Raw genomic sequence first — 112076 nt, forward strand, 5'->3', positions numbered from 1 at the left:
GAGATCAAAAATCAGGGATGTCTATTCTGATGCGACAGTCAACAAGATTATTCCGGACAGCAGTGCGCCTTCGCGGGGACGACGTGCTTCTGCTGACTAAAAAAATGACAAGCGTGCAGGTCGATTCAGCTGAACGTCAATCCCGCCAGCGCAAACCCTTTTAGAAACTCCGCTGCCGCCAGGCGCTTGCCGCCCGGTTTCTGCAGCTCGATCAGGCGCAGCGCGCCAGCCCCGCACGCCACCACGATCCCGTCCGCATCGGCCTGCAGCACCTGGCCCGGCGCGCCGCTGCCGTCCACGGCCTCGGCATACCAGATCTTCACCGCTACGCCATCGACCAGGCCGTTCGCACCGGGAAACGGATTGAAGGCGCGGATCTTGCGCGCCAGCGTATCGGCCGGTAGTGCGAAATCGAGCTTCGCTTCTTCTTTCGTGATCTTGGCCGCGTACGTGACGCCGGCTTCAGGCTGCGGCGTGGCCACCAGCTCGCCCGCGGCCATCTTGCGCAGCGCCTCGACGATCATGCGCGCGCCCAGCGCCGCCACCTTGTCGTGCAGGGTGCCGGTGGTGTCGGTGCCTTCGATCGGCAAGCCTTCCATCAGCAGCATCGGGCCGGTATCCAGGCCTTCTTCCATTTCCATGATGGTCACGCCAGCGTCAACGTCGCCCGCTTCGATCGCGCGGTGGATCGGCGCGGCGCCGCGCCAGCGTGGCAGGAGCGAGCCGTGGATATTGATGCAGGGGCGGATCTCGAGCGTGCTGCGCGGCAGGATCAGGCCGTAGGCCGCCACCACCATCACGTCGTAATTGAGCGCCAGCAACTGGGCGTGCGCCGCGCGTGCCTGCTCGGCGCGCTCGGGATCCTTGCTGTCGGTGCGCAGAGACAGCGGCTGTGCGACCGGCATCCCGTGCGCCAGCGCATATTGCTTGACGCTGGACGCCTGCAATTGCATCCCGCGCCCGGCCGGGCGGTCGGGCTGGGTCAGCACCAGGGGGACGGCGAAACCGGCTTCGTGGATCGCGCGCAGGGCGACGGCGGCAAACTCCGGTGTGCCGGCGAAGACGACCTTCATCAGCGCCGCGCGCCGCGTTGGGCCGCTTCGCGCGCCAGGCCGCGTTCTTCCTTCTGCAGCTTGGCCTTGATGCGGTTGCGCTTGAGTGGCGACAGGTATTCGACGAATACCTTGCCCTTGAGGTGATCCATCTCGTGCTGGATGCACACGGCCAGCAGGCCATCGGCCTCGACCGTGAATTCGTTGCCGTCGATATCGAAGGCGCGCACCTTGACGCGGGCCGGCCGCTCGACGCCGTCGTACACGCCCGGCACCGACAGGCAGCCTTCGTCGTACACCAGGCGCTCGTCGCTCGACCAGGTGATTTCAGGATTGATGAAGACCATTAGGTCGTCCTGCGCTTCGGTCACGTCGATCGTGACGACCTGTTCGTGCACGTCTACCTGGCTCGCGGCCAGGCCGACGCCGGGCGCCTCGTACATGGTTTCCGCCATGTCGGCCACCAGGGTGCGCAGGCGCTCGGTGCCGAATTCGGTCACGGGCGTAGCGACCTTGTGCAGGCGTGGGTCGGGATAGCGGAGGATGTCGAGTAGGGCCATGATCAGTTCGGGTTTCGAGAGGGTAATTGTCGGTTGACGGGGGCTGGGGCGCGGCAAATTCAATAACAAATGCGCCACACGCCCCGCAGGACAAACGCCGGTTTGTCTTGCTAGTTCAGGCAATTGTGTGCAGAATTTGATTCTATACAGCAACCCTTCCGTGGGCGGGGAGCGGTACGTCGTGATGTCTCTGGCGCCGCGACCGGGCGCAATGTGCGCGCGGCCTGCAATTGTATTCGGATTTACGCAGGATTTGATGCAGTCGTTGCTTCAATGCTGCCTTAATGCTGTCTCAACGCCGGACTTAACGGACGTCTTCAATGAAAAATTTTAGCACAGTCATGGCCCATGCTGCAGCGGTGGCCTTGCTGGCATGCGCCGCCAGCGGCGCCGCCGTGGCCCAGACCAACGCCGCCGGCCCGTCGGCTGCCTGCGCGTTCCGCCCCGATGCCCCCGACAAGCATGTCGTGGTCAAGCGCGATACCTTGTGGGACATTTCTGGCAAGTTCTTGCGCAACCCATGGTGCTGGCCTCAGGTCTGGGGCATGAATCGTGATGAAATCCGCAACCCGCACTGGATCTACCCGGGTCAGGTGATCTGGTTCGACCGCGCCCGTGGCCGCCTGTCACTCGACCGGCCGGGCGACGGCGATGGCCGTGGCCAGCCGCCGCTGACCCGCCTGTCGCCGCAGGTGCGCAGCGAAGGCACGGACCAGGGGGCGGTGCCTTCGATCCCCGCCAGCGCCATCGAACCGTACCTGACCCAGCCGCTGGTGGTCGAATCCGACGAACTGGCCGGCGCGCCGCGCATTGTCGCTTCGCAGGAAGGCCGCGTGTATCTCGGCATGGGCGATCGCGTGTATGTGCACGGCGCGCTCACGGGCGACACGGTGTACCAGGTGTTCCGGCCCGGCACCGTGCTGCGCGACCCGCAGACCGGCAAGGTGATGGCGCATGAAGCCGCGTTCCTGGGCAGCGTCAAGCTGGTGACCGCTGCTGCGCCGGGCGTCGACGCGCACACCTTCCAGGTTGTCGACACGGTGCGCGAGATGGGCGTGGGCGACCTGCTGGTGCCGCAGCCGCCGACGCCCGTGCGTAACTACGTGCCGCATGCCCCGTTGCAACCGATCGATGCGCGCGTGATGTCGATCTACGCCGGCGTGACCTACGCCGGACAGAGCCAGGTGGTCACTGTCAACCGGGGCGCGGTTGACGGACTCGATGTCGGCGCCGTGCTGCAGCTCTATCATGTCGGGAAGACTGTGGCCGACCCGGCAAGCCGGGGTTTCCTCGGCATGAGGCGTGCCCAGTTGAAAATGCCAGACGAGCAAAACGGCAACCTGTTCATCTTCCGCGTATTCAAGAACGTCTCGTACGGCTTGATCATGACGGTGACAGCACCGGTGCAAGTCGGCGACGTGGTCAAATCACCGGAGTAAGCCCACCGTGCAAGACACGGCCCCCCAACCTACGCCCGAGCAGCGCGCCAGCTTGATCACCGACTGGCTGCGTCTGGATCAGGCCGCCGGGGTGGGGTGCCGCAGCGCACACGCGCTGCTGGCCGTGTTCGGCACGCCCGGCGCCATCCTGCGTGCCGGGCCGGCTGCCCTGAACAGCCACGTTACCCCCACCCAGGCACGCGCCCTCTGCGCTCCCGTCACGCCTGAGCTGGCCACCCTCATCGCGGCCACGCTGGCCTGGCTGGCCGAGCCCGGCCACCATCTCGTTACTTTCCACGATCCGCACTATCCGTCGGCGCTGGCCGAGATTGCCGATCCGCCGCTGCTCCTGTATGTCAGCGGCCGCATCGACTTGCTGGCGCAGCCGCTCGTCGCGGTTGTCGGCAGCCGTAATGCCAGCGTGCAGGGCAGGGTGGACGCCGAGTCGTTCGCCGCCGCGCTGTCCGGCGCGGGGCTGTGCGTGGTGTCGGGGCTGGCGCTGGGAATCGACACGGCGGCGCACGAAGGCGCACTGCGCGGCGCCGGCTCGACGATCGCCGTCGTTGGCACCGGCCTGGACCGCGTTTATCCGGCGCGCAACCGGGCGCTGGCGCACCGCATCGCCGGGCACGGCTGCATCGTCAGCGAATATGCGCTGGGCACGCCGCCGCTGGCCGCCAACTTCCCGCGCCGCAACCGCATCATCAGCGGCCTGGCCGCCGGCGTGCTGGTGGTCGAGGCGGCGGCGCAGTCGGGCTCGCTGATCACGGCGCAGATGGCGGCCGAGCAGGGCCGCGAAGTGTTCGCCTTGCCCGGCTCCATTCATTCGGCGCTCACCAAGGGCTGCCACCGCCTGATCCGCGAAGGCGCGCAACTGGTCGAGACGGTTGACGATGTGCTGGCGGCAATGCGCGTATCGCCGCTGGCACGGTTGACGCACGTCGCCGATGCCGCGCCGCACGAAGATACCGCTCTGCTGGGCGCTCTCGGCCACGAACCGGTCGCGCTCGACGAGCTGCTGGCCCGCTTGACGATCGACGCCGGTGCGCTCGGCGCACGCCTGCTCGACCTGGAACTGGCGGGGTTCGTGACACAGCTTCCAGGTGGCCGGGTGCAGCGTATCTGGCGCTGATCACGCGGTTTCATGCCACATTTGTTGCCGAATATGACAGCAAGGTTGTGCTTGCTGACACGCATTATGCGAATTGTATGTGCTTGTTTTTAATCGTTTTTAGTAAGCTGATTGATCGGACAAGGCTTGGATACAACGCTTTTTCTGCAGGGCGGCATCAGTGGCGCGCTCTACTTGTGCCGCGCGAAGTTTAGCTGCTACAGTAGCGTCACTATGTTCGACATCCTTGTCTACCTCTACGAGACGTACTACCGTCCCGATGCCTGCCCCGAGCCGGCAGCCCTGGCGCGCAAGCTCTCCGCCGTCGGTTTCGATGACATCGAAATCACGGAGGCGCTCGACTGGCTGGGCGGCCTGACCGACGCACCGCTGCCCGAAACGATCGACGCCTCCACCGGTACCCGTTACTACGTGGACGAAGAATATATCGAGCTCGGCAGCGCAGCGATCGGGTTCATCGCCTTCCTTGAAAGCGCCAAGGTGCTTGGCCCGATCCAGCGCGAAATCGTCATCGAGCGCGCACTGGCGTGCGACGAGTCGCCGATCGCACTGAGCAAACTCAAGATCATCGTCTTGATGGTGCTGTGGAGCCAGGGCAAGGAGCCGGACGCGCTGATGTTCGACGATCTGTTCAGCGATGACGATGAGCAAGAGCCGCGCCTATTGCACTGACAATGGTGCCAAGGCAAGATGGATTGAACGGGGCTGCGGCCCCGTTTTGTATTTCTGGCTTGCCCGCGTCGATGCACCACGCCGAGGCACGGCCCCTTGCCGGATGCGCGCGAACGCGCTTATCATTGGCCGCTTCATTGCAGGCTGTTACAAAACTGGCATGATGGCCGGAATTTCACCGGCTCCCGCCTGAGCATGTATGATGCGCAAGCCACACACTATATAGATAGCACGACGAGAAACACTATGACCAAATCCCTCATCATCGCCGAGAAGCCGTCGGTCGCGAACGACATCGCCAAGACGCTGGGCGGCTTCACCAAGCACGATGAGTATTTCGAATCGGACGAATTCGTGCTCTCGTCGGCCGTTGGCCACCTGCTCGAGATCGCCGTGCCCGAAGAGCACGACGTCAAGCGAGGCAAGTGGAGCTTCACCCACCTGCCGATGATCCCGCCATACTTCGCGCTCAATCCCATTGCCAAGACCGAATCGCGCCTGAAGGTGTTGAATCGTTTGATCAAGCGCAAAGATGTCACTACCCTCATCAACGCATGTGACGCCGGGCGCGAGGGTGAACTGATCTTCCGCCTGATCGCGCAGAATGCGAAGGCCAAGCAACCGGTGAAACGCCTGTGGCTGCAGTCGATGACGGCCGGCGCGATCCGCGACGGTTTCGCCAACCTGCGCAGCGACGAAGAAATGCTGCCGCTGGCCGATGCCGCGCGCTGCCGCTCCGAGGCCGACTGGCTGATCGGTATCAATGGCACCCGCGCCATGACCGCCTTCAACTCGAAAGAGGGCGGCTTCTACCTCACCACCGTGGGCCGCGTGCAGACGCCGACCCTGTCGATCGTGGTCGAGCGTGAAGAAAAGATCAAGAAATTCGTCGCCCGCGACTACTGGGAAGTGCGCGCCGAGTTCGTGTGCGCCGCCGGCATCTACGAAGGCCGCTGGCTTGACCAGAAGTTCAAGAAAGACGAGAACGACCCTGAAAAACGCGCCGAGCGCCTGTGGAGCAAGACCGCGGCCGACTCGATCGCCGCCGCCTGCCGCGGCAAGCAGGGCAATGTTACCGAAGAAGCCAAGCCGACCACGTCGATGGCGCCGGCGCTGTTCGACCTGACGTCGCTGCAGCGCGAAGCCAACGGCCGCTTCGGTTTCTCGGCCAAGAACACGCTGGGCCTGGCCCAGGCGCTGTATGAAAAGCACAAGGTGCTGACCTACCCGCGTACCGATTCGCGCCACTTGCCTGAAGACTATATCGCCACGGTCAAGGAAACGCTGGTCGCGCTGGCCGAAACCAATAACTACAATCAGTTCGCCAAGCAGATCACCAAGGGCGGCTGGGTCAAGCCGAACAAGCGCATTTTTGATAACACCAAGATTTCGGATCACTTCGCGATCATTCCGACCGGTGTGGTCCCGAAGAACCTGTCCGAGCCAGAACAGAAGTTGTACGACCTGGTGACGCGCCGCTTCCTGGCCGTGTTCTTCCCCGCCGCCGAATTCCTGGTCACGACGCGCTTTACCGAAGTCTCGGGCCACCAGTTCAAGACCGAAGGCAAGGTCATGACCAACCCCGGTTGGCTGGCCGTGTATGGCAAGGACCTGGGCGACGACAAGGATGGCGCCAACCTGGTGCCGGTGGCCAAGGGCGAGAAAGTCCTGACCGAAAAAATCACCGCCAACGGCCTGGTCACCAAGCCGCCGGCGCGCTACAACGAAGCTACGCTGCTGTCGGCGATGGAAGGCGCGGGCAAGCTGATCGACTCGGACGAGCTGCGCGATGCGATGGCCGGCAAGGGCCTGGGCACGCCAGCCACGCGCGCGGCGATCATCGAGGGTCTGCTGACCGAGAAATACCTGCTGCGCGAAGGCCGCGAGCTGATGCCGACCGCGAAAGCATCGCAATTGATGACCTTGCTGCGCGGCCTTGGCGTCAATGAACTGACCGCGCCCGAGCTGACCGGCGAATGGGAATTCAAGCTGTCGCAGATGGAAAAGGGCAAGATCTCGCGCGAAGAATTCATGCGCGAAATTGCCCAGATGACCCAGATCATCGTCAAGCGCGCCAAGGAATACAGCAACGACACGATCCCGGGCGACTACGCTACCTTGACCACGCCGTGCCCGAACTGCGCGAACGTGGTCAAGGAAAACTATCGCCGCTTCGCCTGCACCAAGTGCGAATTCTCGATGAGCAAGACGCCGGGCAGCCGCCAGTTCGAGATCAGCGAAGTCGAAGAGCTGCTTGAAAGACGCACGATCGGTCCGCTGCAAGGCTTCCGCTCGAAAATGGGCCGTCCGTTTGCCGCCATCCTGCGCATCGTGCGCGATGAAGAGATCAAGAACTTCAAGCTCGAGTTCGATTTCGGCCAGGACGACGAGGGCGCGGACGGCGAAGGCGTGGACTTCACTGGCCAGACGCCGGTCGGCCCGTGCCCGAAGTGCACCGGCGGCGTGTTCGAAATGCCGTTGGCCTATGTTTGCGAACACAGTGTCGCGAAGCCGAAGACATGCGACTTCCGCAGCGGCCGCATCATCCTGCAGCAAGAGATCCTGCCTGAGCAGATGAGTAAATTGCTCAATGAAGGCAAGACCGACCTGCTGCCGGGCTTTGTTTCGCAGCGTACGCGGCGCGCCTTCAAGGCGTTCCTGGTGCGCGGCAAGGACAACAAGATCAGCTTCGAGTTCGAAGAGCGCAAGGCCAAGCCGGGCGCCAAGGTCAAGGCGGCAGCAAGCGATGGCGCCGAGGGTGCGGAGGCCGTGGCCGACGGCGCGGCAGCCCCCGTGAAAGCAGCGCGCAAGGCGGCAGCCAAGCCGGCAGCCAAAAAAGCACCGGCGGCGAAGAAGGCAGCAGCCAAAAAGCCGGCGGCCAAAAAGGCGCCAGCGAAGAAAGCGGCGGCGAAATAAGTCGCCCACCGGCGTAAAAAAACCGCGGCATGCCGCGGTTTTTCTTTTTCAAATACGACGAACGCTTCAGTCCTGCCATTCCTTCAGTGCCTGGATGGCTGCTTCGCCGTTGTGAATGGCCTGCACGCGCCGCACGACTTCATTGCGCCACGCTTCATCGGCGTCCTGATCGGGACTATCGATATCGTGCAGCAGCAATTGCAACACTTGCTGTTTCTCCGTTGCGTTCAGCATCTGGATTTTTTCGGTAATTTCCGTAACCAGGTTTGTCATGACGCTTCCTCCCCCAAATTTTGATTCGATCATAGCGCGAGATCTACTGCTTGTCGACTGCACACAGATTGTCCCTCGGCTTGCGATCGATCAGCTTGTTATCGGGATCGATGCCGGCGCGTGCCGGAATACCGTCGACCACGAGCGTGATCTGCTGCCCGGCCTGGCTGACGAGGCGCCGTTCGCGCACCAGGGGCTTACCGTTGCTGTCATCCACGCCGAACTCGATGAAGTCGCGCAGCACCATCGGCTGTTCTTCGCCCTGGTCGGTGGCGCGCATCTTGCCGGCGCTGGCGCGGATCGTCACCTCGTACTTGCCGTCCGCGCGCCGGCGCGCGGTGGCGCTCTCGGCCCGGTTCTCGTACAGCACGATCGATTCGAACAGGTCGTCGACCAGGTAGGCCATCGCCGGCGGCGTGACCGCGCGCAGGCCGTCGACCAGGCTCGCCGCGGTGGGATAGGGCGGGCCCTGGTGGCCGTAGCGCTCGAGCAGCCCGCGCAGCACGCCATTGACGACATCTTCGCCCAGCATGTCCTGCATCAGGTACAGCGCCAGCGCGCCTTTCTGTTGATGAATATAGCGCTGCTGTTCGTTGTGGGCCAGAGGGAGCTCCTTGCGCTGCTCGTTCGCGCGGCCCATCAGGTAGTCGTCGAGGTTATAGCGCAGGAAGCGGCGCATCTTGTCCCGGCCGTAGGTGCGCTGCATGACCATCAGCGCCATGTACTCGGACAAGCCTTCGTTCAGCACCGACGCCCCGGGGGTATTGGCGCCGGCGAGCTGATGGCCCCACCACTGGTGCGCGGTCTCGTGCGCGCTCTGGTAGAACGGCGAGTCGAGATCCTTGGGCGAAGCCGGATCGATGCGTGCAATGAAGCCGGCATTTTCCGAGAACGGGATTGCGCCGGCGAAGGCCGGGGTCGCGCGGCTATAGCTCGGGAACTCGACGATGCGTAGCTCGCGCAGCGGATAGCGGCCGAAGTTGCGCGCGCCGTAGTCCAGCCCCGCCTGGGCGCCGCGCACCATGCGCTCTATGTTCGCCTCGTGGCCCGGATGGTAATACACGTCGATCGTCACGTCCTGCCAGCGTTCGTGGCGCACCTCGTAGCGCGCCGACTGGAAGGCATAGCTGTTGATCATGGGGCGGTCCATCTTGTAGCGGAAGTGACGCCGACCGCCCTCGCTCCATTCGCGCACCAGCGTACCCGGCGCCACCGCGATCTGATCCAGGCTGGTGCTGACCGTGGTCTCGAAATCGATCCAGTCGGCGTCCACGCCCAGCGCATGGCTGGCGCGCGCCACCGTATCGTCGCCCGCGGCCATGCGCTCACGCGGCGCCAGGCCATGCCGGCTGCGATCGCGTTCGTCGCGCAATTCGATGGACGGCTGGTAGCCGATGCGCGGCATGACGTCGTTGGTAAAGAAGGTGCCGTTGCCGACCACCGGCGTCTCGCTGCCCAGGCCAAGCAGGCCGCGCGGGGCGTAGTCGAGCGTGAAGTCAACGGCCATGCGCGCGCCGGGCGCCATTGGCGTGGCCAGGCGATAGCGATAGAAGCCGCGCTGCGGGTCGCTCGCCGCCAGCGTGGCTGGTTGGGTGAAAGCCATGCTCAGGCGCGCGCCGGGCTGCTGGTACAGCACCACGTCCGACAGCGGCACGCCGCTGCGGTTCTCGAGCCGGTAACTGCCCTTGACGTGCAGTGCGCGCGCTTCGGGATGGATGGCGGTGTCGAGTTTGACGCCCGTGATGCGCGGCTGCGGCAGGGCGGCGTAGCGGTGGTAGCGTTGTTCGTATTCGGCGCGCAGCAGTTCGGCCTGGCGCGCGCTCTGGTAGCCGCCCTGCGCCATTTCCCAGGCCAGGAACGCACCGCTGCCCGCAAAGACAAGCGCGCCGATGCCGATCATGGCCAGCACCGGCAGGCTCAGGCTGCGCCGCGCCAGATACAGGCGCTCGCGCCAGCCGCTGTCGACCCCGCGCGGCCACAGCACGCGCGCCGCGCCCAGCAGCATCAGGGCGGCGCCGCTCCAGTACAGCAGGTAGAAGCGCTCGCGCAGCAGGTAGTGGCCGAAGCCGTTCATCGCCGAATAGCTCAGGTCGGGCCAGACCGCGTACAGCACCAGCGGGTGATTCAGGCCCGCGCCGTTGAACACGAGCGCGGCCAGCACCCAGCCGACCATGACGAAATTGGCCAGGTATTTATGGTTGACGATGACTTGCACGGCAATCGCCAGGATCGCGATCAGTGCGAAGTTGGGCAGCATGATGGCGAACAGGGCGTGCAGGTACAGGCCGGGTTCGAGCTGGAAGTACCCCTTGAACAGCTGGATCAGCATCGCCGTGACCATCGCGACGGCCAGCAGGCATGCCTGCAGGCCGACCAGCGCCAGCGTCTTGCTCGCCAGCGGCAGCCAGCTTGGCACGGGCAGCGCGTCGAGCATCTGGTTGATGCGCATCTCGCGCTCGCGCCAGATCAGTTCACCGGCATGGACGATCGTCGTGACAATCAGGAACAGGCCCATCACTTCGCGGATCAGCGCCAGCATCATGTGGGTCACAGGGTAGACGCCTGTGCCATGCATCGATCCCAGGTCGAGCGCGCTGGCCACGAGCGCCAGCACGCCGGCCGTAGCCAGGGCCAGGAAGTACACGTTGCGCGTCGATTCGCGCAGCTCGCCCCAGCTCGATTTGATGAGTAGCGCGGCCAGACTGCGGGCCGCGAAATCGGGCGCCGTGCTGGTCTCGCGCGCAGTTTGCGACAGATTTTGCGACAGATTTTGTGACAGTGCGAGGGGCGCGGCGGATGGCAGCTCGGGAGCACCCTTGCGCCGTGCACGCGCCTGGGCCTCGGTATCGCCGACGGCCTGGAAGCGCCAGTAGCCGACCAGCAGCACCAGCAGCGCGAAGCCGGCCCAAACCAGCCGGTTAACCAGATACACGTCGGTCAGTTCGATCAGGCGCACGTTGCGCTCGGCCAGCGGCCAGTATTCGGTCAGGCGGATCAGGGCCGTGGTGCCGAACGGGTCGATCAGCGCGGCAAGCGTCTTGAAATCGAGATCGCGCGCGAGCGACGGCGCCACGGTATACCCGATCGTCATGATCACGCTGGCCACGTACACCGGCAGCATGCGCCGGGTGAGGGCCGCCAGCACGAAGAAGATCGCGCCGAAGATGAACAGGTTGGGCAGGAGCGTAAACAGATACGGCGAGAGCCAGGCCGCCAACGGCGCGCCGCCCAGGCGAGCGGGCGCAATCCCGGGCAGGAAGGTGCCGAGCCACAGGCCCAGCACGATGCCGGCGAAGATCACCGCCAGCGTGGCGTACGCACCCAGGAAGCGGCCGAACACGTAATCGAGCTTGCGCAGGGGCGCACTGAAGAAGAAGTGGTGCATCTCGTGCTCGAAGTCCTGCTGCACCGCGCGGCCCATGACGGCGGCGGCGACGATGACCCCGACGCTGCCGAGCATCGCGGCGGCCAGCGCGATCTGGCGCGGCCCGTCGATGGCGATCCGGGTGCCGAAGGTGATCGACAGTTCGCGAAACGCGCCGCCCGACGCCCCCATCCACAGCATGCCGAGGGCCAGAAAGCCGACGAAATAGACCCAGGTCGACAGCAGCCGCAGGCGCTGGCTGGCCTCGAACCGGGCGATGACGAGCAGCGCGCGCACGGTCAGCAATTCCCGGCGGCGGGATTGTGACGGCCGGCGATGGTGGCGAAGTACACGTCGTCCAGGCTGGCGCGGGCCGGCTCGAAGCCTTCGCCCGGGTCATCCTCGGCATACACGTGGATCAGCGTGCGGCCGCTGAGCAGGCGGCTCGAGATCACGCTGTGACGCGCCTGGAACGCCGGCAGTTCGGCCTTGGTGACGAACCTCGCCCAGATGAAGTCTTCGATGCCGTAGATGAGCTCTTGCGGCTCGCCGCACAGCAGCACCTGGCCTTTGTTGATGATCGCCATATTGGCGCACAGGTCGGCCACGTCCGACACGATATGGGTCGAGAGCAGCACGGTGCGCTCTTCGCCGATATCGGACAGCAGATTATGAAAGCGCACCCGCTCCTGCGGATCGAGGCCCGCGGTGGGTTCGTCGACGATGATCAGGCGCGGGTCGCCCAGCAAGGCTTGCGCGATGCCGAAGCGCTGGCGCATGCCGCCCGAGAAGGTGCCCAGGCGCTGCGCGCGCACGTCCCACAGATTGGTTTGCTGCAGCAGGCCGTCGACGACTTCGCGCCGGCGCGCCCGGTGCGACAGGCCCTTGAGCTGCGCGAAGTGGTCGAGCAGGTCGTAGGCCGTGACCTTCGGGTACACGCCGAAATCCTGCGGCAGGTAGCCGAGCATGCGGCGCACCGCGTCTTTTTCGTCCAGCACGTCGATATCGTCCAGGAACACCGAACCGGCGTCGCATTCCTGCAGGGTGGCCAGGATTCGCATCAAGGTCGATTTGCCCGCGCCGTTCGGACCGAGCAACCCGAACATCCCGGCCGGGATCGTCAGGGTGACACGGTCGAGCGCGACCACGCCGTTGGCGTAGGTCTTGGACAAATTGCGAATCTTTAATTGCATGACAACTCCTGGCTGTGGCGCGCATTTACGCAGCGCATCACTCTTCTTACACACTGGCATTGTATTCAATCGTCACAGCCGGGACGGGCGCAGTGCGATGCACGGACCAAAGCGGGCCCCAGACTGCATTATCCGGTGACAGGGTGCGCTCCGGGTTTCTTTCTATAAATTTGTTGTCAGGCGCACCGGGCGTGCGGCCCCTGCCGGCTCAAAGTATGGATAATGGGAGTATGGACGCCGCTACCCAAGACAAACTCTTGACCCTGATGCGCGAAGGGCGCAGCCGGGCCGAATCGACCGACTGGTTCCGCGTCGGCCTGGGCCTGGTGTACCTGGCCGGCCTGATGACCAAGGAAGAAATCGACTTCAAGACGGTCGACCGCGAATTCAACCGCTTCGTCTATCACACGCTGGGCAACGGTCACACGATCACCAGCGTGCTGCAATTCATGAGCGGCGAGAAGGTCATGCCCACGGTGGAATCGAGCCGCTTCCTGGCGGCGTTTTCCCAGTACTGTCCCGGCGTGCCGCTGGTGTCGGTGCCGTATCTGCTGGAGCTCAATCTGGGCGTGGCCAAGAACATCTCGGGCATCGAGCCCGACGGGCCGCTGGTCGAGTGGATCGCGCGCACGAAGGCCCGTAATGAAGGCCCGTAATGAAGGCCTATAATGAAGGCCTCAGTGACTAGACCATCGAGCATTCCATGACCGCGAACCGTTTCATCAGCCCCCTGGACCACCTGATCGTCGGCGTCGACAAGGCTTTGCGCGTCGTCGGCGGCGTGACCGCCATGTCGCGCCCGAACCCGGGCACGCACGCCATCGACAGCGACCTGTCCGACGCCGAGCGCCGCCACAGCGCGGGCCTGATGCGCGTGAACCACGTCGGCGAAGTGTGCGCCCAGGCGCTGTACGATGCGCAGGCCAGTTTTGCCCACACGCCGCAACTGCGCGCGCAGTTCGAGGAAGCCGGGCAAGAAGAAGAAGACCACCTGGCCTGGTGCGCGCAGCGCTTGAGCGAACTCGGTTCGCAACCGAGCGTGCTCAATCCGCTGTGGTATGCCGGCGCGTACGCGATGGGCGCCGTGGCGGCCAGGATCGGCGATCCGGTCAGCCTGGGCTTCGTGGTGGAGACCGAACGCCAGGTCGAAGCGCACCTCAACAGCCATCTCGAACTGCTGCCGCAGCAGGACGCCAAATCGCGCGCCATCGTCGACCAGATGCGCATCGACGAGATCGCGCACGCCGAAGCGGCGCAGGCGATGGGCGCCGCCGTGTTGCCGGCGCCCGTCAAGATCGCAATGCGGGCGATGGCCAAGGTGATGACCACCGCTGCTTACCGGATATAACATTACTCTAAGACCGTCGTTCCCGCGAAGGCGGGAACCCAAGTTTGCATGCTTACCACTTACGTGAGGCGTCAATGGCGGCGCATCCGACTTGGGTTCCCACCTTCGCGGGAACGACGGTTTTACGGCTAACAATCAAGACTGACGTTCCAGCGTCCTAGCCTTCGACGATCTCGATCGAATGCGTCATCTCGGCGGTCTTGGCCAGCATGGCCGACGCCGAGCAGTACTTGTCATGCGATAGCTGCACCGCGCGTTCGACCGCCGCCGGTTTCAGGTTGCGGCCCGTGACCACGAAGTGAAAGTTAATCTTCGTGAACACCTTCGGATCCACTTCGGCGCGCTCGGCCTGCAGCGTGACGTCGCAGCCGCGCACGTCTTCGCGCCCGCGCTTGAGGATCAATACCACGTCGTAGGCGGCGCAGCCGCCGGTGCCGATCAACACCATCTCCATCGGGCGCGGCGCCAGATTGTGGCCGCCGCCTTCCGGCGCGCCATCCATCGCCACCATGTGGCCGCTGCCCGTCTGGGCCCGGAAACTCATGCCCGACGGGCCGTTCCAGCTGACTTTCACATCCATATTCTTCTCCGCAGTGCTGTGTTCTCAAAGAGGGGTTTCGATTGTACGGCAGGCGACGGGATCACACACCGAGCACGTACTTCTCGCTCTTCATGCGCCAGCTCGCAAACGCCACCACCAGGAGCGCCGGGATCAGCGCGCACAGGAAGGTCAGTACGAACGGCAGCGGGCCGATGTCGCCCGTCTTGGCCAGCTCCTTGACCAGGGTCTGGTTCGACAGCATCGGCACCAGGTACATCCAGGTCGCGGTCTTGAGTTCCATGAACGAGATCACGAAACCCGGAATCACGGGCACGATGGTCACGAAGCTCACCGTCGTCTGGGCTTCCTTGAAGGTCTTGGCGTTCATCGCCAGGCCAATGTACAGGGCGCTCGAGAGCAGCGACAGCGGCACCGTAACCAGGCATACCAGCAGCAGCTCGCCCCAGCCGAGGTTCCACGACATGCCGATTTCCTCGAGCGGCAGCCAGCGCAGGATCGCGTGCGCGACCAGCAGGATCAGCGTCACGCCCACCAGCGACGGCACGCTCGCGGCGAGCCATTTGCCGCCCACCAGCTCCCAGGTGCGGGCCGGCTGCGCCATCAGCACTTCGAGCGAGCGCCGTTCGCGTTCGCCCGCCGTGCTGTCCACGGCAGCCGACAGGTTCAGGAAGAACGCCGGCAGGAACAGGATGCCGATGATGCCGCCGATGACCATTGCCGAGCGCGAGGCATTGGTGCCGGTGTCATGGCGCTGCAGTTCGATCGGCGAGAGCGTGGCCGGCGAGACCCCGTGCGCGAGCAGGCGCGCGCTGGCGATATTGCTGCTGTAGGCCTGCAGGATCTCTTCGACGTCGCGCCGTTGCGGGCCACTCTCGGTGGACGAATCGAACCACAGCTCGAGGCGCGCCGGGCGCATGGCCTGGTAGTTGTCGATGAATTCATCGGTCACGCGCAGCACGGCGACGGTCTTCTTGGCGCGCAGCAGGTCGCCAATGGCCTCTTCGCCCATCGGCGCGGCGTCGGTGACGGTCACGCTGCGCTCGCGCAGCTGGGCCATCAGGGTCGGCGCCCTGGCGCCGCCGATGACGACCATCTCGATGCCTTCACGCTCGGTGCGCGTGTTCTTCTCGATCATCTGGTTGAGCAAGAGGCCGATGATGGCCGGGTACATCAGCGAGGCGGCCAGCAGGAACGCCAGCGTGCGGCGCTCGCGCAGCATCTCGCGCAGCTCTTTCAGGAACACGATCCGGATCTTGGACTTCATGCGATACCTTCTTCGGTGCCGACCAGGCTGACGAATGCGTCTTCCAGGTTGGTGATGCCGGTGCGCCGGCACAGTTCTTCGGGCGAGCCCTGGGCCACGGTATGGCCCTTGGCGATAACGATCACGTCTTCGCACAGGTGCGTCACTTCCTGCATCACGTGGGTGGCCATGATCACGCAGCAGCCGTCTTCGCGCAGCGCGTTCAGCGCCGTGCGCAATGCGCGCGTGCTCATCACGTCCAGGCCGCGGCTCGGTTCATCGAGCAGCAGGTGGCGCGGGCGGTGCAGCAGCGTGCGCGCCAGCGCGACCTTGATGCGCTGGCCCTGCGAAAAGCCCTTGGCCGGGCGTTCCATGATGTCTTCCATGCCCAGCAGCTCGGACACTTCGCCGATGCGCGTGCGCAGCGCGCCGGCCTGCATATCATTGAGTTCGCCGAAATAATGGAGGTACTCGCGCGTGGTCAGGCGCTCGTACAGCCCGAACTGGTCGGTGAGAAATCCGATATTGCGGCGCACCGCCATCGGATCCTTCTCGGGGTCGATGCCGCCGATCAGGATGCTGCCGTGGTCGCGCTTGAGCAGGCCGACGAGCGTGCGCAGCAAGGTGGTCTTGCCGGCGCCGTTGGGGCCGAGCAGCGCGGTGATCTGGCCATCGCGCGCGGTGAAGGAAACGCCACCCAGCGCCTGGACGGCGCCGAAGGCCTTGCGTACATCGTGAACTTCAATCATGGCGTGTCCGAAGTTATGGTTGCGGCCCGGCGCTGCCGAGCTGGAAGGTGGGCGCCGGGATCTCGGCCATGCAGGCCGCGTCGAGCTTGTCCTGCGGGCGGTCGAGGAAGGCGCGCAGCAGGCGCGGTGCGCAGCCGAGCTGCGAGACGCCGTGGCCGGCGTTGGCCACCACGATCTGCTGGGCGCGCGCCATCGATTTGGCGGCCGTGGCGGCGCGGTGCGGCGGCGTGACCGGATCGAGCGCGCCCGAGAGCAGCAGGGCCGGCGCCTCGATGCGGGTCGGTGCGGCATACGGCACCGCCGGCACCTTGATGTCCTCTTTGCACAGCTTTGGAATCATCTCGGCCAGCGGGCGCGCCAGCACGGCGGCGTCGGATTTCATCAGCTCGGGCGTAAAGCGCGGCACGTCTTCGGCGCACACCACGGCGAAGTGCAGCAGCATCGACATGCTGGCGTCGTTGCCGAAGTCGCCGGCCAGGTTCTGGCGCGCGATGAACGGCTGCCAGCGGCCGCGGCTCGCGTTATGGATCAAAAAGGGCAGGCGGCGCGCATCGGCCGGCGCGTACAGGATGTTGTGCACGGTGCCCAGGAAGCGGTCGGACGACATCGTGAAATCGGTCTGCTCGGCCGTGCGCGGGTCGGGCAGCGACAGGTGCACGTCGCCCGCTTCGACCTTGGTCACCAGTGCATCGAATTCGGCGCGCAGGTTCGGGTAGGCCTTGTGGCAGGCGGCGTCCTTGGCGCAGGCGGCAAACAGGCCGTCGAGCGCCGTCTGCGAGTCGCGGCCGCCGGCCGGGATCACCTGGTCTGGCGCGGCCACGCCGTCGAGTACGAGTGCGCGCACGCTGGCCGGATAGGCGCGCGCATAGGCTTGCGCCAGGCGCGTGCCATACGAGCCGCCCCACACGTTGACCGGGCCATAGCCCAGCGCCAGGCGCACGCTTTCGAGGTCGCGCGCGGCCGCCAGCGTGGTGTAGGCGCTCAGCGGCGACTTGTTGGCCGCGATGCAGGCGCGCAGTTCGGTCATCATCTCGGCGTCGCTCATGGCGTCGTGCTCGGGTTTGCTGGCGCAGTCGAGCTTGCCCGAGCGGCCGGTGCCGCGCTGGTCGATGAAGACGATGTCGCGCGTGGCGCGCACACGGTCGAACGCGGCCTTGAGCAGCGCCAGCACGTCGCTGCCGGCCTGGCCCGGGCCGCCGGCCAGCACGAACAGCGGATCGCTGCGGCTGCCCTGGCGGAAGGCCGGGGCCACGGTCACGTGCAGCTTGAGCGCCGCGCCCTGCGGCTTGGCATGCTCGAGCGGGACCGTGACGCTCACGCAGCGCAGCGCCTCGACCACGCCGGGCAGGTGGCAGCTGCGGTCGGTCATGGCCGGTGCAGCGGCTGTCGCACCTGTTGCCAGCAGCAGCGGAAGCGACAGCAGGGCAGGCAGAATTTTGAATATCTTCACAACATCTCCTCAGGTTGCAACGATGATAAGTTCGCGTTGTTTCTGTGGTCAACCGATAGTTTCAATTACGCATCAGAGCATGCATATTGAATGGGAGTGTGGCCGGGATCGACACTGACTAGCACCACATGGAGATTGACGGCAGCGCTGGTCCGGGTTATGATCGTCGGCTTTCCGTTTGCTCAGGAAAAGATTACAAGGCCGAGTCCGCTGATGTTTGTGGCGGAACCACCATTTGAGCAATTTTTAATTTTTGGAATAAACATGAAAACTTTTTCCGCTAAGGGCCATGAAGTCCAGCGCGACTGGTTTGTCATTGACGCGACGGACCTGGTCCTCGGACGTGTTGCCAGCGAAGTGGCACTCCGACTGCGCGGCAAGCACAAGCCAGAATTCACCCCGCACGTCGACACCGGTGACTTCATCGTTGTGATCAATGCAGGCAAACTGCGTGTGACCGGTACCAAGGCCACCGAAAAAACGTACTACCGTCACTCGGGCTACCCGGGCGGTATCTACGAAACCAACTTCCTGAAAATGCAACAGCGTTTCCCAGGTCGCGCACTCGAGAAAGCTGTCAAGGGCATGCTGCCTAAAGGCCCACTCGGCTACGCAATGATCAAGAAGCTGAAAGTGTACGCGGAAGGTTCGCACCCACACGCTGCTCAGCAACCACAAGCACTGACCCTCTAAGGAACTGACATGATCGGTAACTACAACTACGGCACCGGCCGTCGCAAGAGTGCAGTCGCTCGCGTGTTCATCAAAACTGGCACCGGCCTGATCATCGTGAACGGCAAGCCTGCTTCCGAATACTTCTCGCGCGAAACCGGCCTGATGGTCATTCGCCAGCCGCTGGAACTGACCGGCAACGTCGAGCGTTTTGACATCAAGGTCAACGTGCACGGCGGCGGCGAGTCGGGCCAGGCTGGCGCCGTCCGTCACGGCATCACCCGCGCTCTGATCGACTACGACGCAGCACTCAAGCCAGATCTGGCCCGTGCTGGCTTCGTCACCCGCGATGCGCGTGAAGTCGAGCGTAAAAAAGTCGGTCTGCGCAAAGCACGTCGCGCAAAGCAGTTCTCGAAGCGTTAATTCGTTTCCACCGGCGCCTGCGGGCGCTGGCGCGAAAAAGCCGTCCGCCGCAAGGTTGGGCGGCTTTTTTGCATCTGTCGCCCGTACGCCCCGCATTTCCCAGACTGTTAAAATGCACCCTCGTCCTGAATGCAGGACCTTTTCACTCTTACCGAAGGAACAGAACATGATCAAAGTTGGCATCGTTGGCGGCACCGGATACACGGGCGTGGAATTGCTGCGGCTGTTGGCCGTGCATCCCGATGTGCAACTGACGGCGATCACCTCGCGCAAGGAAGACGGTTTGCCGGTGGCCGACATGTTCCCGTCGCTGCGTGGACGCGTCGACCTGGCGTTCTCGAGCCCCGACAAAGCCGACCTGAAAAGCTGCGACGTGGTGTTCTTCGCCACCCCGCACGGCGTGGCCATGGCCCAGGCGCCCGAGCTACTGGCCGCCGGCGTCAAAGTGATCGACCTGGCAGCGGACTTCCGCCTGAAAGACCAGGCTACGTTCGAGAAGTGGTACAAGATCGAGCACACCGCGCCCGAGCTGCTCGAAGAAGCCGTGTATGGCCTGGCCGAGCTGAACCGCGACGCCATCAAGAGCGCGCGCCTGATCGCCAATCCGGGCTGCTACCCGACCACGATGCAGCTCGGTTATTACCCGTTGCTCAAGGCCGGTGTGATTGACGCGGGCAGCCTGATCGCCGACTGCAAGTCGGGCGTTTCGGGTGCCGGCCGCAAGGCCGAGATCGCCACGCTGTTCTCGGAGTCGAGCGACAACTTCAAGGCCTACGGTGTGAGCGGCCACCGCCACACGCCGGAGACCACGGCCCAGCTGGCGCGCTTCACCGAACAGAAAGTCGGCCTGATCTTCACGCCGCACCTGGTGCCGATGATTCGCGGCATGCATGCGACGCTGTACGCGCGCCTGACGCAAGAGATCGACGACGCGGCGCTGCAGGCATTGTTTGAGAAACAGTACCAGGACAGCGAGTTCGTCGATGTGATGCCGTTCGGCTCGCACCCCGAGACCCGCTCGACCCGCGGCTCGAACGTGCTGCGCCTGGCGCTGCACCGTCCGAATGGCGGCGACATGGTCGTCATCCTGGTGGTGCAGGACAACCTGGTCAAGGGCGCCTCGGGTCAGGCTGTGCAGTGCATGAACCTGATGTTCGGTCTGGATGAAGCGACCGGCCTGAAGCAGATTGCGCTGTTGCCGTAAGGCGATTCCAGTCTTGAATTGCGGCCGTTCGGCCGCATATTCGACGCTACTGCACCAGCTCTTGCAGAAGGTTCATGTTCTCTCGATATCATCGAGGTCCGGTATCCTGTCTGAGTGACAACTGGTGTCTCATCTGGCCGACTTTCCCCGAGGGTCGGCAGCATGAGTTCCCCCAACCGTCTATAATGGGCGGAGTTTGATTATCCAGGAGCATTCCATGACCGCAGTCGCCGAAGTAGTAGATTTCGACACGATCCCCGTACCAATCAACTTCACCGACAGCGCGGCACAGAAAGTGGCCCAGCTGATCGAAGAAGAAGGCAACCCCGACCTCAAGCTGCGCGTCTTCGTGCAGGGCGGCGGCTGCTCGGGTTTCCAGTATGGCTTCACCTTCGACGAGATCATCAATGACGATGACACGACGATGGAAAAAGCGGGCGTCCAGCTGTTGATCGACTCGATGAGCTACCAGTACCTGGTCGGCGCCGAAATCGACTACAAGGATGACCTCGAAGGCGCGCAGTTCGTGATCAAGAATCCGAACGCCACCTCGACCTGCGGTTGCGGTTCGTCGTTCTCGGCGTAATCGGCGCAATCAGCGCAATCAGCGCAGCGATACCCGGCGGATGCCGGGGAATCATGACGGCCCGCATCAAGCGGGCCGTTTGACGTTTACGCCGGGTACAACGCACCCAGCACCCGCAAGCCGCGTGCGCCGGTCACGGCCGGCAGATTGCCCGGCTCCCGGTTGGTAAAGCGCCAGCCCAGCCAGGCAAACGCCAGCGCCTCGACCCGGTTCGGCGCCACGCCCAGCTCGGCCGTCGACGCCACCTTCACGCCATCGAGTTCGGCGCTGATGGCGCGCAGCAGTGCGCCGTTGTAGGCGCCACCGCCGCAGACGTACACGGCGTCGGGGGCAATGCCGTCGTCGCGGATCGCGCGCGCAATCGTTACTGCCGTCAGGCGCGTGAGCGTGGCCTGAACGTCGGCTGGCGCGACTTCTTCAAACGCTGCAACCCTCGCATCGAGCCAGGCTTCATGGAACAGGTCGCGTCCCGTGCTCTTTGGCGCCGGCTGGCGGAAGTACGGTTCGTCGAGCAGCGCCGACAGCAGAGGCGCGTGGACCGTCCCGCTCGCGCCCCAGGCGCCATCCTCGTCGTAGGCGCGGCCCTGGTGGCGTGCGATCCACAGATCCATCAGCACATTGCCCGGGCCGGTGTCGAACCCGGTCACGCGGCCATCGCCATGCAGCACGCTGATATTGCCGATGCCGCCGATGTTCACCACCACGCGCGCCGTGCCCGGCGTGCCGAAGGCAGCGGCGTGGAACGCCGGCACGAGCGGCGCGCCCTGGCCGCCGGCCGCGACGTCGCGGCTGCGAAAGTCGGCGATCACATTCAGGCCGGTCAGTTCGGCCAGCAAGGCCGGGTTGTTGGTCTGGCGCGTGAAGCCCAGTTCGGGACGATGACGGATGGTCTGGCCATGCACGGCCACGGCAGCGACCGGGCCGGGACTCGACGGCAGCAGTGAACGCACGCAGTCGGCGTAGGCCAGGGCCAGCGCATTGGCGGCCAGCGCCTCGCGCTCTAGTTCGTTGTGGCTGGCGGCCTGCAGCGCCATCAACTCGTCCTTCAGGGCGGCGGGGAAGGGCGTGAAGGCGGCGGCCAGGGTGCGGATCGCGCCGTTGGAAAAGTCGGCCAGCACGCCATCCACGCCGTCGAGGCTGGTGCCGGACATCAAGCCGATGAAGAGAAAAGGTGTCTCGGTCATGGTGTTATAAGAAAATCAGGCGTGCAAAAGAAAACGCCCTCCGGCATCGACATGCAGCGGAGGGCATCGGGACAACCGTGAGGCTGTGTTAGCGGGCGGCCATGGCCGAGCCGCTTGGGGCCAGCAGTGAGAAGCGGTGATTCATCTCAGCTGCAGCCATGCGGAAACGACCCAGTTCAGCCTGGCTCAGCGGTTGCTGTGCCAGCGACTTGTACTTGTTCGGATCCTTGGCCACGCCTGCAACGCGGAACTCGTAGTGCAGGTGGGCGCCGGTCGACCAGCCGGTCGAGCCGACGTAGCCGATGACCTGGCCCTGGCTGATCTTGGTGCCCTTGCGCATGCCGGGTGCAATACGGCTCATGTGCGCATAGGCGGTGCTGTACGCCGACCAGTGCTTGAGCACGACCATATTGCCGTAGCCATTGCCGTTGCCGGCGAAGTCGACGGTAGCGTCGGCCACGGCGCGGATCGGGGTGCCGGTCGAGGCTGCGTAATCGACGCCCTTGTGCGCTTTCCATTTACCCGACAGCGGGTGCACGCGCATCGAGAAGCCCGACGAGATACGCGAGTATTCGAGTGGCGACTTGAGGAAGGCTTTCTTGAGTGCTTTACCGTCCAGTGTGTAGTAGCCGCCCTGCTTGGTGATCGGATCTTCGTACCAGACCGACTGGTAGGCGGTGCCGCGGTTGACGAACTCGCCAGCCAGGATGCGGCCGGTCTTGACTTGTTCGCCGTCGAGCCAGAAGGTCTCGTAGACCACATTGAAGCGGTCACCACGCTTGACGTCGGTGCGGAAGTCGATATCGGTCGAGAACATTTCGATGATCTGGCCGACGATCGAATCGGGCAAGCTGCCGCCGTCGACATTGGAGTCGGTGGCTGCATACAGCGACGAGGCGATGTCGCGCGAGCGCATTTCGACGCGACGCTCGAGCTTGGCCGCTGCTTCGAGGGCGACGAATGCTTCGCCCTTGCGCTCGACGCTGATCGTGCGTGCATCGCCGCTCTTGCCGTCGATGACGGTGGCGCGCATCGACAGCAGCAGGCCATTTTCGTCAGTTTCAGCCTGGATGCGCTTGCCGGTCTGGAGCGACAGCAGGCGACGTGCCAGCTTGTCCGACCGCACAAATTTCTGCGCCTGTGCATCTTCGATGCCGAGGCGGGTGAAGAGCGAGCCGAGCGAATCGCCGCGGCGGATGCGTTCTTCGTGGATGAATTGCTGCTCGTCTTGCTGGAGCGCGGCGATCTGGGCTGCCAGATTTGGCAATTCCAGGTTCGTCGCGACCGACGTCACGGGCAGGTCGGAGGGATCGTTGGCGATCGGGGCGACACCTACTGCGCCAAAGGCGCACATGCTTAGGAAGACGGCGCCGGCGCTCAATACGCGGGCTTTGCGGGTCTTCGGCACCAGCTGCAGCAGGGTCTGACGGGTGATTTTCTGTATAGGGTTCATGCAATCAGTTAAAATTTGCGGCTGAACTTTCAAGGGCCATGTTCATAACGTTTAACAAAGTTTTCTTTGGGAAACGAAAACAGGATCGTGAATTATACCAAAAGATGTGGTCCTACAACCGCTTTAGCCAATTTCCTACACGAATTTATGACCTCAACTGCAGTTCCTGGTGGCAACACCGTGGTAAGCCCGCCTGTTCGCCTTCCTCTGACCGATCACGTTCTCGAGTCCCTCGCCATAGCGAAAAGGGGCGTTGACGAGCTGCTGATCGAGGCCGATTTTGCGCAAAAACTGGCGCGTTCGGAACAGACCGGCACGCCGCTACGTATCAAGCTGGGTCTGGACCCAACCGCGCCAGACTTGCATCTGGGCCACACTGTGGTGCTGAACAAGTTGCGTCAACTGCAAGATCTTGGTCACCAGGTAATCTTTTTGATCGGTGACTTCACGTCGATGATTGGCGATCCGTCGGGCCGCAACGCGACGCGCCCGCCGCTGACCCGCGAACAGGTCGAAGAAAACGCCATGACGTATTTCCGGCAAGCATCGCTGGTGCTCGACGCCAGCCGCACCGAAATGCGCTACAACTCCGAGTGGTGTGACCCCCTCGGCGCGCGCGGCATGATTCAGTTGGCCTCGCGCTACACCGTGGCGCGCATGATGGAACGCGACGATTTCACCAAGCGCTACAAGAGTGGGACACCGATTGCCGTGCACGAGTTCCTGTATCCGCTGATGCAGGGCTACGATTCAGTCGCTTTACAGTCCGACCTTGAGCTGGGTGGAACAGACCAGAAATTCAACTTGCTTGTTGGCCGCGAACTGCAGAAGGACTACGGCCAGGCACCGCAGTGCATCCTGACCATGCCGCTGCTCGAGGGCCTGGACGGCGTCGAAAAGATGTCGAAGTCGAAAAACAACTACATCGGCATCACCGAAGCACCGAACACCATGTTCGGCAAGCTGATGAGCATTTCGGACGACATGATGTGGAAGTACTTCAATTTGCTGTCGTTCCGCTCGCTGGACGACATCGCCCAACTGAAGGCGACGATCGACGGCGGCGCCAATCCGCGCGACGCCAAAGTGGCGCTGGGCAAGGAAATCGTCACGCGCTTCCACTCGAGCCAGGCGGCCGCCGATGCGCTGGCCGACTTCGTCAACCGCTCCAAGGGCGGTATCCCGGACGACGTGCCGGAAGTGGCGCTGTCGGGCGCGCCGCTCGGCGTGGCGCAATTGCTCAAGCAAGCCGGCCTGTGCGCTTCGACCTCGGAAGCCATGCGCATGGTCGACCAGGGCGGCGTGCGCATCGATGGCGCCGTCGTGGCCGATAAAGCGCTGCAAGTGGCGGCCGGCACGCTCGTCGTGCAAGTGGGCAAGCGCAAGTTCGCGCGCGTGACGCTCTCATGATCGGATTGCTGCAACGCGTGAGCGAAGCGGCAGTGCGCGTCGACGGCGCAACCGTCGGCGCCATCGGTCCCGGCCTATTGGTATTACTGTGCGCCGAAAAAGGCGACACCGAGCGCGAAGCCGATCTGCTGCTGACCAAATTGCTCGGCTACCGCGTATTTTCGGACGAGGCCGGCAAGATGAACCGCAGCCTGGCCGACGTCAATGGCGGCTTGCTTCTGGTGCCGCAATTTACGCTGGCAGCCGATACCAAGTCGGGAATGCGCCCGTCGTTCACGCCGGCCGCCGCGCCAGAGGACGGACGGCGCCTGTTCGATTACGCCGTGCGCCAGGCGCGCGAGCGCCACGGCCAGGTGGAAACCGGCGTGTTCGGCGCCGACATGAAGGTTGCGCTTGTCAACGATGGGCCGGTGACATTCTGGCTGCGGTTTGATCCGGTCGGCACTTCACGTTAAATTGCGCTGCAACCCCGGCTGGCCGCTCAAGGTCAGAATTAACAGCCGGGAGGAGATATGCGAATCTGGAGTGACTCATTTGCCAACGGGGCCGAGATCCCCGCTGCCTGCGCGTTCGCAGTGGGCGACCCTGATACCCACGCCAAGCTGTCGAGCAACCGCAATCCGCACGTCGCCTGGGACGACGTGCCCCCCGGCACCGAGTCGCTGGTGCTGATCTGCCACGACCCCGACGTGCCGCTCGACGCATGCCGCGTCAATAAAGAAGGGCGCACGGTGCCATTGACGTCGCCGCGCAGGGACTTCTTCCACTGGACGCTGGCCGACATCCCCGTGTACCTCAACTCGCTGGCCGAAGGCATGTTCTCCGATATGGTCACCCCCCACGGCAAGCCGGGGCCGCTGGTGCCGTTCACGATAAAAAACGGCACTGAGCACCAGTTGCGCCAGGGCGTCAACGACTATACGGCCTGGTTTGCGAGCGACCCCGACATGGCGGGCGAGTTCTTTGGCTACGATGGCCCGTCCCCACCCTGGAACGACGAGCGCCTGCATCACTATGTCTTTACCCTGTATGCGCTCGACATTCCGCGCCTGCCGCTGGTCGGGCGTTTCACCGGCCGAGAAGCGTGCATGGCGATCCAGGGGCACATCCTGGATGAGGCGCGTATCTTCGGCACCTATGCGCTCAACCCCCACACCCTCGCCGATCTGCCAGAATAGCGCTTCCATCCGATCGCCCCGAGGTTCGGGCACCAGAACCTCATGACCCTGACCACGGCGCCCCAGGGCGCGACCACGATCCTGCTCATCCGCCACGGCGAAACCGCCTGGAATGCCGAACGCCGACTGCAAGGCCATCTCGATATCCCGCTCAATGCCGAAGGCGAGCGCCAGGCGGCGCTGCTCGGCGCCGGGCTGGCCGGTGAGGGCATCGACCACGTCCTGTCCAGCGACCTGGGCCGGGCAAGGCAAACCGCCGAGGCAATCCTGCGCGCCCGCGGCGCGACGGCAGGTCTGCAAGTCGACCCGCAATTGCGCGAACGCTGCTATGGCGGCTTCGAAGGCTTGCTCTACAGCGAGATCGCGGCGCGCTATCCTTTGGAATTCGCAGCCTGGCAGGCGCGCAATGTCGATGCGACCCTGCCACCGGGCAAGAATCAGGGTGAATCGTTCCGCGCCTTCTTCGATCGCGTCACGACGGCGATCGCGACCCATGCGGCCCGCCATCCCGGACAAACACTGGCAATGGTGGCGCACGGCGGCGTGCTCGAGTGTGCTTACCGGGCCGCGCTGGGTCTGGCGTTGAACACCCCGCGCGACTTCAAGGTGCACAACGCCAGCATCAACCGTTTCGCAGTCGAGCAGGGCAGGTTGCGTCTGCTGAGCTGGGGTGAAGTCGATCATCTGCGGCAAGTTGTTCTCGACGATTTGCCTTGACCGGCGGCGTCGCTGCGGCGCTATCCACTCCCTTTATCACACCCTGCCAATATCGCACGCACAACAATTTCATAAATTGTGCTGATAATTTGAGCAGCGCTTGAGGTAAAATAGCAGGTTCCCGTGTCACTTTTGAGTCTTCCTGCTGTGCAAATAGGTCCCTATCTCTTGCGTAATAATGTCTTTGTCGCGCCGATGGCTGGCGTGACGGACCGTCCGTTCCGGCAACTGTGCAAGCAGCTCGGCGCGGGCTATGCGGTGTCCGAGATGGCCGCGTCCAACCCGCGCCTGTGGGCCAGCGAAAAGACGTCGCGCCGGATCGACCACGCGGGTGAGATGGAGCCGAAAGCGGTGCAGATCGCCGGCGCCGATCCGAAAGACCTCGCCGATTGCGCGAAGTTCAACGTCGAGCGCGGCGCGCAAATTATCGACATCAATATGGGCTGCCCGGTCAAGAAGGTGTGCAATAGCTGGTGCGGTTCGGCCCTGTTGCAGCACGAAGACCTGGTCGAGCGCATCCTGCACGCGGTGGTCGAGGCCGTCGATGTGCCGGTCACGCTCAAGTTCCGGACCGGTTGGGATCGGCAAAACAAGAACGCGCTGCGCATCGCGCGCCTGGCCGAGCAGGCCGGCATCCAGATGCTGACGCTGCACGGCCGCACCCGTGCCGACGGCTACAAGGGCGATGCCGAATACGACACGATCCGCGCCGTCAAGGCCGAGGTCGGTATTCCGGTGGTGGCCAATGGCGACATCACCACGCCCGAAAAGGCCAAATTCGTGCTCGACTACACGGGCGCGGACGCCGTCATGATCGGTCGCGCCGCCCAGGGCCGGCCGTGGATTTGCCGCGAGATCGACCACTATCTGCGCACCGGGGAACACATGCCAGCGCCGCTGGTGGAAGAGGTGCGCGAATTGATGCACGAGCACTTGCCGGCGCACTACGCGTTCTACGGTGAGTTCATCGGCGTGCGCACCGCGCGCAAGCACATCGGCTGGTATGTACAGGATCTGCCGGACGGCGAGGAGTTCCGTCAGCGCATGAACCTGCTGGAATCGACCGCCGAGCAACTTGCAGCGATGGACGACTTCTTGAAATCACAACACCGCCATGGCGAGCGGTTACAATACCGCCCCGCGCTTGCCGCACCACCCGCCGCGGACGCGATCGCGGCGTAGCAGGCCAGCACAAGCAACAAGAAGAATAATTGGGGATGCGCTGCGCCGGCGCAGCAAGCTGGCGCAGCAATCACACAACCAGGATGAAGCAGCAGAAGACATGAGCAAAGAAAGTATCCAGGAAGTCGTCCAGAAGAGTCTTGAAGACTATTTCAACGATCTCGGCGAGCAAAAACCGACCAACATCTACGACATGATGGTGTTGACCGTCGAAAAGCCCGTCCTCGAAGTGGTCATGTCGCGCGCTGACGGCAACCAGTCGCATGCCGCGCAGATGCTGGGCATCAATCGCAATACATTGCGCAAGAAACTGCAAGAGCACGGGCTGCTCTAAGCGTTGCCGGTTGGCTGCGCTTCCTGCGCGGTCCCGGAGACCCAGCGGTCTCCACGTCCGGCGCCAGGAATTCTCAACCATAGGCCTCACCATGATCAAACAAGCTCTCATTTCCGTATCCGACAAGACCGGCGTGCTCGACTTCGCGCGCGCGCTGAACCAGCTGGGCGTGAACATCCTGTCTACTGGCGGCACCGCCAAGCTGCTGCAAGAAAATGGCGTGCCGGTTACGGAAGTGGCCGACTACACCGGTTTCCCGGAAATGCTCGATGGCCGCGTCAAGACGCTGCACCCGAAAGTGCACGGCGGCATCCTGGCCCGTCGCGATTTCCCAGAGCACGTCGCCAAGCTGGCGGAGCACAATATTCCCCAGATCGACATGGTCGTGGTCAACCTGTACCCGTTCCAGCAAACGGTCGCCAAACAAGAGTGCTCGCTGGAAGATGCGATCGAGAACATCGACATCGGTGGCCCGACCATGCTGCGCTCGGCCGCCAAGAACCACCGCGACGTGGTCGTGGTGGTCGACCCTGCCGACTACGGCGTGGTGCTGGCTGAAATGAAGGGCAGTGGCGGCGACGCCGGCCCGGTCAGCTACGAGACCAAATTCCGCCTGGCCAAAAAAGTGTTCGCGCACACCGCCCAATACGACGGCGCGATCACCAATTACCTGACCAGCCTGGGAGAAGACCGCGCGCACGCGACCCGCTCGAATTTCCCGGCCACGCTGAACATGGGCTTTGAGAAAGTGCAGGAAATGCGCTACGGCGAAAACCCGCACCAGGGCGCCGCCTTCTACCGCGACCTGATCACGATCGACGGCGCGCTGGCCAACTACCGCCAGCTGCAGGGTAAAGAACTGTCGTACAACAATATCGCCGATGCCGATGCGGCCTGGGAATGCGTCAAGTCCCTCGGCGGCCTGGGCCAGTCGGCCGGCTGCGTGATCGTCAAGCACGCCAACCCGTGCGGCGTGGCAATCGGCGTCGATGCGCTGGATGCTTACTCGCGCGCACTGCAGACCGATCCGACCTCGGCCTTCGGCGGCATCATCGCCTTCAACGTCGAAGTCGACGGCAAGGCGGCCGAAGCGCTGGCCAAGCTGTTCGTCGAAGTGCTGATCGCGCCGAGCTTCACGGCCCAGGCGCGCCAGATCATGGCCGCCAAGCAGAACGTGCGTCTGCTTGAAATTGCGCTGGGCGAAGGCCAAAACACTTACGACGTCAAGCGCGTCGGTGGCGGCCTGCTGGTGCAATCGCCCGATGCGAAGAACGTCGGCATGGAAGACCTGCGCGTGGTCTCCAAGCTGCAGCCATCGCCACAGCAACTGCAAGACCTGATGTTCGCCTGGCGCGTGGCCAAGTTCGTCAAGTCGAACGCGATCGTGTTCTGCGGTAACGGCATGACGCTGGGCGTGGGCGCCGGCCAGATGAGCCGTATCGATTCGGCGCGCATCGCGTCGATCAAGGCGCAGAACGCCGGCCTCTCGCTGACCGGCTCGGCCGTGGCGTCGGATGCATTCTTCCCGTTCCGTGACGGCCTGGACGTCGTCGTCGATGCCGGCGCGACCTGCGTGATCCACCCGGGCGGCTCGATGCGCGACCAGGAGGTGATCGATGCCGCCGACGAGCGCGGCGTCGTGATGCTGTACACGGGCACGCGTCATTTCCGTCATTAATAATACGTTTCGTTGAACGCGCCGGCAGCGTAGGGTCGGCAGGTTTCTGCCGACGCGTTCAATCCACGTATGATCCGCCTGGTGATCCAAAAATCACCGGCACCTGTGTTTTTGCACAGTATTTTTCCCACGAACACCCCCAGCCGGGGTAACATTCCAGCATGATTATTCTCGGCATCGACCCGGGCCTGCGCACGACGGGGTTCGGCGTCATTGAAAAACACGGCGCGAAGCTGCGCTACATCGCTTCGGGCACCATCAAGACCGGGCTGGAAGGCGCCTTGCCGCCACGCCTGAAAGTCATCCTGCACGGCGTCAGCGAAATCATCGCCACCTACCAGCCCGCCTGTTCTGCCATCGAAAAAGTGTTCGTCAACGTCAACCCGCAATCGACCCTGCTGCTGGGCCAGGCGCGCGGCGCGGCGATCACGGCGCTCGTCGGCGCCGATCTCGATGTCGCCGAATACACGGCGGTGCAGGTCAAGCAAGCTGTCGTCGGCACCGGCCGCGCGGCCAAGGCGCAGGTGCAGGACATGGTCGCCCGCCTGCTCAAGCTGCCGGGCCTGCCTGGCAGCGACGCCGCCGATGCGCTCGGCGTGGCGATCTGCCATGCCCACACGATCGACACGCTGGCGCTGCTGGGCGCCGTTGCGCCCGATATGCTCGGGCTGCGCATGAAAAACAGCCGTCTCGTCTCATAACAAGGAACCATGCCGATGATCGGTCGTCTCTCCGGAACCCTGCTCGAAAAAGCGCCGCCGCATGTGCTGGTGGATTGCAATGGCGTCGGCTATGAAGTCGATGTGCCCATGAGCACCTTCTACAACCTGCCGCACACGGGCGAAAAAGTCGTGCTGTTTACGCACCTGACCGTGCGCGAAGATGCGCACCTGCTGTTCGGCTTTGGTAGTGCGTCCGAGCGCGCGCTGTTCCGGCAGCTCATCAAGATCACCGGTGTCGGTGCGCGCATGGCGCTGTCGATCCTGTCCGGGATGACCGTGGCCGAGCTGTCGCAAGCCGTCACGCTGCAAGAGACGGGGCGCCTGGTCAAGGTGCCCGGCATCGGCAAGAAGACGGCCGAGCGCTTGCTGCTGGAGCTGAAGGGAAAACTGGGCGCCGACATCGGCATGGTGGCCGGCGTGCCGCGCGACGACACCCAGACCGACGTGCTCAACGCGCTGGCTGCGCTGGGTTACTCCGACAAGGAAGCGCTGCTCGCAATCAAGAACATGCCAACCGGCGCCAGCGTCTCGGACGGCATCAAATTTGCGCTCAAGGCGCTCTCGAAGGCATAAGCCATGAGCATCCAGACCGACAACTTCACCGAACAGCGCGTGATCGATGCCGCGCCGGCCTCGCCCAATGAAGAGGCGATCGAGCGCGCCTTGCGGCCCAAGCAGCTCGACGAATACGTCGGCCAGGAGAAAATCCGCGACCAGCTCGAGATCTTCATCACCGCCGCCCGCAACCGGCGCGAAGCGCTCGACCACACACTGCTGTTCGGCCCACCGGGCCTGGGCAAGACGACGCTGGCGCACATCATCGCGCGCGAAATGGGCGTGAACCTGCGCCAGACCTCGGGCCCCGTGCTCGAGCGCCCGGGCGACCTGGCCGCGCTCTTGACCAACCTCGAGCCGAACGACGTGCTGTTCATCGACGAGATCCACCGCTTGTCGCCCGTGGTCGAAGAGATCCTGTACCCGGCGCTCGAGGACTACCAGATCGACATCATGATCGGCGAAGGCCCGGCCGCCCGCTCGGTGAAACTCGACCTGCAGCCGTTCACGCTGGTGGGCGCGACCACGCGTGCCGGCATGCTCACCAATCCACTGCGCGACCGCTTCGGCATCGTGGCGCGCCTGGAGTTCTATAACGTCCCCGAACTGACCAAGATCGTGCTGCGCAGCGCTGCATTGCTGGTCGCGCCAATCGATGAAGAGGGCGCGCGCGAAGTGGCCAAGCGCGCGCGCGGCACGCCGCGTATCGCCAACCGCCTGCTGCGCCGCGTGCGCGACTTCGCGCAGGTGAAAGGCAATGGCGACATCACGCGCGATATCGCCGACCGCGCCCTGAAAATGCTGGACGTCGACAGCGTGGGCTTCGACGTCATGGACCGCAAGCTGCTCGAGGCGGTGCTGTTCAAGTTCGCCGGCGGCCCGGTCGGTATCGGCAACCTGGCCGCAGCCATCGGCGAGGCAGCAGATACGATCGAAGACGTGCTCGAACCGTTCCTGATCCAGCAGGGTTACCTGCAGCGCACCCCGCGCGGGCGCATCGCCACGCCGCTGGCATACCAGCATTTCGGCGTCACGGCGCCGCGCATCAGCCCGACGGGCGACCTGTGGGATAGCTTGCCGCCGGCTTGAAGATCGGCGGCAAAGCCGCCGGGTGACTTTGTGCGACTTTTGCTGCACGCGCATTCCAATATACTGACTGTCTTGCAGACTGACGGATATCCCGCGATGGCATCGAAACTGGAACAAACCTGGTGGTTCATTGCGCTAGTCAGCGCACTGGCGGCTTTCTCGACGGGCATTCTGATTCGCAGCGCCGGACTTGGCCTGCCTGCCGCTGGCCTGGCGCAGTGGGTGATGTATGGCTTGTGCTTCTTCGCGCTGCACCGCGGGTTTGTGTTTGCGGGCTGGCTGCTCGTGCTGGCGCTGGCGCCATCGAGCCAGCTGCTGGAGCGCTGTGGCGCCAAGTCGTCACGCTAGACAATGGACGACGTGAACGTCCTGAAAACCATTGCGGGCATATTCGGGATCGTCATTGGCATCCCGAATCAGATCATCGACTACAAGCATCGCAAGAACAAGGACTATGAACCCGGCAATGCCTGGGGCTATTACGCCAAGCTCGCCAGGGAAGGCAGTTGGGAAGGGCGCTTCATGATGTGGTCGGGTTACATCGGGATCTACGCCATCATCGGTATGCTGTGCTATGGGTTTTACGCGCTGACGCGATAAGGCTTACCGCTCGATCAAGCCGCCCGCACCCGCGCAGCAATCCGCGCCGCGTCCCGCCCCGGCGCCATCCCGAACATCCGCGCATACTCGCGGCTGAACTGCGTCGCACTCTCGTACCCCACCTCGAACGCCGCCGTCGTCACATTCGCCCCTTGCGCCACCAGGAGCTGGCGCGCCTGCATCAACCGCACCCGCTTCTGGTACTGCAAGGGACTCAGGGCCGTCACCGCCTTGAAGTGCCGGTGAAACGACGATGCGCTCATCGCGACCTTGCCGGCCAGCGCCTCGATGCGCAGCGGGCTGGCGAAGTCTTGCCGGATCCAGGCGATCGCGCGCTGCACGCGGGCCAGCGCGCTGTCGGGCGAGGCGATATCGCGCAGCATGGCGCCGTGCGGCCCTTGCAGCACGCGGTACAGGATCTCGCGTTCATACGCCGGCGCCAGCGCCGCGATGTCGTTCGGCTCGTGCATCAGGCGCAGCATGCGCACCCACGCGTCCATCAATTCGGGCGTGACGGCGGCCACTGAAAAGCCGCTGTCGGCGCGCCTGCCGAAAGCAGGTTCGGGCAAGTCAGCCAGCAGCGGCGCCAGCACGGCCGCATCGAGCGTCAGGCTTACCGCCAGGTACGGTTCGCCGCTTGCGGCCGGATGCACCTGGCCCACGGCCGGCAGCTCGACCGACATCACGAAATAGGTCGCCGGATCGTAGTGCAGCGTGCGCGCGCCGACCGTCATCGATTTGCTGCCTGTGAGGATCAGGTTGATCATTGGGTCGTACACCGCCGCCAGCTGGTGTTCGGGGATGGCGCCCTGGACCATGGCCACGCGCGGGATGCCGGTTTCGGTGCGCCGGTTGGCGGCGCCGGCGGCCAGGCGCCGCAGTTCGTTCAGTCGATGTTCCATTACCGCATTGGAACAGAGCCGGCCACGCACCACAAGGCATTGGCAGGATCGGGCAGGTTTGTGGCAGGATCCGGTGGGCGTCGCGCGCCGCCGCCCCCTACCATGCCCCTATCCCTTCACGACACGGAGCAAGCACATGACCACACCGACCCACATCACCCTGATCACCGGCGCCAGCCGTGGCATCGGCGCTGCAGCCGCCATCGAATGCGCACGGCGCGGCATGGGTGTCATCCTGACCTACAAGCACCAGGCCGAGGCGGCCGATGCCGTCGTGCGCCGGATCGTCAGTGCAGGCGGCAAGGCCGTGGCGCTGCAACTGGACGTGGGCGACACCACGAGCTTAGAGGCCTTCGCTGTCGCAGTGCGCGCTGCCCTCGACACCACCTGGGGCGCGGCCCGGCTGCATGGCCTGGTCCACAATGCAGGCTACGGCCTGTATAGTCCGATCGAGCAGGTCACGCCGGAACAATTCGACGGCTTGATGAATGTGCACCTGAAAGGGCCGTTCTTCCTGACCCAAACCTTGCTGCCCCTGCTGGCCGACGGCGCCGGCATCGTCAACCTCACCAGCGCCACCACGCGCGTGGCCACGGTCGGCGTGGCGCCGTATGCGGCGGCCAAGGGCGCGCTCGATGTGCTTACGCGCTACATGGCCAAGGAATTCGGCCCGCGCCGCATCCGCGCCAATGCGGTGTCGCCCGGCGCGATCCGTACCGAGCTCGGTGGCGGCTTGAACGATAAAGTTGAAGCCATGCTGGCCTCGCAAACAGCGCTCGGCAGGGTGGGCGAGGCGAGCGACGTCGCCAGCGTGATCGCCAGCCTGCTGGAGGGCGAGCTGGCGTGGGTGAATGCGCAGTCGATCGAGGTCGGCGGCGGTTATCAGATCTGAACCACAGGAGTCCACCATGCTCGACCACATCTTCTTGCCCGTACGCGACCTGGACAGATCGCTGGCCTTCTACATCGCCGCCCTGGCCCCGCTCGGGATCGTGCAACGCCTCGATTACGACGGCAAGGACGGCCCGCCCGGCCATCCCGACCTGAAGGGCATCGGCGCCGGTGGCCGCATGTTCTTCTGGCTGCGCCAGGGCGAGCACAGCGGCGCCGGCCTGCACATTGGCTTCGTTGCCAGGAACCAGCAAGAGGTCGATGCGGCCTGGACTGCGGCCATGGCGGCGGGCGCGACGGACAACGGCGCGCCGGGTGCCCGGCTGCATTACGATCCGCGCTACTACGCGGCGAACGTGATCGATGCGGATGGGCACAGCCTGGAATTCGTCTACAAAAGCTGGCAGCATCCCGCCGGCTGACAGCGCTGGCTTAGCGCAGCGTCACGAGCTGCCGCGCAGCGCGCCAGCGCAGCAACGTTTGTAGCCGAGTGCGCAGTACCGGATAGACGAACGTGACATACAGGAGCAAGGTCAACGCAAGCAGCACGCCGGCCATCCCCATGATGGCGGGCGCTGCGCCACGCCACAGCAGCGCGGCGCACAACGCGAGCGGCACGGCCAGCAGCAGGGCGGCGAGCGTGCGCAGCAGCGGTGAGCGCCTCAGCAGATTGCCTGCCATCCCGGTGATGAAGAAGCCGCACGCGCCCAGCACGAGGCAGGCCAGCGTTGCCGCCGCCATGCCGGCATGCGGCGTCATGGCGCCGGATGGCAGCACGATCGCCGGCGCGACGAGCACCAGCATGCCGGCGGCGAAGCAGAAAAGTCGCAGGATCGTCATGGCGATACCTTGCGCGGCAAACTGACAGTGGCGGTGTTCTGGCTCATACGAGATCGATTGCATCATTCAGCCAACACGGCAGTGCCACAAAGATAGCACGCAGGAAATATGTTGGGTCACACTGCGTGTCTTTGGTGCGCGACAGAAGTGTCATTGTTTTGCGGTGAAAGTGTCGTGCAAATGTAGCGCCTGCATCTGCGCACATGACAGTTGTCACCCCATATCGATGGCAAGCGCCCCTGCCGGCGTACCGGTACGCCCGCCATACTGATCTCACACCAACCCGTGAGGAAACCATGTCCACCTTCGTCGCACAAGCGGCACTTGCCGCCGCCGGTCTGTCCATCTCTTGCCTGGCGCTGGCCGCCGCCACCCTGGTCCAGGATGTCCGCGTTTTCGACGGCAAGGCCGTGCATGAGCGGCGCTCGGTGCTGTTCGATGGCGCCGTTGTCGTCGATGCCCACTTTCGCGGGCCGGTGCCGCAGGGCGCGCGCATCGTCAAGGGCGCCGGCCGCACCTTGCTGCCGGGCCTGATCGACGCCCATACCCACGCGTTCAAACAGTTCGACCTGCCGGTGCTGTTCGGCGTGACGACCCAGATCGACATGTTCACCGCCGTGCCGATCATGCAGCAAGCCAGGCGCAGCATGGCAGCAGGCCAGAACGCCGGTCGCGCCGACCTGTTCTCGGCCGGCATCCTGGCCACGGCGCCGAACGGCCACGGCACCCAGTTCGGCGTGCCGATTCCCACCTTGACGCGCCCGGGTGAAGCGCAGGCCTTTGTCGACGCCCGCATCGCCGAAGGGTCGGACTTCATCAAGATCGTGCTGGAGAGCGGCGGGCAGGGTACCGCCAAAATGAACTCGCTCGACATTGCGACAGCAAAAGCGCTGATCGACGCGGCGCACCTGCGCGGCAAACTGGCAGTGGTGCACGTGAGCACCGAGCTTGACGCCCGCGCCGCGCTCGACGCCGGCGCCGATGCCCTGGTCCACCTGTTCCTCGGCGCCGCGCCCGATGCGCAAGCGGTCGACAGCCTGGCCAGACTGGCCAAGCGCAAGAACGCTTTCGTGATCCCGACCTTCACCGTCCTGGAAAGCATGGCCGGCGTGGGTGGCGACGACCTGCTGGGCGATGCCGGCCTGGCGGCGCTGGTCGAACGTGACGGCGCGGCCACGCTCAAGGCGCGCTACGGCCAGGCGGCGCGGCCGCAACTGCTGGCCACGCCGAAGGCCGTCACGGCGGCCATGGCGAAGGCGGGCGTGCCGATCCTGGCCGGCACCGATGCCGGCAACACCGGTACGCTGTACGGCATCAGCATGCACCGCGAACTGGCCGCGCTGGTGGAGGCGGGCTTGAGCCCGACTGCCGCGCTGACTGCCGCCACCAGTGCGCCGGCCGCCGCCTTCAAACTGGGGCAGCGCGGCTGCATCGCCAAGGGCTGCAAGGCCGACCTGCTGCTCGTCGAGGGCGACCCGACACGCGACATCACCGCCACGCGCCGCATCGTCGAGGTATGGAAGGATGGACAGAGCGCGAATGCCTTGCGCGACACGAAACGGCAGCTGGTCGCGCAGGAACAGAGCGGCTCGAAGCGCCAGAGTTTACCGCTAGACGGCCGCATCAGCCAGTTCAGCGATGCCGAACTCGGCAGCCCGTTCGGCAGCGGCTGGATGCCGTCGACCGACCAGTTCGCCGGCGGCAAATCGACCGTCAAGCTCGATGTGCTGCCGGCCTTGCCCGATGGCCAGGTGCCGCTCGCGGTGCAGGCCAGCGTCGCGCCCGGCCTGCCGTTCGCCTGGTCGAGCGTGGCCTTCATGCCAGGCACGACGCCGATGCAGCCGGTCGACCTGAGCGCGGCCAAGGTCGTGCGCTTCAAGGTGCGCGGCGATGGCAAGACCTATCAGGTGATGCTGATGGGCGCCGCCAGTAATCGGCCAAGCAGCGTGCCGTTCGTCGCCGGCAAGGAATGGGCAGAGATCAGCGTGCCGTTCTCGGCCTTTGCCGGCATCGAGCCGACGGCGGTCGCCATGCTAGCATTCAGTGCCGGACCACAGCCGGGCGAGTACCGCTTCGAACTCGCCGACGTGCGCCTGCTGGCAGAATAATCATCGGGAAAGCCACATGACCACGACCCTCAGGCAGGCTTTGGCGCGACCCTGGATGCCAGCCGACTACGGCAAGCTGCAGTATATGTGGCTGCTGTCGCTGGGCTACCTGTTCTGGAAGTTCTACTATGTGCCGCCCGGTGCGCTCGAGGCGGTGCTGCTCGCGGTCACCATCATCCTGTTCGTGCCGCTGTACTGCGCCAGCTTCTGGCCGTGCGGCAGGCGCGTCTACATCTGCGTGGCGGCCACTTGCCTGATCGGCGCCGCATGGGCGCGCTTCAATCCCGGCGCGGCCTGCTTCTTCATCTTCGCCTGCGCCATGTGCGCCCGCATCCCCGGCATGGCCCGGGCTGTGGGCGGCATGCTGGCGGTGATCGCGAGCGCGGCGCTCGTGGCGCTGTTAATCCCGCAGATGCAGATGGTGTTCTTGATGCCGGTCCTGATGGCCGGCGTGCCGGTGGGCCTGTCGTGCATCATGGATGCGCGGCTGAGGGCGTCGCGCGCGCTGTTGATGCGCAAGCAGGAAGAAGTCGAGCATATGGCCCGCATCGCCGAACGCGAACGCATCTCGCGCGACCTGCACGACCTGCTTGGCCACTCGCTGTCGATGATCGCGCTGAAGGCCGAACTGGCGCGCAAGCTGGCGCGGCGCGACCTGGCTGCCTGCGAGCGCGAAATCGCCGACATCGAAACCAATGCACGTGAAGCGCTGGCCGAAGTGCGGGCGGCCGTCACGGGCTTTCGCCAGAGCGGCCTGGTGCAGGCACTGGCCAGCGCCCGTGCCAGCCTGCTCGCGGCCGACGTGATCTTCGACGAGCGCGTCGAGCGCATCGACCTGGCGCCGGCGGCCGAACACGTGGTGGCGCTGGCCGTGCGCGAAGCGGTGACGAATATCGTGCGCCATGCCGGCGCGTCGCGCTGCACCCTGAGCCTGGTGCAAGAACAGCAGGGCGGCCAGGCCCACGCCGTGCTGCGCGTGCTCGACGACGGCAACCTGCGCAGCACCGACGGTCTGCAGTCCGGCAACGGCCTGGCGGGCATGCGCGAACGGGTGGCGGCGCTTGGCGGACGTCTGTCGCTGCAGGCCGGCGCCGGCCTGGCGCTCGAATTGCACGTGCCGTCGCGAGCGTCCGCATGATCCGCATCGTGATCGCCGAAGACCAGACATTGGTGCTGGGCGCGCTCAGCGCGCTGCTGCGGCTCGAGCCCGATTTCGAGGTGGTGGGCGGCGCTGCGGACGGGCGCGAGGCATTGGCGCTGTGCGAGCGCCTGACGCCCGACATCGTGCTGACCGATATCGAGATGCCGCACATGACCGGCCTCGAACTGGCGCAGGGCCTTGCCCAGCGCAAGCTGGCATGCCGCGTGGTGGTGGTGACGACCTTCGCGCGCAGCGGCTACCTGCGCCGCGCGATGGAAGCCGGCGTGCGCGGCTATCTGTTGAAGGACGCGCCGGTCGACGCGCTGGCCGCCGCGATCCGCGTCGTGCATGGGGGCGGGCGGGCGATCGCGCCCGAACTGGCGCTGGAAAGCTGGAGCAGCGGCAGCGATCCGCTGACCGAACGCGAGCGGCAGGTATTGCGGCTGGCCGGCGAAGGGCGCAGCAGCGGCGAGATCGCGCGCCAGGTGCATCTGTCGGAAGGCACGGTGCGCAACTACCTGTCCGAGGCGATCAGCAAGCTCGGGGCGGGCAACCGCGTCGAAGCCTACCGGTTGGCGCGCGATGCCGGCTGGCTGTAGATGTCGTCGTTCTGGCGCGGCCGGCGCAGCTGGTTCCAGGCGACGGTCTTGGCGGCGCGGCGGGGCGGCGTCTTTGACTGCGGCACGTGCATCAGCGGATAGATGAAACTGCAGTAGAGCAGGGTCGTGTGCATCAAAAAGAATGTGCACAGGTAGACCATCAGCATATTGCTGCCGTGCCAGATGACGATGCCGCTGGCGCCGAACGGCACCATCAGCAGCAGCGCCGCGAACGAGCGCAGCATGGCGTCGCGGCCCATGCGGTGGCCGGCCATCGCCACCAGGAAGAACCCGCCCGAGCCCAGCGCCACGCCCATCAGCACGATGTACGGCTCGATCCAGTCCGGGATGCCGTGCGCCGTCGACGCCAGCAGCGCGGCCGGCAGCAGGATGGCGAACACGCCCGCTGCCATGCTCAGCAGCCGCAGCACGCGCATCTCGCGCCCGCGAAAGACGGGGCGTGCGGTACGCGTGACGGGAGTGGAGTTCATGGCAGCAATGATCGGGATAGGTGGGAAGTAACGTCCGGCATCACGTCGCGGTTGACATGCTTCCGGACGATAGCACAGCCGACTTCCCGGGCAGCGCGCGCATCAGCGCATCAGTGGCCGACGCTCTTCGAAAACAGGTTGATGACCAGCACGCCGGCGACGATCAGCCCCAGGCCGGCAATGGCCGCCAGGTCGAGGCTTTGCTTGAAATACAACCAGCTCACGAGCGAGATCAGCACGATGCCCACGCCCGACCAGATCGCGTAGGCGATGCCCGTCGGCAGCACGCGCAGGCTGAAGGTCAGCAGGTAGAACGACAGCGCGTAGCAGCCGACCGTGATCAGGCTGGGGGCAGGGCGGGTAAAACTGTCGGACGCCTTGAGGGCGGTAGTGCCGATGACTTCGGCGACGATGGCAAAGCCCAGATAGAGGTAAGCGAGGTTCGGTGTCATGAAAAGTGAACACGGCCCGTCGCCGGGCCGTGGTAATGGTTACTGCTCGCGCTGCCAGGTCTGGGTGCGCCCGAACATCGGCGCGCCGATATAGCCGCGCACTTCGAGCTTGTTGCCGTTGTCGGCCAGGGTGGCCTTGCTTTTGTAGGTCTTGCCGGCGGCCGGGTCGAGGATCTCGCCGCCGGTGTAGTCGCCGCCTTCTTTTTTCAGGCCCGACAGGATGGTCATGCCGATGATCGGCTGGTCCTTGCGCGCGTCGCTGCATTTCGAGCACAGCGGATTCTGCTCTTCGGACGGCGCCCGGTACAGCTTTTCGATCTTGCCGCTCAGGACGCCGCCTTCTTCGGTGATCCGCACCAGCGCCTTCGGCTTGCCGGTCTTGTCATCGATGGTCTTCCAGGTGCCGACAGGCGAAGTGGCCTGCGCCCACGCGGCGGCGGGCAGGGCGAGGATGGCGGCGGCGATCAGGCTTGCTTGGATCAGGTGGCGCATGTGTTGTCTCCGGTATTGTTGTAGGTACGGCAGAGTGTAGCCTACCGCATCGCCGGTGTGACGGCGCAAAACCCGAGGATGGCTTCCAATCGCCTGGCGCGGTGCTTACGGCGCGTTGCGCACGTCGTCGGCCGTGACCTGGTGGCGCCGCTCGGCCGGGCGTGTCAAGACGCGCAGGCTCACCTCGATGGGCACGCCGAGCGTGGCCAGTTCGCGCGCCGCAGGGCGGGCCTCGATCGACACGTCGTGCAGCACGGCGTCGATGAGGAGGGAGGTCTTGTAATCGCTTCGTCGGTCCATGTTGCGATCGTACCATGTCCATCGCGCTTTAGATTGCCAGCTACTGGTGCGCAACGGAGCACCCGTGCACCGGCAGCACCCGTTTTCTGTCCATCTTGGCACAGTCGGAAAAGCACCACGGTGGGGCCGAAAAAACGATGGGAATTCCTCTTGGAATCATGTAACTTGTGCCACTTCTTGGCGGAAGACTGCCATTCAAATTTTTATTCTAGCCAACGCAGGAGAACCACCACCATGCTCGACCTGGTCAACGCCGTCAACGGTGTCATCTGGAGCCCCATCATGATTGCCCTGTGCCTCGGGGCCGGTCTGTACTTCTCGATCCGCGGACGCTTCCTGCAGGTGCGGCACGTGCGCGAGATGCTGCGCCTGATGCGTGAAGGGAAGAGCTCGGAGCAGGGGGTGTCGTCGTTCCAGGCACTGGCGATGACGCTGGCCGGCCGGGTCGGCACCGGCAACATCGCCGGCGTGGCCACCGCCATCACCTTCGGCGGTCCGGGCGCGATTTTCTGGATGTGGATGATGGCCTTCCTGGGCGCCAGTTCGGCCTTCGTCGAGTCGACGCTGGGCCAGGTCTACAAGGAGCAGGTCGGCAACCAGTATCGCGGCGGCCCGGCCTTTTATATTGAAAAGGGCCTGGGCATGAAGTGGTATGCCTGGGCGTTCTCGATCGCCACGCTGTTCGCGACCGGCCTGCTGCTGCCGGGCGTGCAGTCGAACTCGATTGCCGAAGGCCTCAAGACCGCCGCCGGCATCGATCCGCTGTATACCGGCATCGGCCTGGCCGTGGTGCTGGCCGTGATCATCTTCGGCGGCGTCAAGCGCATCGCCAGCTTCGCCGAGGTCGTGGTGCCGTTCATGGCCGCCGCCTACATCCTGGTGGCGGTCGTCGTCGTGGCAATGCACATCGAGGCGCTGCCGGGCGTGCTGCGCCTGATCTTCAGCTCGGCCTTCGGCCTCGACGCCGGCTTCGGCGCGATGCTCGGCCTGGCGATCCAGTGGGGCGTCAAGCGCGGCATCTATTCGAACGAAGCCGGGCAGGGCACCGGCCCGCACGCCTCGTCGGCCGCCGAAGTAAGCCACCCGGCCAAACAGGGCCTGGTGCAGGGCTTCTCGGTCTACATCGACACCATCTTCGTGTGCTCGGCCACCGCCTTCATGCTGCTGGTGACGGGCCAGTACAACGTCGAGAATGCCGATGGCACGGCGCGCTTCATCGGCGTGCAGGGCGTCGCCTCCGGCCCCGGCTATGTGCAGACCGCGCTCGAGAACGTGATGCCGGGCTTCGGCGCGCTGTTCGTTGCGATCGCGCTGCTGTTCTTCGCCTTCACCACCATCGTGGCCTACTACTACATCGCCGAGACCAATATCGCCTGGATGGACCGCCATGGCCGCCATCCGTGGCTGGCCTTCGTGCTCAAGCTGTGCATCGTCTCGGCCACGATCTACGGCGCGGTCAAGACCGCCGACGTGGCCTGGGGCCTGGGTGACATCGGCGTCGGCCTGATGGCGTGGCTGAACATCATCGCGATCTTCCTGCTGCGCAACGATGCCTTCAAGTGCCTGCGCGATTACGAAGCGCAGAAGAAGGCCGGCAAGGAGCCCGAGTTCGACCCGGTCGCGCTCGGGATCAAGAATGCGCATTACTGGGAGCGGCGGGCTGATGCATTGCGGACGCAAGAAGTCGCCGTACGCCGTGACGAAGTAGTCAAGTAATCCGGTCAACGCCCTGCCGATGTACAGGCAGGGCCATACCTTCGGCGGCTGTCAGTCTTGCGCGAAGTACGACAGGAACATCGACACCGCCGCATCGATCACGCGCGCCTGCTCGGCGGCGTTCAACGGCGCCGCGCCCATCGCGATCTGCGGCCAGAACGCGAATGTCTTGATCTGCCCCTGCAGCACGGTCGCGGCAAACGACGGGTCGCCCGCCTTGAGCCTGCCATCGGCCTGCGCCGCACGGATCCAGGTCGTCACGCCTTCTTCGCGTTCGCCCAGGCGCGCGATCACCGGCAGCGTGCGTTCCGGCGCGTGGATCGCCTCGCCGATCGCCACCCGCGCCAGCGCCAGGAAATCCGGATCGGCCAGCGTGCGTATCTTCAGCGCCATCAATTCAAGCAACTGCTCGCGCAGGCTGCGCTCGCTCTGGTAGCCCAGCTCGAGCTGGCCCGCGCTGCTCTCGAACATCGTCATCACGGTTTCGCCGAACAGCGCTTCCTTGCTGGCGAAGTGGTTGTAGACGGTGCGCTTGGACACGCCGGCCAGCGCCGCGATGCCATCCATGCTGGCCGTCTCGTAGCCATGCACGCGAAACTGCTCGGCGGCGGCGACGAGGATGGCGCTGCGTTTTCGGTCGGTAAGGCGGGTAGGTCCGGTCATACGAGAATTCTACACTCGATAGTTTACTTTCTCAAAGTTCGATACTACACTGTGTAGTGTACTTTTAACGAATCGACCATCTATGCGCCTACTCATCGGCATCATTTTTCTGGGAGCCCTCGCCATGGCTATCTGCACCTCCGTATCGGCCACGACCACTGCGCCGGTATCGCCCCAATACCACGACGGCAAATTTCGCAATCCGGTGCCCATGCACAAGGCGAGCCTTGGCGACATGGCAAAGCTGTGGTGGATCTTCCTGTTCGATAAGCCTTCCGGCACCACGCCGCAGCAGGCCGTGCCCGTGCAGCCGCTGACCCGCGCCGCGCTGCTGGCCGCGCCCGACAACACGCTGTACCGCCTGGGCCACTCGACGATGCTGATCAAGCTCGCGGGCGCGTTCTACCTGACCGACCCGGTGTTCTCCGAACGCGCCTCACCCGTGCAGTGGTTCGGCCCGGCGCGCTTTCACGCGCCGCCGATTTCCATCGACGAGCTCCCGCCGATCAAGGCCGTGATCCTGTCGCATGACCACTACGACCATCTCGATCATGCGGCCGTGAAGGCGCTGGCCGCGAAGACAACGGTGTTCCTTGCGCCGCTGGGCGTGGGCGACCGGCTGATCGACTGGGGCATCGATGCCGCGAAGGTGCGCCAGTTCGACTGGTGGCAGAGCGCCGAGATCGACGGCGTGCGCTTCGTCGCGACGCCGGCCCAGCACTTCTCGGGCCGCGGACCGCACGACACCAACTCGACGCTGTGGGCATCGTGGGTGATCCAGCACGCCAACCTGCGCCTGTTCTTCAGCGGCGACACCGGCTACTTCAAGGGCTTCAAGGAGATCGGCGCCAAGTACGGGCCATTCGACGTGGCGCTGCTGGAAACCGGCGCCTACGACAAGCGCTGGCCCGACATCCACATGCAGCCCGAAGAGACGCTGCAGGCCTTCGTCGACCTGAACGCCGGCTGGCTGCTGCCGATGCATAACGGGACGTTCGACCTGGGCCTGCACCGCTGGCAGGAACCGTTCGACCGGATCGAGAAACTGGCCGACGAGCGCGGGATCAAGCTGGCGACGCCGGAGATGGGCGAGGCGCTGGACCTGACAGCGCCGCATGCGGGCGGGCGCTGGTGGCATGGCTTGAAGTGAGATTGCTACGCGCGCGCCGGTGCGCTGCGCTGCAAACCCAGGCGCATGGCGCCGCGTTCGAGCAGGTGCGCCAGCGCGTAGCAGCACCCCAGCACCGGCAGGTAGACGACAAAGGTCCAGGTCTGCACGTCGCCCAGCAATGACCTGTACAGCGACTCGGTACCGAGCACGATGAACATGTGGAACAGGTACAGCTCGTAGCTCAGGCTTCCCATGCGCGCGAGCCACCCGAGGCCACGGCGCGGCGCTGGCGGCTGCGCGTGAAAGGCGAGCAGCAGCAGGCCGGCGCCGATGCAGACGAGGTACAGGTTCGCCTTGAACAGGTGCCTGTAGACGATGTCGGACCAGCCCAGCACCAGCACGAGGCAGCCCGCACCGGCCAGGCCCAGGATGCGCGCAGCGCCCGCGCCTGGCCGCCAGCGGGCAGCCAGCAGCGCCGTGAGCACGCCCCAGGCCAGCGCCGCCATCCCGGGCAGGTACGCCTTTTCCCACCACACCTCGTCGCTCATCGGCACCAGCGCGCGCAGCGGTTGCAAGCCCAACGCCAGCAACAGCAGCATGCCGATCAGCACCCGGCGCGGCAGCCACAGGCACAGCAACGGAAAGCCGACGTAGAACACTTCCTCGATCGACAGCGACCACAGGACGTCCCAGCCCGCCGGCTCCCAGCCGGTACGGCCTTCGTACCAGTTGAAGGTAAACGTCAGCGCCGAACCGAGCAGGCCGGCCAGCGACTGCCGTTCGGTCTCGGGCGCGAAGCCCGGCACTTTGCACACGGCCAGCAGCGACAGCAGCGCCAGGGCCAGGCCGAGCAAGGGCAGGATGCGCCGCGCGCGGGCGCGGTAGAAGCGGCGCAGGTTGACGCGCTGGAGGTCGCCATCGCGCTCGACGATGCGCAGCGTGATCAGGAAGCCCGACAGCGTGAAGAAGATGAAGACCGCTTCGTAGCCATTGAAGCTGATGGCGTCGAGCAGGCGTTTGGGCAGCCACTCGCCCAGCAGGCTCGGCCCCAGCGGCAGGCGAAACGGCAGGGCGAGGTGGTGCACGATCACGAGCAGGATCGCCAGGCCGCGCAGGCAGTCGATGCCGACGTTGCGCGTTGCCGATAGCCGGTCGGGGCGGGGAGTCGTCATGTGGTGCTGTCCATGGTAATTGCTGCCATCTTCTACAGGGCCTGTTCCCAAACCAGGCGCCAGGTTGCGCGTACCCGATACGTCGTTGCGCGCACCAGCGGCGCGTTGCCCTCGAACGCGCGCCGTTCGAGCACATCCTGCTGCAGCAGGTCCGACACCGACAGCCGCAGCCGCGTCCTGGCATCGCGCTTCCACAGCGCGTACAGGTCGAGCTGGCGCTTTGCGCTTTCAGTATCGACGATCGATGCACTGCTGCGGTTGGCGATGCGACCTGTGAACGTATAGCTGCCGCCGACGTCGATCGCCCTGTTCGCCGCAGTGTAATCCAGCCCGACGTTGCCGCTGCCGAGCGGCTGCCCCGCGATGCGGTTATCTGGCCTGGGCACGCTGTCGATGCGCGACCAGTTGCGCGCCAGGTTGACGCGGACCGCCAGCCGGCCGATCGTGGCCTTGCCTTCGAATTCGATGCCGCGCACGGTCGCCTTGCCCGCATTGACCGGCGTCGCCGTCCACACGCCCAGACTCTGCGAGATGTCGGTGAGCGTGATGTCGCGGATGCGTTTGTGGAACGCGCTCACGCTGGTCAATCCGTTCTTGCCGAAAGTACGCTCCCAGGCCACGTCGACGCCGAGTGCGAGTTCTGGCCGCAGGCCCGGATTACCCTGCTGATCCGGATTGGTGGCGCTGTTGTTGTTGTCGACCGTGTAACGGCGCGGCATCAGCTGGACGATGTTCGGCGCCTTGTAGGTGCGGCTCACGGCGAGGCGGAAGCCGTCACGCGGCCCCGTGTCGCCATCCGGCTGCGCGGGCCGGTACAGGGTCTGGAAGACCGGGCTCCAGGCGCCAGCATCGACGTCCACCGGCGCCGCCGCATTGCCCTGGCCGGTCGTGCGCAGCGCTTCGCGGCGCAGGCCGAGATAGGCCGACCAGGCCGGGCCGATGTCCCATTCGTCCTGGATGAAGAGGGCGCTGCGGTCGACCCGTGCACGGTAATCCTCGTCGCTGGCCAGTAGCAGCAGGCCGCTGCCGTCGACCTGGCGTTCGCGCCGGTATTCATGGCGCGTCTTGCGGCCGGTTTCCCAGCCGGCGGCCAGCGTGTGGCTGCGCCACAGCGGGCGGCGCCAGCTGCCGTTGGCGGTCCACTCGCGCTCGAGCGGCCCGGAAGCGACCGTGTTCGTGCGCAGCAGCGTGTCTTGCAGCGTGCGGCCGCGATAGAAAAAGTCGGCTTCGCGCTGCGTGTAAAAGCCTGACACCTTGAGCGCCAGGCGCGCGCCGGCGTCGAGCTTGCGGTTCCATGCCAGGTCGGCGTAGACGTGGCGCGCGTCGGCCCGGTAACCCTGGTCAGCGCGCGGATAAGCGGTCGGGCTGCCGATGACGGTGGTCTCGATATCGCGCTTGGCGTTGTCGATGCGGCGCTGGCGCAGATAGCCTTGCGATGTGATGCTGTCGCGGTTGTTCGGCTGCCAGGTCAGGCGCGGCGCCAGTTCCAGCACGTCTTCGACCTGATTATCGAACCAGTCGGTGTGGCGCAGCAGGGCGGGGTAGAGGCCGTCCTCGCGCGAGGTTGCACGAATCGGGTTGCGGTTGCGCCGGAGCGTCGCAGTGAGCGAATACGCCAGCGGACCCTGGGCGCTGCTGTGCTGGGCCAGCAGTTGGGGCGCTGCATAACCGTCAATCAGCGCGCTGCCGGCCTTGATCTCGTTCGCACCCGGGCTGGCGCGGCGCAGGACAACGTTGATGGTGCCGGCGATTGCCTGGCTGCTGGTGTCGGCGGTGGCCACGCGCTTGACCTCGATGCGCTCGATCAGGTCGGGATCGAGCGACTCGAGCGAAAAGCCGCCTGGTGCCGGCACGCCGTCGAGCAGGATGGCGACATGGTCGCCGCCCATGCCGCGCATGCGGATGGTCGCTGGTCCACCGGGACTGCCGCCGAGCGTGATGCCGCTCTGACGCTTGAGCACATCGGCCAGGCTGGCGTCGCCATGGCGCGCGATCTCGTCGCGCCGGATCACGATCGCGGTGGTCGTGGCCTGCGTGCGCAAGGTGTCGGCGTCGGCCTTGATCGTCACCTGCTGCATGGGTTCAGGCGTGGTTTGGGCCTGCGCGCTGCCGCTTGAAGCGTGCGCCGCCAGCAGCAGCGCGCAGGCGCTGCCGTTTCGGATGATTCGCATGGATGTCTTACCGGTCGGTGGGGACGGGATTGCCTTGCGCCGCGCGGCGGGCGATGGCCTTCGTGGTGGCGTGCTGCAGCAGGTCGGGCAGCATTTTCACAGGATCGAGGCGCTGCCAGCCCTCCCAGTATTCCAGGTGCAGGTGCGGCCCGGTTGCCTTGCCGCTGGCGCCCGAGGCGCCGAGCAGCTCGCCGGCCTTCACGCGCTGGCCGGGCACCACGTCGATGCGGTCGAGGTGGATCAGCAGCGAGCTGGTATCGCCGCCATGATCGACGCGCACATAGTGGCCCCAGGCTGCATCGAACGCCGCTTCCAGCACGGTACCGGCGGCGACCGCCCGCACGGGCGTGCCGCGCGGCGCCGCCAGGTCGATGCCGTGGTGGCCCTTCGGCACGCTGCGACTGACGACGCCGTACAGGCTCGTGATGCGTGGCCGGTCCAGCGGATAGCGCCACTGTTCGGGCAACGCGCGTGGCGGCGCCGATGGCATTGCAGACAGCGACGGCACGCTCGACGAGAACGCCGGTTGCAGCGCCGCGCCGAGCAGCGCGCTGGCAGCGATCGCGGCGCCGGCGAGCAGGCGGCCTTGCCTTGACAGGCGCGGTGGCCGCGCGGCGCGCATCCGCTGCACGCGGGCGGCGACGCCCAGCTGGCCGAACGCGACGCCGTGCCGCGCGCCAGCCTGTATACGCAATTGCGCCACCAGCGCGCCGGCATAGCCCTGGCGCTCGCTACCTGACGCGCCGGCAAGCACGGCATCGTCGCAGCCCAGTTCCACCGCTTCGCGCAGCGCCCCATCCAGGCGCCCGTATGGCCGGTTGAACCAGAACAGCAGTGCGAGCACGCCGGAGAGCGTGAGCCACAGCGAATCGGCGCGGCGCCAGTGCGTCAGTTCATGTTCGACGATCAGCTGCTGCTGCCTGACGTCGAGCGTCATCATGTGTGCAGGCAGCAGAAGACATGGGCGCCGCAGGCCGTGCAGCATGGGCGAGACCGGCAGGTCGACCGTGCGCACCGTCAGGCGCCCTTCGATGCGGGCGCGCTGTGCCGGCGTCATGCCGGGCCAGGCGCGCAACGCGGCAGCATCGACGATGCGCGTCTGGCGCAGCAGCACCCGCCAGCGAGCGTGCGCGCGCAGGCGCCGCGCTACGTGCCAGCCCAGGCCGGCGAGGTAGGCCGCCAGCCAGGCGGCCGGCAACAAGGGCCACAGCGTATCGAACCGGTCATGCGCCTGCGCTGGCGCCAGCGCAGGGAGGCTCTGCGCCAGCGGCGCCAGCACGGCGGACTCGCCGACCGGTACGCTCTCGCCCGCCGGCGCAGGCAGCACGAGCGCCGGCGCAATGGCGCTGCGCGGCAGCGGCGCCACGGCGAGCGCAAACACCAGCACCACGCCCGCCTGCGCGCACAGCCACACGCTGCGGTGCGCCAGCAGCGCGGGCCAGCGCCGGGCGGCGCGCCGCAGCAGCAGCGACAGCGTCCACGCCAGCACCACGCTGCCCGCGCAGGCAGCGGCAAAGCGCGCCAGCAACCACGGTTCGGCCATCATGCCTCGTCGTCCGGCCAGTCTTGCAGCAGGCTGTCTAGACGCTCTAGTTCGGCCTCGTCGACCAATTTGCTGCCGGTGAACATCGACGCGGCCAGCGGTGTATCCATTTCCATCACGCGCCGGCTGAAGTCACGCGCGAACGCGGCCAGCGTGCCGACCTTTTCCAGTAGCGGGCGATAGACCTGCAGACCGCCATTGGCCTCCTGCGCGACCATGCCCTTGTCGACCATGCGTTCCAGCGTTTTGCGGGTCGATGAAAACGACCAAGCCAGTTCGTCCTCGATCTGCGCATGCAGGGCGCGCGCACTGAGCGGCGCGTCGCGCCAAAGCGCCTTGAGCAGGCATAGTTCAGTCGGTGATGGAATCGCTGCGGTCATAGTGCCTCCTTGTACGTGGAGGGGATTATGCGACACTTGTCACATGGTCGGCAAGCAGTTTATGTGACAAGTGTCGCGCAAGCTTGTGGCCCGCCATGTAAAACGTCGTTCCCGCGGAGGCGGGAACGACGTGCTTGGTGCAACTTTAATTGGTGGGAGAGCGGGCTGATCTACCCGCCAACCCTCGACAGCTTTATGCCGCCGCCAGCTTTTCCAACTGCTCCTGCATCTTGACCAACGTTGCCGAGAAGTTAGCGACACGTTCCTGCTCCTGCGCCACGACGGCGGCCGGTGCACGGGCCACGAAACTCTCGTTCGACAGCTTGCCGTTGGCCTTGGCGATTTCACCGGCCACGCGCGCGATCTCTTTCGACAGGCGTTCGCGTTCGGCGGCGACGTCGATCTCGACCTTGAGCATCAGCTTCGTGGTGCCCACGATCGACACGGCCGCTGGCGACTCCGGCAGCGCATCGACGATCTGCACTTCGGCCAGTTTGCCCAGCAACTGGATGTACGGTGCGAACACTGCCAGGCCGGCGCGCTCGCCGTCATTGCTTGGCTCGACGATCAGCGGCACGCGCAGCGACGGCGCCAGCGACATCTCGCCGCGCAGGTTGCGGGTGGCGTCGACCAGTGCTTTCAACTGCTCCATCCAGGCTTCGGCGCCTTCGTCGATCTGCGTTGCGTCGGCCTGCGGATACGGCTGCAGCATGATCGTCGCGCCGGTCTTGCCGGCCAGTGGCGCAATGCTCTGCCACAGCGCTTCGGTCACGAACGGGATGATCGGATGCGCCAGGCGCAGGATCACTTCCAGCACGCGCAGCAGCGTGTGGCGGGTGGCGCGTTGCTGCGCTTCTGTGCCTTGCTGGACCTGGACTTTCGATACTTCGAGGTACCAGTCGCAGTATTCGTCCCAGACGAACTTGTAGATGCTGTTGGCGATGTTGTCGAAGCGGTAGTCGGCAAAACCCTTGGCGACATCCTGTTCGACACGGTTCATCAGCGAGATGATCCAGCGGTCGGCCTGCGATAAATCCTCAGGCAATGGGGCGCTGCAATCCTTGCCTTCGGTGTTCATCATCACGAAGCGGGTCGCGTTCCACAGCTTGTTGCAGAAGTTGCGGTAGCCTTCGGCGCGGCCCAGGTCGAAGTTGATGTTGCGGCCCAGCGATGCGTAGCTCGCCATCGTGAAGCGCACCGCGTCGGTGCCGAACGCCGGGATCCCGTCCGGGAATTCGCGGCGCGTGGCCTTGCCGATTTTGTCAAGCGCGCGCGGGTCCATCAGGCCCGTGGTGCGCTTGGCCACCAGCGTGTCGACATCGATGCCGTCGATCAGGTCGATCGGGTCGAGCGTGTTGCCCTTCGACTTCGACATCTTCTGGCCCTGCGAGTCGCGCACCAGGCCGTGCACGTACACGGTCTCGAACGGCACCTTGCCGGTGAAGTGCGCGGTCATCATGACCATGCGCGCCACCCAGAAGAAGATGATGTCGAAGCCGGTCACCAGCACCGACGACGGCAGGAACATCTTCATGTCGGGCGTCTCTTCAGGCCAGCCCATGGTCGAGAAGGGCACCAGCGCCGATGAGAACCACGTATCGAGCACGTCGTCGTCGCGGCGCAGCGGGCCGGTGATGCCGGCGGCGGTGGCCTTGGCCTGCGCTTCTGCTTCATCGCGCGCGACGACGATCTGGCCGTCTTCGGCGAACCAGGCCGGGATGCGGTGGCCCCACCACAGCTGGCGCGAGATGCACCAGTCCTGGATATTGCCCAGCCACTGGTTGTAGGTCGTGCTCCAGTTCTCGGGCACGAACTTGATCTCGCCGCTGGCGACTTTTTCCAGCGCCACGTCGGTGATCGATTTGCCCGGATTGAACGTGCCTTCCGGCGCCGGCTTGGTCATCGCGACGAACCACTGGTCGGTGAGCATCGGCTCGATCACGACGTTGGTGCGGTCGCCGCGCGGGACCATCAGCTTGTGCGGCTTGATCTGTTCCATCAGGCCCAGTGCTTCGAGGTCGGCGACGATCTGCTTGCGCGCGGCGAAGCGGTCCAGGCCCTGGTATTTCTCGGGGCCGTTCTCGTTGATCTTCGCGTCGAGCGTGAAGATGCTGATCGGCGCGAGATTGGCGCGCTGGCCCACCGCGTAATCGTTGAAGTCGTGCGCCGGCGTGATCTTCACGCAGCCGGTGCCGAATTCTTTATCGACATAGCTGTCGGCGATGATCGGGATTTCGCGGCCGACCAGTGGCAGGGTGATCGTTTTGCCGTGCAGATGCAAATAACGCTCGTCGGTCGGATCGACCGCGACCGCGACGTCGCCCAGCATCGTTTCAGGGCGCGTGGTGGCGACCGTCAGGTGGCCGCTGCCGTCGGTGAGCGGGTACTGGATGTACCACATGAAGCCGTCTTCTTCCTGCGAGTCGACTTCGAGGTCGGACACGGCCGTGCCCAGCACCGGATCCCAGTTGACCAGGCGCTTGCCGCGATAGATCAGGCCCTGTTCGTACAGGCGAACGAACACTTCGACGACCGACTTCGAGCGCGGCTCGTCCATCGTGAAATATTCTCGCTGCCAGTCGGGCGACGTACCCAGGCGGCGCATCTGGCCGGTGATGGTGCTGCCCGATTTTTCCTTCCACTCCCAGACTTTTTCCAGAAAGGCGTCGCGGCCCAGGTCATGGCGCGAAATCTTTTGCGCATCGAGCTGGCGCTCGACGACGATCTGGGTGGCGATGCCGGCGTGGTCGGTGCCCGGGACCCAGGCGGTGTTGTAGCCGCGCATGCGGTAGTAGCGCGTCAGGCCATCCATGATCGTCTGGTTGAACGCATGGCCCATGTGCAGGGTGCCGGTGACGTTCGGCGGCGGCAGCTGGGTGCTGAAGGAGGGCTTGCCCTCGTCCATGGTCGCGGCAAAGTAGCCGCGCTGTTCCCACTCGGCGCGCCAGAACTGTTCAATATCGGCTGGCTCGAAAGACTTGGCTAATTCCATGATGTGGTCGTGTGTGAATTTTTCGAAAGAAACCATTATAGGTCACCTTTTACTGCCCACATATCAATCACAACCTTGATTTACCTCTAAGTGGACAAGCAATTGCAATGAATAACAGCGGCCTCGACGAATCGATCGGCATCGCCTTGTGGTCGAAGGAAGACACGCTTTTTTACAGAAGGAGAAAGCCATGTCACAACTTGACCCCACCGGGCTCGATAATTCCAGCGAGGACGTGTCCGGCGACACCGACGTCATGACGTACGAGGAAGTCACCGGGCTGTCCAACGGTGACCTCGGGCTCGGCGAACCGCATGACAACACGCCCACCGGCGCGCCGGGGGGTGCGGCCGATCTTGCGCCGCACCCCACCATCCCGCTGCCGCATCCACCGCTGCCAGTTCCCAGGTTTCCATTCCCCCCTATCCCTTCTATCCCGGTCATCAAGAAGGCGGTCAGCGGGTGTTACGCAGGTATTCTGGGCAACTTCCAGGTCGAATTGCGGGTCGACGTCGACCGCACCCGGCCCATGCGCCGCGTGAGCGGCGACTTTTACCAGACCGTCGGCAAGATCAAATCGTACTTTGGCTCGTTCGTCGTCGACAGCCCGACCGTCACCGTCACCACCTCGCGTGTCGTCGTCACGGGCTTAGGCCGCTACACGTTCTCGGCCGGCGCGCCGGTAGTGCAGGTGACGATTCCGCGCATGAGCCTCTTCCAGCCCCAGGCCGCAGCCACGATGCAGTTCTTCACGGTCAGCAATGCGCCGGGCGCGGCGTACCTGTGCCCGTTTGCAGCGCTGAATTTTCGCACCGTGCGCATCGAAACCGATCGCGTGAGCGACCTGACCACGACGCCGTTCGTCAACTACAACACTGGCGCGCTACCATCGGGTGGCGGCGCGCGCACGGTCAATGTGGTCAGCGCGTTTGGCGAAGCCGGCATCGGCCTGGTGCCCACCGCTGGCAACAACGTCATCGATGTCAGCAGCGCCGGCGCCAATGCCACCTGGAGCAATGCCGAGCTGCACGCCTCGATGCAACAGCATTTTTCGCTCTGGACCGATCTGCAGCAATGGTGCGTATGGCAGCTGGTGGCGCAACAGCACGACCTTGGCACCGGCCTGTACGGCATCATGTTCGACCAGCAGGGCTCGCAGCGCCAGGGCTGCGCCGTATTCCACGCCGGGATCGGCGGCACCAGTGCCGAGCAAACCCGTTTGCAGCTCTATACCTATGTGCATGAACTCGGCCACTGCTTCAACCTGCTGCACTCGTGGCAAAAATCGTACGCCACGCCGCCCAAGCCCGATCGTCCCGATTCCCTTTCCTGGATGAATTACCCGTGGTACTACCCGAACGGCGGGGCGGCCGGCTACTGGAGCAGTTTCGATTTCCGTTTCGACGACGAAGAACTGATCCACCTGCGCCACGGCTTCCGCAACGACGTCGTCATGGGCGGCAACGACTTCGCCGTTGGCTCGTCCATGGGGCGCGACGTGATGGCCGACCCGATCTCGGACGAATCCGGGCTGGTGTTGCAGATCTCGACCCACCAGCGCAACTTCGCGCTGGGCGAGCCGGTGGTGCTCGAACTCGCACTGCGCGCCACCGACACGCGCGGGCGCCGCGCCCACACCTGGCTGCATCCCAGCTATGGCCTGGTGAAGGTCATCATCGAACAACCCAGCGGCCGGGTCTGCGCCTACGAGCCGATGATCGACCATCTGGTGGGCGAGCGCCAGACGCTGCTCGGCGTCGACAGTCCGATCCGGGACAGCGCCTATATCGGTTACGGCAAGAATGGCCATTATTTCGACCAGCCGGGCCAGTACCGGGTCCGGGCCGCGTATGCGGCGCTCGATGGTTCGCAGGTGCTGTCGTCCATCCTCACGATCCGCGTGCGCTACCCGGTCAGTACCGACGAGAATACCCTGGCCGACCTGTTCCTGGGCGCCGACCAGGGCGCGCTGCTGTATCTGCAAGGGTCCGACAATGAAACCCTGCGTAACGGCAATGCCGCCTTCGACGAGGTGCTCGACCGTTTCGATGCGCATCCAATGGCCGCCTATGTGCGCATGGCCAAGGGCGTCAATGCGGGCCGTTGCTTCAAGACCGTGAATGCTGGTGACGGCAAGCCGATTACCGTGCGTGCCGCCAAACTCGATGAGAGCGCGGCGCTGCTCACGCGCGCGACCGAAGCGCAGGTGCTCGATCCGGTATCGCAAGGTGAAGTGCTAGCCTGCCTCGCGGCCGTGCAGAATATGAACGGTGGTGGCGATGCTGCCAGGCCGGGCGGACGCACGACCAGAAAATCCTGAGCCATGCGGTATCGGGCGTTTGGCATCGCGATCGTCGCGATGCTGTGTGCCAGGCAGGCCGGCATTCCAGCCGGCCTGCCTGGTGAATTTGTTGCATTGACTGGAAAGGCGAGGCAAGCGATGACCTTACGTGTGAGGCTGGGGGAGGGATTTCAAAACAATACCGTGAGCGTGCTGGTCGACGGCGCGAAGATCTACCAGCGTGCCGACGTCAGCACCGACCTGACCATTTCACGTGCCGATTCGGTGGACGTCGAGCTCGATGGGGCCAGCGTGCGGCTCGAAGTGTCTGTGCAAGACGGCCCCACGGAGCAGCGTACGATCGAGCTGGCGGAAACGCCGTTTGTCGAAGTGCGCCTGATGAACGGCCAGCTGCAAATGCTGCCGCTGCCGCAGGAGCCGCCGATGTTGTAACGATCATTTACTTATTCGAACTTCATTGGGCTATAATCGGCTCGCTGCCTTCCATGGCAGCAAACGCTAGGGGTCCTGCGCATCGTCTCAACGCTGCGCGGGTGAGAAATACCCTCCGAACCTGATCTGGATAATGCCAGCGAAGGGAAGCAGCCGATCCATGCGGCCGTGCGCAGTCTTGCGCCCGTCCTTGCCGCACCCGGCACCTCCTTTGCTGGCTCTCATGCACGCAAGGGAGCCACATGAACGCACCTACGAAGTCTTCGCAACTATTCGATGCCGCCACTGCCACGGTGGACCAGGCGGCCATCGCGCCATTACCCAATTCCCGCAAGGTGTATATCGAAGGCAGCCGGCCCGATCTGCGCGTGCCGATGCGCGCGATCAGCCAGTCGGCCACGTCCGACAGCTTCGGCGGCGAGGCCAATGCGCCGCTGTTCGTCTACGACACGTCGGGGCCGTACACCGAACCCGACACCGCCATCGATATCCGCAGTGGGTTGGCGCCGATGCGCGCGCTGTGGATCGCCGGGCGCGGCGACACCGAGCAGCTGGCCGGCCCGTCGTCGGCGTATGGCCAGCAGCGCCTGAACGATCCGGCTTTGACCGCGCTGCGCTTCAACCTGCAGCGCGCGCCGTGCCGTGCGCGCAGCGGCTTGAACGTCACGCAGATGCACTACGCGCGCCAGGGCATCATCACGCCCGAAATGGAATTCATCGCGCTGCGCGAAAACATGCAGCGCAAGGAGTACATCGCGTCGTTGCATGCGTCCGGCCCGATGGGCAAGCGCACCGCCGAGCTGCTGGGCCGCCAGCATCCGGGCCAGTCGTTCGGCGCCAGCATCCCGGCCGAGATCACGCCGGAATTCGTGCGCGCGGAAGTGGCGCGTGGCCGCGCAGTCATCCCGGCCAACATCAATCATCCGGAGCTCGAGCCGATGATCATCGGCCGTAATTTCCTGGTGAAGGTCAACGCGAATATCGGCAATTCGGCGGTGACCTCGTCGATCGGCGAGGAAGTGGAAAAGATGACCTGGGCGATCCGCTGGGGCGCCGACACGGTGATGGATCTGTCGACCGGCAAGCATATCCACGAAACGCGCGAGTGGATCCTGCGTAACAGCCCGGTCCCGATCGGCACCGTGCCGATCTACCAGGCGCTGGAAAAGGTCAATGGCAAGGCGGAAGACCTGACCTGGGAGATCTTTCGCGACACATTGATCGAACAGGCCGAGCAGGGCGTCGACTACTTCACGATCCACGCCGGCGTGCTGCTGCGCTATGTGCCGATGACGGCCAGTCGCCTGACGGGCATCGTCTCGCGCGGCGGTTCGATCATGGCCAAGTGGTGCCTGGCGCACCACCGCGAATCGTTCCTGTACACGCACTTCGAAGACATCTGCGCGATCATGAAAGCGTATGACGTCTCGTTCAGCCTGGGCGACGGCCTGCGCCCAGGCTCGATCTACGACGCCAACGACGAGGCCCAGCTCGCCGAGCTCAAAACGCTGGGCGAGCTCACGCAGATCGCGTGGAAGCACGACGTGCAGACAATCATCGAAGGTCCCGGCCACGTGCCGCTGCACCTGATCAAGGAAAACATGGACCTGCAGCTCGAGCAGTGCCATGAAGCGCCGTTCTACACCCTGGGGCCGCTCACGACCGATATCGCGCCCGGGTACGACCACATCACGTCCGGCATCGGCGCGGCCACCATCGGCTGGTACGGCACGGCGATGCTGTGCTACGTGACGCCCAAGGAGCACCTGGGCCTGCCCAATAAACAGGACGTCAAGGACGGCATCATCACGTACAAGATCGCCGCCCACGCGGCCGACCTGGCCAAGGGCCATCCGGGCGCGCAGCTGCGCGACAACGCGCTGTCGAAAGCGCGCTTCGAGTTCCGCTGGGACGACCAGTTCAACCTGGGCCTCGACCCCGACAAAGCGCGCGAATTCCACGACGAGACGCTGCCCAAGGAGTCAAGCAAGGTCGCCCACTTCTGCTCGATGTGCGGCCCGCATTTCTGTTCGATGAAGATCACGCAGGAAGTGCGCGCCTACGCCGCCGCCAACGGCGTACAGGGCGAGACTGCCCTGCAGCACGGCATGCAGGAAAAAGCGATCGAGTTCGTGCGCAGCGGCGCCCAGCTGTACCGGGAGGTGTGAATGACACCCATCGAAGTCAATGGCGCGCCGTGCAGCGTGCCGGCGGGCCAGACGCTGTGCGGCCTGCTCGTCCAGCTCGACCTGGACGGACAGGGCATGGCGCTGGCGGTGAACCGCGAGGTGGTGCCGCGCCAGCAGTGGTCGACGCGCCGCCTGCAGACGCAGGACCGCGTCGATATCGTGCGCGCCATCGGTGGCGGCTAAAGGAAAACAGGATGAATGCCATGAACGAAGACATGAAACAAGATATGACCCAGGACGTGCTCACCATCGCCGGGCGCGCCTACCGCTCGCGCCTTCTGGTCGGCAGCGGCAAATACCGCGACCTGGCCCAAACGCGCGAGGCGACGCTGGCCGCTGGCGCCGAGATCGTCACGGTGGCGATCCGCCGCGTGAACATCGGCCAGGACCCGCATGCACCGAGCCTGCTGGACGTGCTGCCGCCGGCCGATTTCACCATCCTGCCCAACACGGCCGGCTGCTTCAACGCGAAGGACGCGGTCTACACGCTGCAGATGGCGCGCGAGCTGCTGGGTGGGCGCAAGCTGGTCAAGCTCGAGGTTCTGGGCGACGCCACCACGCTGTTCCCGCACATGCCCGAAACATTGAAGGCCGCCGAGACGCTCGTGCGCGATGGCTTCGACGTCATGGTCTATTGCAGCGACGATCCCATCCAGGCGCGCATTTTGCAGGAGATCGGCTGCGTGGCGGTGATGCCGCTGGCGTCCCTGATCGGCTCGGGCATGGGCATCCTCAACCCGTGGAACCTGTCGCTGATCATCGAGCAGGCCACGGTGCCGGTACTGGTCGACGCCGGCGTTGGCACGGCGTCGGATGCGGCCATCGCGATGGAGCTCGGCTGCGACGGCGTGTTGATGAACACCGCCATTGCCGGCGCGCGCGACCCGGTGCGCATGGCGCGCGCGATGAAGCATGCGGTGCTGGCCGGGCGCGATGCGTATCTGGCCGGCCGCATGCCCAAGCGGTTTGCGGCCTCGCCCTCGTCGCCGGTGGATGGGAAAATCACGGCATGACGCCGTGCGTGCTGGTCTTCGCCGGGCTCGACCCCGGCGGCGGCGCGGGCCTGGCGGCCGACATCCTGGCGGTTGCCGCCCAGGGCGCCCACGCGCTGCCGGTGGCCACTGCGCTGACCTGCCAGGACAATAACCATGTGTTCGCGGCGCAGGCAGTCGACGCGGGCCTGGTCGCGCGCCAGGCCGCGCCGCTGATCGCCGCTTTCGATATCCGCGCGGTCAAGCTGGGCATCCCCGGCAATGCGGCCAATGCGGCGGCGATCGCGGCCATCATCCGCAGCCTGCGCGCACAGCAGCCCGCCTTGCCCGTGGTGCTCGACCCGGTGCTGGCCAGCGGCCATGGCGATGCGCTGGGGCAGGGCAGCGCCTTGGCGGCGCTGGGCGACTTGCTGGAACTGGCGACGATCGTGCTGCCCAACCTTCCGGAACGCGCCGCACTGGGCGAGTCGCGCATCAAGCAACTTCTCGTCACCGGCGGCCACGCGCCGGGCGACACCGTCGCCAACCGCTGGCTGCAGGATGGCCAGGAACTGCGCCGGTGGCACTGGCCACGCCTGCCGGCCACTTACCACGGCAGCGGCTGCACGCTGGCCGCCGCGCTGGCGGCGCGCCTGGCGCTGGGCGAGTCGATGGAGATTGCCCTCGAGCGCGCACAGGCCTACACCCACGCCACACTGGCGCAATCGTTCGCGATCGCGCCGGGCCAGCGCATCCCGCGCCGCCTGCTTCACCCACATTGAAGGAACGATCATGCAAGGCTTGTATCTCGTCACCCCGAACTGGCACGATACCGAGCGGCTGCTCGCCGCCACCGCCGCCGCGCTGACCGCCGGCGCCGCGCTGGTGCAGTACCGCCACAAGGACGCAAGCGCGCCGCTGCGGCTCGAGCAGGCGACGGCGCTGCTGGCGCTGTGCCGCCGCCACGGCTGCCCGCTCGTCATCAACGACCACCTCGACCTGTGCCAGGCCATCGACGCCGATGGCGTTCACCTGGGTCATACGGACGGGGATGTTGCCAGTGCGCGCGAACTGCTGGGCGCCGCCAAGATCGTCGGCGCCTCGTGCTACGGCGAACTGGCGCTGGCGCGCGCGGCGCGCGACGCCGGCGCCAGCTACCTGGCCTTTGGCGGCTTCTACCCGTCGCCGGTGAAGAAATACACGTTCGTGACGTCGCCGGAGATCCTGGACCAGGCGCGCGCAGAATTCACGTTGCCGCTCGTCGTCATCGGCGGCATGACGCCGGAAAACGCCGCGCCGCTGGTCGCGCGCGGCGCCGACATGGTCGCGGCGATCACGAGCGTGTACGGTGCAAACGACCCGCACGCGGCCGCACGCGCATTCAAGACACTGTTTTCGGCCGCCTGAACCTACAATGGCAGGACTGTCTACTTTGTCCCGCCACCATGCTCGCTCCGCGCCTGTTCATCCATACCCGCCGTCACCCGTCGGCCATCCTGCTGTTCGTGCAGCTGATCGGCATGCTGACGTATCCGTTTATCGAGGGTACGCCGGTCGGCCGGGTGGTCTTGAATTGCTTCGGCATCGTGGTGCTGGCCTTCGCCATCCGCATGGTGCGGCGCACGCCCGGCGAGGTGCGCGTGAGCTGGGCGCTGGCGGTGCCGATCATCTGCCTGCTGCTGGCGCAGATCCTGTTCGGGCTCGATCACCTGCTGGCCTGGTCGTCGGGCCTGGAAGCGCTGTTCTACTTCTATGCGGCAGGCAGCCTGATCGCCTACATGATGGACGACGAACTGGCCACGACCGACGAGCTGTTCGCGGCCGGCGCCACCTTCACGCTGCTGGCCTGGGCGTTCACCCACATGTACATCCTGCTGCAGGAAGTCCATCCCGGCACCTTCGCCGCCGCCATCAACGCCAGCGCGCCGCGCACCTGGACCGAACTCAATTACCTGAGCTTCGCGCTGCTCTCGAGCACCGGCATCGGCGACGTGATTCCCCTGACCGCACCGGCGCGGGCGCTGGCCAGCGTCGAGATGCTCGTCGGCCTGATGTACCTGGCGGTGGTCGTGGCGCGCCTGATCGCCTTTACCACGCGCAACCGGATCGCGGTCGGCCGCGCCCGCAAGCGCAAGCTGGAAGAGTGGGAGCACGATTAGTCACACGCTTCAAATTGCTTGCTAGAATCGTCCTCCGACCACCAACAGGAGCACGCGCATGGTGCACGACTTGTCTGCCTGCACGATCCGCAATTTCACGCCTGACGAATGGCCGTTCTACCGCGCGATCCGCCTGCGCGCGCTGGAAGACGCGCCCGATGCCTTTGGCAGCACCTTCGCCGCCGAGTCCGCTCTGCCCCCGGAGCAGTGGGCGGCGCGCATGGCCCGCTCGGCCACGTCCGGCATCGACCATGCACTGGCGGCCGAGATCGGTGGCCAACCCGTCGGGCTGGCCTGGGCCAAGGTGGATGCCGATGACCCGTCGCTCGTGAACCTGTTCCAGATGTGGGTGGCGCCCGAGGCGCGCGGGCAGGGCGTGGCTGCTGGCTTGTTGAGCGAGGCGGTGCGCTGGGCGCGTGCCCGCGGCGCGAGCGCCGTGCAGCTTGGTGTCAATTGCGCCAACGAGGCGGCGCTGGGTTTGTATGCGCGCGCCGGTTTCGTCGCCACGGGCTGGCGCGAGCCGATGCGCCCAGGGTCGGATCACGTCGAACAACGCATGCGGCTGGCCTTCGCACAAGGCGAATGATCCTACAGCGGCGGCTTACGTCGCCTGGCGCCGCAGCGTGATCCGGGTCAGCTCGGACGGCACGCCCAGCCGCAGCGCGAAGCCCGGCCACAGTGCCGTGCCATTGTTCAGGTACATCGTCATGCCATCGACCTCGTAACGTCCCGACACGAACCCGTTGTTGGCCCGCGCCACCACCTGATCAAGCCCGACGATCATGCCGCCGTGGGTGTGGCCGGACAGTTGCAGCGCAACGCCCCGGCTGGCCGACAAGCGCGCATTGCGCGGTTGGTGATCGAGCAGGATCACCGGCACGCCGGCCGGCGCGCCGCGCAAGGCCGCGTCGAGATCGGGCGGCGCGGCGCCCGTCTGCGGCGCCGTCACGTCGTTCACGCCGGCCAGCACCAGTTGCCCGGCGCCGCGCTTGAGAACGGTGTGGCTGTTATCGAGCGGCGTCATGTTCAGTCCGGCGAAATAGGCCATCCATTCCTTATGACCAAAAAAGTATTCGTGGTTGCCGGGAATGACCCAGACGCCATCGGGCGCGCGCAGGTCGCGCAGCGCCGCCACGTCGCGCTCGCGCTGCGCGATATTGCCGTCGATGAGGTCGCCGGTGATGACGATCAGGTCGGCGTCCAGCGCGTTGGCGTCGTCGACGACCTTGCGCGTCCAGGGCGCGTCGAACAGGCGGCTGATGTGCAGGTCGGTCAGGTGCACGACCTGGTAGCCGTCGAATTCTTGCGGCAGATTCTTCACCTCGATCAGCACGTCCTCGAGCGACGGCGACTTGATCGCCTGGTTCACACCCAGCGCTGCCAGCAGCGCGGCGGCAATCGCAATGCCGTAGCGCACGCGCGGGGCGATGGCCACGCGCCGGCGCCGGATCGCCATCACGATCAGGGTGCCGGCATCGACCAGCAACTGGAACACGGCCAGCAGCAAAATCGCGCCGAAGCCCCAGTTGAACAGGATGACCAGGCCTTTCGGGAATTCGGGCGAGAACACGCTGCCCGACGAGATGCGCGACCACAGGTGGTATTGCGAGAGCAGCACCAGCACGACGGCGCTGGCGACCTTCGATTTCGTGGACAACGGCAGCGGCCAGAGCCAGCGCACCAGGACCAGCAGGCAGGGAATACTGAACATCAGATGAAACATCAGGTGCGCTCCATTCGTGCCGGGAAGCGGCCTGCGATTGCTGGGGTGCTGCGCGGGCGTGTCGTGACGCTTGCAGAGAATAAAGAGTAAATACGCATGGTGCGGTGTGCCTGAACTGTCGAACAGGCAAGCATAGCGCAGATTGCCCAAAGGCACAGGCAGCCTCGCCAGTGTGGGGCGGTCGCGTTATAGTCGCTGCACCGACCCCGATCATCCTGGATGGCAATGCAGAAAATTGATTTCGCAACCTTGACGCGCCTGGCGCTGGCGTCTTCGGCAGTCACGACACCGTGCAGTTGTACGCAGGTATCCCTGCTTGCCTGGACCGCGCAACCGCTGACGCTGGAGCTCGACCGCCTTGACGACGTTGGCACCTTGCTGGACGATCCGTACGACGAGCCGACCTTCACCGAGTACCATCCGCTGGGCACGCGGTATGAAAGCGACGACGCTCCCATCGCACCGCGTTTTTATCCGTACAACCGCTGCACGGTTGCGCGCTGCACGCTGTGTGGGCGTCACTACCTGCGCTACAACGAAGCCGGCGGCTATTTTACGGAGTGGCGCATCCGCGCACTGCAGCCAGGACTGCTGGTGGACGCGCCGCTGTAGTACCGGCGGCGGCATACGCCTGAAGCCCGCCAGGCCGCGTTGCGCTTGGGTGGTGGGGCCGATTGATTTTTGCAGCGACGAGGCGCTCTTTCTGGCGCCGCGCCACGGCGGCGTGCTATATTTTTTGCATGGGTCCAGCCCCGGGCCCAAGCGTCCTGCCGGCCAGCAGGCGCCATATCCACTATGGAGCTTGCTGCATGGAGTTGCCCGCACCAACCCGCCGGCTGGTGCTGATCGTCGACGACGACAGCCTGCTGCGCGAATACCTGGCCGAAGTCGTGGGCCACGCTGGCCACGAGGTGCTGCAGGCCGCGTCGTCGGCGGCGGCGCTGCGCCTGATCGAGCAGCACGGCGCCGCGATTGCGCTGGCCTTGCTCGACATCGAGATGCCCGGCATGTCCGGCCTTGAACTGGCCTGCCTGCTGCGTCAGGAAACGACGGTGCCGTTCATGTTCCTGTCGGCCAGCGACGATGGCGCCACGGCGCGCGGGGCGGCCGAGGCGGGCGCGGTTGGGTATGTCGTCAAGCCGATCGACGCCGGGCCGCTGCTGGCGGCGTTCGAGGCGGCGCTGGCGCGGGCTGACGATATCCGCCAGTTGCGCCGCAGCGAAGCGAGCCTCTCGTCGGCGCTGGCGGCGGGGCGCGAGACCAGCATCGCGGTCGGGGTGTTGATGGCGCGCTTTCATATCGATCGGCATCAGGCGTTCGACGTGCTGCGCGAGCATGCACGCTCGCAGCGGCGCAAGCTCGGCGAGGTGGCCGAGCAGATCCTGGCGACCGAAGAAGGATTGGGCGGCCTGCACGGTGAGATCGGCGAACGCATCCGCAGCCGCGCGCGGCCGTGACGCCGCAAGCTTGTTATCATGACGTTTTTGCAGCGCGCGGGCGCGCGCGGCTCAATTCAGGCATCGGAAAGACAATATGAAAACCAAGGCAGCAATCGCGTGGAAGGCGGGCCATCCGCTGACGATCGAAGAAGTGGAACTCGAAGGCCCGAAGGCCGGCGAAGTGCTGGTTGAAATCAAGGCCACCGGCATCTGCCATACCGACTACTACACGCTGTCGGGCGCCGATCCGGAAGGCATCTTCCCGTCGATCCTGGGCCACGAAGGCGCCGGCGTGGTGGTCGATGTCGGCCCGGGCGTGACCAGCCTGCGCAAGGACGACCATGTGATTCCGCTGTACACGCCGGAATGCCGCCAGTGCAAGTTCTGCCTGTCGCAAAAGACCAATCTGTGCCAGGCGATCCGCTCGACGCAGGGCCGCGGCCTGATGCCCGACGCCACGTCGCGCTTCTCGATCGACGGCCAGCCGATCTATCACTACATGGGCACGTCGACCTTCTCGAACTACATCGTGGTGCCCGAGATCGCCCTGGCGAAGGTGCGCAATGACGCGCCGTTCGACAAGATCTGCTATATCGGTTGCGGCGTGACCACCGGCATCGGCGCCGTGATCTTCACGGCCAAGGTCGAGGCGGGCGCCAACGTGGTCGTGTTCGGCCTGGGCGGCATCGGCCTGAACGTGATCCAGGCAGCAAAAATGGTGGGCGCCGACAAGATCATCGGCGTCGACCTGAACCCGGAACGCGAAGCGATGGCGCGCAAGTTCGGCATGACCCATTTCATTAACCCGACCCAGGTCGAGAACGTGGTCGACGCCATCGTGCAACTGACCGATGGCGGCGCTGACTACAGCTTCGAGTGCATCGGCAACGTGAATACGATGCGCCAGGCGCTCGAGTGCTGCCACAAGGGCTGGGGCAAGTCGATCATCATCGGCGTGGCCGCTGCCGGCCAGGAAATCTCCACCCGGCCATTCCAGCTGGTGACCGGCCGTGAATGGAAAGGTTCGGCCTTCGGCGGCGCGCGCGGTCGCACCGACGTGCCAAAGATCGTCGACTGGTACATGGAAAAAAAGATCAATATCGACGACCTGATCACCCATCACCTGCCGCTCGATCGCATCAACGAAGGCTTCGACCTGATGAAGTCGGGCGAGTCGATCCGCTCGGTCGTCGTCTTTTAAGCCATGGCGGGCCTTGCGGCCTGCGCGGTATGCATGTGTGCGACGCGGCCTTCGGGCCGCGTTATCGTTCCAGGCAGCGAATGACGGTCTGTCCCGCGATTTCGACTGCCTGTCGCAGCGCGCTGGTCGGTCCTCGGGCGTTTCTCTAGAGTGGCTTCATCGCCGGCTGCGTCCGGCCCGTCGCCATTGTCCCTGGCCCAAGGAGATCCTCATGCCACATCCCGTACCGCTCAATCGCCGCCTGGCGCTTCCCTTCATCGGCCTGGTGCTGTGCGCCGCGGCGCATGCATTGACCGCACCGGCGCAGGCCGCCGCGCAGGAAACCACGCGCGCGGTGCGCGTGACACAGGGCGAGCCCTACGCGCTGGTGCGCGGCAAGGAAGGCAGTTTCAACATCAGCGGCAGCAGCGACGACTGGCCGGCCGTGAAAGCTGCGCAGCGTGCCATTCGTGGCGAGTTCATCTGGTTCCGGGAAGCCGGGCGTGATTATGTGATTCAAGACGCGGCGACCATGGCCAAGGTGCGCACGGCCTGGGCGCCGCTGGAGCGCCTGAGCGCGCGCATGGATGTGCACAGCAAGGAGATGGATGTTCACAGCAAAAAGATGGATGGGCTGAGCCGCGAGATGGATCGCATCGCCGTCAACAAGAAAAACTTGCCGAGCGAGCGCGACATGCGCGAAATCGATGGCGGCATGCAGGCGCTGAGCCAGCACATGGAACGCCTGAGCAACCAGATGGAAAGTGCGCGGGACCAGACCGAGCGTGAGCGTTTGAGCCGCGAGATGGCGGCCACTGGCGTGCGCATGAACAATGCCGGCAAGCAGATCGGTCAGGCCTACGATTCGCCACAGATGCGTCAATCGCACACGTCGATGGAAGCCATCGGCCGTCAGATGGAAGAGGCCGGCAAGCCGATGCACGCGCTCGGCGAAAAAATGGGCGTGCTGGGCCAGGAAATGGAGCGCGAGAGCAAGACGGCCGACAAGACCGTCCGCGCGTTGATCCGCGATGCGCGTGCGAAAGGATTGGCGCGCCCGGCGCCGACCGCGAGCTGATGACTTGGGTGGCGTGAACGGCTGAGGTAATATCTGGTCACAAAAAAACTGCTGAAAATGGGTGGATCGACGCGTAAGGGGCCGGCTGGCAAGTATATTAGTCAGCCAAGCTCGACTATTGCGCCGCCGGCGCACCGTTTGAAGCAGAACCAGAGACAGAACCACCTATTACGGAGCATTCCTTGGCCCGCCGGATCACCCACCGCAACCTCCCCCAGCTTTTTCTGAAAGCACGCGAATCGCTGTTGCTGCACTTTCGACCCATCCTCAACCATTTCGGCGTGACCGAGCAGCAATGGCGGATCCTGCGCGTGCTGGACGAGCACGAGCAACTGGAACCGCGCGAGATGTGCGATCTGTGCCAGATCCTGAGCCCCAGCATGACGGGCGTGCTGTCGCGCATGGAAGAGCTCGGCCTGATCGAGCGCCAGCGCGTGGCGGCCGACCAGCGCCGCATCTGGGTGCGCCTGGCGCCAAAAGGCGACAAGCTGATCGACGAGATCGCGCCGCTCATCGAGCGCCAGTACAAACTCATCGAAGCAGCCTACGGCACGCAGATCGTGGCCGACTTGTCGCTGGCCCTCGAAGGCTTCATCGCGGCCCAGACGACACCTGTGGAGCGTGTCGAATTGCCTGCTTACATCAAAGCGGTGAATAGCCGCCGGCCGTGAACCACGCGCGCGGGTCGGTCAATGCTGATCGACCTTGCCACGCCAGGCGCCGGTCTCGCCGCCACGCTGCTCGAGCAGTTCCTTGAAGTTGGCCAGGTTGGCGCGCGCTTCCATACGCACCGCGCCCAGCGCGTCGCCCAACGTTTCGAGTGCGCCTTCGGGCTCGTAATCCATTTGCAGCGCAATGCGCGTGACGGTGTCCGAAATCTTGTGGAAGGTGACGACGCCGCCATTCTTTACGCCCGTGAGGCTGCGCCATGCGATGCGGTCGTCAGGGATCTGCTCGGTGATCTCGGCATCCCATTCTTTCTCTTCGCCGGCGACGTTCGCACGCCAATGCAGGTGCTTGTCGTCGAGCTGACGTATTTCTTTCACGCTCTTCATGAATTGCGGGAAGTCTTCGAACTGGGTGAACTGGTTATACGCCGTGCGTACTGGCACATTGATTTCGATGGTTTCGACAATCGACGAGCTGGCGCCAAAGCCACGGTGGTGTTTCATTTTTTTCGACAGCATCACGCCGCCTACGGCCAGTGCGGCCACGGTCACTACGCGTCCTAGCATGATCATTCTCCTTGTTAAGATTTTCACGAGCTTGTCGCAACGCTGGTATTAACATAAGCTAAACGATCATCGTGGGGCGCGCGGTTGAGATACCCGTTTCAGGTAAATTACGAGACGTTCATCACATTTCCTCGATGAAATGTCCGAAGATAACGACAGGAGAGATAATGACTTTATCTGGTGGATGCTTCTGTGGCGCAGTACGGTTCGAGACCGACGGCGCGCCGTTCAACAGCACTTTGTGCCACTGCGCCGATTGTCGCAGGGTGTCCGGCGCGCCGGCCGTGGCGTGGTTCAGCGTACCGACGAATACGCTGCGCTGGCTCGCCGGCCAGATGCAGGTACGCCGCTCGAGCCCACAGGCCGTGCGCGGTTTTTGTGCGGCGTGCGGCACGACGCTGACCTACCAGAATGACAGTTGGCCCGACGAGATCGATATCGCCACCGCCAGCCTGGATGATCCGAACCTGGTGCCACCACTCGACCACACGTTCGTCCGCAGCCGCCTGGATTGGCTGAAGCTCGACGATGGCTTGCCGCAGTTCCAGACTACCCGTACGAACAGTTAAACGAATTCATACGTGCTGGATTGAAATTCTTTCAAGAAAGTGGGACCATGGTTTCATCCCGGCATCGCAGCGGGCGGCCTTCTTGATAAGGAATTCACCATGCCGATCTCATCCACCGCCAAACGGCGCCGCCTCTGCCTCGCCCTGCCAGCCGTCGTCCTTGCCAGCGCAACGAGCGCTGCCGCCCAGGCCCAGTCGCTGCTGGGTACCACCCCCGCTCGCATTCGCGGCATTGGCGGCTATGACGTGGCACTGAACCTGGATTTGTTCGGCGAGTCGAGCCAGTACGTGGTGCGGGCCTGGAACACCGAGCGCGTCATGGTCAATGGCAACCATGGCAATACGCCATGGCGCCTCGAATTCATCATCACGCGCTTGAACAGAGATGAGCAACTGCTCGTGAGTACCAAGTTGATGAGCGGGGACGACGTATTGGCTGCGCCGGTACGCACGATCAACCTCGGCCAGCGCGTGGTCGTGCGCGCCGACGATGCCATGAATGTGGCGCTGGTGATCAAAAACGTTTGACGCAAACGGTGGTGACGCGTACGCCACGAAACTGGATGGGCATACAGTATATCGCGGCGGTATAATGGCCGGATGCTGAAACTCGACACCCTGAATCCTGAACAATTTGCCGCCGTCACTTTGCCGGCGCAAAGCGCCCTGATCCTGGCCGGCGCCGGCTCGGGCAAGACGCGCGTGCTGACCACGCGCATTGCCTGGCTGATCCAGACCAACCAGGTCTCGCCGGCCGGCATCATGGCGGTGACGTTCACGAACAAGGCCGCCAAGGAAATGCTTACGCGCTTGTCGGCGATGCTGCCGATTAATACGCGCGGCATGTGGATCGGCACCTTCCACGGCCTGTGCAACCGGCTGCTGCGCACGCATTACCGCGACGCCGCGCTGCCGCAAACGTTCCAGATTCTCGACTCGCAAGACCAGCTCTCGCTCATCAAGCGCATGCTCAAGGCGCACAATGTTGACGATGAAAAGTACCCGGCCAAGGCGCTGATGTACTTCATCAACAACGCCAAGGACCAGGGTTTGCGCGCGGGGCAGGTCGAAGCGTACGACCCGATCGAGCGCCGCATGGTCGAGCTGTATGAGCTGTACGACCAGCAGTGCCAGCGCGAAGGCGTCGTCGATTTCGCCGAGCTGCTGCTGCGCTCGTACGAACTATTGTCGCGCAACACGCCCTTGCGCCACCACTACCAGATGCGTTTCCGCCACATCCTGGTCGACGAGTTTCAGGATACCAATGACCTGCAATACAACCTGCTGAAGTTGCTGGCAGGGCAGGGAGAATCGGGCGGCGGCGCCATCTTCGCCGTGGGCGACGATGACCAGAGCATCTACGCCTTCCGCGGCGCCAACGTGGGCAATATGTCGGCGTTTGAACGCGACTACCAGGTCAAGAACCTGATCAAGCTCGAGCAAAACTACCGCTCGCATGGCCACATCCTCGACAGCGCCAACTTCCTGATCGCCAACAATGCCAAGCGCCTGGGCAAGAACCTGCGCACGGATGCCGGGCAGGGCGAGCAGGTGCGGGTGTACGAAGCCTCGTCCGACCTCGAAGAAGCGCAGTGGATCATCGAAGAGTCCAAGAGCCTCATGAACGAGGGCATGGGCCGCAACGAAATCGCGATCCTGTACCGCAGCAATGCGCAAAGCCGCGTGATCGAGCATGCGCTGTTTGCGGCCGGCATTTCCTACACGGTGTATGGCGGCCTGCGCTACTTCCAGCGCGCCGAGGTCAAGCACGCCATCGCCTACCTGCAGCTGATGGACAATCCGCACAACGATTCGGCCTTCATGCGCGTGGTCAACTTCCCCACGCGCGGCATCGGCGCGCGCTCGATCGAGCAATTGCAGATGGCGGCCGACAGCTATGGCATCTCGCTGTATGCGGCCGTGCCGTACATGACGGGCAAGGCCGGCACGGTGCTGGGCAACTTCGTCAAGCTCATCGAAAGCGCCCGTTTCGAGACCCAGCAATTGCCGCTGCCAGAACTGGTGCGCGTGGTGCTCGAGCGCAGTACGCTGCTGACGCACTACGGCAACGAAAAAGAAGGCGCCGACCGCATCGAAAACCTGGAGCAAATGGTCAGCGCCGCGACCCAATTCGTGCAAGAAGAAGGCTTCGGCACGCAAGCGCCAGCCCACCTCGGTCCGCCGGCGCAGGCGCAGGCTGGCGAATCGGTCGTATATCAGGACGGCATCGAGATTTTAGACGCCGGCGCGCCGCTGCCGACCGTGATGTCGCCGCTGTCGGCGTTCTTGTCGCACGCGTCGCTCGAGGCGGGCGACGCCCAGGCGCAGGCCGGGCAAGAAGCGCTGCAACTGATGACGGTGCACTCGGCCAAGGGCCTGGAATTCGACGCCGTGTTCATCACGGGCCTCGAAGAAGGCTTGTTCCCGCATGAGAGCAGCGCGCGCGAAGCTGATGGTGTCGATGAAGAACGGCGTCTGATGTACGTGGCGATCACGCGTGCGCGCCGCCGCCTGTACATGAGCTTTACGCAGCAGCGCATGCTGCACGGCCAGACCCGCTTCAACATGAAGTCGCGCTTCTTCGACGAGTTGCCCGAAGAGTCGATCAAGTGGCTGTCGCCACGCGTGCAGGCAGCCTGGTTTGGCGGACGCAAATCCACCACCGCATGGGACGACGCCAAGTTCCGCGACGGCGGCAGCGACAACAAGATCGCGCAGCAGATTACGCAAAAGTCGGGCAACGGTACCGGCTGGCGGGTGGGCGAGAGCGTGGCCCACGCCAAGTTTGGTGAGGGTGTGATCGTCAATATCGAGGGCGGCGCCGGCGCGGCGCGGGCCCAGATCAACTTTGGTTCGGCGGGGGTAAAAGTGCTGGATCTGTCGATCGCGAAGCTGGAACGGCTGGGGCGCTAAGCGATATCGGTTTTTTCGATCGCGACACTGTGCGCCTGGGCCGGTAACCGATACGCAAACCTACCTGATCACAGCGCCATCACCGTCCAACGCGTTACCGCTGCTTGTCGAGGCTGACCTTGTCGCCGGCTGCGACTGGCGGGACGCCAAAAATCTCGCGATACCCCACGTACAGCGCGCACTGCAGCAGCAGGATGAATAAAAAGATCACCCACATGATCACCACGCGCGCGATGCTGTTACCACCCAGGATCACGGCGATCACCATGCACACGGCAAAGAAGATGCCGAACCATGCCAGCAGCATCACGACGAAAATCCCCGCGCTGCGCTTGACGGCAAAAAAGCTGTAGAACACGGCCTTGAAAGGCGGCATTTTCTGCCAGTACGTCAGCGGCGCGGCAAAGCACAGCGAGATCAGTGCCACCACGTCGAGCGCGAAAATGAGGAACATCGCCAGCACATCCTGCCCCGCCAGCACGGCCGGGGTGCCGCTTGCACCCTGAGCCCGTATCTGCTCCCAGAAATCAGGCTGCACGGCAAAGCGCGTGACCAGCGCCAGGATCAACGATACGCCCAGGTAGACGATGCCGACCTTGCACAACTCGCGCAGCACGGGTTTACGAAAACCGGTGAGCGCCACGGCCGGCGTGACGCGCTGGCCGTTCTCGATCATCGAGCACGCCATCATGAACGCCATCGAAAACGAGGGGATCAAGACCACCGCCACCATCGCGCCCAGCAGCGGCACGGCGCTGATCAGGATGCTGACCAGGATATTGGCGAACAGCAGCGTGGTGAGCGCTGCCGGTTGTTGACGAAACAGCAGGGCGCCGTTCTTGAGCCAGGTCCAGCCGGTAGTTGCAGGTAGTTTGTTCATGTAATGACAGTGGTGGGCAAGCCCGGCGCGGGGCGCGCAATGCGCTCGCGCAGAATACGTTCGAAATGGGTGGGATCGTGCGGCGTCAACAGCTCGGCCGCGCGTGGAAGGTGCAGATCATACAGGCGCGACAGCCAGAAGCGTAGTGCGCCTGCGCGCAACAGCGGTTGCCAGGCGGTTTGTTCGGCCGACGTGAACGGCCGCACCGCGTGATAGGCGTCGAGCAGGGCGCGCACGCGCGCTGCGTCGAGTCTGCCGGTGGCCAGGTCGATGCACCAGTCGTTGACGGTCACCGCCACGTCGTACAGCCAGGTGTCGACGCCGGCGAAATAAAAGTCGAAGCAGCCGCTCAGGCGCTCGCCCTCGAACATCACGTTATTGCGAAACAGGTCGGCATGCACCGGGCCGCGCGTCAATTGCGCGTAGGTGGCGCTGGCGGCAAATTCGGCCTGGTACGCGACTTCTTCGCGCAAGAGCGTCGCTTCGGCATCACTCAGCAGCGGGGCGACCTCGGGCGTGGTCGCCGTCCACCAGTCGATGCCGCGCAGGTTCGGCTGCTGCAGCGCGAAATCCTGCGCCGCCAGGTGCATACGCGCCAGCATGCGGCCCACTTCGGCGCAATGCACCGGCTGCGGATCGAGCTGCGAGCTGCCGTTGAGGCGGCTAACGATGATCGCCGGCTTGTCGTGCAGACTCACGAGCAGGTCGCCGTCATTGTTGGGCACCGGCGCGGGCACGGGAATGCCGCGCTCGGCCAGGTGGCGCATCAGGTTGACATAGAAGGGAAGCTGGTCGAAGCGCAGGTTCTCGAAAATCGTCAGAACGTAGTTGCCGCGCTCTGTATTCAAGAAGAAATTGCTGTTGTCGATGCCGGAGGAAATGCCTTCGAGCCCGACGGCCTGGCCGAGAGGGAACTGCTTGATCCACTGGTGAAGGTCATCCAGCGAGACCGCGGTAAAAACTGCCATGAGCTAGCAAGAAATAGAAGTGGACGATGGCCGCGAGACTGCCGCGTGACGTAGCACGCGGCAGGCGGGATCATTGTTTGGTGGTCGGTTCGAGCGCGGGTGGCGGCGGCACGTCGGCGCGCGCCGGGACGGTCCCGGCTGCACCGGCGCGGGCTGGCGCCGCAGCGGCCGGCTGCTCGTCGGTATTCTTCTTCTTGGGATTGCCAAAATCAAATTCCATCACCTGCCATTGTGGGGCGCGGATGCTGCTGCCCGAGATATCCCCTGGTTGGGCATTTCCCGGTGCAACGTTGGGCTTCATGGTGTAGCGGCTTGGGCCGGCTTGCACTTCGACTTCGGCGACCTTGCCGTCGTTGCCGCGCTTTTCGGTGATGCGGGTGCCCTCGCGCGGCGGAATCGTCGTGGCCGGCACATCGCTGCCCGGCTCGATGCGCTCGAGCTGCGGCGGCGCGTCGCTTGGACGTTGCTGCTGGGCTGGCGTAGTTGGGGGCGTGGCGCGCGGTGCCGGCTGGGTCTGCGTTTGCGGCGGCAGGTTTTGTGTCGACTGCGGCTGCGCCGATGCCAGGCCGGCGTGGGCAAACAGGCACAGCGTCAGGAGGGCAAAGCGGGGTGTCGAGCGCAGCATGATGGTCACCTAATGTCGTTTAGTCCATTGTAGCAAACAGTGCCGCTTCCCTGTGAAACGTGTGCCGAATCCCATGATAGCCGCAGGGAATCGGGACGCCGGAGCGGGCGCTGCTCATCATGCGGATTCTGCGATAATGGCGGCTACCCTGGCGCCACCTTCGGCGCCGCACGCTTACCTGATTTTCGCCCCCTATGGACAATACCCTCCTGCTCGTCGACGGTTCCAGCTATCTCTACCGCGCCTTCCACGCATTGCCCGACCTGCGCAGCCCCGATGGCTTCCCGACCGGCGCCATGCACGGCATGGTCAATATGCTGCGCCGCCTGCGCGCCGACTTCCCGGCCGCCTACATCGCCTGCGTGTTCGATGCCAAGGGCAAGACCTTCCGCGACGACCTGTATCCCGAATACAAGGCCACGCGCGCGTCGATGCCGGAAGACCTGGGCAAGCAGATCGAGCCGATCCACGAAGTGGTGCGCTATATGGGCTGGCCGATCCTGATGGTCGACGGCGTCGAAGCCGACGACGTGATCGGCACGCTGGCTGTGCAAGCCACCGCGCGCGGCATGAAGACGGTCGTGTCCACCGGCGACAAGGACCTGGCCCAACTGGTCAACGACAAGGTCATGCTCATCAACACGATGAGCAACGAGCGCCTGGACGACGCCGGCGTGCTGGCCAAGTTCGGCGTGCCGCCGAACCGCATCATCGATTACCTCACGCTGGTCGGCGACACTGTCGACAACGTGCCGGGCGTGGCCAAGTGCGGCCCGAAGACGGCCGTCAAGTGGCTCACGTTGCACGGCTCGCTCGACGGCGTGATCGAGAACGCGGCCAGCATCGGTGGCGCCGTGGGCGAAAACCTGCGCGCCGCGCTCGACTGGCTGCCAAAGGGCCGCGAACTGATCACCGTGAAGACCGACTGCGACCTGGTCAAGCACGTGGTGTCGTTCGAAGAAACGCTGGTGGGCCGGCCCGAGAACGCCGAGGCGCTGCGCGACTTCTTCAGCCGCTACGGCTTCAAGACGATGCTGCGCGACCTGGGCGGCGCCAAGGCCGGCGACGGCAGCGTGCGCCCTGCAGCGGGCAGCGCGCCGGGCGGCGGGCCACTGAATTCGCCGGAAGGCGCGCAGGCCACGCTGGACGGCATGCCGGTCATCAAGGGCGAGTACGAGACCATCCTCACCGACGCGCAGCTCGATGCCTGGCTGGCGCTGATCGACGCGGCGGCCCTGACGTCGGTCGATACCGAAACGACCTCGCTCGATCCACTGACGGCGCAGATGGTCGGCATCTCGCTGTCGGTCGAACCGGGCAAGGGCGCCTACATCCCGCTGGCGCACCGCTACGCCGGCGCGCCCGACCAGCTGGCGCGCGAACACGTGCTGGAAAAGATGCGCCCGTGGCTCGAGAACCCGGCCAAGCCAAAGCTGGGCCAGAACCTCAAGTACGACATGCACATCTTCGCCAACCATGGCGTGACGCTCAAAGGCATCGTGCACGACACGCTGCTGCAGTCGTACGTGTTCGAGTCGCACAAGCCGCACGATATGGACACGATGGCCATGCGCCACCTGGGCTACACGACGATCCCGTTCGTGGACGTGTGCGGCAAGGGCGTCAACCAGATCTGCTTCGACCAGGTCGAGCTGGCGCGCGCCACGGAGTATGCGGGCGAGGATTCCGACATCACGCTGCGCCTGCACCAGTCGATGCTGCCGCACGTCGAAGCCGACAAGGGGCTGACCTATATTTACCGTGACATCGAGATGCCGACGATGGAAGTGCTGCACAAGATCGAACGCAACGGCGTCTTGATCGACAGCGAGCTCCTTGGCGTGCAATCGAACGAGCTGGGCAAGCGCATGCTCGAACTCGAGCAGCAGGCGTATGAACTGGCCGGTGGCCCGTTCAACCTGGGTTCGCCCAAGCAGATTGGCGAAATCTTCTTCGTGAAGCTCGGCCTGCCGGTGATCAAGAAGACCGCCACCGGCGCGGCGTCGACCGACGAAGAAGTGCTGCAAAAGCTGGCCGAGGATTACCCGCTGCCGAAAATTCTGCTGGAACACCGCGGCATGTCGAAGCTCAAGTCAACCTACACCGACAAGCTGCCGAAGATGGTCAACGCGACCACGGGCCGCGTGCACACCAACTATGCGCAGGCCGTCGCCATCACGGGCCGCCTGTCGTCGAACGAGCCGAACCTGCAGAATATCCCGGTGCGCAATGCCGAAGGGCGCCGCATCCGCGAAGCGTTCATCGCGCCGCCGGGCAGCGTGATCGTCTCGGCCGACTATTCGCAGATCGAGCTGCGCATCATGGCGCATATCTCGGGCGACGCCGCGATGCTCAAGGCCTTTGCCGATGGCGAAGACATCCACCGCGCCACGGCGGCCGAGATCTTCGGCATCGCGCCGGGCGACGTGCAGAGCGAGCAGCGCCGCTACGCCAAGGTCATCAACTTTGGCCTGATCTACGGCATGAGCGCCTTCGGCCTGGCCGCCAACCTGGGCATCGAACGGGGCGCGGCTGCCAACTATATCGAACGCTACTTCGCGCGCTTCTCGGGCGTGAAGCAGTATATGGACGAGACGCGCCTGCAGGCCAAGGCGCGCGGCTACGTCGAAACGGTGTTCGGCCGCCGCCTGTGGCTGCCCGAGATCAATTCGCCAAACGGCCCGCGCCGCGCCGGCGCCGAACGGGCCGCGATCAATGCGCCGATGCAGGGCACGGCGGCCGATCTGATCAAGCTGGCGATGATCGCGGTGCAGGGGTGGATCGAAAGCGCGGGGCTGGCCACACGCATGATCATGCAGGTGCACGATGAACTGGTGCTCGAAGTGCCGCAGGCGGAACTGGAACTGGTGCGGGTGAAGCTGCCCGAGCTGATGGCGGGCGTGGCGACGCTGAAGGTGCCGCTGGTGGCCGAAACGGGTGTGGGGGAGAACTGGGAAAAGGCGCACTAAAAGTCAAGGCGCAGTAAAGGCGCGCGTTACCTGCCAACGTACTGGCAGATAACGGCGCCAGCTCGCATGCGACGACAGCATGCTTGCACACTACAAGTGAATCACGCCTCCTTGCCAGACCGTGCGTCGCCCAGGATGGAAGCGATGGTACGTTCCACCAGTGTCACCTTGAAACGGTTCTCGGGTGTCGTTGCGGCGCCAGCCAGCAACTGTGCCGTCACGGCGGCGGCGCCTTGCGGCAGCGCCTTCTCGGCGGCCGGAACGCGCCATGGCCGGTGCGCGACTCCGCCAACCGCAATGCGCCCGGCGTTGCCTGGCTGGATGACTGCCGCGACAGATACCAGCGCAAACGCATACGACGTCCTGTCCCTGACTTTGCGGTAGAAGTGCTGTCCCCCGAGCGGCGTTGGCAATGTCACCGATGTGATCAGTTCTCCGGGCATGAGATTGTGCTCGATATGCGGTGTTGTCTCGGGTAATCGATAGAAATCGGCAATACGAATGACGCGCGCGGTGCCGTCGGGCGACACGGTCTCGACCTGGGCGTCGAGCAGTTGCATGGCCACTGCCATATCGCTCGGGTGCGTGGCGATGCACAGTGCGCTTGCGCCGACGATGGCATGGTTGCGCGTGAATCCGCCGATGGCGGCGCACCCACTGCCGGGCACGCGCTTGTTGCACGCTTGATTGGTGTCGTAGAAATACGGGCAGCGCGTGCGCTGCAGCAGGTTGCCCGCAGTCGTGGCCTTGTTGCGCAGCTGGCCCGACGCGCCGGCCAGCAGTGCGCGGGCCAGCACGGCGTAGTCGCGGCGCACGCGGCCATCCGCCGCCAGGTCGGTGTTCCTGACGAGCGCGCCAATTCTCAGGCCCCCTTCGCTCGTTGCTTCGATGGTGTCGAGTTTGAGCGCGTTAACGTCGATCAGCAGCGTTGGCGTTTCGATCTCGAGCTTCATCAAGTCCAGCAGATTGGTGCCGCCGGCGATGAAGCGCGCGCCCGGCGTGCCGGCCACGGCGACGGCTGCTTGTGCGGGCGTGTGGGCGCGCTGGTAGGTAAATGCCCTCATGCCTGGCCTCCTGCTTCGGTGATGGCGTCGATGATGTTGGAATAGGCGCCGCAGCGGCAGATGTTGCCGCTCATGCGTTCGCGCAGCTCGGTTGCCGACAGGAGCGGTTTCACGTTCAGGTCGCCCGTCACATGGCTCGGTACTCCGCGCCTGATTTCATCGAGGACGCCCACCGACGAGCAGATCTGGCCCGGCGTGCAATAGCCGCACTGGTAGCCGTCATGCTTGATGAACGCCGCTTGCATCGGGTGCAGGCTGCCTGGCGTACCAAGCCCCTCGATGGTCGTGATGGCGTCGCCCTCGTGCATCACGGCCAGGCTCAGGCAGGAATTGATGCGGCGCCCGTTGACCAGCACGGTGCAAGCGCCGCACTGGCCCTGATCGCAGCCTTTCTTGGTGCCGGTCAGGTGCATGCTTTCACGCAAGGCGTCGAGCAAGGTCGTGCGCGCGTCGAGCGTGAGCTGGTGCTCCTTGCCGTTGACCTTGAGCGTGAACGCAGCGCCGGCTGGCGCGGCTTCGGGCGCATCCGCCTGGGTGGCTTGTGGTCCGACCGTTTGCGCGACTGCCGGCAGCATGGCGGCAGTGGCGGAGACGGCGCCGCCGATCATGAGGCCGCGGCGCTTTTCGTCGATGTCGTCCTGAAAAATCATGGTGTGTCCTTTACATGTGTACGCAGGCCGGTTCAGGCCAGGCTTGGCAAGTGGGGCAGCAGCTTGTCGAGTGTGACCGGATAGTCGCGCACCCGCACGCCGGTGGCGTTGTAGACGGCATTGGCGATCGCTGCCGGTACTCCGGCGATGCCGAGTTCGCCCAGGCCCTTGGCCTTGAGCGGGCCGATGGTCGGATCGACTTCATCGAGAAACACGACGTCGAGATGGGGAATGTCGGCATGCACCGGCACTTCGTAGCCGGCCATGTCATGGTTGACGAAAAAGCCGCCGCGCTTGTCGACCACCAGCTCTTCCATCAGTGCGCCGCCGACGCCCATCGTCATTGCGCCGATGATCTGGCTGCGCGCCATCAACGGGTTGATGATCCGCCCGGCGCCGCACACCGCGAGCATGCGGCGCACACGGATCTCGCCGGTGGCCGCGTGCACGCCCACTTCCGCGAAATGGGCAGCGAACGTCTCCTGTGCAAAACGCTGGGACAGAGTGCCGTATTCCATGGCGTCCTGCGCCGTCAAGTCACCGGCCGCGACCGCGTCGCGCAACGGCCGGCTGTTGCCGCCGGAACGCACGCGCCCGCCCACGAACTCGATGTCGACCGCATCCATCTTGAGACGCTCGGCAATCTGTGCGCGCAGCGCCATGCAGGCGGCGTACACGCCGGCCGTCGACGATGCGGCGCCGAACTGGCCGCCCGAACCGGATGCGACGGGAAACGTCGAGTCGCCCAGTTTCACCACCACCTGTTCGATCGGCACACCCAGCATCTCCGCGGCGGTCTGGGCCAGGATGGTGTAGCTGCCGGTGCCGAGGTCGGTCATGCCCGTCTCGACCGTGACGATGCCTGCCTTGTCCAGGCGCACGCGGGCTCCCGATCTGAGGGTGGGCGAACCGCGCACGCCCGCGGCCATGCCCATGCCGACCAGCCAGGCGCCATCGCGGACCGTGGCAGGCCGCGCAGCACGCTTGTCCCAACCGAAGCGCGCGGCGCCTGTGCGCAGGCATTCCACCAGCTGGCGCTTGGAAAACGGCCGCCCCGGCGCGCCGGGATCGACCTGCGTATCGTTCAAAACACGCAGCGCCACCGGGTCCATCCCCAGTTTTTCGGCCAGTTCGTCCATCGCGATCTCGAGCGCCATCAGGCCCGGCATTTCACCGGGGGCGCGCATCATGCCGTTCTCGGCAAGGTCGAGATGCGCACCGCTCGCGCGCATCATCCGGTGCCGGCCCGCATACAGCAGGCGCGTCGGCGCCGTCGCATCCTCGACACGATTGGCCAGGTCGCCCGACCAGCTTTCGTGCCCGACGCAGCTGAGCCGTCCGTCCTTGCCGGCGCCGAGGCGCACGTGCTGGATCGTGGCCGAGCGGTGGGTCGTGTTGTTGTACATGAGCGCGCGCTGCAGCACGACCTTGACCGGCCGGCCCACGCGCTTTGCGGCCAGGGCGGCCAGGACGGCGTCGGCGCCCGTCGTCGCCTTGCCGCCGAAGCCGCCGCCGATATAGGGCGAGACAACGCGGATGTCGTCCGCGGCGATATTGAATGTTCTTGCCAGGTCGCGCGCACCCCAGTGCACGATCTGGATCGCGGTCCAGACCGTGAGTTTGTCGCCTTCCCAGGCAGCGATGGTGGCATGCGGCTCCATCATGGCGTGCGCGTGATGCGGGGTCGTGTAATGCGCATCGACCTTGACCGGCGCGGCCGCGAACGCGGCATCGAATGCTTCCTCTGCATTGTCGCCTTCGGGGCGCACGTGCAGTCGCTGTTGCCTGGGCAGCTCGCCCATCGCCTCAGCCAGGTCGAATGCGCCTGCTTCGCGTTCATAGCGCACGTCGACCAGCGCCGCGGCGCAAGTCGCCTGCTCGAACGTTTCGGCCACGACGACGGCAACGGCCTGGTGGTAATGCTGGACTTCGGGGCCGGCCAGGGCGCGCGCCGCGTAGAAGGCGCCGGTGCCAAGCCTGCCCGTATCGTCATGCGCGAAGACGCCCAGCACGCCCGGGGCGGCCAGCGCACGGCGCTTGTCGATGGACAGGATGCGTCCCTTGGCAATGGCCGCGCCGACGATCACGCCGTAGACGGCATTCGGCGCGGCCTCGTTCTGTTCGTAGGCATACGTCGCACGCCCTGTCGTTTTCAGGGGACCGTCGATGCGTTCGACCGGTTTTCCGACGACCTTCAGGCGGTCGATGGGGTTTTGTCTGGCTGGAGAATCGAATTTCATGCGCGCTTTCCGATGACATCGATGCGCTGCCGGCGCGCGCCGGCCGGATGGCCAGGCGTACTGACGGCGTCACCACCGGGGGATACCTCCCCAAAAATCAGGCGGCAGGCATCCATGGCAATACCCGTGGATGCTGCCGACCTGTCCCTTGCTTACCGTTTGCCGTTCACTTTTGCGAAAAATTCCTTGTAGCTCGCCTGGCCTTTTTCAGCGGCAAAGCGCTGGGGGTGCACGCGTTGCACCAGGACTTCTTCCGCGTTTGGCTGGGTGTCCAGGATCTGGACGACCTCGTCGATGAACGCGGCGAGCGGCATCGCGTTCGGATCGGTGGCCTGGTGCGCACCCATCAACTCGGTTTGCACGTATGGCGGTGCGATCTCGACGACATCGACGGTGGTGTCTTTCAACTGGTGGCGCAGCGACTCGCTGAACGAGTGAATCGCCGCCTTGGTTGCGCAATACGTCGGCGTCACGGCCAGTGGCACGAACGCCAGTCCGGACGACACGGTGACGACGGTTGCCTGCTGCTGTTTGCGCAGCAAAGGCAGCAGCCCGGCCGTCAGCAGGATCGGGGCCACCAGATTCGTCGCGATGGTCGCGTGCGCCGTCGCGGTATCGACGTTCTCGGCCGCCCAGTTTTCTGCGCGCATGATGCCGGCGTTGTTGATGACGACATTCAGGCCCGGATGCGTACGCGCGATTTCCTGCGTGAAGCGGTCGATGTCGGCCACGTCCGTGACGTCCAGTACGGCCGTGGCAATGCCGGGATTCGCGGTGGCGACGTCATCGAGCGCTTCCTGGCGGCGGCCCGCGACGATGACCTGATTGCCGCGCTGATGGAATGCTTCGGCCAGCGCGCGCCCGATGCCGGAGCCGCCGCCGGTGATGAGGATGGTGTTTCCAGTGGTGTTCATGTGTGCTTTCCTTTCACTGACCAGAGTGGTGCTTCCAAAGACAATTCTCTGGAAACTTGTGATAGCCTAACGCCGTTACTCTCACTTAGGAAGTAGGCACTTTCATGGTGGGTACAAACACATCGGTAACTAATGGAGAATCTCTGGTGGCAATTGCAGAAAAACGACGCGTGATTTTTGAACCCGTGGACGCTCGAGAATCAGGCCGGGCATCCCGTCCTGAACTCGATACACTCGTGCTCGACGTGCTCGACCGTGTCGCGGACAAGTGGACGATGTGCGTATTGGAGGTCCTGCATCAAAAAGGCAGGCAGCGTTTCACGCGTGTCGGGGAGTTGGTTGGTTCCATCAGCCAGCGCATGTTGACCAAAACGCTCAGGCAACTGGAGTCCGATGGCCTGGTGTTGCGCACTGTCTATGCCGAAGTGCCGCCACGCGTGGAATACGAACTGACCGACATGGGCACCAGCCTGTGCGCAGCGTTTTGCAGCTTGTGGGTGTGGGCGGAGCAGCACGAGCCAGCGTTGCGCGCGCTGAATGCAACGCGAATCGCTGCCCGCAGCGAGTGACGCGAAACCCGCTGCCCCAGGACCAGCGGCTGTACAAATGGTACTGACAAGCGAGCGGCGCCCCTGTTGGCCGGCATCAAGTGCGCCCTGTCTGGCATGGCGTGCCCGTACGCCGGCGCGCAGGTTGACGCTCTCGTGCGCGATACCGTGCCGACGAGAAAAAGAACGGTAGGCAGCATTGGCATCGGTGACCAAGAGCGCTTGTCGGTCGAGCTTTGGCAGCAGGTGGTCTTCGAGCTGCGCCGCCGCCAGGGCGCCACGACCAACGACGGCATCGACCGTGCCGCCAGTGCGATCCCGGGTCACCAGGAGGCAATCGAGTTCATTCGACATGCCGCGCTTGCTGGCAACGCCGCCCCGCTTACGCGGCGCGCGCTCGAGCTTGCGCGAGCCTTTCTGCGATTCGAGCAGGAACATCTCGTCGGCCTCGACGATTCCGCCCAGCTGCGCCGGGCGATCCAGCTTGATCCAGTGCAGAAAGCGGTGACGCCAGCGAAAAGCCGTGTTGCGGTGCACGCCCACTTGACTGGCGGTGCGCCGCACGCTTGTCGCGTCGAGCAACGTTTGCAGGTAACTGAGCCATTTGCCGCGCAGCCGCAGGCGCGCCAGCGGCGTACCACTCAAGTCGTTGAACGTGCGCCCGCAGTCGCGACAGCGAAATTGCTGCAGGTCGTTGGCATGACCGTGCCGGTACCAGCAACGACTGCCGCAGCGCGGACAACTGCGCCCGGCCTCGCGGATCTGTCCGATCAACGCGATAACCTGCTCGAGGCCGGCGGCGGGGCATCGAGCACGCGCGGGCGCTGCGGTTCATTGAGCAACCGCAGTTTGTCGAACCAGCTGGTGAAGCGAGGCGCTTTCATGGACCGCTCCTGTCGATGGCAACAGGGGTTGGACCGCGCGTCAGCTCAGCGCTTCAGGTCTCATCACTATTTAACGATTACAGCGCCCTGGCAAAAGGCGCGCGCCGCGCGCTGCATCGTTGGGCGGGAACCGTACCGCGGAACGCCGGCCTTTCGATCATGCAGACAGCACGGCGGCGCCGGCTCCTCCACGGTGAACGGCCGCGAGTCAATCGTCACGGTCGGCATGTGTCGGATCGGCAACAGGTCGTCGGCTACCCCGCACATGATCCGATACCCGGCACGCATTTATCCCGCACTTGTATGTGAGAATAAGTGATGTTTACGCAACCCGACTATGCGGCGCTGTTCACGGCGTCGCCGTATCCTTACCTGCTCGTCAACCGGGACTTCACCATCATTGGCGCCAATCCCGCGTACCTGCAGTCGACCGGTCGGACCGCCGAGCAAATCGTGGGCCTGCATATCTTCGAAGCGTTTCCGGCCGATCCGGATGATCCCGAATCGACCAACCTCGACGAGGTGCGCATCTCGATCGAGCAAGTCTTCGCGACCAGGCAGCCCCACACCAGCGCGCTGCTGCGCTACGCGGTCCCGCGCGAGACGCCCGAAGGCCGCGTGTTCGACGAGCGTTACTGGAGCGCGATCCACACGCCGGTGTTCGACGCCGCCGGCGAGGTCGCCTTCGTGTCGCAAAACGCCATCGACGTGACGGACCTGTACCGCTTCGACGTCGACTCCCGCAAGTACTACCTCAAGCAGGGTGCGAATGCGGTGCCGGACATCCCGCAGATGAACCGGCCGCAAATGCACGAGGCGATGACGCGCATCCTGAGCCTCGAGCGCAGCCAGTTGCAGAAGATGTTCAACCAGGCCCCGAGCTTCATCGCGGTGCTCACTGGGCCCAACCACGTCTTCGAGATGGCCAACGAAGCGTATTACCAGCTGGTCGGCCACCGGGAACTGATCGGCAAGCCCCTGCTCGAAGCGATGCCCGAGGTGGTGGTGCAGGGCGTGCGCCGCGTGCTCGATGGCGTCTTCACGAGCGGCGAGCCGATCGTGCTGCGCGACTCGAAGATCTCGCTGCAGCGCCAGCCCGATGGTCCACTGGAAGACCGTTACATCGATCTGCTGTACCAGCCGATCGTCGACCAGGACGGACGCGTATCCGGGATCTTCGCCCAAGGCAGCGACGTCACGGCTGCGTACCAGGCGTCGCAGGCACTGTCCGAGAAGGTTGTGCAGCTCGAAGAGATCCGGGAAAGCCAGGCCTTCCAGCTCGCGCTGTCCGACCGCATTCGCCAGCTCGACGATCCCGACGACGTGACCGGGGCGGCCTGCGCGCTGCTGGGGCAGGCGCTGAACGCGGCGCGCGTGCTGTACGCGCAGATCGACGACGACAAAGGCACCGCCAGCATCCGCCGCGACTGGACCGCCCCCGGCAACGCCAGCCTGGCCGGCCGGGTCACGACCATGAACGACTTCGGCCCCGAGCTGATTGCCGCGCTGCGCGCCGGGCAGGCGATCGCCAACAACGATGTGGCGCTCGACCGCCTGACCCTGGGCTACGCCGATGCCTATGCCGGCATCGGCATTCGCGCCGACCTGCTGGTCCCGTACGTCAAGGCCGGCAAGCTGATCTTCGTGCTGACGGTGCAGGACGCGACGCCGCGCGCGTGGCGTGACGCCGAACTGCGGATGGTGCAGGAGACCGCCGAGCGCACCTGGTCGGCGGTGGAAGCGGCGCGCGCCCGCGCGGCGCTGCGCAGCGAACGCGATCAGAGCCAGAGCATCTTCGACAGCATGGGCGAAGGCTTCGCCGTGCTGGACAAGGACTGGACCATCCTGCGCATGAATGCCGAAGGGCTGCGCCTGACCCAGTGCCGCGCCGAAGACGTCATTGGCCATAACCACTGGGAGGTCTGGCCCGAACTGCGCGGGACACCTGCCGACACCGTGTTCCGGCGCGTGATGGCGACCGGTGCGACCGAGATTATCGAACTGGCCCACCGCATGCCGGACGGGCGCCGTGCGTGGATCGAGACCCGTACCCATCGCTCATTGGATGGCGGCATCGCATTCTTCTTCCGCGACGTCACCGAGCGCCGCGAAGCGCAAGAGCAGCTCACCGTGGCCGACCGCCGCAAGGATGAATTCCTGGCCATGCTGGCGCACGAGCTGCGCAACCCGCTTGCGCCCATCGGCGCGGCCGCCGACCTGCTGCAACGGGCACGGCTGGACGAAGCGCAGGTGCGCCAGACCAGCCAGATCATCGGGCGCCAGGTGCGCCACATGACGAGTCTCGTCGACGACCTGCTGGACGTGTCGCGCGTGACGCGCGGGCTGGTGGAGCTGCATACAGAGCGCCTGGATATCCGGGATATCGTGAACGACGCGATCGAGCAGGTCACGCCATTGATCCACGCCCGGCGCCACCACCTGGCGCCGGCGCTGCCGCCGCACGCGCCGCTGGTGATGGGCGACCGCAAGCGCCTGGTGCAGGTGCTGGCCAACCTGCTGAACAACGCGGCGAAGTACACGCCCGAAGGGGGGCACCTCACCATGGCCGCCGACGTGCGCGCCAGCCACGTGCTGCTGCATGTGACCGACGACGGCATCGGCATGGCGCCCGAACTGGTCATGCGCGCGTTCGAGCTGTTTTCGCAGGCCGAGCGTTCGTCGGACCGCTCGCTGGGCGGCCTTGGATTGGGGCTGGCGTTGGTGAAAAGCCTGGTCGACCTGCACCATGGCAGCGTTACTTGCGAGAGTCCCGGGCAGGGCAAGGGCAGCACCTTTACCGTGTGCCTGCCGCGCCTGGACGGTGACGCGCCGGCGCCGATGGCAACCCATTCAGCCGACAGCACCCCGCACACGCAGGCCGCACCCGGTCACCTGCGCATCATGGTCGTGGACGACAACGTGGACGCGGCGGCGATGCTGGCGCTGCTGCTCGAATCGAACGGGCACGAGGTGCACGTCGAACATGCGGCGCTGCCGGCGCTGGCCGCCTGCGAGCGCGATACGCCGGATGTGTTCCTGCTCGATATCGGCCTGCCCGACATCGACGGCGTCGAACTGGCCACGCGCCTGCGCGCCCGGCTGGACGCGCAGCAGGCGGTGCTGGTGGCCATCACCGGCTACGGTCAGGAGCAGGACCGCGCGCGCACTGCGGCCGCCGGCTTCAACCACCATCTGGTCAAGCCGGTCGACATGGCGAAGCTCTACGCGATCCTGGACGAGGTCAGGCCTGCGCGCCGTGCGAGCGGCGCCCGGAATGACGCTTAAAACGATGCGCGCAGCGTCGCCGACGCGGTGCGCGGCTCGGCGTAGTGCAGCCCGTTATAAAAGCCCACGCGGTTGTAGTAGATCTTGTTGAAGACGTTGTTCACGTTGACGCTGGCGGTCAGGTTCTTGTTGATGCGGTAGCTGGCCATCAGGTTCGCCAGCCACACCGACCCTTGTCCGATGCGCGACAGGCGCGTGACGGGCGCGCCGCTGGCGTTGTAGCTGCCGGTCGGCTGTTGCGCCGTGTTCCACAGATTGCTTTGCCAGTTCACGCCGCCGCCAAGCGCATACCGGCCGTCGGCGCCGAAGCGGTAGCTGGTGAATACCCGCAGCAGATTGCGCGGAATGACCGTGTTGATGGCCGCGCCCTGCGCGTTGCGCGAACGCGTGTGGCTGTAGCCGGCCGACAGATTCCATTGGCGCGCGATCTGGCCCGACGCTTCGACTTCGACGCCGTCGATCACGTTGCCCTTGCCGGTGGTGCGGTACGCCTGCACCGCGCCCGGCAGCGAATTGGGCGGCACGCTGTCGTCGATCTCGGCGACGTTGTCCTTCTTGCTGCGAAAGACCGCCGCCGAGAAGTTCATGCGGCGGTCGAACAGTTCGGCCTTCACGCCCGCCTCGATATTGTTGCCTTCGACCGGATCGAGGAATTCATTGTTCACGTCGCGGAAGTTCTGCGGCTGGAAGATGCTGGTGTAGGCGGTGTACGCCGTCCACTGCTGGTTCAGGTCGAACAGCAGGCCGACATACGGCGTGACGATATCGTCGTTGGTGAAACCGGTGGTGCTGGTGACGGGGCCGGCGGCGCTGAAGTTGCGGGTATTGGTCGTGTACTTGCCGTGCCGGACGCCGACGACGGCTTTCAATGGATCGGACAGATTCAGGCGCGTGGCCAGGAAAGCCGCCTTCTGGTCGACCCGGCCGATGCTGGTCGGCACCGCGCCAATGGTGGTCGGAAATTGCGCCACGTCGCCGGTCCAGGTGCGCCAGTCGGGAATCGCGCTGTAGCCGGGCGGCACCGCGCCAAGGGTGATGCGCGGCGAGACCGTTTCGCGCTCGGCCTTGCCCCAGCCGAAGACCAGGTCGTGCTGGCGGCCGAACAGCTTGAATTTGCCGTCGATATTCAATTCGAGGACGTCCATCGATTCATCGGCCGGGAAGCGGCCGTAGGCCACCGTGATGCCGCTGCCGTCCGGACGCGGATAGCCGCCATAGCCGAAGTACAGGCTGCCGTCCTGCTCGCGCTCGGCCGTGGTCCAGCCGGCGCGCAGGCGCCAGTTGCGGTTGAAGCGGTGTTCGAGCGTGGCGAAGGTTTTTTCTTCCAGCAGATTCCAGGAAGCCCACGGCGTGGACAGGTTCAGGTCATGCGGCATGTTCGCCAGCGAGCCGTCCGCGTTCCAGTAGGGGACCGTGCCCCAGGTCGAGCCGCGCGGGTCGGATTTCTGACGCTCGTGGCCGATCGCCAGCACGGTGGCCGGGCCCAGGTCGGCTTCGAGGATGCCGTACACGGCGCTCAGGTCCTGTTCGTACAGCGGCCGGAACGACTTGGCTTCTTGCCTGGCCGTGACGAAGCGGCCGCGCAGTTTGCCGTCGAAGGCGAGCGGACCACTCACATCGAGTTCGGCGCGGTGCAGGTCGTGCGTGCCGATGCGCAGCGCGGCATTGGCCTGGAAGGTCCTGGTCGGGCGCTTGCGCACCTGGTTGATCGTGGCCGACGGGTCGCCCGCGCCGGTGGTCAGGCCGGTAGCGCCGCGCACCACTTCGATGCGGTCGTAGACCACGTTGTCGCCATTGGCCTTGAGCGAACTACCGAACAGGTTCAGCATGCCGTCGACCTGGAAGTTGTTCACTGCGTAGCCGCGCGCGTTGTAGGTCACGCGCTCGGTGTCGTTGTAGTTGACGTAGATGCCGGTGACCTGCTGCATGGTTTCGGCCAGCGTCTGCAGGCCTTGCTCTTCCATGCGCTCGCGTGTCACGATCGACATTGACTGCGGGGTCTCGCGCGGCGTCAGGTTCAGGCGCGCACCGGTGGCCAGCGGCCCGGTCGTCGTGTACGACCCGCTGCCTTCGGTCGTCGCGTCGCGCGCGCCGGTGATGGTCACCGCCTGCAGCTCGGTCGGCACGGTTTCCGGCGCCTCTTCGGCCTGGACATGCCAGGCCGGCAGGATGCCGAGGATGGCGGCGGCGCAGGCGCGCAGGGTGAGGCAGGCGGGGGCGTGGCGCGAGAGCTGGGTCATGAGCGGGTCTTTCGATGTCAAGGAACGGGCGGTGATCGAACACCGCCATTGCATCGCTGAAGACGTCGCCCAATCATTATTTCTCAAATTATAATGCGAATCATTCTCATTTGGGAAATGTTATTACAGCATCAGTTGTGTGCACCGCGTGCCGGGCTGCACCGATGCTAAACTTGCAAGCCTGTCCATTACTGATCGAAGGGATGACCATGAAAGATCTCGTCAACGACGCCGGCAGCCTGCTTGGCGCGAGCGCATACACCGATGGCGTCGGGCGCCGCGACTTTATCCGGGCCGCCGTCGGCACCGGCTTTGCCGCCAGCGCGCTGCCGGTCATGGCGCAGACCCAGATCCAGACCGACACCGAAGGCCTGGACGCCGGCGACACCATCCTGGTTATCGATGGCCAGGACGTGCCGGTGTACCGCGCCCAGCCCAAGGGCAAGACGGGTGTGCCGGTCATCCTGGTGATCTCCGAGATCTTCGGCGTGCATGAACACATCAAGGACGTGGCGCGCCGTTTCGCCAAGCAGGGTTATATGGCGATCGCGCCCGACCTGTTCGTGCGCCAGGGCGACGCCACCAAGGCCCCGAGCACGGCCGAGCTGATGAAGAATATCGTGTCGAAGACGCCCGATGCACAAGTGATGTCGGATCTCGACCGCGTGGTCACCTGGGCCAAGCAGCGCGGCGGCGACACCGACAAACTGGGCATCACCGGTTTTTGCTGGGGCGGGCGCATCACCTGGCTGTACGCGGCGCACAACCTGAAGGTCAAGGCCGGCGTGGCCTGGTACGGCCGCCTGGTCGGCGAGGCCACGGCCACGTCGCCGAAGCACCCGATCGACTTCGCGCAAAATCTGAAAGTGCCGGTGCTGGGCCTGTACGGCGCAAAGGACACGGGCATCCCGGTCGAATCGGTCCAGCGCATGCAGGCCGCGCTCGACAAGGGCAACAGCCGCTCGACGATCCACGTGTACCCGGACTCGGGCCACGCCTTCCACGCCGACTACCGTCCGATGTACAACCCGGCCGACGCGAAGGATGGCTGGAACCGCGCGCTGGCGTGGTTCGCCAGGTACGGCGTCGCCTGATGTAACCAGGCGCCGCCTTGGACGAGGGCAGGCCGGGAGCGGTACAATGCCCGGTTTGCGGCTCGTCGCAAGCATACAACAAGAGGCTTTCAAATCGACCCGTTTTCAGCCCCATTCATCGACCCGACCCTGGGGTCCATCCTGCTGGCCACCGTAGTCGCCGGCGTCGTCAGCATCACCGGGGCTGCCGTTTTCTCGTTTGCGCTGCTGTCGAAGGTAGTGGAAAAGATGGTCAGCCTGTCGGTCGGCATCATGCTGGCGACGTCGCTGCTGCACGCGCTGCCGGAAGCATTCGATTCGGGCGCCGACACCAAGAGCCTGTTCGCCACGCTGCTGGGCGGCCTGCTCGCCTTCTTCTTGCTGGAGAAGGTAGCCCTGCTGCGCCATTCGCACCACCACGAAGGCGACGGCCACCACCACGCCCACGGCCACGACGCGCGCGAAGCCGGCAAGGCCGGCTGGATGATCCTGCTCGGCGACGGCATGCACAACTTCACCGACGGCATCCTGATCGCGGCAGCCTTCCTGGCCAATCCGGAGCTGGGCATCGTCACCGCGCTGGCAATCGTCGCGCATGAAATCCCGCAGGAGATCGGCGACTTCATCGTGCTGCTCAACGCCGGCTTCTCGCGCCTGCGCGCTTACGTGTTCAACCTGCTGTGCAGCCTGATGGCGGTGGTGGGGGGGCTGCTCGGGTATTACACGCTCGATCGCGCGAGCGGCTTGATTCCGTATGTGCTGGTGTTTGCGTCGTCAGGGTTCATCTACATCGCGGTGAGCGATCTGATGCCGCAGATGCAAAGGCGTTCGACCTTGAAGGAGTCGGTGCCGCAGGTGCTGTTGATCGGGCTCGGTGTGGGGCTGGTGGTGGCGCTGCACGCGTTTTGACGTGGTGGTGCGCTACGTACTGGGGTTCCCGCCTGCGCGGGAACGACGGTTTATAGGCTAGTAGCTAACGATGGCCTTGCATCACGCAGCTTAAGCACGTCGTTCCCGCGGAGGCGGGAACCCAAGTCAGCTGATTACCCCGCACCCTTCGCCACCGGCCGCGAACCATCCCCCACCCACTCGCTCCACGACCCCGGATACAACGCCGCCCCCGGCAACCCCGCCACTTCCAGCGCCAGCAGGTTATGGCAAGCCGTCACGCCCGACCCGCACTGCATGATCGCGGCCGCCGGATCGTCGATCAGCGCGCCGAATTCCTCGCGCAGCTGCGCCGCCTCCTTGAACCGCCCGTCCGCCCCCAGGTTATCCTTGAAGAACCGGTTCTTCGCCCCTGGGATATGCCCGCCCACCGGATCGATGGTCTCGTTCTCGCCCCGGTAACGATCGGCCGCGCGGGCGTCGATCACGATGCGCTGGCCACCCTGCAGATTGGCCAGCACCTCGCGCACCGTCACCGTCGGCACGAACGGGGCACGTACGCTCAATGCACCGCGCGGCTTGACGGGCGTCTCGGTGGTCAGCGACTGACCCGCCGCCGCCCACGCCGCCATCCCGCCATCGAGCACCGCCACCGCCTCGTGCCCCAGCCAGCGCAGCAACCACCACAGCCGCGCCGCGAACATGCCGCCGTGCGCGTCGTACGCCACCACTTGCGTGGTGTCGTCGATGCCAAACCCGCGCAGCGCTTGGGCCAGCGCTTCTTTTTCGGGCAGCGGATGGCGGCCCCGGAACACGCCCTCGTCGTCGGTCCTGGCGCCCGACAGCACCGTTTCGATATCGGCAAACACCGCGCCCGGCAAGTGGCCGGCCGCGTAGCCGTCACGCCCGGCGGCCAGGTTCATCAGGTCATGGCGGCAATCGACGATTACCCAGGCCGGGTCGTCGATGTGCGCGGCCAGGCCGGCGGCGGAGATCAGGGTCTGGTGCATGACGGTTCCTTTACGTTTCGCTGGCGATCGGGTCGGTGTCCTTGATGACGGCGCCGCGCGCCGTCCTGCGGGTATTGTAGAACGTCGCGGCCACGCCCGACACCAGGATCACGCCCACCCCCAGCCACACGTGCCAGTCGAAGGTGTCGCCCCACAGCAGCAGGCCCCACGCGCACGAGAACACGATGCCGGTGTACTGCAGATTGGCCACCACCAGCACCTTGCCGACGCGGTAGGCGCGGGTCATGGCCATCTGCGCCATCAGCGCCGCGCCGCCGATCCCGGCCAGCAGCAGCAGGCTGTATGGCGTGTGTTCGTGGAACACAGCGCCCTTGGGGCCATCGCCGGCCAGCGTGGCGACCAGGCCCACGACCGTGGTGGTCAGTGAAAAGAAGAACACGACGCGGTATTCGGGCTCGCCCAGCTGGCCCAGTTTGCGCACCTGCATATAGGCTGCGGCGGACACCACCGACGAGCAGACGCCGGCCAGCGCGCCGAGCCACTGCTGGCTTTCCACTGCCGGCTGCAGCACCATCGTCACGCCAAAAAAGCTCATGCCGATGGCGACCACCAGCGGCCATTCGGCGTGCTTGGTGCCGGTCCACCAGCCCAGCGCGAACATCCAGGCCGCAATCCAGATCGGCGCCATGTAATTCAGCGTCATGGCGGTGGCCAGCGGCAGGCGGCCGATGGCGAAGAACCACATCCACAGGGCGGTCACGCCGACGAAGCTGCGAATCAGGTGCGACCTGGCGAACGGCGTCCTGAAGGTGCCGCCGCGGTGGCGCACCATGGCCAAGAGGATGACGGTGCCGATCAGGCCCCGGTACATCAGCAGTTCGGACGTGGAGTAGAACTCGGAAGCGAGCTTGACGCCCGCGCCCATCGCGGCGAACGCGAAGCTCGCGAACAGCATCCAGAGTGAAGCCATTGAATTTCCAATAAAAAAGGAGGGGGCAGCCGACAGGCCACACCCTCCGCAGCGCGCTTTATGACAAGTTCAAAGCGCTATTTTGCTGCGATACCACTCATGGAAGTGCTGCATGCCGTCTTCCATGGGCGACTGATACGGACCGACTTCATTGACCCCGCGCGCCACCAGGATCTTGCGGCCGGCGTCCATGCGCAGGCCGATTTCATCGTCCTCGACCGCCGTTTCCATGTACGCGGCGCGTTCGGCCTCGACGAACTCGCGCTCGAACAGCACGATCTCTTCGGGGTAGTAGAACTCGACCACGTTGCGCGTCTTGTCCGGGCCATCGGGCCACAGCGTCGACACCACCAGCACGTGCGGATACCACTCGACCATGATGTTCGGGTACAGCGTGAGCCAGATCGCGCCGTACTTCGGCGGCGTGCCATTGTTGAACTTGAGGATCTGCTCCTGCCAGCGTTTGTAGGCAGGCGAACCGGCCTTTTGCAGCGCGCGGTTCACGCCCACGGTCTGCACGCTGTAGTCGGCGCCGAATTCCCATTTGAGGTCATCGCACGAGACGAAGTTGCCCAGGCCCGGGTGGAACGGTTCGACGTGGTAATCCTCGAGATAGACCTCGATGAAGGTCTTCCAGTTGTAGTCGCACTGGTGCACTTCGACGTGGTCGAGCATATAGCCCGAAAAATCGAGGTCTTTCGTTACCGACAGCTGGCCGAGTTTTTCCATCACGTTGTAGCCGTTCTGCTCGAACAGCAGCCCGTTCCAGGTCTGAAGCGGGGTCTTCGACAGGTTCAGGCACGGCGTATCGGCGAAATGCGGCGCGCCGATCAATTCGCCCTTGAGGTCATAGGTCCAGCGGTGCAGCGGGCAGACGATGTTCTTCGCATTGCCGCGCCCATTGAACATGAGCGCCTGGCGATGACGGCAGACGTTGGACAGCACCTCGATGCCGCTGGCGTTACGCACCAGCATACGACCCTCGTGCTCGGCCGCGAGCGTGGCGAAGTCGCCCGTTTCGGGCACCATCAATTCATGCCCGACATAACGCGGGCCATTGACGAACAGCTGCTGCAGCTCTTGCTCGAGCAGCGCTTCGTCAAAATAAACAGTTACCGGAAGCTGCGCGTTCGAGCGCGCCAGCTTGGCGTGGGTAGCCAGATCGGACATCCCAACCCCCCTTAAGTAAGCATCCAAAGAAGAGAAAGAATCCAAAGACCAGTATTTAAGTAAAGGAATACGGTATTTCGGACAGAACCGGCGATTATACTTCGGAACGAGCTCTACCGTCTCGGTCCGGCGCGCGGCTGTTGGGTACATTGCCGCAGAAATCGCCGCGCGGGCATGATTTTCATGATGAGGAAGGGCGTAGGCCGGTCTGTGGGCGAGGCTGCATGTTGCGAATGGTGCAATGTGCGCCCCCCATGGTGTGGGATTGATCTAAAATACGCGATTGGATTGACCCACGGCGCACAACTGGACGCCCTTACGATACCGACTTATGGCAAAGAATATGACAGCGGTGGGCGCGGCAGCAGCAGCGGCGCCACCCGAATCCTTCGAGGGGGCGATGGCCGAACTGGCCCAGCTCGTGACGCAGATGGAGTCCGGCGCCTTGCCGCTGGACGCTTCGGTCGCGGCGTACGCGCGCGGCTCCGAACTCGTCAAGTACTGCGCGGGGCAGCTCGAGAAAGTCGAGTCGCAGGTCAAGGTGCTCGAAGGCGACATGCTCAAGCCGTTCTCCGCCGACGACGAGGGTGCGCAATGAGCGCGCCGGCGTTCGCCGACTGGACGGGCCAGGTCCAGCAAGACGTTGAAGGTGCGCTCGACACGTATTTGCCGGCGGCCACCCAGGTGCCGCACAAGCTGCACGAAGCGATGCGCTACACGACGCTCGGCGGCGGCAAGCGCGTGCGCCCGCTGCTGGCGTACGCTGCCGGCGCGCTGTTCGACGCCGACCCGGCAGCGCTGGCGCGCGTGGCGAGTGCCGTCGAAATGATTCACGTGTATTCGCTCGTGCACGACGACATGCCGTGCATGGACGACGACGCCCTGCGCCGCGGCAAGCCGACGGTGCACGTGGCGTACGACGAAGCGACCGCGCTGCTGGTGGGCGACACGCTGCAGGCCCAGGCCTTTACCGTGCTGGCCGAATGCGCCACCGTGCCGCCGGCGCGCCTCTTGACGATGGTGCGCCTGCTGGCCCAGGCGGCCGGCTCGAACGGCATGTGTGGCGGCCAGGCGATCGACCTCGATAGCGTGGGCCTGGCCTTGACGCGCGACGAACTCGAACGCATGCACCAACTGAAAACCGGCGCCATGCTGCGCGTGTCGGTGCTGCTCGGCGCACTTGCCGGCCGCGACCTGACGCCGCTCGAAGTCGAGGCCCTGAACGCGTATTCGGCCGCGATCGGGCTCGCGTTCCAGGTGGTCGACGATGTGCTCGACGCGACCGCCGACTCGGCCACGCTGGGCAAGACCGCCGGCAAGGATGCGGCCGACAACAAGCCGACCTATGTGTCGATCCTTGGCCTGGCGCCTTCGCGCGCCCTGGCCGAGCAATTGCGGCGTAACGCGCATGATGCGCTGGCGCCATTCGGAGAACAAGCACAGCGGCTGCGTGAACTGGCAGACCTGATCGTGCAGCGGAAGGCCTAAATGAACCTGTTAGAGAACATCAACGACCCGTCCGACCTGCGCAAGCTGCCGCGCACCCAGCTCACGCCACTGGCCAAGGAGCTGCGCCAGTTCTTGCTCGAGTCGGTCTCGAAAACGGGCGGGCACCTGTCGTCCAACCTGGGCACGGTCGAACTGACCATCGCGCTGCACTACGTGTACGACACGCCGCGCGACCGCATCGTGTGGGACGTCGGCCACCAGACTTATTCGCACAAGATCCTCACCGGCCGCCGCGGGCGCATGCCGTCGCTGCGCCAGCTGGACGGCCTGTCGGGCTTCCCGAAGCGCGACGAAAGCGAGTACGACACGTTCGGCACGGCGCACTCGTCGACCTCGATCTCGGCGGCGCTGGGCATGGCCGCAGCAGCCAAGATCAAGGGTGAAGACCGCCACGCCATCGCCGTCATCGGCGACGGCTCCATGACCGCCGGCATGGCGTTCGAGGCGCTCAATAACGCGGGCGTCGAAGAAGACGTCAACCTGCTGGTCATCCTCAACGACAACGACATGTCGATCTCGCCGCCGGTCGGCGCGCTCAATCGCTACCTGGCGCGCCTGCTGTCGGGCCAGTTCTACGCCGCCGCCAAGAACGTCGGAAAAAGCGTGCTGCCCGCGCCCGTGCTGGATCTGGCGCGCAAGCTCGAAGAGCATGCCAAGGGCATGGTGGTGCCGGCCACGATGTTCGAGGAATTCGGTTTCAACTACATCGGCCCGATCGATGGGCACGATCTCGAATCGCTGATCCCGACGCTGGAAAACATCAAGAAGCTCAAGGGCCCGCAGTTCCTGCACGTGGTGACCAAGAAGGGCCAGGGCTACAAGCTGGCCGAGGCCGAGCCGATCCTGTACCACGGCACCGGCAAGTTCAATCACCTCGAGGGCATCAAGCCGGCCACCGCGCCGGGCAAGATCACCTACACCGAAGTGTTCGGCAACTGGCTGTGCGACATGGCATGCGCGGATAAACGCCTGGTCGGCATCACGCCGGCGATGCGTGAAGGCTCGGGCATGGTGCGTTTCCACAAGGAGTACCCGCAGCGCTACTTCGACGTCGGCATCGCCGAGCAGCATTCGGTGACGTTCGCGGCCGGCATGGCCACCGAAGGCGTCAAGCCCGTGCTGGCGATCTACTCGACCTTCCTGCAGCGCGGCTACGACCAGCTGATCCACGACGTGGCGCTGCAAAACCTCGACGTGACCTTCGCGCTCGACCGCGCGGGCCTGGTCGGCGCCGACGGCGCGACCCACGCCGGCAACTACGACCTGGCCTACCTGCGATGTATCCCGAACATGGTCGTCATGGCCGCGTCGGACGAAAACGAATGCCGCCAGATGCTGACCACGGCGTACCACTATCCCGGTCCGGCGGCGGTGCGCTACCCGCGCGGCGCCGGTGTCGGCACGCCGATCGTGGAAGCCCTGACGTCCATTGAGATCGGCAAGGGCGAAGTGCGCCGCACCGGCAAGGCCATCGCGATTCTCGCCTTTGGTTCGATGGTTTCGCACAGCATCAAGGCCGGCGACGAACTCGATGCGACGGTGGCGAACATGCGCTTCGTGAAGCCGCTCGACGTCGACCTGGTGGTGCGCCTGGCGCAGGAGCACGACCTGATCGTGACGGTGGAAGAGGGCTGCATCATGGGCGGCGCGGGCGCCGCCGTGATGGAAGCGCTGGCCGCCGCCGGCATCGCCAAGCCGGTGCTCAATCTGGGTCTGCCGGACACCTTCATCGACCAGGGCGATCCGGTGGCGCTGCTGTCGTCGGTGGGGCTCGACGCCAAGGGCATCGCGGCCTCGATCCGCGCGCGCCTGACGGCGGCGGGCGAGCCGCGGCTGGTGGTGAATAACGGCTGAAGCGTTGCGGCTTCATGAAAAGCGGCGCCGCGTGCGCCGCTTTTTCATGCCCGCCGCGTTCGTGTGCAGCAGCAGTTCGTGCTACCGGCTCCAGATGACGCAAGCCCGCTGTCGTGAGAGAGCGGGCTCGTGGTGCTTGCCTCGCGCAGAGCGAGGCAAGGCAAGGCAGGCGGATTCAGGTCATGTTGCCGTATAAGACGTTGCCCATAAAGTCTTCCGAAAAGTTGCTGTAGCCGATGACGGCGATGACGATATCCTGGTCATCGATGACGGTATCGCCGTTATTCACCACCAGCAGTTGGAAGTAGTCGATCGTGAAGATGACGGCGTCGGTGTTGGTGATTTTCGCTGCGTTGTAGCCCGTAGTGAGCGCCGCGTACAGTTCATCACCACTGAACGAACCCACGATCTCCGCCTTGGATTCGACGACATGCGCCACATCGGCGCCGAAGTTGAATAGCACGCTCGCGTTGTGATTGACCACCACGATATCGATCGATGTCGCCGACTGGCTGTTCGGGATGTACGTCGACAGGTTTGAATCGGTTGCGGCGCCGTAATACAGAGTATCGAAACCGCCAACGACGAAGATCTGGTCGCCATCCGCGCCGCCAATGATGATGTCGTTGCCGGCACCGCCGTGAAGAATATCGTGACCCTCACCGCCGTTCAGGTTGTCCACGTCTGCGCCGCCGAACAAGAAATCATCGGCATCGGTGCCGAACATGCTGTCTTTGCCGTCGAAGCCCCACGCAACACTCACGTTTTCAATGAAGTCGTCGCCGTTGGTGCCAAGCGTGTAGACGCCTTTTTCATTATCGAGTACCGGGCCATTCTGACCGAAGACTTCGAACGTGCCGGTGTACACATTGGATTGTGCGCCGATCTGAACCGTTCCGGCAATCGCTCTGCCGTCCATTTCCGTCGATCGCACGCCAGGACCGGATCCGTTGGTGACCATGAAAATATCGCCGGCGACACCGCTAGTGAGCGAGATGCCGATTTCGTCGAAGGATACTTCCACAGTGGTGCCGGCCTCGACCGTGAAACCGAGCGCGGTCGTTTCCTTGCCAATATTGCCGGCCAAATCGTACTGGCGCACCTGCACCATGTGCGCGCCAACTTCGGTCAGCTCGAGCGTCCCCGTGCCGCTGCCATCGTTGGTGTCGCCGTAGAGCCAGGTTTTGCCTTTGTCGAGGCTGTATTCCCAGGCCGTACCGGTATTCTGCTCCAGGCCGGTAATGTCGATCAGGCCGGAGGTGGTCGCGCCATTGCTCGCCGCAGTGTGCAACACGATGTCCGGCGTTTCCGGCGCTTTTGTGTCGAGCGTGAAGGTCAACTGGTCGTAGTTGCGGTTGCCTGCAGCGTCCGTGACACGTACCTCGACGACGTTCACACCTTCCACGAGTTGCGGGGTCGCCGTCCAGACCGGGGTAGCTAGCGGCGCGCCGTTGGTGGTGATGTTATCAGGCTGCTTCACCAGGTACTCGACCGTGGCGCCTTCTTCGACGGCCTCGCGGTTGAGCGTGCCATCGTTCGTCACCAGATCGCGATCGGTGCCGAACTTGCCGTAATGGCTGTCCGTGGCGAGTTCGATGTAGGGCGGCATCGTGTAGCCGTCATAGACGATCTTCTGCGTGACCGGCGTGGTGCTGGCGCCGCTGGCGTCGACGGCGCGCAGCGACACAGTGGTGATCTGCTCGAGCGGCAGCGTCATCGTGGTAATCACGTTCTCGTTGCCGAGCACATGCAAGGATGGGAACTGGTAACCCAGTTTCACGTCCTTGAGGACCACGGTATTGGTGTTTGCATCGACCTCGATGTTGGTGTCGATCCAGTGTTTGCCATCGATCGAGTACTCGAAGTGCTGCCCGCTGCGCAGGTCGCGGCCGGTGTAGCTGAAGGTGACGTCGGCGCTGCTCTTGTTGGTGACGTTGTCGTCCTTCTGGTCGAACTCGCCCTGGGCAACGTGGTCAAACGCCAGTGAGAGGCTGAACGTCGGCGCCGGCGTGGTCACGACCGGTGCGGTCGGATACACGACCTCGATGGCGGCCGGCAGGCCGCCTGCAGCCAGGGCGGCGACCACGTCCTTGAGCGACGCACTGTATGGCATCACCTTGAGCACCTGGTCCATGCCGCCGCCGCGTAGCAGCGACTCGAGCGTGACCGGGTTGCCGGCCGCTGCCTTGGCGGTGTCGGCCAGCGTCTGGGCCAGCGCGACCGGGTCGCCCTTGCCGCGCGCCGTGTCGAACAGGGCGAGCAGGGTGCTGCCGGTGGCGATCGCGTTTACCACTTGCGGCGTCTTGGTGGCGGTATCGGCGAACGACACGGCGGCCTTGACCAGCGCGTCAATGTCGCCGGTGGCGGTGTCGACGGTCACGGCGCGCACCAAGATCCGGGCCGCTTCGACCGAGGCGTAACCACTGTATTCGGTACCCGATGCTTCGACCTGGGCGGTGAAGGCGTCGACCGCCGATTGACGCAGCGCGGTCAGCGCCTTGTCGATGCCCTGGGCGCCGCCCATGATCGCGACGGCCACGTCGGCCACCGATGCATGACCCTGCTCCACCACGTTTGTCCAGTACGCCAGACCGGTCGCATCCGGTGCGCGGTTGAACAGTGCCTGGTAGATCTCGCCGATACGCTCATTCACGGTATCAGCGCCGTAGCGCACCTGCGCTTCTTCCGAGGTGGCAAATGCCTGCGTGATCGCAGAAAGGTTGCCATCATTGTCGGCGAGTTGCTTGGTCCAGAATGCCAGGCCTGCGGGATCGGCCGGACGACCGTAGAAGGCCAGGTAGAACGAGTTGACGGTGGAGGCGAGGGTGCTTGGCATGCTCATGATGTAAGAGAGTGATGGGCGGGAACGAAATGTTTCCACTAGTCATTATCTTAATCATCAAAACGGCAAAACGCGCAGTTATTTGAACATCATGTGGGAATAATCTGACAAAAGGTAATGAAACGACATGAAATTTCACCCCATTCCAATAGTGTTGATGATATAAAATTACGAAAATACGATATATTGTCAAAAATCAGTATTGACTGAAAAGATGTATAGTCAGCCAGCATTGCCAAACAATACCTCGGCCCGCTGATACAAAATCCACGACGTCGCGATGTATTTGTCGCCGCTGACCGCCACATTGCCCCGGTGCGTATGCGTAAAGCCCGCCGGTGCGATGACCAGCCGGCCTTGTCTGGGCGCGATCTGGCGGCCCTGGTACAGGAACTCGGTCTCGCCACCTTCGGTCACATCATTCAGGTACACCATCCACAGCAGCACCCGATGCAGTGATTCGCAACTGGCGTTTTGCGGATAAATCTCGGAATGCCAGTGGTGATAGCCGCCGCTGCCGCGCTGGTATTTCTGCAGATTGATCGTGCCGGGCCGGTACAGCACGCGTAGCAGCTCGTCGATATACGGCCGTCCGATTTCGTTGAAGTTGGCCATCGACAGCACGGTCGGCACGCCGGTGACGGGATGCTCGAGCGTCGGCGACAGTGAGCCCATCAGCAGCATGCGATAGCGCTCGACGTAATCGGCCAGGTGGCGCCCCATGGTGTCCACCAGCAGCTCGGTGACATCGGCCCATTCCGGATGCTGGTTGATCGTGATGTCGTAGCTGTCCTTCTTGGCGACATCGACGCCGTTGCCGGTCTGCCCGCGCACCACCTTGTCGCTGGCGTCGAAACGCTTCATCAGCGCATCGCACTGCTGCGCCGTGAGCGCGTCGTCGTATACGCCGATGAAGTCGTCCATGGTCTATTACCGCCGTGTGCGCTCGTGATTCCACAGCACGTCGCCCCCGCCCGCAAAACGGTTCAATACGCGCGCCAGTACGAACATCAGGTCGGACAGGCGATTGACGTACTGGCGCGGATGCGCGTGGATCTGCTCTTCTTTCGACAGCGCGACGATGGCGCGTTCGGCGCGCCGGCACACGGTGCGGCACAGGTGCGCGGTGGACGCCGCGCGCGAGCCGGCCGGCAGGATGAATTCTTTCAGCACCGGCAGGTCGGCGTTGTATTTTTCGAGCATGGCATCGAGGCGCAGCACGTGCTCTTCCTTGATCATCTGGTAGCCCGGGATGCATAGCTCGCCGCCCAGGTCGAACAGGTCGTGCTGGATCGCCACGAGCTCGTCGCGCAAATCCGCCGGCATGTCTTCGCACAGCAGCAGGCCGACGAAGGAATTGAGTTCGTCGACTTCGCCCAGCGCGTGGATGCGTGCGCTGTCCTTGCCGGTGCGGCTGCCGTCGCCCAGGCCGGTGCTGCCGTCGTCGCCGGTGCGGGTCGCGATTTTTGAGAGGCGATTGCCCATAATCTTCTCTTATCCGATAGTGTGAAAATACGATGGACCGAGGATACGACAAAACCTGTCGATTTGCTTACAATCGACCCATGTCGTCCTTGAAATCAGACCCGTCTGACCGCCGCGCGCAGGTAGCTGCCGCGCTGCGGGCGCGCGTGCCTGCGGCGTGCGTGTTGTCCGACCCGGAAGACACCCGGCCCTACGAGTGCGACGGCCTGGCCGCCTACCGCCAGCTGCCCATGGTCGTGACGCTGCCGACCGATGAAGACCAGGTGCTGACGATCCTGGCCGTGTGCCGCGAATTGAACGTGCCGGTGGTGCCCCGTGGCGCCGGCACCGGCTTGTCGGGCGGCGCGCTGCCGATCCATGATGGCGTCGTGCTCTCTACCGCGCGCATGAACGCGATCAGGCGCGTCGACCCTCTGGCCCGAACGGCCGTCGTGCAGCCGGGCGTGCGCAACCTGGCCATTTCCGAGGCGGCGGCCATCCACGGCCTGTATTATGCGCCCGACCCGTCGTCGCAGATCGCCTGCACCATCGGCGGCAACGTGGCCGAAAACGCAGGCGGCGTGCACTGCCTCAAATACGGCCTGACGATCCACAACGTGCTGCGCGTGCGCGTGGCCACGATCGAGGGCGACCTCGTCGAACTGGGCGGCGCCACGCTCGATGCGCCCGGCCTCGATCTGCTGGCCGTGTTCATCGGCTCCGAGGGCATGCTTGGCGTTGTTACCGAAGTGACCGTGAAACTGGTGCCGAAGCCGGCGCTGGCGCAGGTCATCATGGCCTCGTTCGCCGACGTGGTCACGGCCGGCAATGCGGTGGCCGACGTGATCGCCGCCGGCATCATCCCGGCGGGGCTCGAGATGATGGACCGCACCTCGGTGCGCATGGTTGAACCGTTCGTCAAGGCCGGCTACGACCTGGACGCCGCCGCGATCCTGCTGTGCGAAGCCGATGGCAGCGCGCTCGAAGTGGCCGAAGAGATCGAGCGCATGCGCGCAGTGCTCGAGCGCGCCGGCGCAACGGCCATCGCCGTGTCGCAGGACGAGGCAGAACGCGGCCGCTTCTGGTCCGGCCGCAAGAATGCCTTCCCGGCGGCGGGCCGCATCTCGCCCGATTACTACTGCATGGACGGCACCATCCCGCGCAAGCAGCTCGCGCGCGTGCTGGCCGGGATCGCGGCGATGGAAGCCACCTACGGCCTGCGCTGCTCGAACGTGTTCCATGCGGGCGACGGCAATATGCATCCATTGATCCTGTTCGATGCGAGCGTGCCGGGCGAGTTCGATCGGGCCGAAGCGTTTGGCGCGGCGATCCTGGCGCTGTGCGTCGAAGTGGGCGGCACCATCACGGGCGAGCATGGCGTGGGCATGGAAAAGATCGGGTCGATGTGCGTGCAGTTCGGGCGCAAGGAGCTTGACGCCTTTTTCGCGGTCAAGCACGCGTTCGATCCGCTCTCGCTGCTCAATCCCGACAAGGCCATCCCCACGCCACACCGCTGCGCCGAATTCGGCAAGCTGCACGTGCACCACGGGCAGGTGCCGTTTCCCGAGCTGCCGCGCTTTTGATGGCCACCGTCGATTACTTCCAGCAGCAGGTGCGGGCGGCCGCCGCCAGCGGGCAGCCACTGCGCATCCGCGGCGGCGGCACCAAGGACTGGTATGGCGGTGCCCCGGCCGGCGCGATCCTCGACACGCGCGCCCATGCCGGCATCGTCGACTACGAGCCGACCGAGCTGGTGATCACGGCGCGCTGCGGCACGCCGCTGGCCGAGATCGAGGCCGCGCTGGCCGCCCATAACCAGATGCTGGCGTTCGAGCCGCCGCATTTCGGCCCGCACGCGACGCTGGGCGGCGTCATCGCCAGCGGCTTGTGCGGCCCGCGCCGCGCGACCAGCGGCGCCGCGCGCGACTTCGTGCTGGGCGCGACGCTGCTCGATGGGCGCGGCGACGTGCTGGCGTTCGGCGGGCGCGTGATGAAAAACGTGGCCGGCTACGATGTCTCGCGCATGCTGGCCGGCTCGCTCGGCACGCTGGGCGTGCTGCTGGAGGTGTCGGTCAAGGTGCTGCCACGGCCATTCGCCGAAACCACGCTGTGCTTCGCGTCGAGCGAGATCGAGGCGCTGCGGCGCCTGAACGAATGGGGAGGGCTGCCATTGCCCATCTCGGCCAGCGCGTGGGTCGATGGCATACTGGCGTTGCGGCTGTCGGGCGCCGAGGCGGCGGTGAATGCCGCAGTGCGCGATCTCGGCGGCGAAGCAATGCCGGCGGCCGATGCGTTCTGGCGCGCCGTGCGCGAACAACGCACGCCGTTCTTCGATGGCGACGGCGCGCTGTGGCGCCTGTCGGTGCCGTCGACCACCGGCGCGCTGGTGCTGGGCGGCGCGCAGATGATCGAATGGGGCGGCGCCCAGCGCTGGCTGCGCGCCGACGGCGACGCGCTCACGGCGCAGGCGATCCGGCGCACCGCGCAAGCCTGCGGCGGGCATGCGACGCTGTTCCGTGGCGGCGACAAGTCGGTGGGCGTGTTCCAGCCGCTGGCGCCGGCGCTGGCGCGCATCCACGCGCGCATGCAGGATGCGTTCGATCCGGCCCATATCTTCAACCCCGGCCGCATGTACCCGAAAGGCGCATAAAACATGCAGACGACTCTGGCTGACTTCATCAAGGGCACGCGCGACGGCAACGAGGCCGAGGCGATCCTGCGCGCCTGCGTGCACTGCGGCTTCTGCACCGCCACCTGTCCGACGTATCAGCTATTGGGCGATGAACTCGACGGCCCGCGCGGGCGCATCTACCTGATCAAGAACGTGCTCGAAGGCGCCGCGCCGACGCGCAAGACCCAGCTTCACCTCGACCGGTGCCTGACGTGCCTGAACTGCGAAACCACCTGTCCATCGGGCGTGAAGTACGGCCGCCTGCTCAACATCGGCCGCAAGCTGGTCGACGAGCGGGTGCCGCGCCCATTGGGCGAGCGACTCAGGCGCACGACGCTCAAGGCGTGCCTGCCGCGCGCCGGCTTGACCACGCCGGCGTTCAAGGTAGGGCGCTTGCTGCGGCCGCTGTTGTCGGCACCGCTGCAGGACAAACTGCAGCCGGCGCGCGCGGCGGGCCGCTTGCCGACGCGAGAGCACGCACGCAAGATGCTGGTGCTGGATGGCTGCGTGCAGCCGGGAATGGCGCCGAACATCAACGCCGCCGCGGCGCGCGTGCTCGATGCGCTTGGCGTGCAGCTGCTGGTGGCGCCAAAGGCCGGCTGCTGCGGCGCGCTGCGTCATCACCTGAACGATCAACAGGGCGGCCTGGACGACATGCGCCGCAATATCGACGCCTGGTGGCCGGGCGTGGCAAGCGGCGACGTCGAGGCGATCGTCATGACCGCCTCGGGCTGCGGCGTCACCGTCAAGGAATACGGCCATCTGCTGGCGCACGATCCCGCGTATGCCGCCAGGGCCCAGCAGGTCAGCGCGTTGACGCGCGACCTGTCCGAGATCCTGGCGTCATTCCAGGACCGGATCGCGGCCATGGCCAAGAGCCGGGGCGGCCCGCGCGTGGCGTATCACCCGCCATGCACGCTGCAGCACGGCCAGCAAATTCGGGGCACCGTCGAAGCCGTGCTGCAGGCGGCCGGCGTGGACGTGGTGCTGTGCGCCGACAACCACCTGTGCTGCGGCTCGGCCGGTACGTATTCGGTGCTCCAGCCCGAGATCGCCCACGCGCTGCGCGAGCGCAAGCTGGCCAGCCTGGCTGCGACCGGGGCCGAACACATCGTATCGGCCAATATCGGCTGCATCGCGCATTTGCAGTCGGGGACGGACACCCCCGTCGTGCACTGGATCGAATTGCTGGAGCGGGTCTGTGCAGCACACTCCGGGTGAGCGTGGTAGCATCGCCCCGACCCCAGTAACCTTTGCCGCAACCAGCAGGAACGATCTTGAGCTTTACCTTTCAACTCGTGCGCGAGGACGAAGACAGTCCGCGCGCCATCGTCTTCGAAGACAGCAGTACCCCCGGTCTGGTGCCGGTGTGGGAAGCAGCCGGCGTCTACGACGCGCTCTACAACAGTGATGGTCAGATGGCGCGCGACGTGTCGCGCCGGCTCGCGTATGGCGTCGATCGCTTGAACGACGACCCCGGGCTAGCCCGCCTGCTGCCGCCCGGCCTGTCGATGGACGTGGCGATCCGCTTCCTCGACAACGTCACCCGCGCCTGCATCACGCACGGCGCGGCTCGCATCCAGACCCGCTGAGATTGCCCTATGGTCATTCGGCGCGAGGCCTTGTACCATAGGCGCGTTATGCTCGCCAACTGAAAGAGTTCAATGACCTTGCCCATCCTCTCCCGTACCCTGTGCCTGACCCTGTTCGCCGCCGCCTGCACCGCGCCCGCGCAGGCCGATAGCTTCACGTCGTCCGCGTCCAGCGCCGGCTCGGCGTCGTCGGCAAGCATGTCGGATTCGGTCAGCAGTTCCAGCGACAGCTCGAGCGACGACCACAAGGTCGCCGCCGGCCAGTACCGCGTGATCAATATCGCGCAAGCCCCGAACAAACCCGACACCACCCGCCTGACCCTGCGCGCCGATGCCGCCGGCCAGGCCCGTTCGTTCGAACTCGATGTGCCCAATCGCGCACTGGCGGCGCGCACCGTGATCGCGGGCGACGTGGTGCAGGTCAACGAGCGCGCATACGGCTACGAATTCGCGTACGCCGACACCCAGCGCCCGTTCTTCCTGGCGCTGCAGGACGAGTGGTACCGCGAACTGGGCTCGCGCAAAGTCACGATCTGATGGTCGTGCGCCAGGCCGCGCGCTTGGCTGCTCACTTGTTGCTGTTGTGCGCAAGCGGCAGTGCCTGGGCGGGCTTTCCCACCTTTTGCGAGCGCTCGCGCGACATCGGCGCGCTTGAACAGGACCGCGTGCTGCGCTTTGCCGGCGTGGTCAAGCAGGAACTGGATCGAGCAGATGGCAAAGTCGCGCTGATCGCACGCGCCGGCACGGACCTGAGCCGCTTCAACCTGGTGTATTCACACGCCGGCGTCGCGCTGCGCGACCGGCCGGGCAGTCCGTGGGCGGTGCGCCAGCTGTACTACGCCTGCGACGAAGCGCGCCCTCATATCTTCGACCAGGGCATCGCCGGCTTCGCGCTCGGTGCCGACGCACCCGGCAAGGGGCATATTGCGCTGCTGTTCCTGCCCGAGCAAGACAGCGCATCGCTCGAGCGTGCCGCCCGCGACAAACCGTTGGCGCTGGCGCTGCTGGCCGGTAAATACAGTGCCAATGCCTATGCCTACGGCACCAAATACCAGAACTGCAATCAGTGGGTGGCCGAGCTGCTGGCCAGCGCCTGGGGCAGTCCCGCAGGACGCGAGGACGCAAGGAAGCACGCCCAGGATTGGCTGCGTGCGAACGATTACGTCCCCGGCCCGGTCAGGGTACCGTCACACTTCACGATGTTCGCCGGCCAGTTCGTGCCGCTCGTGCACGTGGACGACCATCCCGTGGAAGACCTGCACGCGCTGTCGCTGCAGGTGAGCGTGCCCGCGTCGATCGAGGCCTTCGTGCAGCGCCGCGCGCCCGCCACACAGCGCGTCGAAATCTGCCACGACGAACGCCGGATTGTCGTGCGGCGCGGCTGGGAGCCGCTGGGCGCCAGTTGCACGCCGGGACCGGGTGACGAGGTGCTTGCAATTGCGCCATAAACGGCGCTGATGTCCATCGGGAGAGCAGCATGCAGATGGTTCCACCAAAGACCGGACGGCTGGCCTGGCAGGGAGTGTTGCTGGCTGTCGCAGGATGCTGGCATGGCGTCGCCGGCGCCGGCGAGGCATTGCCGTCGCACCTGACCGGGACCTGGGGTACGGCCGAATCGCTGTACGTGGGCAACACCGGCCAGACTGACCTCCATCTTGCAGCCGACGGTGTGGGCATCATGGTGGGTTCGACGCCGCCCCCGCAGCGGATCAGCGGCGTGGACGACGGCACGCCGCCCCCCAGGGCACTTATCGGTTTTCCGGTGCGGGCGACGCTGGGTGGTACGGTGCTGACCGTCCGCCCCATGGCACTCGATCCGAAAGACGCTGCGAGGGCCGCGCGCAGTGTGGTCACCTGCAGCATCGATCTGGCCGGCCCAACCTTGACATGCGTGGGCCCGAAAGGCCCAGCCATGGTCATGCGGCGGCGCAGCGCGGTCATGTCCGGGGAAGAGGCGCGCATGCTCGCAGAACTGCGACCGCACTTTCCGCCGGCGGCGGCGGGCGACTAGCCGGGCCGTTTCAACCGGCCAGCACCTTCTCGATATCGCCGCCCAGATCTTCCGGCTTGGTGGTCGGCGCATAGCGCGTGACGACCGCGCCTTCGCGGTTGACGAGGAACTTGGTGAAGTTCCACTTGACCGCCTCGGTGCCCAGCACGCCCGGCGCCTCGCCCTTCAAAAAGCGAAACAGCGGATGCGCGTCATCGCCATTGACGTCGACCTTGGAAAACATCGGGAACGTCACGCCGTAGTTCTTTTCACAGAACGCGCCAATGGCCGCCTCGTCGCCCGGTTCCTGATGGCCGAACTGGTTGCACGGGAAGCCCAGCACCACGAGGCCCTGATCGGCGTAGCGGCGTTGCAGTTCTTCCAGGCCCTGGTATTGCGGCGTGAAGCCGCAGGCGCTGGCCGTATTGACGATCAGGAGCGCCTTGCCGCGGTAGCGCGCCAGGTCGACCGGCTGGCCGTCGAGGGCGGTGGCGTTGAAATCATAGGCAGTCATGGGGGTCTCCTTATTGTGAACCGGTGAGCTTACGCTACGCTGGGCGCGCACGCCAGGCCGCTGGCATAGGCATCAATATTGGGTTCGTCACAGCTGCAATCAGCACTGTGATCGACGCCGTGACATTTTTCCGCTCTTAGCATTTCTTAACAAATTCCGGTAACTGCCCGTGCGACAATCACGCTCGTTCACACATCCAGTCACCCAGATCTTCATGCCACGTCACCAATCTTCCGCCCTGTTGTTCGCGCTGCTCGCACCGTTTTACGCCATGGCACAGGAAACGTCCGTCCGCCCGGCGGAACCCGTCACCGGCGTCGTGACGCCGATCGCCACGGCGCCAACGCCGGCGCCGCAGACCGAAGTCCCGGTTGCCTCCACCGTCGCCGTCACCGCCGCGCGTTCATCGAACCGGATCGACCGCCAGGCGTATGACGTCAAGTCCGACCCTGCGTCGACCAACGACACCATCGCCGATACGCTCAACAAGGTGCCGTCGGTGGCCGTGGACACGGACGGCAATGTGACGCTGCGCGGGCGCAGCAATGTGCAGATCCTTGTCGACGGCAAGCCGTCGGCGATGATGCAGGGCGATAACCGCGCCGCGGCGCTGGGCGCGATCCCGGCGGCCGATCTCGATTCGGTGGAAGTGATCAACAATCCCGGCGCGCAGTTCGGCAACGAAGGCGGCGGCGGGCCGATCATCAACCTGGTGATGCGGCGCGACCGCACGCCGGGCGGCTTCGGCGCCGTCAATGCGAACGTCGGCCCGGAAGGGCGTGCCAACGCGTCGAGCTTCGGCAGCTACACGACCGGGCGCATGAGCGTGCAGGGCGGCGTGTTCGTGCGGCGCGACACGCGCGGCTCGGATGGCGAGACGAACCGCGACCGCATCGACCCGCGCACCGGCGCGGTGGCCAGCAGCACGCAGACATCGAACAGCGAGACCGATACCGAAGCCGTCGGCTTGAACAGCTCGATGACCTACAACCTGGGCGACAAGGACGTGCTGTCGGCCAAGGCCAGTTTCTCGGCCAACGGCAGCGACGGGCTGTCGCAGGAACGCTATCGCGGCGCCAACGCCGACGGCAGCATCGACGGCGACTACCTGCGTTCGAGCGTGCGCGATAACGACAACCGCAGTTACAGCCTGAGTGGCGGCCTGGATCACAAGGGCGAGCGCCCCGGCGAAATCGTCAAGTTCGACCTGCGCATCTCGGGCAACAAGGGCGAGGCCGATACGCGATTCGCCAGCGATTACACGGTGCGCCCGGCCAACTCCACCGAGCCCCGCACGCACCAGAACAACCTGACCGAAACGCGCGTGATCGACTTCACGGGCGACTATGAACTGCCGGGCGAGAAGGGCGTGTTCAAGGCCGGCTACAAGGTCGCCCAGACCAGCAATGTGTTCGACACGCGCTTCTACAACGTCAATGCAACGACACTGGCCGAGAGCCTGAGCACCCAGCGCACCAACCGCTTCGAGCTCGATGAAACGACGGTCGCCCTGTATGGCACCTACCAGCTGCGCCTGGCCGAAAAATGGGGTTTGCTGGGCGGCTTGCGCACCGAGTACACCGACCTCGATCTGAACCAGGTCACCACCAGCGTCAAGGCCAACAACAATTACTTCGACGCGATCCCGAGCGCGTTCCTGACCTATGACTGGTCGGACGACACGGCGCTGCGCCTGAGTTACGCGCACCGCATCCGCCGGCCCGGCGCGGGCGACCTGAATCCCTTCGTCGTCTACCGCGACGAGTTGAACGTCTCGTCGGGCAATCCCGACCTGATGCCGACCAAGACCGACTCGATCGAACTTGGCCTCGAGACCAAGTTGGGCAAGGTCGAGACCAATGTGCGCCTGTATGCGCGGCGCGACTCCGACCTGATCCAGGAACGCCGCACCTTCATCTCCGACACGGTGCTGTTGACCACGCGCGAGAACGCCGGCAGCAGCAATTCGGGCGGCCTCGAATTCACGTTCAGCGGGCGCGTGACGCCAAGCCTGTCACTGAACGCCAGCGGCAACCTCGGTTACTCCGAGCAGTCGGTGCTGGGCAGCAGCCAGGACGACAAGCGCAGCGCCACGTCGCTCAGCGGCCGCGCGCGCGTGAGCTATCAGTTCAACCCGACCAACAGCCTGCAGCTGGTGCTCAACGCGCAGGGCAAGACGCTGTTCGGCGAAGGCTACCGCCAGCCGACGCGCAGCGCCGACCTCAGTTACCGCCGCAACCTGAGCCAGGCCCTGAGCCTGGTAGTGAACGTCAACGACATTTTTGACTCGCAAAAGAGCGAGTCGATCACCGAGACCGACCGCCTGCGCGAATACAGCATCCGCCGCCAGGAAGGGCGTCTCGTGTATGTCGGCCTGTCGTACCGCTTCGGCAGCTTTGGCGGGGCGGGTCAGCGTCGGCCGGAAGGGCCGCGGGGCGGACCTGACGCCGGGCCAGGTTTCGGGCCACCGGGTGGCGGCATGGGGCCGGGTCGCTGATCCAGCCATGCAGCGTGGGTTAATTTGAACAATGCGCGTTGGCGTGGAGGGACGTGTGACAGAATACGGCACCTTCGTATTCGTGACTTCCCCTCCAGATGCTTCGCCCCACGCTCGTCGCGCTTTCCCTGATCGCTTTACCTGCCCACGCCCAGACCACAGCGGCGCCGATTTCACCGACGGACACCGTCCAGAAGGTCGAAGTCAAGGCCGCCGCCAATGCCTACGATCCGCGCCGCGACGACACCGCCAGCAAGATCGTGGTCTCGACCGAAGAGATCCGGCGCTACGGCGACACCTCGGTGCTCGACGTGTTCAAGCGCCTGCCGGGCATCACCGTTGCCGGCGGCGCCGGACGTGGCGGCGGCGAGATCCGCATGCGCGGCCTGGGCAGCGGCTACACGCAGATCCTGCTCGATGGCGAGCGCGCGCCGGCCGGTTTCGACATCGATAGTCTCTCGCCCGATTCGATCGAGCGCATTGAAATCCTGCGCGCGGCCAGCGCCGAATTTTCGACCCAGTCGATCGCCGGCACCATCAATATCGTCCTGAAACGTACGGTGCGAAAGGCCCAGCGCGAACTGCGCGTGGGCCATGGCCGCAGCAGTGAAGTGAGCAATCCTGCGGCGACGCTGAACCTGTCGGACCGCGCCGGCCAGATGTCGTACTCGCTCGCCGCGAGCGTCTGGCGCTATGCATTCGACCGGCCGTCGCCGTATGAAGAAGAGCAGACCGATCCGCTCGGGCGCCCGACGAACCTGCGCCGCACCGTGCAGAACGACACGGGCAGCCCGCAAGGCCTGAACCTCACGCCAAGGCTGAACTGGACGCTGGAGAACAACGACACGCTCAGCTGGCAGTCGCTGGTGACCTACCAGCGCAGCGATTACCAGGGCGGGGCCGTGACCGAGACCGTTCTTGGTCCGCGCCCGCTGTACGACGTGCGCGCCATGCGTAGCGATGGCGCCAGCACCGTGCTGCGTTCTGACCTGAACTGGATGCACAACCTGGACGAGGGCGCGAAGCTCGACCTGAAGTTTGGCGTGAACGGCATGCGCAGTGACGGCAACTGGCATGAAGACGACTACCGCACGCTGGACGGCGCGGACCGCCTCGCGCGTGACTCGACCGTGCTCAGTGCCACCGACGAATACGGCGTGACGACAATCGGCAAGTATTCGCGGCCGTGGAAAAAAGACCATGCACTGTCGATGGGCTGGGATGCCGGCTACGCGCTGCGCGACGATGCGCGCGGCGAGCTCGAACTGTTCCCGCTCGCGGGCACCGAGTTGCGCCGCAATGAACAGTATGAAGCGACACTCAAGCGCCTGGCGCTGTTCGTGCAGGACGAGTGGAACGTCACCAAGCAGTGGTCGATGTATCTTGGCCTGCGCTGGGAAGGGCTGGAGACGCAAAGCAGCGGCAATACCTTCGAGACCAGCACCAATCGAACCAGTGTCTGGAGCCCGCTCGCGCAGACGCTCTACAAGCTGCCCGACAGCCGCGACCAGGTACGCCTGGCGCTGACCCGCACCTTCAAGGCGCCGCTCACGGGCAACCTGATCCCGCGGCGCTTCACGACGCCGAACAACAGCCAGCTTGAGCCCGATTATCGTGGCAATCCTGACTTGAAGCCCGAACTGGCGACCGGCATCGACGCGTCGTATGAACATTACTGGGCCGAAAAGGCGCTGCTCAGCGCGAGCGTGT

At 64.9% G+C, this 112076-nt stretch carries 103 protein-coding genes, 1 pseudogene and 1 riboswitch (1 of these 105 running past the window's edge); of the genes and pseudogenes, 63 read left to right on the plus strand and 41 right to left on the minus strand.

The genetic code is table 11. From position 1 onward, the window contains the following. Positions 1–125: 125 nt before the first annotated feature. Positions 126–1073, minus strand: coding sequence for a methionyl-tRNA formyltransferase (gene fmt / locus AB2N08_RS09630; RefSeq protein ID WP_367610421.1), 948 nt, complete (start codon positions 1071–1073; stop codon positions 126–128). After that, positions 1073–1612, minus strand: coding sequence for a peptide deformylase (gene def, locus AB2N08_RS09635; protein ID WP_367610422.1), 540 nt, complete (start codon positions 1610–1612; stop codon positions 1073–1075). Before def ends, fmt begins: the two co-directional genes overlap by 1 nt. A 320-nt stretch (positions 1613–1932) precedes the next feature. Here def and AB2N08_RS09640 point away from each other — a divergent pair, with 320 nt between their 5' ends. From AB2N08_RS09640 to AB2N08_RS09655, 4 genes are all read left to right on the plus strand, one after another. Further along, entirely contained in the window at positions 1933–3051 is a 1119-nt protein-coding gene (locus tag AB2N08_RS09640) for a LysM peptidoglycan-binding domain-containing protein (protein WP_441907232.1), read from the plus strand. 7 nt (positions 3052–3058) lie between these two features. Then, positions 3059–4183, plus strand: a complete 1125-nt coding sequence (gene dprA / locus AB2N08_RS09645) for a DNA-processing protein DprA (RefSeq protein ID WP_367610424.1) — start codon at positions 3059–3061, stop codon at positions 4181–4183. Positions 4184–4396: 213 nt separating this feature from the next. Further along, the gene (locus AB2N08_RS09650; protein ID WP_183556726.1) at positions 4397–4855 is read left to right on the plus strand and encodes a DUF494 family protein; all 459 of its coding nucleotides are present in this window, start codon (positions 4397–4399) and stop codon (positions 4853–4855) included. Positions 4856–5101: 246 nt separating this feature from the next. Beyond that, positions 5102–7771 (plus strand): DNA topoisomerase III, encoded by a 2670-nt coding sequence (locus tag AB2N08_RS09655; RefSeq protein WP_367610425.1) that lies wholly within the window; start codon positions 5102–5104, stop codon positions 7769–7771. Between the two features lie 66 nt (positions 7772–7837). Here the strand turns inward: AB2N08_RS09655 and AB2N08_RS09660 are convergent, their stop codons facing one another. The 3 genes from AB2N08_RS09660 to AB2N08_RS09670 are packed head-to-tail and all read right to left on the minus strand — an operon-like array spanning position 7838 to position 12601. Continuing rightward, a complete protein-coding gene (locus AB2N08_RS09660; RefSeq protein ID WP_367610426.1) occupies positions 7838–8044 on the minus strand; it encodes an addiction module protein in 207 nt (68 codons plus the stop codon). Positions 8045–8087: 43 nt separating this feature from the next. Next, positions 8088–11705 carry an ABC transporter permease/M1 family aminopeptidase gene (locus tag AB2N08_RS09665; protein ID WP_367610427.1) on the minus strand — a complete coding sequence of 1206 codons (3618 nt, stop codon included), beginning with the start codon at positions 11703–11705 and terminating at the stop codon, positions 8088–8090. A 2-nt stretch (positions 11706–11707) separates the two neighbouring features. Further along, positions 11708–12601, minus strand: coding sequence for an ABC transporter ATP-binding protein (locus AB2N08_RS09670; protein WP_367610428.1), 894 nt, complete (start codon positions 12599–12601; stop codon positions 11708–11710). 230 nt (positions 12602–12831) lie between these two features. On the opposite strand from AB2N08_RS09670, the gene AB2N08_RS09675 reads away from it, so the two are divergent. Together AB2N08_RS09675 and coq7 are read left to right on the plus strand one after the other, a co-directional pair. Then, positions 12832–13257: a hypothetical protein gene (locus AB2N08_RS09675; RefSeq protein ID WP_367610429.1), complete on the plus strand. Its 426-nt coding sequence runs from the start codon at positions 12832–12834 to the stop codon at positions 13255–13257. Between the two features lie 47 nt (positions 13258–13304). Next, a complete protein-coding gene (coq7, locus tag AB2N08_RS09680; RefSeq protein ID WP_367610430.1) occupies positions 13305–13949 on the plus strand; it encodes a 2-polyprenyl-3-methyl-6-methoxy-1,4-benzoquinone monooxygenase in 645 nt (214 codons plus the stop codon). A gap of 157 nt (positions 13950–14106) precedes the next feature. Here coq7 and AB2N08_RS09685 read toward each other — a convergent pair whose 3' ends face one another. The 4 genes from AB2N08_RS09685 to AB2N08_RS09700 all read right to left on the minus strand — a co-directional run bounded on the left by AB2N08_RS09685 (position 14107) and on the right by AB2N08_RS09700 (position 17953). Further along, entirely contained in the window at positions 14107–14529 is a 423-nt protein-coding gene (locus tag AB2N08_RS09685) for an OsmC family protein (RefSeq protein ID WP_367610431.1), read from the minus strand. 61 nt (positions 14530–14590) lie between these two features. Beyond that, the gene (locus AB2N08_RS09690) at positions 14591–15775 is read right to left on the minus strand and encodes an ABC transporter permease (RefSeq protein ID WP_367610432.1); all 1185 of its coding nucleotides are present in this window, start codon (positions 15773–15775) and stop codon (positions 14591–14593) included. Next, the gene (locus AB2N08_RS09695; protein ID WP_367610433.1) at positions 15772–16503 is read right to left on the minus strand and encodes an ABC transporter ATP-binding protein; all 732 of its coding nucleotides are present in this window, start codon (positions 16501–16503) and stop codon (positions 15772–15774) included. Before AB2N08_RS09695 ends, AB2N08_RS09690 begins: the two co-directional genes overlap by 4 nt. A 13-nt stretch (positions 16504–16516) precedes the next feature. Beyond that, positions 16517–17953 (minus strand): alpha/beta fold hydrolase, encoded by a 1437-nt coding sequence (locus AB2N08_RS09700; RefSeq protein ID WP_367610434.1) that lies wholly within the window; start codon positions 17951–17953, stop codon positions 16517–16519. 264 nt (positions 17954–18217) lie between these two features. Between AB2N08_RS09700 and rplM the strand changes: the two genes are divergently transcribed. The 4 genes from rplM (at position 18218) to erpA (ending at position 20838) form a co-directional block, all read left to right on the plus strand. Beyond that, complete coding sequence (gene rplM, locus AB2N08_RS09705) at positions 18218–18646, plus strand: 50S ribosomal protein L13 (protein WP_183556744.1); 429 nt, start codon at positions 18218–18220, stop codon at positions 18644–18646. Between the two features lie 9 nt (positions 18647–18655). Further along, entirely contained in the window at positions 18656–19048 is a 393-nt protein-coding gene (gene rpsI / locus AB2N08_RS09710) for a 30S ribosomal protein S9 (RefSeq protein WP_183556746.1), read from the plus strand. Between the two features lie 166 nt (positions 19049–19214). Then, positions 19215–20252, plus strand: a complete 1038-nt coding sequence (gene argC / locus AB2N08_RS09715; RefSeq protein ID WP_367610435.1) for an N-acetyl-gamma-glutamyl-phosphate reductase — start codon at positions 19215–19217, stop codon at positions 20250–20252. 217 nt (positions 20253–20469) lie between these two features. Then, positions 20470–20838: an iron-sulfur cluster insertion protein ErpA gene (gene erpA, locus AB2N08_RS09720; protein ID WP_183556750.1), complete on the plus strand. Its 369-nt coding sequence runs from the start codon at positions 20470–20472 to the stop codon at positions 20836–20838. A gap of 86 nt (positions 20839–20924) precedes the next feature. Here erpA and AB2N08_RS09725 read toward each other — a convergent pair whose 3' ends face one another. Both AB2N08_RS09725 and AB2N08_RS09730 read right to left on the minus strand, forming a co-directional pair. After that, positions 20925–22022 carry an anhydro-N-acetylmuramic acid kinase gene (locus tag AB2N08_RS09725; protein WP_367610436.1) on the minus strand — a complete coding sequence of 366 codons (1098 nt, stop codon included), beginning with the start codon at positions 22020–22022 and terminating at the stop codon, positions 20925–20927. Positions 22023–22110: 88 nt separating this feature from the next. After that, complete coding sequence (locus AB2N08_RS09730) at positions 22111–23475, minus strand: M23 family metallopeptidase (RefSeq protein ID WP_367610437.1); 1365 nt, start codon at positions 23473–23475, stop codon at positions 22111–22113. A gap of 147 nt (positions 23476–23622) precedes the next feature. On the opposite strand from AB2N08_RS09730, the gene tyrS reads away from it, so the two are divergent. From tyrS to AB2N08_RS09790, 12 genes are all read left to right on the plus strand, one after another. Next, the gene (gene tyrS, locus AB2N08_RS09735; RefSeq protein WP_367610438.1) at positions 23623–24885 is read left to right on the plus strand and encodes a tyrosine--tRNA ligase; all 1263 of its coding nucleotides are present in this window, start codon (positions 23623–23625) and stop codon (positions 24883–24885) included. Continuing rightward, on the plus strand, positions 24882–25340 hold the full coding sequence (gene dtd / locus AB2N08_RS09740; RefSeq protein ID WP_367610439.1) for a D-aminoacyl-tRNA deacylase: 459 nt from the start codon (positions 24882–24884) through the stop codon (positions 25338–25340). The genes tyrS and dtd overlap by 4 nt, the downstream gene beginning before the upstream one ends. A gap of 57 nt (positions 25341–25397) precedes the next feature. Further along, positions 25398–26063, plus strand: a complete 666-nt coding sequence (locus tag AB2N08_RS09745) for a YbhB/YbcL family Raf kinase inhibitor-like protein (protein WP_367610440.1) — start codon at positions 25398–25400, stop codon at positions 26061–26063. 42 nt (positions 26064–26105) lie between these two features. Continuing rightward, positions 26106–26780: a histidine phosphatase family protein gene (locus AB2N08_RS09750; RefSeq protein ID WP_367610441.1), complete on the plus strand. Its 675-nt coding sequence runs from the start codon at positions 26106–26108 to the stop codon at positions 26778–26780. Positions 26781–26927: 147 nt separating this feature from the next. Beyond that, positions 26928–27962: a tRNA dihydrouridine synthase DusB gene (gene dusB, locus AB2N08_RS09755; protein ID WP_367610442.1), complete on the plus strand. Its 1035-nt coding sequence runs from the start codon at positions 26928–26930 to the stop codon at positions 27960–27962. Between the two features lie 100 nt (positions 27963–28062). Next, entirely contained in the window at positions 28063–28296 is a 234-nt protein-coding gene (locus AB2N08_RS09760; RefSeq protein WP_005667930.1) for a helix-turn-helix domain-containing protein, read from the plus strand. A 91-nt stretch (positions 28297–28387) separates the two neighbouring features. After that, on the plus strand, positions 28388–29974 hold the full coding sequence (gene purH, locus AB2N08_RS09765; RefSeq protein ID WP_367610443.1) for a bifunctional phosphoribosylaminoimidazolecarboxamide formyltransferase/IMP cyclohydrolase: 1587 nt from the start codon (positions 28388–28390) through the stop codon (positions 29972–29974). Positions 29975–30135: 161 nt separating this feature from the next. Next, positions 30136–30675 carry a crossover junction endodeoxyribonuclease RuvC gene (ruvC, locus tag AB2N08_RS09770; protein ID WP_367610444.1) on the plus strand — a complete coding sequence of 180 codons (540 nt, stop codon included), beginning with the start codon at positions 30136–30138 and terminating at the stop codon, positions 30673–30675. A gap of 15 nt (positions 30676–30690) precedes the next feature. After that, positions 30691–31269 (plus strand): Holliday junction branch migration protein RuvA, encoded by a 579-nt coding sequence (gene ruvA / locus AB2N08_RS09775; RefSeq protein ID WP_367610445.1) that lies wholly within the window; start codon positions 30691–30693, stop codon positions 31267–31269. 3 nt (positions 31270–31272) lie between these two features. After that, positions 31273–32340, plus strand: a complete 1068-nt coding sequence (gene ruvB, locus AB2N08_RS09780; RefSeq protein WP_367610446.1) for a Holliday junction branch migration DNA helicase RuvB — start codon at positions 31273–31275, stop codon at positions 32338–32340. Between the two features lie 96 nt (positions 32341–32436). Then, on the plus strand, positions 32437–32688 hold the full coding sequence (locus AB2N08_RS09785) for a hypothetical protein (protein ID WP_367610447.1): 252 nt from the start codon (positions 32437–32439) through the stop codon (positions 32686–32688). A gap of 3 nt (positions 32689–32691) precedes the next feature. Continuing rightward, positions 32692–32940 (plus strand): hypothetical protein, encoded by a 249-nt coding sequence (locus tag AB2N08_RS09790; RefSeq protein WP_367610448.1) that lies wholly within the window; start codon positions 32692–32694, stop codon positions 32938–32940. 14 nt (positions 32941–32954) lie between these two features. Here the strand turns inward: AB2N08_RS09790 and AB2N08_RS09795 are convergent, their stop codons facing one another. After that, positions 32955–33842, minus strand: coding sequence for an AraC family transcriptional regulator (locus AB2N08_RS09795; protein ID WP_367610449.1), 888 nt, complete (start codon positions 33840–33842; stop codon positions 32955–32957). Between the two features lie 136 nt (positions 33843–33978). Between AB2N08_RS09795 and AB2N08_RS09800 the strand changes: the two genes are divergently transcribed. Further along, the gene (locus AB2N08_RS09800) at positions 33979–34734 is read left to right on the plus strand and encodes an SDR family NAD(P)-dependent oxidoreductase (protein ID WP_367610450.1); all 756 of its coding nucleotides are present in this window, start codon (positions 33979–33981) and stop codon (positions 34732–34734) included. A gap of 16 nt (positions 34735–34750) precedes the next feature. Beyond that, entirely contained in the window at positions 34751–35155 is a 405-nt protein-coding gene (locus AB2N08_RS09805; RefSeq protein WP_367610451.1) for a VOC family protein, read from the plus strand. Between the two features lie 10 nt (positions 35156–35165). Here AB2N08_RS09805 and AB2N08_RS09810 read toward each other — a convergent pair whose 3' ends face one another. Further along, complete coding sequence (locus AB2N08_RS09810; protein WP_367610452.1) at positions 35166–35573, minus strand: hypothetical protein; 408 nt, start codon at positions 35571–35573, stop codon at positions 35166–35168. Positions 35574–35869: 296 nt separating this feature from the next. Between AB2N08_RS09810 and AB2N08_RS09815 the strand changes: the two genes are divergently transcribed. From AB2N08_RS09815 to AB2N08_RS09825, 3 genes are read left to right on the plus strand one after another with little or no spacing between them, the layout of a single operon-like run. Next, a complete protein-coding gene (locus AB2N08_RS09815) occupies positions 35870–37681 on the plus strand; it encodes a CIA30 family protein (RefSeq protein ID WP_367610453.1) in 1812 nt (603 codons plus the stop codon). A 16-nt stretch (positions 37682–37697) separates the two neighbouring features. Continuing rightward, positions 37698–38819, plus strand: a complete 1122-nt coding sequence (locus AB2N08_RS09820) for a sensor histidine kinase (RefSeq protein WP_367610454.1) — start codon at positions 37698–37700, stop codon at positions 38817–38819. Continuing rightward, entirely contained in the window at positions 38816–39421 is a 606-nt protein-coding gene (locus tag AB2N08_RS09825; RefSeq protein ID WP_367610455.1) for a response regulator, read from the plus strand. The genes AB2N08_RS09820 and AB2N08_RS09825 overlap by 4 nt, the downstream gene beginning before the upstream one ends. On the opposite strand, the gene AB2N08_RS09830 is transcribed toward AB2N08_RS09825, so the two are convergent. The 4 genes from AB2N08_RS09830 to AB2N08_RS09845 form a co-directional block, all read right to left on the minus strand. Then, on the minus strand, positions 39388–39912 hold the full coding sequence (locus AB2N08_RS09830; RefSeq protein WP_367610456.1) for a hypothetical protein: 525 nt from the start codon (positions 39910–39912) through the stop codon (positions 39388–39390). The two genes, AB2N08_RS09825 and AB2N08_RS09830, sit on opposite strands and share 34 nt — an antisense overlap. Positions 39913–40022: 110 nt before the next feature. Further along, entirely contained in the window at positions 40023–40364 is a 342-nt protein-coding gene (locus AB2N08_RS09835) for an SMR family transporter (RefSeq protein ID WP_367610457.1), read from the minus strand. Between the two features lie 39 nt (positions 40365–40403). Then, the gene (locus AB2N08_RS09840) at positions 40404–40856 is read right to left on the minus strand and encodes a DUF2147 domain-containing protein (RefSeq protein ID WP_367610458.1); all 453 of its coding nucleotides are present in this window, start codon (positions 40854–40856) and stop codon (positions 40404–40406) included. A 105-nt stretch (positions 40857–40961) separates the two neighbouring features. Beyond that, positions 40962–41156, minus strand: coding sequence for a hypothetical protein (locus AB2N08_RS09845; RefSeq protein WP_367610459.1), 195 nt, complete (start codon positions 41154–41156; stop codon positions 40962–40964). Positions 41157–41390: 234 nt separating this feature from the next. On the opposite strand from AB2N08_RS09845, the gene AB2N08_RS09850 reads away from it, so the two are divergent. Next, complete coding sequence (locus AB2N08_RS09850) at positions 41391–42872, plus strand: alanine/glycine:cation symporter family protein (RefSeq protein ID WP_367610460.1); 1482 nt, start codon at positions 41391–41393, stop codon at positions 42870–42872. Positions 42873–42923: 51 nt separating this feature from the next. Here the strand turns inward: AB2N08_RS09850 and AB2N08_RS09855 are convergent, their stop codons facing one another. After that, a complete protein-coding gene (locus AB2N08_RS09855) occupies positions 42924–43535 on the minus strand; it encodes a TetR/AcrR family transcriptional regulator (RefSeq protein WP_367610461.1) in 612 nt (203 codons plus the stop codon). Positions 43536–43659: 124 nt separating this feature from the next. Here AB2N08_RS09855 and AB2N08_RS09860 point away from each other — a divergent pair, with 124 nt between their 5' ends. Further along, complete coding sequence (locus AB2N08_RS09860) at positions 43660–44685, plus strand: MBL fold metallo-hydrolase (protein ID WP_367610462.1); 1026 nt, start codon at positions 43660–43662, stop codon at positions 44683–44685. A 5-nt stretch (positions 44686–44690) separates the two neighbouring features. Here AB2N08_RS09860 and AB2N08_RS09865 read toward each other — a convergent pair whose 3' ends face one another. From AB2N08_RS09865 to AB2N08_RS09885, 5 genes are all read right to left on the minus strand, one after another. Then, on the minus strand, positions 44691–45818 hold the full coding sequence (locus tag AB2N08_RS09865; RefSeq protein ID WP_367610463.1) for an acyltransferase family protein: 1128 nt from the start codon (positions 45816–45818) through the stop codon (positions 44691–44693). A gap of 32 nt (positions 45819–45850) precedes the next feature. Next, positions 45851–47989: a TonB-dependent receptor plug domain-containing protein gene (locus AB2N08_RS09870; protein WP_367610464.1), complete on the minus strand. Its 2139-nt coding sequence runs from the start codon at positions 47987–47989 to the stop codon at positions 45851–45853. Positions 47990–47996: 7 nt separating this feature from the next. Then, positions 47997–49535 carry a peptidoglycan DD-metalloendopeptidase family protein gene (locus tag AB2N08_RS09875; RefSeq protein WP_367610465.1) on the minus strand — a complete coding sequence of 513 codons (1539 nt, stop codon included), beginning with the start codon at positions 49533–49535 and terminating at the stop codon, positions 47997–47999. Then, the gene (locus AB2N08_RS09880; RefSeq protein ID WP_367610466.1) at positions 49532–49912 is read right to left on the minus strand and encodes a BlaI/MecI/CopY family transcriptional regulator; all 381 of its coding nucleotides are present in this window, start codon (positions 49910–49912) and stop codon (positions 49532–49534) included. The genes AB2N08_RS09875 and AB2N08_RS09880 overlap by 4 nt, the downstream gene beginning before the upstream one ends. 193 nt (positions 49913–50105) lie before the next feature. Further along, positions 50106–52904, minus strand: a complete 2799-nt coding sequence (locus AB2N08_RS09885) for a valine--tRNA ligase (protein WP_367610467.1) — start codon at positions 52902–52904, stop codon at positions 50106–50108. 190 nt (positions 52905–53094) lie between these two features. Here AB2N08_RS09885 and AB2N08_RS09890 point away from each other — a divergent pair, with 190 nt between their 5' ends. From AB2N08_RS09890 to AB2N08_RS09930, 9 genes are all read left to right on the plus strand, one after another. Continuing rightward, entirely contained in the window at positions 53095–55224 is a 2130-nt protein-coding gene (locus AB2N08_RS09890; protein ID WP_367610468.1) for a hypothetical protein, read from the plus strand. A gap of 3 nt (positions 55225–55227) precedes the next feature. After that, the gene (locus AB2N08_RS09895; protein ID WP_367610469.1) at positions 55228–55638 is read left to right on the plus strand and encodes a hypothetical protein; all 411 of its coding nucleotides are present in this window, start codon (positions 55228–55230) and stop codon (positions 55636–55638) included. 58 nt (positions 55639–55696) lie between these two features. Further along, positions 55697–55803, plus strand: a riboswitch (TPP riboswitch). A 77-nt stretch (positions 55804–55880) separates the two neighbouring features. After that, positions 55881–57806: a phosphomethylpyrimidine synthase ThiC gene (gene thiC / locus AB2N08_RS09900; protein WP_367610470.1), complete on the plus strand. Its 1926-nt coding sequence runs from the start codon at positions 55881–55883 to the stop codon at positions 57804–57806. Next, complete coding sequence (thiS, locus tag AB2N08_RS09905; RefSeq protein WP_367610471.1) at positions 57807–58010, plus strand: sulfur carrier protein ThiS; 204 nt, start codon at positions 57807–57809, stop codon at positions 58008–58010. A gap of 11 nt (positions 58011–58021) precedes the next feature. Continuing rightward, on the plus strand, positions 58022–58840 hold the full coding sequence (locus AB2N08_RS09910; protein WP_367610472.1) for a thiazole synthase: 819 nt from the start codon (positions 58022–58024) through the stop codon (positions 58838–58840). Then, complete coding sequence (thiD, locus tag AB2N08_RS09915; protein ID WP_367610473.1) at positions 58837–59580, plus strand: bifunctional hydroxymethylpyrimidine kinase/phosphomethylpyrimidine kinase; 744 nt, start codon at positions 58837–58839, stop codon at positions 59578–59580. The genes AB2N08_RS09910 and thiD overlap by 4 nt, the downstream gene beginning before the upstream one ends. A gap of 10 nt (positions 59581–59590) precedes the next feature. After that, positions 59591–60205: a thiamine phosphate synthase gene (gene thiE, locus AB2N08_RS09920; RefSeq protein WP_367610474.1), complete on the plus strand. Its 615-nt coding sequence runs from the start codon at positions 59591–59593 to the stop codon at positions 60203–60205. A gap of 38 nt (positions 60206–60243) precedes the next feature. Beyond that, the gene (locus tag AB2N08_RS09925; RefSeq protein ID WP_367610475.1) at positions 60244–60957 is read left to right on the plus strand and encodes an ion channel; all 714 of its coding nucleotides are present in this window, start codon (positions 60244–60246) and stop codon (positions 60955–60957) included. A 58-nt stretch (positions 60958–61015) separates the two neighbouring features. Next, the gene (locus tag AB2N08_RS09930) at positions 61016–61543 is read left to right on the plus strand and encodes a GNAT family N-acetyltransferase (protein ID WP_367610476.1); all 528 of its coding nucleotides are present in this window, start codon (positions 61016–61018) and stop codon (positions 61541–61543) included. 15 nt (positions 61544–61558) lie between these two features. On the opposite strand, the gene AB2N08_RS09935 is transcribed toward AB2N08_RS09930, so the two are convergent. Further along, positions 61559–62680, minus strand: a complete 1122-nt coding sequence (locus AB2N08_RS09935) for a metallophosphoesterase (protein WP_367610477.1) — start codon at positions 62678–62680, stop codon at positions 61559–61561. A 225-nt stretch (positions 62681–62905) separates the two neighbouring features. On the opposite strand from AB2N08_RS09935, the gene AB2N08_RS09940 reads away from it, so the two are divergent. From AB2N08_RS09940 to hpaR, 5 genes are all read left to right on the plus strand, one after another. Next, entirely contained in the window at positions 62906–63292 is a 387-nt protein-coding gene (locus tag AB2N08_RS09940; RefSeq protein WP_367610478.1) for a hypothetical protein, read from the plus strand. A gap of 197 nt (positions 63293–63489) precedes the next feature. Further along, the gene (locus tag AB2N08_RS09945; RefSeq protein ID WP_367610479.1) at positions 63490–64137 is read left to right on the plus strand and encodes an ANTAR domain-containing response regulator; all 648 of its coding nucleotides are present in this window, start codon (positions 63490–63492) and stop codon (positions 64135–64137) included. Positions 64138–64213: 76 nt separating this feature from the next. Then, positions 64214–65320, plus strand: a complete 1107-nt coding sequence (locus AB2N08_RS09950; RefSeq protein WP_367610480.1) for an S-(hydroxymethyl)glutathione dehydrogenase/class III alcohol dehydrogenase — start codon at positions 64214–64216, stop codon at positions 65318–65320. A gap of 211 nt (positions 65321–65531) precedes the next feature. Then, positions 65532–66377, plus strand: coding sequence for a hypothetical protein (locus AB2N08_RS09955; protein ID WP_367610481.1), 846 nt, complete (start codon positions 65532–65534; stop codon positions 66375–66377). Between the two features lie 182 nt (positions 66378–66559). Next, entirely contained in the window at positions 66560–67048 is a 489-nt protein-coding gene (hpaR, locus tag AB2N08_RS09960; protein WP_367610482.1) for a homoprotocatechuate degradation operon regulator HpaR, read from the plus strand. Positions 67049–67066: 18 nt separating this feature from the next. Here the strand turns inward: hpaR and AB2N08_RS09965 are convergent, their stop codons facing one another. Further along, a complete protein-coding gene (locus tag AB2N08_RS09965) occupies positions 67067–67612 on the minus strand; it encodes an SRPBCC family protein (protein WP_367610483.1) in 546 nt (181 codons plus the stop codon). A gap of 167 nt (positions 67613–67779) precedes the next feature. Here AB2N08_RS09965 and AB2N08_RS09970 point away from each other — a divergent pair, with 167 nt between their 5' ends. The 3 genes from AB2N08_RS09970 (at position 67780) to AB2N08_RS09980 (ending at position 71094) form a co-directional block, all read left to right on the plus strand. Then, positions 67780–68181: a GFA family protein gene (locus tag AB2N08_RS09970; protein WP_367610484.1), complete on the plus strand. Its 402-nt coding sequence runs from the start codon at positions 67780–67782 to the stop codon at positions 68179–68181. A gap of 99 nt (positions 68182–68280) precedes the next feature. Continuing rightward, positions 68281–68709 (plus strand): hypothetical protein, encoded by a 429-nt coding sequence (locus AB2N08_RS09975; RefSeq protein ID WP_367610485.1) that lies wholly within the window; start codon positions 68281–68283, stop codon positions 68707–68709. 72 nt (positions 68710–68781) lie between these two features. Then, positions 68782–71094: a UvrD-helicase domain-containing protein gene (locus tag AB2N08_RS09980; protein ID WP_367610486.1), complete on the plus strand. Its 2313-nt coding sequence runs from the start codon at positions 68782–68784 to the stop codon at positions 71092–71094. A 94-nt stretch (positions 71095–71188) separates the two neighbouring features. Here the strand turns inward: AB2N08_RS09980 and AB2N08_RS09985 are convergent, their stop codons facing one another. From AB2N08_RS09985 to AB2N08_RS09995, 3 genes are all read right to left on the minus strand, one after another. Beyond that, positions 71189–71974: a BPSS1780 family membrane protein gene (locus AB2N08_RS09985; protein WP_367610487.1), complete on the minus strand. Its 786-nt coding sequence runs from the start codon at positions 71972–71974 to the stop codon at positions 71189–71191. Next, positions 71971–72942, minus strand: a complete 972-nt coding sequence (locus AB2N08_RS09990; RefSeq protein WP_367610488.1) for a homoserine kinase — start codon at positions 72940–72942, stop codon at positions 71971–71973. Before AB2N08_RS09990 ends, AB2N08_RS09985 begins: the two co-directional genes overlap by 4 nt. Before the next feature lie 70 nt (positions 72943–73012). Beyond that, entirely contained in the window at positions 73013–73567 is a 555-nt protein-coding gene (locus AB2N08_RS09995; RefSeq protein WP_367610654.1) for a hypothetical protein, read from the minus strand. A gap of 194 nt (positions 73568–73761) precedes the next feature. Here AB2N08_RS09995 and polA point away from each other — a divergent pair, with 194 nt between their 5' ends. Then, positions 73762–76536 carry a DNA polymerase I gene (gene polA / locus AB2N08_RS10000; RefSeq protein WP_367610489.1) on the plus strand — a complete coding sequence of 925 codons (2775 nt, stop codon included), beginning with the start codon at positions 73762–73764 and terminating at the stop codon, positions 76534–76536. Between the two features lie 101 nt (positions 76537–76637). Here polA and AB2N08_RS10005 read toward each other — a convergent pair whose 3' ends face one another. From AB2N08_RS10005 to AB2N08_RS10020, 4 genes are all read right to left on the minus strand, one after another. After that, on the minus strand, positions 76638–77600 hold the full coding sequence (locus AB2N08_RS10005) for an FAD binding domain-containing protein (RefSeq protein WP_367610490.1): 963 nt from the start codon (positions 77598–77600) through the stop codon (positions 76638–76640). After that, entirely contained in the window at positions 77597–78250 is a 654-nt protein-coding gene (paoA, locus tag AB2N08_RS10010; protein ID WP_367610491.1) for an aldehyde dehydrogenase iron-sulfur subunit PaoA, read from the minus strand. Before paoA ends, AB2N08_RS10005 begins: the two co-directional genes overlap by 4 nt. A 32-nt stretch (positions 78251–78282) precedes the next feature. Continuing rightward, positions 78283–80490, minus strand: coding sequence for an aldehyde oxidoreductase molybdenum-binding subunit PaoC (gene paoC, locus AB2N08_RS10015; RefSeq protein ID WP_367610492.1), 2208 nt, complete (start codon positions 80488–80490; stop codon positions 78283–78285). Positions 80491–80642: 152 nt separating this feature from the next. Further along, positions 80643–81404, minus strand: coding sequence for an SDR family oxidoreductase (locus AB2N08_RS10020; protein ID WP_367610493.1), 762 nt, complete (start codon positions 81402–81404; stop codon positions 80643–80645). 275 nt (positions 81405–81679) lie between these two features. On the opposite strand from AB2N08_RS10020, the gene AB2N08_RS10025 reads away from it, so the two are divergent. After that, the gene (locus AB2N08_RS10025) at positions 81680–81973 is read left to right on the plus strand and encodes a winged helix-turn-helix transcriptional regulator (protein WP_367610655.1); all 294 of its coding nucleotides are present in this window, start codon (positions 81680–81682) and stop codon (positions 81971–81973) included. A 78-nt stretch (positions 81974–82051) separates the two neighbouring features. Here AB2N08_RS10025 and AB2N08_RS22950 read toward each other — a convergent pair. Next, a pseudogene (locus AB2N08_RS22950) lies at positions 82052–82836 on the minus strand (IS1595 family transposase); the annotation flags it as partial. Positions 82837–83154: 318 nt separating this feature from the next. On the opposite strand from AB2N08_RS22950, the gene AB2N08_RS10035 reads away from it, so the two are divergent. Further along, positions 83155–86121, plus strand: a complete 2967-nt coding sequence (locus tag AB2N08_RS10035) for a hybrid sensor histidine kinase/response regulator (RefSeq protein WP_367610494.1) — start codon at positions 83155–83157, stop codon at positions 86119–86121. Here AB2N08_RS10035 and AB2N08_RS10040 read toward each other — a convergent pair. Next, a complete protein-coding gene (locus AB2N08_RS10040) occupies positions 86118–88361 on the minus strand; it encodes a TonB-dependent siderophore receptor (RefSeq protein ID WP_367610495.1) in 2244 nt (747 codons plus the stop codon). The genes AB2N08_RS10035 and AB2N08_RS10040 overlap by 4 nt on opposite strands. A 209-nt stretch (positions 88362–88570) precedes the next feature. Here AB2N08_RS10040 and AB2N08_RS10045 point away from each other — a divergent pair, with 209 nt between their 5' ends. Together AB2N08_RS10045 and AB2N08_RS10050 are read left to right on the plus strand one after the other, a co-directional pair. Continuing rightward, positions 88571–89455 carry a dienelactone hydrolase family protein gene (locus AB2N08_RS10045; protein ID WP_367610496.1) on the plus strand — a complete coding sequence of 295 codons (885 nt, stop codon included), beginning with the start codon at positions 88571–88573 and terminating at the stop codon, positions 89453–89455. Positions 89456–89596: 141 nt separating this feature from the next. After that, the gene (locus tag AB2N08_RS10050) at positions 89597–90343 is read left to right on the plus strand and encodes a ZIP family metal transporter (RefSeq protein ID WP_367610656.1); all 747 of its coding nucleotides are present in this window, start codon (positions 89597–89599) and stop codon (positions 90341–90343) included. A 134-nt stretch (positions 90344–90477) separates the two neighbouring features. On the opposite strand, the gene AB2N08_RS10055 is transcribed toward AB2N08_RS10050, so the two are convergent. The 3 genes from AB2N08_RS10055 to AB2N08_RS10065 form a co-directional block, all read right to left on the minus strand. Beyond that, a complete protein-coding gene (locus AB2N08_RS10055) occupies positions 90478–91332 on the minus strand; it encodes a sulfurtransferase (protein WP_367610497.1) in 855 nt (284 codons plus the stop codon). A 10-nt stretch (positions 91333–91342) separates the two neighbouring features. Continuing rightward, a complete protein-coding gene (locus tag AB2N08_RS10060) occupies positions 91343–92263 on the minus strand; it encodes a DMT family transporter (RefSeq protein WP_367610498.1) in 921 nt (306 codons plus the stop codon). A 69-nt stretch (positions 92264–92332) separates the two neighbouring features. Continuing rightward, positions 92333–93433 (minus strand): aromatic ring-hydroxylating oxygenase subunit alpha, encoded by a 1101-nt coding sequence (locus tag AB2N08_RS10065; RefSeq protein WP_367610499.1) that lies wholly within the window; start codon positions 93431–93433, stop codon positions 92333–92335. A gap of 331 nt (positions 93434–93764) precedes the next feature. Between AB2N08_RS10065 and AB2N08_RS10070 the strand changes: the two genes are divergently transcribed. Genes AB2N08_RS10070 through dxs form a run of 3 tightly spaced genes read left to right on the plus strand, consistent with a single transcriptional unit; the run spans position 93765 to position 96796 of the window. After that, complete coding sequence (locus AB2N08_RS10070) at positions 93765–94031, plus strand: exodeoxyribonuclease VII small subunit (protein ID WP_367610500.1); 267 nt, start codon at positions 93765–93767, stop codon at positions 94029–94031. Further along, complete coding sequence (locus tag AB2N08_RS10075; protein WP_367610501.1) at positions 94028–94921, plus strand: polyprenyl synthetase family protein; 894 nt, start codon at positions 94028–94030, stop codon at positions 94919–94921. The genes AB2N08_RS10070 and AB2N08_RS10075 overlap by 4 nt, the downstream gene beginning before the upstream one ends. Next, entirely contained in the window at positions 94922–96796 is a 1875-nt protein-coding gene (gene dxs, locus AB2N08_RS10080) for a 1-deoxy-D-xylulose-5-phosphate synthase (RefSeq protein WP_367610502.1), read from the plus strand. A gap of 175 nt (positions 96797–96971) precedes the next feature. Here dxs and AB2N08_RS10085 read toward each other — a convergent pair whose 3' ends face one another. The 3 genes from AB2N08_RS10085 to AB2N08_RS10095 all read right to left on the minus strand — a co-directional run bounded on the left by AB2N08_RS10085 (position 96972) and on the right by AB2N08_RS10095 (position 101123). Continuing rightward, the gene (locus tag AB2N08_RS10085; protein WP_367610503.1) at positions 96972–99632 is read right to left on the minus strand and encodes a DUF4214 domain-containing protein; all 2661 of its coding nucleotides are present in this window, start codon (positions 99630–99632) and stop codon (positions 96972–96974) included. A 228-nt stretch (positions 99633–99860) separates the two neighbouring features. Then, positions 99861–100562, minus strand: a complete 702-nt coding sequence (locus AB2N08_RS10090; RefSeq protein WP_367610504.1) for a 2OG-Fe(II) oxygenase family protein — start codon at positions 100560–100562, stop codon at positions 99861–99863. 6 nt (positions 100563–100568) lie between these two features. Then, a complete protein-coding gene (locus AB2N08_RS10095; RefSeq protein ID WP_367610505.1) occupies positions 100569–101123 on the minus strand; it encodes a cob(I)yrinic acid a,c-diamide adenosyltransferase in 555 nt (184 codons plus the stop codon). An 80-nt stretch (positions 101124–101203) separates the two neighbouring features. On the opposite strand from AB2N08_RS10095, the gene AB2N08_RS10100 reads away from it, so the two are divergent. The 7 genes from AB2N08_RS10100 to AB2N08_RS10130 all read left to right on the plus strand — a co-directional run bounded on the left by AB2N08_RS10100 (position 101204) and on the right by AB2N08_RS10130 (position 107376). Further along, a complete protein-coding gene (locus AB2N08_RS10100; RefSeq protein ID WP_367610506.1) occupies positions 101204–102685 on the plus strand; it encodes an FAD-linked oxidase C-terminal domain-containing protein in 1482 nt (493 codons plus the stop codon). Beyond that, positions 102685–103752 (plus strand): glycolate oxidase subunit GlcE, encoded by a 1068-nt coding sequence (glcE, locus tag AB2N08_RS10105; protein ID WP_367610507.1) that lies wholly within the window; start codon positions 102685–102687, stop codon positions 103750–103752. The genes AB2N08_RS10100 and glcE overlap by 1 nt, the downstream gene beginning before the upstream one ends. Positions 103753–103755: 3 nt before the next feature. Beyond that, on the plus strand, positions 103756–104994 hold the full coding sequence (gene glcF, locus AB2N08_RS10110) for a glycolate oxidase subunit GlcF (RefSeq protein WP_367610508.1): 1239 nt from the start codon (positions 103756–103758) through the stop codon (positions 104992–104994). A gap of 56 nt (positions 104995–105050) precedes the next feature. After that, positions 105051–105365, plus strand: a complete 315-nt coding sequence (locus AB2N08_RS10115; protein ID WP_367610510.1) for a hypothetical protein — start codon at positions 105051–105053, stop codon at positions 105363–105365. A gap of 72 nt (positions 105366–105437) precedes the next feature. After that, positions 105438–105902 (plus strand): hypothetical protein, encoded by a 465-nt coding sequence (locus tag AB2N08_RS10120; protein WP_367610511.1) that lies wholly within the window; start codon positions 105438–105440, stop codon positions 105900–105902. 23 nt (positions 105903–105925) lie between these two features. Continuing rightward, positions 105926–106813 carry a DUF2145 domain-containing protein gene (locus AB2N08_RS10125; RefSeq protein WP_367610512.1) on the plus strand — a complete coding sequence of 296 codons (888 nt, stop codon included), beginning with the start codon at positions 105926–105928 and terminating at the stop codon, positions 106811–106813. Between the two features lie 29 nt (positions 106814–106842). Continuing rightward, a complete protein-coding gene (locus AB2N08_RS10130; protein WP_367610513.1) occupies positions 106843–107376 on the plus strand; it encodes a hypothetical protein in 534 nt (177 codons plus the stop codon). Between the two features lie 10 nt (positions 107377–107386). Here AB2N08_RS10130 and AB2N08_RS10135 read toward each other — a convergent pair whose 3' ends face one another. Further along, positions 107387–107869, minus strand: a complete 483-nt coding sequence (locus AB2N08_RS10135; RefSeq protein WP_367610514.1) for a glutathione peroxidase — start codon at positions 107867–107869, stop codon at positions 107387–107389. Positions 107870–108083: 214 nt separating this feature from the next. Between AB2N08_RS10135 and AB2N08_RS10140 the strand changes: the two genes are divergently transcribed. Then, entirely contained in the window at positions 108084–110366 is a 2283-nt protein-coding gene (locus tag AB2N08_RS10140; RefSeq protein WP_367610515.1) for a TonB-dependent receptor domain-containing protein, read from the plus strand. Positions 110367–110464: 98 nt separating this feature from the next. Continuing rightward, on the plus strand, positions 110465–112076 hold the 5' portion of the coding sequence (locus tag AB2N08_RS10145) for a TonB-dependent receptor plug domain-containing protein (protein ID WP_367610516.1). The gene runs 560 nt beyond the window's last position; the window shows 1612 of its 2172 coding nt (coding positions 1–1612); it begins with the start codon at positions 110465–110467; the stop codon falls past the right edge of the window.

Source organism: Massilia aurea (assembly GCF_040790145.1).
Classification (GTDB): Bacteria; Pseudomonadota; Gammaproteobacteria; order Burkholderiales; family Burkholderiaceae_D; genus Telluria; species Telluria aurea_C.

What these genes read in the sequence shown, in the direction of transcription:
- fmt (WP_367610421.1), bottom strand. Translation starts at nt 1,073, where the DNA reads ATGAAGGTCGTCTTCGCCGGCACACCGGAGTTTGCCGCCGTCGCCCTG.
- def (WP_367610422.1), bottom strand. Translation starts at nt 1,612, where the DNA reads ATGGCCCTACTCGACATCCTCCGCTATCCCGACCCACGCCTGCACAAG.
- AB2N08_RS09640 (WP_441907232.1), top strand. Translation starts at nt 1,933, where the DNA reads ATGAAAAATTTTAGCACAGTCATGGCCCATGCTGCAGCGGTGGCCTTG.
- AB2N08_RS09650 (WP_183556726.1), top strand. Translation starts at nt 4,397, where the DNA reads ATGTTCGACATCCTTGTCTACCTCTACGAGACGTACTACCGTCCCGAT.
- AB2N08_RS09655 (WP_367610425.1), top strand. Translation starts at nt 5,102, where the DNA reads ATGACCAAATCCCTCATCATCGCCGAGAAGCCGTCGGTCGCGAACGAC.
- AB2N08_RS09660 (WP_367610426.1), bottom strand. Translation starts at nt 8,044, where the DNA reads ATGACAAACCTGGTTACGGAAATTACCGAAAAAATCCAGATGCTGAAC.
- AB2N08_RS09670 (WP_367610428.1), bottom strand. Translation starts at nt 12,601, where the DNA reads ATGCAATTAAAGATTCGCAATTTGTCCAAGACCTACGCCAACGGCGTG.
- AB2N08_RS09675 (WP_367610429.1), top strand. Translation starts at nt 12,832, where the DNA reads ATGGACGCCGCTACCCAAGACAAACTCTTGACCCTGATGCGCGAAGGG.
- coq7 (WP_367610430.1), top strand. Translation starts at nt 13,305, where the DNA reads ATGACCGCGAACCGTTTCATCAGCCCCCTGGACCACCTGATCGTCGGC.
- AB2N08_RS09685 (WP_367610431.1), bottom strand. Translation starts at nt 14,529, where the DNA reads ATGGATGTGAAAGTCAGCTGGAACGGCCCGTCGGGCATGAGTTTCCGG.
- AB2N08_RS09690 (WP_367610432.1), bottom strand. Translation starts at nt 15,775, where the DNA reads ATGAAGTCCAAGATCCGGATCGTGTTCCTGAAAGAGCTGCGCGAGATG.
- AB2N08_RS09695 (WP_367610433.1), bottom strand. Translation starts at nt 16,503, where the DNA reads ATGATTGAAGTTCACGATGTACGCAAGGCCTTCGGCGCCGTCCAGGCG.
- rplM (WP_183556744.1), top strand. Translation starts at nt 18,218, where the DNA reads ATGAAAACTTTTTCCGCTAAGGGCCATGAAGTCCAGCGCGACTGGTTT.
- rpsI (WP_183556746.1), top strand. Translation starts at nt 18,656, where the DNA reads ATGATCGGTAACTACAACTACGGCACCGGCCGTCGCAAGAGTGCAGTC.
- argC (WP_367610435.1), top strand. Translation starts at nt 19,215, where the DNA reads ATGATCAAAGTTGGCATCGTTGGCGGCACCGGATACACGGGCGTGGAA.
- erpA (WP_183556750.1), top strand. Translation starts at nt 20,470, where the DNA reads ATGACCGCAGTCGCCGAAGTAGTAGATTTCGACACGATCCCCGTACCA.
- AB2N08_RS09725 (WP_367610436.1), bottom strand. Translation starts at nt 22,022, where the DNA reads ATGACCGAGACACCTTTTCTCTTCATCGGCTTGATGTCCGGCACCAGC.
- AB2N08_RS09730 (WP_367610437.1), bottom strand. Translation starts at nt 23,475, where the DNA reads ATGAACCCTATACAGAAAATCACCCGTCAGACCCTGCTGCAGCTGGTG.
- tyrS (WP_367610438.1), top strand. Translation starts at nt 23,623, where the DNA reads ATGACCTCAACTGCAGTTCCTGGTGGCAACACCGTGGTAAGCCCGCCT.
- dtd (WP_367610439.1), top strand. Translation starts at nt 24,882, where the DNA reads ATGATCGGATTGCTGCAACGCGTGAGCGAAGCGGCAGTGCGCGTCGAC.
- AB2N08_RS09745 (WP_367610440.1), top strand. Translation starts at nt 25,398, where the DNA reads ATGCGAATCTGGAGTGACTCATTTGCCAACGGGGCCGAGATCCCCGCT.
- AB2N08_RS09750 (WP_367610441.1), top strand. Translation starts at nt 26,106, where the DNA reads ATGACCCTGACCACGGCGCCCCAGGGCGCGACCACGATCCTGCTCATC.
- AB2N08_RS09760 (WP_005667930.1), top strand. Translation starts at nt 28,063, where the DNA reads ATGAGCAAAGAAAGTATCCAGGAAGTCGTCCAGAAGAGTCTTGAAGAC.
- purH (WP_367610443.1), top strand. Translation starts at nt 28,388, where the DNA reads ATGATCAAACAAGCTCTCATTTCCGTATCCGACAAGACCGGCGTGCTC.
- ruvC (WP_367610444.1), top strand. Translation starts at nt 30,136, where the DNA reads ATGATTATTCTCGGCATCGACCCGGGCCTGCGCACGACGGGGTTCGGC.
- ruvA (WP_367610445.1), top strand. Translation starts at nt 30,691, where the DNA reads ATGATCGGTCGTCTCTCCGGAACCCTGCTCGAAAAAGCGCCGCCGCAT.
- ruvB (WP_367610446.1), top strand. Translation starts at nt 31,273, where the DNA reads ATGAGCATCCAGACCGACAACTTCACCGAACAGCGCGTGATCGATGCC.
- AB2N08_RS09785 (WP_367610447.1), top strand. Translation starts at nt 32,437, where the DNA reads ATGGCATCGAAACTGGAACAAACCTGGTGGTTCATTGCGCTAGTCAGC.
- AB2N08_RS09790 (WP_367610448.1), top strand. Translation starts at nt 32,692, where the DNA reads ATGGACGACGTGAACGTCCTGAAAACCATTGCGGGCATATTCGGGATC.
- AB2N08_RS09795 (WP_367610449.1), bottom strand. Translation starts at nt 33,842, where the DNA reads ATGGAACATCGACTGAACGAACTGCGGCGCCTGGCCGCCGGCGCCGCC.
- AB2N08_RS09800 (WP_367610450.1), top strand. Translation starts at nt 33,979, where the DNA reads ATGACCACACCGACCCACATCACCCTGATCACCGGCGCCAGCCGTGGC.
- AB2N08_RS09805 (WP_367610451.1), top strand. Translation starts at nt 34,751, where the DNA reads ATGCTCGACCACATCTTCTTGCCCGTACGCGACCTGGACAGATCGCTG.
- AB2N08_RS09810 (WP_367610452.1), bottom strand. Translation starts at nt 35,573, where the DNA reads ATGACGATCCTGCGACTTTTCTGCTTCGCCGCCGGCATGCTGGTGCTC.
- AB2N08_RS09815 (WP_367610453.1), top strand. Translation starts at nt 35,870, where the DNA reads ATGTCCACCTTCGTCGCACAAGCGGCACTTGCCGCCGCCGGTCTGTCC.
- AB2N08_RS09820 (WP_367610454.1), top strand. Translation starts at nt 37,698, where the DNA reads ATGACCACGACCCTCAGGCAGGCTTTGGCGCGACCCTGGATGCCAGCC.
- AB2N08_RS09825 (WP_367610455.1), top strand. Translation starts at nt 38,816, where the DNA reads ATGATCCGCATCGTGATCGCCGAAGACCAGACATTGGTGCTGGGCGCG.
- AB2N08_RS09830 (WP_367610456.1), bottom strand. Translation starts at nt 39,912, where the DNA reads ATGAACTCCACTCCCGTCACGCGTACCGCACGCCCCGTCTTTCGCGGG.
- AB2N08_RS09835 (WP_367610457.1), bottom strand. Translation starts at nt 40,364, where the DNA reads ATGACACCGAACCTCGCTTACCTCTATCTGGGCTTTGCCATCGTCGCC.
- AB2N08_RS09840 (WP_367610458.1), bottom strand. Translation starts at nt 40,856, where the DNA reads ATGCGCCACCTGATCCAAGCAAGCCTGATCGCCGCCGCCATCCTCGCC.
- AB2N08_RS09845 (WP_367610459.1), bottom strand. Translation starts at nt 41,156, where the DNA reads ATGGACCGACGAAGCGATTACAAGACCTCCCTCCTCATCGACGCCGTG.
- AB2N08_RS09850 (WP_367610460.1), top strand. Translation starts at nt 41,391, where the DNA reads ATGCTCGACCTGGTCAACGCCGTCAACGGTGTCATCTGGAGCCCCATC.
- AB2N08_RS09855 (WP_367610461.1), bottom strand. Translation starts at nt 43,535, where the DNA reads ATGACCGGACCTACCCGCCTTACCGACCGAAAACGCAGCGCCATCCTC.
- AB2N08_RS09860 (WP_367610462.1), top strand. Translation starts at nt 43,660, where the DNA reads ATGGCTATCTGCACCTCCGTATCGGCCACGACCACTGCGCCGGTATCG.
- AB2N08_RS09865 (WP_367610463.1), bottom strand. Translation starts at nt 45,818, where the DNA reads ATGACGACTCCCCGCCCCGACCGGCTATCGGCAACGCGCAACGTCGGC.
- AB2N08_RS09870 (WP_367610464.1), bottom strand. Translation starts at nt 47,989, where the DNA reads ATGCGAATCATCCGAAACGGCAGCGCCTGCGCGCTGCTGCTGGCGGCG.
- AB2N08_RS09875 (WP_367610465.1), bottom strand. Translation starts at nt 49,535, where the DNA reads ATGATGGCCGAACCGTGGTTGCTGGCGCGCTTTGCCGCTGCCTGCGCG.
- AB2N08_RS09880 (WP_367610466.1), bottom strand. Translation starts at nt 49,912, where the DNA reads ATGACCGCAGCGATTCCATCACCGACTGAACTATGCCTGCTCAAGGCG.
- AB2N08_RS09885 (WP_367610467.1), bottom strand. Translation starts at nt 52,904, where the DNA reads ATGGAATTAGCCAAGTCTTTCGAGCCAGCCGATATTGAACAGTTCTGG.
- AB2N08_RS09890 (WP_367610468.1), top strand. Translation starts at nt 53,095, where the DNA reads ATGTCACAACTTGACCCCACCGGGCTCGATAATTCCAGCGAGGACGTG.
- AB2N08_RS09895 (WP_367610469.1), top strand. Translation starts at nt 55,228, where the DNA reads ATGCGGTATCGGGCGTTTGGCATCGCGATCGTCGCGATGCTGTGTGCC.
- thiC (WP_367610470.1), top strand. Translation starts at nt 55,881, where the DNA reads ATGAACGCACCTACGAAGTCTTCGCAACTATTCGATGCCGCCACTGCC.
- thiS (WP_367610471.1), top strand. Translation starts at nt 57,807, where the DNA reads ATGACACCCATCGAAGTCAATGGCGCGCCGTGCAGCGTGCCGGCGGGC.
- AB2N08_RS09910 (WP_367610472.1), top strand. Translation starts at nt 58,022, where the DNA reads ATGAATGCCATGAACGAAGACATGAAACAAGATATGACCCAGGACGTG.
- thiD (WP_367610473.1), top strand. Translation starts at nt 58,837, where the DNA reads ATGACGCCGTGCGTGCTGGTCTTCGCCGGGCTCGACCCCGGCGGCGGC.
- thiE (WP_367610474.1), top strand. Translation starts at nt 59,591, where the DNA reads ATGCAAGGCTTGTATCTCGTCACCCCGAACTGGCACGATACCGAGCGG.
- AB2N08_RS09925 (WP_367610475.1), top strand. Translation starts at nt 60,244, where the DNA reads ATGCTCGCTCCGCGCCTGTTCATCCATACCCGCCGTCACCCGTCGGCC.
- AB2N08_RS09930 (WP_367610476.1), top strand. Translation starts at nt 61,016, where the DNA reads ATGGTGCACGACTTGTCTGCCTGCACGATCCGCAATTTCACGCCTGAC.
- AB2N08_RS09935 (WP_367610477.1), bottom strand. Translation starts at nt 62,680, where the DNA reads ATGTTTCATCTGATGTTCAGTATTCCCTGCCTGCTGGTCCTGGTGCGC.
- AB2N08_RS09940 (WP_367610478.1), top strand. Translation starts at nt 62,906, where the DNA reads ATGCAGAAAATTGATTTCGCAACCTTGACGCGCCTGGCGCTGGCGTCT.
- AB2N08_RS09945 (WP_367610479.1), top strand. Translation starts at nt 63,490, where the DNA reads ATGGAGTTGCCCGCACCAACCCGCCGGCTGGTGCTGATCGTCGACGAC.
- AB2N08_RS09950 (WP_367610480.1), top strand. Translation starts at nt 64,214, where the DNA reads ATGAAAACCAAGGCAGCAATCGCGTGGAAGGCGGGCCATCCGCTGACG.
- AB2N08_RS09955 (WP_367610481.1), top strand. Translation starts at nt 65,532, where the DNA reads ATGCCACATCCCGTACCGCTCAATCGCCGCCTGGCGCTTCCCTTCATC.
- AB2N08_RS09965 (WP_367610483.1), bottom strand. Translation starts at nt 67,612, where the DNA reads ATGCTAGGACGCGTAGTGACCGTGGCCGCACTGGCCGTAGGCGGCGTG.
- AB2N08_RS09970 (WP_367610484.1), top strand. Translation starts at nt 67,780, where the DNA reads ATGACTTTATCTGGTGGATGCTTCTGTGGCGCAGTACGGTTCGAGACC.
- AB2N08_RS09975 (WP_367610485.1), top strand. Translation starts at nt 68,281, where the DNA reads ATGCCGATCTCATCCACCGCCAAACGGCGCCGCCTCTGCCTCGCCCTG.
- AB2N08_RS09980 (WP_367610486.1), top strand. Translation starts at nt 68,782, where the DNA reads ATGCTGAAACTCGACACCCTGAATCCTGAACAATTTGCCGCCGTCACT.
- AB2N08_RS09985 (WP_367610487.1), bottom strand. Translation starts at nt 71,974, where the DNA reads ATGAACAAACTACCTGCAACTACCGGCTGGACCTGGCTCAAGAACGGC.
- AB2N08_RS09990 (WP_367610488.1), bottom strand. Translation starts at nt 72,942, where the DNA reads ATGGCAGTTTTTACCGCGGTCTCGCTGGATGACCTTCACCAGTGGATC.
- AB2N08_RS09995 (WP_367610654.1), bottom strand. Translation starts at nt 73,567, where the DNA reads ATGCTGCGCTCGACACCCCGCTTTGCCCTCCTGACGCTGTGCCTGTTT.
- polA (WP_367610489.1), top strand. Translation starts at nt 73,762, where the DNA reads ATGGACAATACCCTCCTGCTCGTCGACGGTTCCAGCTATCTCTACCGC.
- AB2N08_RS10005 (WP_367610490.1), bottom strand. Translation starts at nt 77,600, where the DNA reads ATGAGGGCATTTACCTACCAGCGCGCCCACACGCCCGCACAAGCAGCC.
- paoA (WP_367610491.1), bottom strand. Translation starts at nt 78,250, where the DNA reads ATGATTTTTCAGGACGACATCGACGAAAAGCGCCGCGGCCTCATGATC.
- paoC (WP_367610492.1), bottom strand. Translation starts at nt 80,490, where the DNA reads ATGAAATTCGATTCTCCAGCCAGACAAAACCCCATCGACCGCCTGAAG.
- AB2N08_RS10020 (WP_367610493.1), bottom strand. Translation starts at nt 81,404, where the DNA reads ATGAACACCACTGGAAACACCATCCTCATCACCGGCGGCGGCTCCGGC.
- AB2N08_RS10025 (WP_367610655.1), top strand. Translation starts at nt 81,680, where the DNA reads ATGTGCGTATTGGAGGTCCTGCATCAAAAAGGCAGGCAGCGTTTCACG.
- AB2N08_RS10035 (WP_367610494.1), top strand. Translation starts at nt 83,155, where the DNA reads ATGTTTACGCAACCCGACTATGCGGCGCTGTTCACGGCGTCGCCGTAT.
- AB2N08_RS10040 (WP_367610495.1), bottom strand. Translation starts at nt 88,361, where the DNA reads ATGACCCAGCTCTCGCGCCACGCCCCCGCCTGCCTCACCCTGCGCGCC.
- AB2N08_RS10045 (WP_367610496.1), top strand. Translation starts at nt 88,571, where the DNA reads ATGAAAGATCTCGTCAACGACGCCGGCAGCCTGCTTGGCGCGAGCGCA.
- AB2N08_RS10055 (WP_367610497.1), bottom strand. Translation starts at nt 91,332, where the DNA reads ATGCACCAGACCCTGATCTCCGCCGCCGGCCTGGCCGCGCACATCGAC.
- AB2N08_RS10060 (WP_367610498.1), bottom strand. Translation starts at nt 92,263, where the DNA reads ATGGCTTCACTCTGGATGCTGTTCGCGAGCTTCGCGTTCGCCGCGATG.
- AB2N08_RS10065 (WP_367610499.1), bottom strand. Translation starts at nt 93,433, where the DNA reads ATGTCCGATCTGGCTACCCACGCCAAGCTGGCGCGCTCGAACGCGCAG.
- AB2N08_RS10070 (WP_367610500.1), top strand. Translation starts at nt 93,765, where the DNA reads ATGGCAAAGAATATGACAGCGGTGGGCGCGGCAGCAGCAGCGGCGCCA.
- AB2N08_RS10075 (WP_367610501.1), top strand. Translation starts at nt 94,028, where the DNA reads ATGAGCGCGCCGGCGTTCGCCGACTGGACGGGCCAGGTCCAGCAAGAC.
- dxs (WP_367610502.1), top strand. Translation starts at nt 94,922, where the DNA reads ATGAACCTGTTAGAGAACATCAACGACCCGTCCGACCTGCGCAAGCTG.
- AB2N08_RS10085 (WP_367610503.1), bottom strand. Translation starts at nt 99,632, where the DNA reads ATGCCAAGCACCCTCGCCTCCACCGTCAACTCGTTCTACCTGGCCTTC.
- AB2N08_RS10090 (WP_367610504.1), bottom strand. Translation starts at nt 100,562, where the DNA reads ATGGACGACTTCATCGGCGTATACGACGACGCGCTCACGGCGCAGCAG.
- AB2N08_RS10095 (WP_367610505.1), bottom strand. Translation starts at nt 101,123, where the DNA reads ATGGGCAATCGCCTCTCAAAAATCGCGACCCGCACCGGCGACGACGGC.
- AB2N08_RS10100 (WP_367610506.1), top strand. Translation starts at nt 101,204, where the DNA reads ATGTCGTCCTTGAAATCAGACCCGTCTGACCGCCGCGCGCAGGTAGCT.
- glcE (WP_367610507.1), top strand. Translation starts at nt 102,685, where the DNA reads ATGGCCACCGTCGATTACTTCCAGCAGCAGGTGCGGGCGGCCGCCGCC.
- glcF (WP_367610508.1), top strand. Translation starts at nt 103,756, where the DNA reads ATGCAGACGACTCTGGCTGACTTCATCAAGGGCACGCGCGACGGCAAC.
- AB2N08_RS10120 (WP_367610511.1), top strand. Translation starts at nt 105,438, where the DNA reads ATGACCTTGCCCATCCTCTCCCGTACCCTGTGCCTGACCCTGTTCGCC.
- AB2N08_RS10130 (WP_367610513.1), top strand. Translation starts at nt 106,843, where the DNA reads ATGCAGATGGTTCCACCAAAGACCGGACGGCTGGCCTGGCAGGGAGTG.
- AB2N08_RS10135 (WP_367610514.1), bottom strand. Translation starts at nt 107,869, where the DNA reads ATGACTGCCTATGATTTCAACGCCACCGCCCTCGACGGCCAGCCGGTC.
- AB2N08_RS10140 (WP_367610515.1), top strand. Translation starts at nt 108,084, where the DNA reads ATGCCACGTCACCAATCTTCCGCCCTGTTGTTCGCGCTGCTCGCACCG.